This window comes from Actinomycetospora chlora, assembly GCF_039542135.1.
Classification (GTDB): Bacteria; Actinomycetota; Actinomycetes; order Mycobacteriales; family Pseudonocardiaceae; genus Actinomycetospora; species Actinomycetospora chlora.
This window is the reverse complement of record NZ_BAABHO010000012.1, coordinates 1-115,343: the sequence shown is the minus strand read 5'-3', so window position 1 is coordinate 115,343 and position 115,343 is coordinate 1. Positions and strand designations below refer to the sequence as shown.

At 73.2% G+C, this 115,343-nt stretch carries 91 protein-coding genes and 4 tRNA genes (1 of these 95 running past the window's edge); 43 read left to right on the top strand and 52 right to left on the bottom strand.

What is annotated here, in order from left to right:
* Together ABD994_RS09950 and ABD994_RS09945 are read right to left on the bottom strand one after the other, a co-directional pair.
* Nucleotides 1-3,293, bottom strand: partial view of a hypothetical protein gene (locus ABD994_RS09950; protein ID WP_345413612.1) — the 5' portion only. Its footprint begins 100 nt before the window's first position; only the first 3,293 of its 3,393 coding nucleotides appear in the window; its start codon is at nt 3,291-3,293; its stop codon lies beyond the left edge, outside the window.
* 86 nt (nt 3,294-3,379) lie between these two features.
* On the bottom strand, nt 3,380-7,159 hold the full coding sequence (locus tag ABD994_RS09945) for an AAA domain-containing protein (protein ID WP_345413610.1): 3,780 nt from the start codon (nt 7,157-7,159) through the stop codon (nt 3,380-3,382).
* A gap of 247 nt (nt 7,160-7,406) precedes the next feature.
* Between ABD994_RS09945 and ABD994_RS09940 the strand changes: the two genes are divergently transcribed.
* Together ABD994_RS09940 and ABD994_RS09935 are read left to right on the top strand one after the other, a co-directional pair.
* Complete coding sequence (locus tag ABD994_RS09940) at nt 7,407-8,711, top strand: S1 RNA-binding domain-containing protein (RefSeq protein WP_345413608.1); 1,305 nt, start codon at nt 7,407-7,409, stop codon at nt 8,709-8,711.
* Nucleotides 8,712-9,238: 527 nt separating this feature from the next.
* Nucleotides 9,239-9,766, top strand: a complete 528-nt coding sequence (locus tag ABD994_RS09935) for a hypothetical protein (protein ID WP_345413606.1) — start codon at nt 9,239-9,241, stop codon at nt 9,764-9,766.
* Nucleotides 9,767-10,003: 237 nt separating this feature from the next.
* Here ABD994_RS09935 and ABD994_RS09930 read toward each other — a convergent pair whose 3' ends face one another.
* Complete coding sequence (locus tag ABD994_RS09930) at nt 10,004-10,333, bottom strand: hypothetical protein (protein ID WP_345413603.1); 330 nt, start codon at nt 10,331-10,333, stop codon at nt 10,004-10,006.
* Between the two features lie 428 nt (nt 10,334-10,761).
* On the opposite strand from ABD994_RS09930, the gene ABD994_RS09925 reads away from it, so the two are divergent.
* From ABD994_RS09925 to ABD994_RS09915, 3 genes are all read left to right on the top strand, one after another.
* Nucleotides 10,762-11,997, top strand: coding sequence for a sigma-70 family RNA polymerase sigma factor (locus ABD994_RS09925; RefSeq protein WP_345413601.1), 1,236 nt, complete (start codon nt 10,762-10,764; stop codon nt 11,995-11,997).
* 103 nt (nt 11,998-12,100) lie between these two features.
* Complete coding sequence (locus ABD994_RS09920) at nt 12,101-12,328, top strand: hypothetical protein (RefSeq protein ID WP_345413599.1); 228 nt, start codon at nt 12,101-12,103, stop codon at nt 12,326-12,328.
* A gap of 312 nt (nt 12,329-12,640) precedes the next feature.
* Nucleotides 12,641-13,585 carry a hypothetical protein gene (locus ABD994_RS09915; protein WP_345413597.1) on the top strand — a complete coding sequence of 315 codons (945 nt, stop codon included), beginning with the start codon at nt 12,641-12,643 and terminating at the stop codon, nt 13,583-13,585.
* Here the strand turns inward: ABD994_RS09915 and ABD994_RS09910 are convergent.
* The 4 genes from ABD994_RS09910 to ABD994_RS09895 form a co-directional block, all read right to left on the bottom strand.
* On the bottom strand, nt 13,573-13,767 hold the full coding sequence (locus tag ABD994_RS09910) for a hypothetical protein (protein WP_345413595.1): 195 nt from the start codon (nt 13,765-13,767) through the stop codon (nt 13,573-13,575). The two genes, ABD994_RS09915 and ABD994_RS09910, sit on opposite strands and share 13 nt — an antisense overlap.
* A gap of 78 nt (nt 13,768-13,845) precedes the next feature.
* Nucleotides 13,846-14,334, bottom strand: a complete 489-nt coding sequence (locus ABD994_RS09905; RefSeq protein ID WP_345413593.1) for a gamma-glutamylcyclotransferase family protein — start codon at nt 14,332-14,334, stop codon at nt 13,846-13,848.
* Nucleotides 14,252-15,382: a hypothetical protein gene (locus ABD994_RS09900; protein ID WP_345413591.1), complete on the bottom strand. Its 1,131-nt coding sequence runs from the start codon at nt 15,380-15,382 to the stop codon at nt 14,252-14,254. Before ABD994_RS09900 ends, ABD994_RS09905 begins: the two co-directional genes overlap by 83 nt.
* Nucleotides 15,383-15,386: 4 nt before the next feature.
* Complete coding sequence (locus tag ABD994_RS09895) at nt 15,387-16,451, bottom strand: hypothetical protein (RefSeq protein ID WP_345413589.1); 1,065 nt, start codon at nt 16,449-16,451, stop codon at nt 15,387-15,389.
* A 198-nt stretch (nt 16,452-16,649) separates the two neighbouring features.
* On the opposite strand from ABD994_RS09895, the gene ABD994_RS09890 reads away from it, so the two are divergent.
* The 11 genes from ABD994_RS09890 to mobF all read left to right on the top strand — a co-directional run bounded on the left by ABD994_RS09890 (nt 16,650) and on the right by mobF (nt 28,687).
* Nucleotides 16,650-16,934, top strand: coding sequence for a hypothetical protein (locus ABD994_RS09890; protein WP_116709463.1), 285 nt, complete (start codon nt 16,650-16,652; stop codon nt 16,932-16,934).
* Nucleotides 16,934-17,173 carry a hypothetical protein gene (locus ABD994_RS09885; protein ID WP_116709536.1) on the top strand — a complete coding sequence of 80 codons (240 nt, stop codon included), beginning with the start codon at nt 16,934-16,936 and terminating at the stop codon, nt 17,171-17,173. The genes ABD994_RS09890 and ABD994_RS09885 overlap by 1 nt, the downstream gene beginning before the upstream one ends.
* Nucleotides 17,170-17,592, top strand: a complete 423-nt coding sequence (locus tag ABD994_RS09880; RefSeq protein WP_345413583.1) for a WhiB family transcriptional regulator — start codon at nt 17,170-17,172, stop codon at nt 17,590-17,592. The genes ABD994_RS09885 and ABD994_RS09880 overlap by 4 nt, the downstream gene beginning before the upstream one ends.
* Complete coding sequence (locus ABD994_RS09875; RefSeq protein WP_345413581.1) at nt 17,589-18,134, top strand: hypothetical protein; 546 nt, start codon at nt 17,589-17,591, stop codon at nt 18,132-18,134. Before ABD994_RS09880 ends, ABD994_RS09875 begins: the two co-directional genes overlap by 4 nt.
* 16 nt (nt 18,135-18,150) lie before the next feature.
* Entirely contained in the window at nt 18,151-18,468 is a 318-nt protein-coding gene (locus tag ABD994_RS09870; protein ID WP_345413579.1) for a hypothetical protein, read from the top strand.
* On the top strand, nt 18,468-20,372 hold the full coding sequence (locus ABD994_RS09865) for a type IV secretory system conjugative DNA transfer family protein (protein WP_345413576.1): 1,905 nt from the start codon (nt 18,468-18,470) through the stop codon (nt 20,370-20,372). The genes ABD994_RS09870 and ABD994_RS09865 overlap by 1 nt, the downstream gene beginning before the upstream one ends.
* Before the next feature lie 160 nt (nt 20,373-20,532).
* A complete protein-coding gene (locus ABD994_RS09860; protein WP_345413572.1) occupies nt 20,533-21,987 on the top strand; it encodes a hypothetical protein in 1,455 nt (484 codons plus the stop codon).
* Nucleotides 21,984-22,709: a hypothetical protein gene (locus ABD994_RS09855; protein ID WP_345413570.1), complete on the top strand. Its 726-nt coding sequence runs from the start codon at nt 21,984-21,986 to the stop codon at nt 22,707-22,709. The genes ABD994_RS09860 and ABD994_RS09855 overlap by 4 nt, the downstream gene beginning before the upstream one ends.
* Nucleotides 22,706-23,062: a hypothetical protein gene (locus tag ABD994_RS09850; protein ID WP_345413568.1), complete on the top strand. Its 357-nt coding sequence runs from the start codon at nt 22,706-22,708 to the stop codon at nt 23,060-23,062. Before ABD994_RS09855 ends, ABD994_RS09850 begins: the two co-directional genes overlap by 4 nt.
* 5 nt (nt 23,063-23,067) lie before the next feature.
* Nucleotides 23,068-23,931, top strand: a complete 864-nt coding sequence (locus ABD994_RS09845; protein ID WP_345413566.1) for a hypothetical protein — start codon at nt 23,068-23,070, stop codon at nt 23,929-23,931.
* Between the two features lie 301 nt (nt 23,932-24,232).
* The gene (gene mobF / locus ABD994_RS09840) at nt 24,233-28,687 is read left to right on the top strand and encodes a MobF family relaxase (RefSeq protein WP_345413564.1); all 4,455 of its coding nucleotides are present in this window, start codon (nt 24,233-24,235) and stop codon (nt 28,685-28,687) included.
* Here the strand turns inward: mobF and ABD994_RS09835 are convergent.
* The 3 genes from ABD994_RS09835 to ABD994_RS09825 all read right to left on the bottom strand — a co-directional run bounded on the left by ABD994_RS09835 (nt 28,672) and on the right by ABD994_RS09825 (nt 30,756).
* Entirely contained in the window at nt 28,672-29,106 is a 435-nt protein-coding gene (locus tag ABD994_RS09835; protein WP_345413562.1) for a hypothetical protein, read from the bottom strand. The two genes, mobF and ABD994_RS09835, sit on opposite strands and share 16 nt — an antisense overlap.
* Before the next feature lie 135 nt (nt 29,107-29,241).
* Nucleotides 29,242-30,012: a DUF6602 domain-containing protein gene (locus ABD994_RS09830; protein WP_345413559.1), complete on the bottom strand. Its 771-nt coding sequence runs from the start codon at nt 30,010-30,012 to the stop codon at nt 29,242-29,244.
* 165 nt (nt 30,013-30,177) lie between these two features.
* Nucleotides 30,178-30,756 (bottom strand): DUF4760 domain-containing protein, encoded by a 579-nt coding sequence (locus ABD994_RS09825; RefSeq protein ID WP_345413557.1) that lies wholly within the window; start codon nt 30,754-30,756, stop codon nt 30,178-30,180.
* A gap of 391 nt (nt 30,757-31,147) precedes the next feature.
* Between ABD994_RS09825 and ABD994_RS09820 the strand changes: the two genes are divergently transcribed.
* On the top strand, nt 31,148-31,474 hold the full coding sequence (locus tag ABD994_RS09820) for a hypothetical protein (protein WP_345413555.1): 327 nt from the start codon (nt 31,148-31,150) through the stop codon (nt 31,472-31,474).
* Here ABD994_RS09820 and ABD994_RS09815 read toward each other — a convergent pair.
* Both ABD994_RS09815 and ABD994_RS09810 read right to left on the bottom strand, forming a co-directional pair.
* Nucleotides 31,428-33,542, bottom strand: a complete 2,115-nt coding sequence (locus tag ABD994_RS09815) for a UvrD-helicase domain-containing protein (RefSeq protein ID WP_345413553.1) — start codon at nt 33,540-33,542, stop codon at nt 31,428-31,430. The genes ABD994_RS09820 and ABD994_RS09815 overlap by 47 nt on opposite strands.
* A complete protein-coding gene (locus ABD994_RS09810) occupies nt 33,542-39,685 on the bottom strand; it encodes a DEAD/DEAH box helicase (RefSeq protein ID WP_345413551.1) in 6,144 nt (2,047 codons plus the stop codon). Before ABD994_RS09810 ends, ABD994_RS09815 begins: the two co-directional genes overlap by 1 nt.
* A gap of 164 nt (nt 39,686-39,849) precedes the next feature.
* Here ABD994_RS09810 and ABD994_RS31670 point away from each other — a divergent pair, with 164 nt between their 5' ends.
* Nucleotides 39,850-40,566: a DUF4232 domain-containing protein gene (locus ABD994_RS31670; RefSeq protein WP_425550046.1), complete on the top strand. Its 717-nt coding sequence runs from the start codon at nt 39,850-39,852 to the stop codon at nt 40,564-40,566.
* Nucleotides 40,567-40,582: 16 nt separating this feature from the next.
* On the opposite strand, the gene ABD994_RS09805 is transcribed toward ABD994_RS31670, so the two are convergent.
* Nucleotides 40,583-41,395: a DUF429 domain-containing protein gene (locus tag ABD994_RS09805; RefSeq protein ID WP_345413549.1), complete on the bottom strand. Its 813-nt coding sequence runs from the start codon at nt 41,393-41,395 to the stop codon at nt 40,583-40,585.
* Nucleotides 41,396-41,484: 89 nt separating this feature from the next.
* Between ABD994_RS09805 and ABD994_RS09800 the strand changes: the two genes are divergently transcribed.
* Entirely contained in the window at nt 41,485-45,207 is a 3,723-nt protein-coding gene (locus tag ABD994_RS09800; protein WP_345413547.1) for an AAA family ATPase, read from the top strand.
* A 593-nt stretch (nt 45,208-45,800) separates the two neighbouring features.
* On the opposite strand, the gene ABD994_RS09795 is transcribed toward ABD994_RS09800, so the two are convergent.
* Both ABD994_RS09795 and ABD994_RS09790 read right to left on the bottom strand, forming a co-directional pair.
* The gene (locus ABD994_RS09795) at nt 45,801-50,348 is read right to left on the bottom strand and encodes an Eco57I restriction-modification methylase domain-containing protein (protein WP_345413545.1); all 4,548 of its coding nucleotides are present in this window, start codon (nt 50,346-50,348) and stop codon (nt 45,801-45,803) included.
* A complete protein-coding gene (locus tag ABD994_RS09790; protein WP_345413543.1) occupies nt 50,345-53,212 on the bottom strand; it encodes an SNF2-related protein in 2,868 nt (955 codons plus the stop codon). Before ABD994_RS09790 ends, ABD994_RS09795 begins: the two co-directional genes overlap by 4 nt.
* Before the next feature lie 162 nt (nt 53,213-53,374).
* On the opposite strand from ABD994_RS09790, the gene ABD994_RS09785 reads away from it, so the two are divergent.
* Nucleotides 53,375-53,905: a hypothetical protein gene (locus ABD994_RS09785; protein ID WP_345413541.1), complete on the top strand. Its 531-nt coding sequence runs from the start codon at nt 53,375-53,377 to the stop codon at nt 53,903-53,905.
* Between the two features lie 42 nt (nt 53,906-53,947).
* Here the strand turns inward: ABD994_RS09785 and ABD994_RS09780 are convergent, their stop codons facing one another.
* The 4 genes from ABD994_RS09780 to ABD994_RS09765 all read right to left on the bottom strand — a co-directional run bounded on the left by ABD994_RS09780 (nt 53,948) and on the right by ABD994_RS09765 (nt 57,471).
* A complete protein-coding gene (locus tag ABD994_RS09780; protein ID WP_345413539.1) occupies nt 53,948-54,874 on the bottom strand; it encodes a PGN_0703 family putative restriction endonuclease in 927 nt (308 codons plus the stop codon).
* A 1,070-nt stretch (nt 54,875-55,944) separates the two neighbouring features.
* A complete protein-coding gene (locus tag ABD994_RS09775) occupies nt 55,945-57,171 on the bottom strand; it encodes a tyrosine-type recombinase/integrase (RefSeq protein WP_345413537.1) in 1,227 nt (408 codons plus the stop codon).
* 91 nt (nt 57,172-57,262) lie between these two features.
* A tRNA-Lys gene (locus ABD994_RS09770) sits at nt 57,263-57,335 on the bottom strand.
* Between the two features lie 63 nt (nt 57,336-57,398).
* Nucleotides 57,399-57,471: transfer RNA gene (locus ABD994_RS09765), tRNA-His, on the bottom strand.
* A 152-nt stretch (nt 57,472-57,623) separates the two neighbouring features.
* On the opposite strand from ABD994_RS09765, the gene ABD994_RS09760 reads away from it, so the two are divergent.
* A complete protein-coding gene (locus tag ABD994_RS09760; RefSeq protein WP_345413535.1) occupies nt 57,624-57,872 on the top strand; it encodes an MYXO-CTERM sorting domain-containing protein in 249 nt (82 codons plus the stop codon).
* A 6-nt stretch (nt 57,873-57,878) separates the two neighbouring features.
* Here the strand turns inward: ABD994_RS09760 and orn are convergent, their stop codons facing one another.
* From orn to ABD994_RS09730, 6 genes are all read right to left on the bottom strand, one after another.
* Nucleotides 57,879-58,553, bottom strand: a complete 675-nt coding sequence (gene orn, locus ABD994_RS09755) for an oligoribonuclease (RefSeq protein ID WP_345413533.1) — start codon at nt 58,551-58,553, stop codon at nt 57,879-57,881.
* Nucleotides 58,554-58,564: 11 nt separating this feature from the next.
* Nucleotides 58,565-60,031 carry a PH domain-containing protein gene (locus ABD994_RS09750; RefSeq protein WP_345413530.1) on the bottom strand — a complete coding sequence of 489 codons (1,467 nt, stop codon included), beginning with the start codon at nt 60,029-60,031 and terminating at the stop codon, nt 58,565-58,567.
* On the bottom strand, nt 60,028-60,522 hold the full coding sequence (locus ABD994_RS09745) for a PH domain-containing protein (RefSeq protein WP_345413528.1): 495 nt from the start codon (nt 60,520-60,522) through the stop codon (nt 60,028-60,030). The genes ABD994_RS09750 and ABD994_RS09745 overlap by 4 nt, the downstream gene beginning before the upstream one ends.
* 16 nt (nt 60,523-60,538) lie before the next feature.
* Nucleotides 60,539-62,164 carry an AMP-binding protein gene (locus ABD994_RS09740; RefSeq protein WP_345413526.1) on the bottom strand — a complete coding sequence of 542 codons (1,626 nt, stop codon included), beginning with the start codon at nt 62,162-62,164 and terminating at the stop codon, nt 60,539-60,541.
* Nucleotides 62,161-64,182, bottom strand: coding sequence for an SDR family oxidoreductase (locus ABD994_RS09735; RefSeq protein ID WP_345413524.1), 2,022 nt, complete (start codon nt 64,180-64,182; stop codon nt 62,161-62,163). Before ABD994_RS09735 ends, ABD994_RS09740 begins: the two co-directional genes overlap by 4 nt.
* A gap of 67 nt (nt 64,183-64,249) precedes the next feature.
* Nucleotides 64,250-64,438, bottom strand: a complete 189-nt coding sequence (locus ABD994_RS09730; protein WP_345413522.1) for a hypothetical protein — start codon at nt 64,436-64,438, stop codon at nt 64,250-64,252.
* 31 nt (nt 64,439-64,469) lie between these two features.
* Between ABD994_RS09730 and ligD the strand changes: the two genes are divergently transcribed.
* Together ligD and ABD994_RS09720 are read left to right on the top strand one after the other, a co-directional pair.
* On the top strand, nt 64,470-65,462 hold the full coding sequence (gene ligD, locus ABD994_RS09725; protein WP_345413520.1) for a non-homologous end-joining DNA ligase: 993 nt from the start codon (nt 64,470-64,472) through the stop codon (nt 65,460-65,462).
* Nucleotides 65,459-66,091, top strand: coding sequence for a CDP-alcohol phosphatidyltransferase family protein (locus tag ABD994_RS09720; protein ID WP_345413518.1), 633 nt, complete (start codon nt 65,459-65,461; stop codon nt 66,089-66,091). Before ligD ends, ABD994_RS09720 begins: the two co-directional genes overlap by 4 nt.
* Before the next feature lie 24 nt (nt 66,092-66,115).
* On the opposite strand, the gene ABD994_RS09715 is transcribed toward ABD994_RS09720, so the two are convergent.
* The 9 genes from ABD994_RS09715 to ABD994_RS09675 all read right to left on the bottom strand — a co-directional run bounded on the left by ABD994_RS09715 (nt 66,116) and on the right by ABD994_RS09675 (nt 74,642).
* Nucleotides 66,116-67,606, bottom strand: a complete 1,491-nt coding sequence (locus ABD994_RS09715; RefSeq protein WP_345413516.1) for a phytoene desaturase family protein — start codon at nt 67,604-67,606, stop codon at nt 66,116-66,118.
* Entirely contained in the window at nt 67,603-68,697 is a 1,095-nt protein-coding gene (locus ABD994_RS09710) for a glycosyltransferase family 2 protein (RefSeq protein WP_345413514.1), read from the bottom strand. The genes ABD994_RS09715 and ABD994_RS09710 overlap by 4 nt, the downstream gene beginning before the upstream one ends.
* Nucleotides 68,694-69,548, bottom strand: coding sequence for a carotenoid biosynthesis protein (locus tag ABD994_RS09705; protein ID WP_345413512.1), 855 nt, complete (start codon nt 69,546-69,548; stop codon nt 68,694-68,696). The genes ABD994_RS09710 and ABD994_RS09705 overlap by 4 nt, the downstream gene beginning before the upstream one ends.
* Nucleotides 69,545-70,438 (bottom strand): YhjD/YihY/BrkB family envelope integrity protein, encoded by an 894-nt coding sequence (locus tag ABD994_RS09700; RefSeq protein WP_345413509.1) that lies wholly within the window; start codon nt 70,436-70,438, stop codon nt 69,545-69,547. Before ABD994_RS09700 ends, ABD994_RS09705 begins: the two co-directional genes overlap by 4 nt.
* A gap of 62 nt (nt 70,439-70,500) precedes the next feature.
* On the bottom strand, nt 70,501-71,352 hold the full coding sequence (locus ABD994_RS09695; protein WP_345413507.1) for a DUF1206 domain-containing protein: 852 nt from the start codon (nt 71,350-71,352) through the stop codon (nt 70,501-70,503).
* Nucleotides 71,353-71,402: 50 nt separating this feature from the next.
* Nucleotides 71,403-72,212, bottom strand: a complete 810-nt coding sequence (locus tag ABD994_RS09690) for a DUF2127 domain-containing protein (RefSeq protein WP_345413505.1) — start codon at nt 72,210-72,212, stop codon at nt 71,403-71,405.
* Nucleotides 72,213-72,223: 11 nt separating this feature from the next.
* Nucleotides 72,224-73,162: a glycosyltransferase family 9 protein gene (locus ABD994_RS09685; protein WP_345413503.1), complete on the bottom strand. Its 939-nt coding sequence runs from the start codon at nt 73,160-73,162 to the stop codon at nt 72,224-72,226.
* A 2-nt stretch (nt 73,163-73,164) separates the two neighbouring features.
* Complete coding sequence (locus ABD994_RS09680) at nt 73,165-73,902, bottom strand: RNA polymerase sigma factor SigF (protein ID WP_345413639.1); 738 nt, start codon at nt 73,900-73,902, stop codon at nt 73,165-73,167.
* A gap of 221 nt (nt 73,903-74,123) precedes the next feature.
* Nucleotides 74,124-74,642 (bottom strand): ATP-binding protein, encoded by a 519-nt coding sequence (locus ABD994_RS09675; RefSeq protein ID WP_345413501.1) that lies wholly within the window; start codon nt 74,640-74,642, stop codon nt 74,124-74,126.
* Nucleotides 74,643-74,838: 196 nt separating this feature from the next.
* Between ABD994_RS09675 and ABD994_RS09670 the strand changes: the two genes are divergently transcribed.
* The 7 genes from ABD994_RS09670 (at nt 74,839) to ABD994_RS09640 (ending at nt 81,771) form a co-directional block, all read left to right on the top strand.
* Complete coding sequence (locus ABD994_RS09670; protein WP_345413499.1) at nt 74,839-75,372, top strand: HAD-IIIA family hydrolase; 534 nt, start codon at nt 74,839-74,841, stop codon at nt 75,370-75,372.
* A complete protein-coding gene (locus ABD994_RS09665; RefSeq protein ID WP_345413496.1) occupies nt 75,369-76,433 on the top strand; it encodes a glycosyltransferase family 9 protein in 1,065 nt (354 codons plus the stop codon). The genes ABD994_RS09670 and ABD994_RS09665 overlap by 4 nt, the downstream gene beginning before the upstream one ends.
* Before the next feature lie 126 nt (nt 76,434-76,559).
* Entirely contained in the window at nt 76,560-77,576 is a 1,017-nt protein-coding gene (locus ABD994_RS09660) for a glycosyltransferase (RefSeq protein WP_345413637.1), read from the top strand.
* A 160-nt stretch (nt 77,577-77,736) separates the two neighbouring features.
* Entirely contained in the window at nt 77,737-78,972 is a 1,236-nt protein-coding gene (locus tag ABD994_RS09655; protein ID WP_345413494.1) for a glycosyltransferase, read from the top strand.
* Entirely contained in the window at nt 78,969-79,595 is a 627-nt protein-coding gene (locus tag ABD994_RS09650; RefSeq protein WP_345413492.1) for a D-sedoheptulose-7-phosphate isomerase, read from the top strand. The genes ABD994_RS09655 and ABD994_RS09650 overlap by 4 nt, the downstream gene beginning before the upstream one ends.
* A complete protein-coding gene (locus ABD994_RS09645) occupies nt 79,592-81,019 on the top strand; it encodes a PfkB family carbohydrate kinase (protein ID WP_345413491.1) in 1,428 nt (475 codons plus the stop codon). Before ABD994_RS09650 ends, ABD994_RS09645 begins: the two co-directional genes overlap by 4 nt.
* The gene (locus ABD994_RS09640; protein WP_345413489.1) at nt 81,016-81,771 is read left to right on the top strand and encodes an SDR family oxidoreductase; all 756 of its coding nucleotides are present in this window, start codon (nt 81,016-81,018) and stop codon (nt 81,769-81,771) included. The genes ABD994_RS09645 and ABD994_RS09640 overlap by 4 nt, the downstream gene beginning before the upstream one ends.
* Before the next feature lie 8 nt (nt 81,772-81,779).
* On the opposite strand, the gene ABD994_RS09635 is transcribed toward ABD994_RS09640, so the two are convergent.
* Nucleotides 81,780-82,172, bottom strand: coding sequence for an STAS domain-containing protein (locus tag ABD994_RS09635; RefSeq protein WP_345413487.1), 393 nt, complete (start codon nt 82,170-82,172; stop codon nt 81,780-81,782).
* Nucleotides 82,173-82,315: 143 nt separating this feature from the next.
* On the opposite strand from ABD994_RS09635, the gene rfaE2 reads away from it, so the two are divergent.
* The 3 genes from rfaE2 to ABD994_RS09620 all read left to right on the top strand — a co-directional run bounded on the left by rfaE2 (nt 82,316) and on the right by ABD994_RS09620 (nt 85,745).
* Nucleotides 82,316-83,887 (top strand): D-glycero-beta-D-manno-heptose 1-phosphate adenylyltransferase, encoded by a 1,572-nt coding sequence (gene rfaE2, locus ABD994_RS09630; protein ID WP_345413485.1) that lies wholly within the window; start codon nt 82,316-82,318, stop codon nt 83,885-83,887.
* Entirely contained in the window at nt 83,880-84,710 is an 831-nt protein-coding gene (locus tag ABD994_RS09625; RefSeq protein ID WP_345413483.1) for a glycosyltransferase family 2 protein, read from the top strand. The genes rfaE2 and ABD994_RS09625 overlap by 8 nt, the downstream gene beginning before the upstream one ends.
* A gap of 81 nt (nt 84,711-84,791) precedes the next feature.
* Entirely contained in the window at nt 84,792-85,745 is a 954-nt protein-coding gene (locus tag ABD994_RS09620) for a type IV toxin-antitoxin system AbiEi family antitoxin domain-containing protein (RefSeq protein WP_345413481.1), read from the top strand.
* A 24-nt stretch (nt 85,746-85,769) separates the two neighbouring features.
* Here the strand turns inward: ABD994_RS09620 and malQ are convergent, their stop codons facing one another.
* From malQ to ABD994_RS09605, 3 genes are all read right to left on the bottom strand, one after another.
* A complete protein-coding gene (malQ, locus tag ABD994_RS09615) occupies nt 85,770-87,710 on the bottom strand; it encodes a 4-alpha-glucanotransferase (protein ID WP_345413479.1) in 1,941 nt (646 codons plus the stop codon).
* A gap of 67 nt (nt 87,711-87,777) precedes the next feature.
* On the bottom strand, nt 87,778-88,110 hold the full coding sequence (locus ABD994_RS09610; RefSeq protein WP_345413477.1) for a hypothetical protein: 333 nt from the start codon (nt 88,108-88,110) through the stop codon (nt 87,778-87,780).
* A 93-nt stretch (nt 88,111-88,203) separates the two neighbouring features.
* On the bottom strand, nt 88,204-89,907 hold the full coding sequence (locus ABD994_RS09605) for a RecQ family ATP-dependent DNA helicase (protein WP_345413475.1): 1,704 nt from the start codon (nt 89,905-89,907) through the stop codon (nt 88,204-88,206).
* Between the two features lie 96 nt (nt 89,908-90,003).
* Between ABD994_RS09605 and ABD994_RS09600 the strand changes: the two genes are divergently transcribed.
* Nucleotides 90,004-91,089, top strand: a complete 1,086-nt coding sequence (locus ABD994_RS09600; RefSeq protein ID WP_345413473.1) for a DNA topoisomerase IB — start codon at nt 90,004-90,006, stop codon at nt 91,087-91,089.
* Between the two features lie 6 nt (nt 91,090-91,095).
* Here ABD994_RS09600 and ABD994_RS09595 read toward each other — a convergent pair whose 3' ends face one another.
* Entirely contained in the window at nt 91,096-91,908 is an 813-nt protein-coding gene (locus ABD994_RS09595) for an ATP-binding protein (RefSeq protein ID WP_345413471.1), read from the bottom strand.
* 111 nt (nt 91,909-92,019) lie between these two features.
* Here ABD994_RS09595 and ABD994_RS09590 point away from each other — a divergent pair, with 111 nt between their 5' ends.
* On the top strand, nt 92,020-92,508 hold the full coding sequence (locus ABD994_RS09590; RefSeq protein ID WP_345413635.1) for a proteasome activator: 489 nt from the start codon (nt 92,020-92,022) through the stop codon (nt 92,506-92,508).
* A 15-nt stretch (nt 92,509-92,523) separates the two neighbouring features.
* On the opposite strand, the gene ABD994_RS09585 is transcribed toward ABD994_RS09590, so the two are convergent.
* The gene (locus tag ABD994_RS09585) at nt 92,524-92,853 is read right to left on the bottom strand and encodes a WhiB family transcriptional regulator (RefSeq protein ID WP_345413468.1); all 330 of its coding nucleotides are present in this window, start codon (nt 92,851-92,853) and stop codon (nt 92,524-92,526) included.
* 379 nt (nt 92,854-93,232) lie between these two features.
* Here ABD994_RS09585 and ABD994_RS09580 point away from each other — a divergent pair, with 379 nt between their 5' ends.
* The 3 genes from ABD994_RS09580 to ABD994_RS09570 all read left to right on the top strand — a co-directional run bounded on the left by ABD994_RS09580 (nt 93,233) and on the right by ABD994_RS09570 (nt 94,990).
* Nucleotides 93,233-93,598: an anti-sigma factor antagonist gene (locus tag ABD994_RS09580; protein WP_165825783.1), complete on the top strand. Its 366-nt coding sequence runs from the start codon at nt 93,233-93,235 to the stop codon at nt 93,596-93,598.
* 94 nt (nt 93,599-93,692) lie between these two features.
* Nucleotides 93,693-94,154, top strand: coding sequence for an ATP-binding protein (locus tag ABD994_RS09575; protein WP_345413462.1), 462 nt, complete (start codon nt 93,693-93,695; stop codon nt 94,152-94,154).
* 98 nt (nt 94,155-94,252) lie between these two features.
* Nucleotides 94,253-94,990, top strand: coding sequence for an RNA polymerase sigma factor SigF (locus tag ABD994_RS09570; RefSeq protein ID WP_345413632.1), 738 nt, complete (start codon nt 94,253-94,255; stop codon nt 94,988-94,990).
* Between the two features lie 133 nt (nt 94,991-95,123).
* Here ABD994_RS09570 and ABD994_RS09565 read toward each other — a convergent pair whose 3' ends face one another.
* The 8 genes from ABD994_RS09565 to ABD994_RS09530 all read right to left on the bottom strand — a co-directional run bounded on the left by ABD994_RS09565 (nt 95,124) and on the right by ABD994_RS09530 (nt 106,278).
* Nucleotides 95,124-96,380, bottom strand: coding sequence for a cytochrome P450 (locus ABD994_RS09565; RefSeq protein ID WP_345413460.1), 1,257 nt, complete (start codon nt 96,378-96,380; stop codon nt 95,124-95,126).
* A gap of 188 nt (nt 96,381-96,568) precedes the next feature.
* Entirely contained in the window at nt 96,569-98,350 is a 1,782-nt protein-coding gene (gene selB, locus ABD994_RS09560) for a selenocysteine-specific translation elongation factor (RefSeq protein ID WP_345413458.1), read from the bottom strand.
* 5 nt (nt 98,351-98,355) lie between these two features.
* Nucleotides 98,356-99,642: an L-seryl-tRNA(Sec) selenium transferase gene (selA, locus tag ABD994_RS09555; RefSeq protein WP_345413456.1), complete on the bottom strand. Its 1,287-nt coding sequence runs from the start codon at nt 99,640-99,642 to the stop codon at nt 98,356-98,358.
* A gap of 16 nt (nt 99,643-99,658) precedes the next feature.
* A complete protein-coding gene (locus tag ABD994_RS09550; protein WP_345413454.1) occupies nt 99,659-100,747 on the bottom strand; it encodes a permease in 1,089 nt (362 codons plus the stop codon).
* Between the two features lie 34 nt (nt 100,748-100,781).
* A complete protein-coding gene (nrfD, locus tag ABD994_RS09545) occupies nt 100,782-101,843 on the bottom strand; it encodes an NrfD/PsrC family molybdoenzyme membrane anchor subunit (protein WP_345413452.1) in 1,062 nt (353 codons plus the stop codon).
* A complete protein-coding gene (locus ABD994_RS09540) occupies nt 101,843-102,907 on the bottom strand; it encodes a 4Fe-4S dicluster domain-containing protein (RefSeq protein ID WP_345413450.1) in 1,065 nt (354 codons plus the stop codon). The genes nrfD and ABD994_RS09540 overlap by 1 nt, the downstream gene beginning before the upstream one ends.
* Nucleotides 102,907-106,140, bottom strand: a complete 3,234-nt coding sequence (fdh, locus tag ABD994_RS09535) for a formate dehydrogenase (protein WP_345413448.1) — start codon at nt 106,138-106,140, stop codon at nt 102,907-102,909. The genes ABD994_RS09540 and fdh overlap by 1 nt, the downstream gene beginning before the upstream one ends.
* A gap of 42 nt (nt 106,141-106,182) precedes the next feature.
* Nucleotides 106,183-106,278, bottom strand: a tRNA-Sec gene (locus ABD994_RS09530).
* A 68-nt stretch (nt 106,279-106,346) separates the two neighbouring features.
* Here ABD994_RS09530 and ABD994_RS09525 point away from each other — a divergent pair.
* Nucleotides 106,347-107,879, top strand: coding sequence for a gluconokinase (locus ABD994_RS09525; protein ID WP_345413446.1), 1,533 nt, complete (start codon nt 106,347-106,349; stop codon nt 107,877-107,879).
* Here ABD994_RS09525 and ABD994_RS09520 read toward each other — a convergent pair.
* On the bottom strand, nt 107,822-109,243 hold the full coding sequence (locus ABD994_RS09520) for a WS/DGAT/MGAT family O-acyltransferase (RefSeq protein WP_345413444.1): 1,422 nt from the start codon (nt 109,241-109,243) through the stop codon (nt 107,822-107,824). The genes ABD994_RS09525 and ABD994_RS09520 overlap by 58 nt on opposite strands.
* A 92-nt stretch (nt 109,244-109,335) precedes the next feature.
* A complete protein-coding gene (locus tag ABD994_RS09515) occupies nt 109,336-110,190 on the bottom strand; it encodes a helix-turn-helix transcriptional regulator (RefSeq protein WP_345413440.1) in 855 nt (284 codons plus the stop codon).
* A gap of 102 nt (nt 110,191-110,292) precedes the next feature.
* Here ABD994_RS09515 and ABD994_RS09510 point away from each other — a divergent pair, with 102 nt between their 5' ends.
* On the top strand, nt 110,293-110,973 hold the full coding sequence (locus ABD994_RS09510; protein WP_345413438.1) for an SDR family NAD(P)-dependent oxidoreductase: 681 nt from the start codon (nt 110,293-110,295) through the stop codon (nt 110,971-110,973).
* Nucleotides 110,974-110,977: 4 nt separating this feature from the next.
* Here the strand turns inward: ABD994_RS09510 and ABD994_RS09505 are convergent, their stop codons facing one another.
* Nucleotides 110,978-111,367, bottom strand: coding sequence for a tautomerase family protein (locus ABD994_RS09505; RefSeq protein ID WP_345413436.1), 390 nt, complete (start codon nt 111,365-111,367; stop codon nt 110,978-110,980).
* A gap of 101 nt (nt 111,368-111,468) precedes the next feature.
* Here ABD994_RS09505 and ABD994_RS09500 point away from each other — a divergent pair, with 101 nt between their 5' ends.
* Nucleotides 111,469-111,915, top strand: coding sequence for a winged helix-turn-helix transcriptional regulator (locus ABD994_RS09500; RefSeq protein ID WP_345413434.1), 447 nt, complete (start codon nt 111,469-111,471; stop codon nt 111,913-111,915).
* 4 nt (nt 111,916-111,919) lie between these two features.
* On the opposite strand, the gene ABD994_RS09495 is transcribed toward ABD994_RS09500, so the two are convergent.
* Nucleotides 111,920-111,992, bottom strand: a tRNA-Arg gene (locus ABD994_RS09495).
* Between the two features lie 183 nt (nt 111,993-112,175).
* On the opposite strand from ABD994_RS09495, the gene ABD994_RS09490 reads away from it, so the two are divergent.
* Nucleotides 112,176-112,901 carry a GAF and ANTAR domain-containing protein gene (locus ABD994_RS09490; protein ID WP_345413432.1) on the top strand — a complete coding sequence of 242 codons (726 nt, stop codon included), beginning with the start codon at nt 112,176-112,178 and terminating at the stop codon, nt 112,899-112,901.
* A gap of 16 nt (nt 112,902-112,917) precedes the next feature.
* Entirely contained in the window at nt 112,918-115,017 is a 2,100-nt protein-coding gene (locus ABD994_RS09485) for a bifunctional copper resistance protein CopD/cytochrome c oxidase assembly protein (protein WP_425550045.1), read from the top strand.
* The last annotated feature ends 326 nt before the right edge of the window (nt 115,018-115,343 follow it).

The following is a 115,343-nucleotide window of genomic DNA, read 5'->3' as shown; positions in this document are numbered from 1 at the left end:
ACCCGGCGCTCGGGCCCGGTGATTAGCTCGGTCTGCTCGGTCAGCGCGTTCCACAGATCGGCGACGACCCGCGCCAGCCTTTCAGCGTGCGGCACGAGGGCGGCGTCGCCGGAGTCGCCGGAGGCGCCGGTCGCGTCCCGGTCGGCGGACTCGGAGCCCGAGAGCGCGGACACCCGCCGCGCGTCGTCGCCGATCTTCGCCAGCAGCCGCACGTAGCGCTTCCGGTAGGTGCCGTACATCGGTTCCTGGCCGGGCGCGGCGACCGCGGCGGCGACGTCGATCATCGCGCCGGGGTCGCGGTGGGGCACCGACTCCAGCCAGGCCCGCACCGCCGCCGGGTCGCGGGCGACCACGGCCTCCTTCAGCCGAGCGAACACGCCGTCGGGGCGGTTGAACAGGTGCATGTGGGTGCGCAGGCTGGCGGCGTTGTTCAGGTTCGTCCCCTCCGCTCTGGCCAGCGACACCTCCAGGGCGATCCAGGCCTGCGCGCGCGCCTCCTGGTCGTGGTGCCCATGAAGGTCGTCGAGGATTGTCGACAGGGGTAGCGGCCGGCCGTCCGACTCCTCCGCGAAGGTTAGGGCCGCCTCGATCAGGCCGACCCACGACGCGTCGAGGCAGTCGTCGGCATCGGCGACGGCGTCCTGCCGCTCGAACTGGAGCATGTCGGTGGCGACCGCGCCGCCCTGCCCGAGCAGCGCCTGCTCGAGCGCAATGGCCACGACTGCCGTGCGCTCAGCGAACCAGAGCTCGCGCCGCTCTACCGCTGGGGCGCCCGGCCCGACGGCCGGCGACGGCGAGTCCAGCAGCACCAGCGCGCGCTCGAGTGCCTTGTCGGTGTGCGGGCCGCCCCGGGCGGCCGCGAGGACGGTGAGGGTCGGCCGCGGGCGAAACCACTCATCAGGGATCACGATCCGCAACACCATCGCCTCGACGTCCTCGCCGTCGTTCCACAGGTCGGTGACGAGCCAGCGGAGCCAGCGCTCGCGGCGAACCGGCAGGGTCGCCGTCCCAAACTGGTCCAGGCAGAGCGCCACCGCGGGCCGCAGCACCTCGCGCCCGGCGATCCCGACTAGTCGGTCGAGCGTCTCCCACGCCGCGTCGGCTTCGAGGTGCCGCGCCACGGCGTCGGCCGGGCGGAGGCCGGCCGCCACGTCGTTGAGGACGAGCTGGGCGGCGAGAAATGCGCGATCGGGCCCAGCGGCGGGCGGGTCGGGGCGGTCGCGCTCCGGCTCGCGGCCCACCTCGGCCTGCAGGCCCAGCGCGCGCACCACGGCGTCGGCCGCCGCACGCCCGGTCAGCCGCAGCCCGATCTCGGAGCGCTGCCGGTGGGCCGGCGCCGTCGCGTACTGCCCGTCGAACGACAGGAAGTTGAAGCTGCTCAGCAGCACCTCGTCGTCCCAAACGAGCACCTTGGCGTGGTTCTCGTCGCGCACCACCTGCATCGAGGGGGAGCGCGCCAGCTCGTGGAGTATCCGCTCGACCCCCGAGCGGCGCCCGCCCTCGCGCGCGGCGACCGACTCGTCCCGCAGCCGCTGATAGATGACCGTGACCTCGACGTCCCGATCGAGCAGCTCCCCGATCGCCGCACCGAACCGATCGTCGACGATCTGCCCGTCGAGCTGGTCCGAGGTCACCACGAGCCGGCGTCGGGCCGAGCGCAGCGCCTGCCGCAGGATGTCGCGGTGGGCCCCGTCCACCACGACCTGGGCGGCCGGGTGGGCGCGAGCGGCGACGTGCGTGGCCACCCGGTCGGCCAGGTCGACCCACAGCCCGCTCCACGCGGCCGCGGCCGCGAGCGCGGCCTCGCCCTCGTCGTCGGACGGCTCGGGCGGCGGGGTGAACGTGCCGGGTGGCACGGCCGGCTCACGGACGGGGCGCTCGTCGCGGGAGACCGGGGGCCGACGCAGGGCGAAGTCCTGCTCGGTGGTGAGCAGCGACCGGCTCATCTCGTAACCGGGCACCGTGCGGCGTGCCCAGACGAGCAGGTCGCGGACCGTGCGGCAGCTCCCGCCGCCCGGGGCCGTGACCCGCACCCCGGCCTCGCTGCCCGGCTGAGCGGAGCTGAGCATGTTCCAGCTGGTGACCAGCGCGCTGTGGTCGTCGGCGACGGCGATCTTGGCGTGGGTGCGCGACGACGTCTTCGGCACCAACAGCGGTGTCCTCGAGCCAGCCCCGGCCGGTGCGCTCAGCTCTAGGGAGTAGAGCAGGTTGCGCACGCGCTCGTCCTCGTCGAGCCGCTGGTCGTAGGAGATCCCCCACAGCACGACGACCTGCACGCCCCGGGCCAGGGCCTCACGCAGCTCGTCGCTCAAGGCAGCGAGCGCCGGGTAGCGGATCCAGGGGCAGGTCAGGACGAGCTGGAACTTGGCGCTGCGGATGAGCTCCCGCAGCGCGGCCTCCTGCATGGGCCCGTCGAGCGCCTGAATCTCGACCTCGCGGTCGACCTGGTCCTCGAACACCCCGTCAAGCCGGCGGGCCAGGTCGCACAGCGACAGGTGCCAGTTCCGGCGCTGCCCCGCCGGAATCTCGGCGGCGGTTACGGCCTGCTCGCGCATGCGCGACACCGACCAGGCCAGAGACGGGGCGTCGGCCAGCTGCGGTGCGGACTGTCCCCGCAGCGCCTGGGCGAACTCGGTGTTCGGGTGGCGCTCGGCGAGCAGCGTGAGAGCCTGGGACGCGGCCTGGCGCCGGCTCGGTGGCAGGACGTCGCCTACCACGGTGACCACGAGCCGGTCGGTCTCGGGATCAACGCTTGACCGCACGTCGAGCGGCAGCCAGCGGCGGCCGGCGGAGGCGACCTGGTCGGGGGAGAGCCGGGCGCTGATGACGCGACGCGTGCGGGTCTCCCCGAACCGCCGCCGCACCTCGTCGTCGCGCTGCTCGCGGCTCTCGTCGAGCAGACCGCGCTCGACCGCGTCGAGCACGTCGGTGACGGGCGAGTCGCCGATGCGAATCCGCTGGTGGTCCACCGGCACGGCGAAGCGCCGCTCCGCGGGCGCGCGCGCGCCCCTGGCCGGCATCAGGTACCCGGACAGCTTGTCGACCATCACCTCGCGACTGTCGTCGACGGTCTCCGAGGCCTTGAGCTTGTCCAGCGTGCCCTCGGCGACGTGCCGGGCGACGGCGTCGGTGACCGTCACCCCGCCGTGGGCCCGGACCAGCCGCAGATAGCCGGCGTGCCAGAGGTCCTGGACCACGTCGAGGGTCGTGCGGCTGCTCAGGCCCAGCACGTCAGCCAGCTGGTGCAGGGTGTCCACGCCCGCGTGCACCGTCCTCAGGACGATCCGCTCCATCGGGGTGACCGCGTCTTCGAAGCCGAGGCGCACCCGCACCGACGCGACGTCGCACGGAACGTAGACCGTAACGGTCCGCCCGGCGGTCACGACGAGGCCCGGGCCGCGGCCCGCTCCTCGACGGCCTCCCGCGGCGCGACCACCAGCGGTGGCAGGTCGCCGAACAGCTCGCGCGCCGACAGGACCGTGCCGTACATCTGCACGGCCCGGCAGACCTTCGGCCAGAAGCCGTCCTGGTCGCCCACGGACGCGTAATGGTCGAACCGCCCTACGATGACCAGCTGGCGCCGGGCACGCGAGAACATGACGTTGATGAGTTCCTGCTGTGTCAGGTGACCAAGCGATGCTTGTGCCGATGGGGCGCCCTCGACGTGGCCGCGGGCCGTGTCCCGGACCAGGGACACGATGACCATGTCGGCCTCGCGGCCCTGGAAGGCGTGGATCGTGGACAGGTGGGGTGCCGCGAGACTGTTCCCCGACAGCAGCCTCTTCTGCTCGAGGTACGGGCTGAGGATGGCCAGAGGCGAGTCTCCGTAGCCGTCCTCCTGGGGCCGCGGGAACGGCTGGAGGCGCTGCAACAGCTGCACCACGATCGCCGCCTCTCCCGCGTTGTACCAGCGCGTGTGGTCGCGGCAGCTCGCGATGCCCGCGGTGTCGAGCCAGACCAGCGACTCGCCGTCGAGCTCGCGCGGGCTGCGCAGTCGTATCGGCGGAATCCGGCGATCCGGGTCCGGGTCCCAGAACGTCTCAAGCCCGCCGGCTGGCAGGCCATCGGTCGGGCGCCCCTCCCCGGTCGGCTGGGGCTCAAGGGGGTAGAACACGCGACTGACCAGGTCGCCGATCGGCTTGCGCATCCGGAATTGGGTGGCCATACGCTTCAATGGCGGCGGGTTGCGCGACGCCGTGCGGTCCTCGGTGAAGAGGCTGCCGAACAGGTCGAGCGCGGCGAGGTAGCGGTCGCGTTCCTCGCCGACGAGGGCGATGCCCTCGTGGGGGTCGGCGATGCACGAGTCGAGGAACCGCTCGACGTCGGTGCGTCTGTGCGCGGGCAGCTGGAAGTGGTCACCGATCAGCGTCCACCGCAGGCCGCGCACAAGGGGGATGGCCAGCTCGGTGGGCCACGCTTTCGCGGCCTCCTCCACGACCACCCAGTCGAACACGACCGCCGCGTTCGGGAACAGCAGGTCCGGAGTAGACGTAGCGCACGTCGCAAAGATCAGGTTGGCGCCGCGGTGCAGACGGTCGCTCAGCTCCGGCAGGACGGACTCACCGCCCGGCGCCAGCAGCTCCTGCCAGTCCTTCAGCACCGACCGCAGGCCCTCGGACAGGCGCCGTTCCCGATCGTGGAGGACGCCGTCGACGTGCCGATGGAGCCGTGACTGCTGGCGGTCGGCCAGCGGAGACCGGGTCCACTGCTCGACGTCGTCGGCAACCCGGTCGAGTGCGCCGACCGCCCGGGATACGACGCGCAGTGGGATCGGCGACACATGGCTGTGCCCCTCGTCGGTGGGCCGGCCGTTCGTGTCGGTGGCGCCGATCGCCCGCAGCACGCCGGCGGCCAGGTTGTCGAGGGCGTAGTTGGACTGCGCCGAAACCAGGACGCGGGCGGTGGGGTGCCGGTCGAGGTAGGCGGCAATCGCCGTGGCGGCGACCCGGGTCTTGCCAGTGCCCGGCGGTCCCTGGATCGCGGCGAAGGGCTCGCAGACGAGCATCTCGCGAACGGCGTCGCCGCCGTCGCCGGCGAGGTCGGCGCCCGCGTCGGCCCAGTGGTGCTCAAAGGTGCGGATCGTCCGCGGGTTGCGTAGCTGAGAAGTGAGCGTCCGGAACCGGAAGAGCTCGTACGCGGCGTCCCGCTGGCGGTCCAGCGCGACGGCCGTCCCGCGGTCGTCCCGAGACCGCAGCCAGCCCTTTTCCGGGACCGGCGCACTTCCGGGCTTGCGGCGGAGCACGACGCGGTCCGGCCCATCGCGACGGACCACCTGGGCCTCGGCGACCGCCCGCCGTGAACCGGGGCGGCCCGACCGGTCCTCGATCACGTCGACATCCATGCCGCCGTCGTCGTTCTCCAAGCGCTCGAAGAAGTCCCCGAACTCGGGGCGCAGGGCCGGCGTGGCGGCGAACTTGACGAACAGCGGCGAGGTGACGACGACGTCCTGGTCGCGGTCGGCGTCGAACCGCACGACCACGTCCCCCCGCTCCGTGCCCTCCATGCAGACGAACGGGTACTGGCGGGCCCGCAGCTCGACGTCCTGGTAGTCGAGCAGCCAGTCGATGGCCCGCCGGTACTGCAGCTCATGCGGCGAGCTGTCGTCGACCGGCGCGGTGGACTCGATGAGCGAGCCCCAGTGCGGGCGATCCCGCAGCTTCCGCACCATCGCGCGATGGTCGATGTCATCGGCCACGAGGTCGACCTCAGGCACGGCCCGGGTGCCGAGCCAGTCGAGGTCGCGCAATCTCCGCTCGACCCACGGCTGGGACTGCTGCACCGCGTACTTGATGATAAGCGCCGTCTCCACCGGCGCGAGCAAGTTGTTGTCGCGGTCGCGAGGCCTGTAGAGGTCGCAGAACCAGAGGACCTCCTGACCGCGCAGCAGCTGGGTGGCCGCGCGCTTGAGGCCCCTGTCCCCGCCCCGAACGAATGGGTCCGCGCCATCCGGGGCGTACGTCATCATCGCGCCGCGCAGGTCGGAGGTGATGAACGCCGCCAGCTCATCGCGGCCATCTGCGGTAGCTGGATGCTCGCTGATCAGGCCCCACCGGAAGATGGTCTCCGCGCTCTCGGTCGGCATGAACACGACCATGTGCGCCCGATCGCTCGTCCGGTCCTCCCACGTCGCGAGAATGCGGTCGTAACCGGCGGACAGGAGGTTGACGACATCGTCGGCCGTCGGCCGACGGTCCGGGTCCCGGTCGAGCATCCGGACGAGGATCTGAGCCAGATCTGGTGGGATGCTATCGGCGCGGCCGACCGTGTCTCGCAGGTAGCGGTGGAAAGCCAGGTACTCCTGATGCAGATGGGCGGCCCGCTCGGCGTCGAGCAGCCCATCGACTGGGCCAGGGAGTACGTCGTCGGGGAACTCGCCGAGTAACCACTCCCAGACGACCGCCGCGAGGCTGAAGACGTCCGAGTGGTCGCTCTCGATCAGGTCGTTGTCCGCGTCGACGGCCAGCGCGAAGGCGACACGCTCCGGGGGGGCGTAGCGCAGCCCAGACGTGTCGCCGAGGAACAGCCCGCGCAGGCCGTCGGCGCGCACCGAGCTGTCGAGGGTGGCACGGAAGATGTCGTCGACTAGCGCGCTCAGCTCGAACCGAGCTAGGCGCAGACTGTGGTCGGCGTGCACGTCGATCGCCCGCGGGCACAGGTTACGGTGCGCCAGACCGAGCCCGCGCAGGACTGCCAGCCCGTCGGCGAGCGAGCGGAAGCGTCGCAATGCCTCACGCGGGTGTTCCCGAAGCCACCTGCGCTCGGCCGCTGCGGCTGCGGTTCGATCGCTGCCGCGCGTGGCGACGAACGCCATCCCCGCAACGTCGTGGCCAATCGTCGCCGTGTCGTCCGCGCTTCGGTAACCGCCGTCCAGCACCTCGGGCAGTGCCGGATGCCGCGAGCCCGACATCCGCAGCAGGGCGCGGATGTCCTGCTCCCAGAGCAGGCCGCCAATGTCGCCGATGCCCAGGAAGACCTGCACATCGACAGTCCGCTCCTCGCGGACGTCGATCATCCGCAGGTGGTAGCAGCGGCCGGCGAGGAGTTCCTCAATTGGCCGCTCCTCGTCGTCGTCCGCGAGCAGCTCGTACGGGCCGAACTCGGCGGTGGCGGGGTCGACGAGAAACCGCTCCACCAGCGCCGCCACAGCCGCGATGCTCATCGCCTCACCTCGACCCACCCGTCCGGCTCGGGGCGATGGGTCCGCTCACCGCCCGGGCCAGCCTAGCCATCGCATCGGCGGTTCTCTTACGGGTGCGGCGCGTGGCTGAGCCGCAGCTTCACCCCGATTGAGCGGGCGGCCGAGCCAAGCCCTGAACTCAGCCTCGCGACGATCGAGAACTCAGGCGCAGGGGACGAGGGTCGGTCGCAGCGGCCCGAACCACGGGCCGGTCTCGGAAGGCACGTCGATGACCAACACGCTCATGCGCGACGAACGCCCCCGCGAGGGCCACGTGTTCGTCGTGATGCCCTACGGGGTGAAGCAGCTCGACGACGGCACCCTGTTCGACTTCGACCAGTACTACGAACAGGAACTGCGCCCGATCATCACGGCGGTGGGCATGGTCCCCGTCCGCGCCGACTCGATCTACGGTCCGCAGTCCGTGCTCACCGCGATGTGGCGCGGGCTCCAGCAGGCCGCGATCGTGCTGATCGACTGGACCACGCGGTCGCCGAACGTGGCGCTGGAGTTCGGCTTCGGTCACCTGATCGGCAAGAAGATGATCCACCTGACCCAGCAGCCGGACGACATCCCCACCGACGTCCGCGGCAGCATGCGCCACATCGCCTACAGCGCCCACTTCGCCGACGTCCACCGCATGCGTCAAGAGCTGAGCCGGCAGCTCGAGGCGGTCGCGCTCGAGCCCTGGGTGGAGATGGCGCTCGTGCCGATGGCGGCGGGCGGCACGGACCCCGTGCCCGCGCGCGTCATCAACACGGCCAAGGAGTTCATCGTCATCGAGACCGGCGACGGACGCCGGGGGGTGCTCGGCAACGCCGACGTCGAGTACGACCGGATCGTTCCGGACATGACGCGCCGGTTCGCCGTCGGCGACCAGCTCAGCGGCGCCTTCGACGTCGACACCAGCGGCGGGATGAAGTACACGCTCCTGGCGGGCACCCCCAACCCGTGGCCGCTGATCCAGGCAGAGTTCCCCGAGGGCCGCACGTTCACCAGCACCGTGGCGCGGACCGCCGACAAGTTGGGGGCCTTCGTCCCGCTAGCCCACGGCATCGACGGCTTGGTGCACGTGAGCGCGCTGGGTAGCCGCACGCTGGCGCCGGGCGACACGGTCGAGGTGACGGTGGCCAGGGTCGACGTCGAGAGGCGGCGAGTCGCGCTGCACCTGCACGCGGTGTCCGGCCGTGCGGCCGCACCGGCGTCGTCGCCCGAGAGCCGCGGCGGTGAAGGGGGCCTGCGCGTCGGGCAGCTCCTCGAGGGCGAGGTCGTCAAGGCCGTGCCCGAGGGACAGGGAGGGTACGTGCTGGTGCGGCTGCCCGGCCGCGTCCGGCCGGCGATGCTGCACTGCCGCTACATGACCCCCGAGCTCCGCGCGGACCTCAACGCCGGTGAGGTTGAGCGCGGTGAGATCGTCGACGTCGAGATCGTGTCGGTGGACGACGCGCGGGACCGGGTGGTCGTGCGAGATGTGCCCGACGACGGTTCCCACGAAGGCGAGGCGGCGAGTTCGGAGCTGCCGCTCGCGAGCTAACTACGCTCGTGGAGGGATGTAGGAGGGGCCGGCTGCGTCCGGCTCCTCCTACATGTCGTAGTAGCGTTCTTCCACCCGCCCACCAGAGCCGCGGCTTACACCCCGGCGTGGCACGCCTCTCGGCACGAACTGGGCGTTTCTCCACTCACTCGCCTAACTCTCGCCTGCCGCTCGCCGGGAGGAATCGCGTGAAGATCACAATCGGCTACGGCGGGAAGGCCCGTCCGTCGCCGACGACCCCGGGTCGGTGACTGCGAGCCCCCACGTGGGCGCAGGAGAACTGCGAGCACCTGACGCGGAAGCCGACGTCGTGGCTGCACCAGCGCACACTCTGGGCCGCCCGGATCCAGATCGTCGCGGGCTTCGGTGACCCGGTCCCAGGCGAGCGTGGCCGGTGGGTCTCCGCGGCTCGGGAGTGCGCGGAGCGCGAGGGGAGCTCGACTGACTTCATCGTCGACCGGTCCCGGAGCGACGGCGCCGTGCTGGTGCTGGGCGACCCGGGCAAGGGCGACCTGTCGCAGTAAGTCGTGGTGCCCGCGCTCAAGGCGGCGGCCGACGGTGTGGTCTTCGGAGTGATCTGCAGCGACGTCATCTACCCGGCAAGCAGCATCGGCGACTACCCAGACAAATTCTTCTGGCCCTACCGCCACCTCTCGCCTTCCCGTTATGGGCCGCGCCCGGCAACCACGACTGGTACGACGGCCTGCGCGGCGTCCTCGTCCAGTTCGGCGACCTGTTCGCCGAACCCCGCTCCGGGTGTCGTTCCCGCCGGGGGCTGCGGGGCCGGCTGGCGTCGTGGTTATGGCGCCCGCGACGCGCCGTCGGAACGTGCCGAGCTCGACGCGATGCGCGAGGTCCTCCCCGTACCCACCCACGCGGCGCGCACCCCGCAGCCGGCGCCGTACTTCGCGATCGACACCCGCCAGGTCCGCTACATGTGCATCGACACCGGCATCGGCGGGCGCATCGACCCGAGCAGCACCGTTGGGTGCAGCGCGTGTCCACTCAGGACCCCGAGCCCAGGTCACCGGCAAGCCGATCTACGTCAACGGTGACAGGACGAGCGGACCGTGCCCGTCGGACGTGGTGCGGGACACCGCGAGCCCGCGTGGGCCGCGATCGGCGGCGACACGCACAACTACCAGCTCTACACCATCGACGGCAGGCGCACCGTCACCTACATCGTGTCCCGGCGGCGGGGCGTGCATGCACGGCACCTACACCATCCCGGCGGTGGCGGGCCTGCCCGGCATGACCCGGCACGACCGGGCACGGCCGGGCACGACCGCGAGCTAGAGCGGGTAGTCGGTCTTGTCGCGGAGCGGGCTCTCGTAGCCGGCGGGCAGCGGGCCGGGGAACTGCGGCGCGGGCTCGCGGATCGGGTCGTGCACCAGACGCTGCGCGGCGCGAGCGGCGTGCTCCCACACCCGCGGTGATGGCGGGCGCTCGCGCCAGTCCGCGGCGAGCGTCTCGAGCAGCGCGCCCAAGGCGTCGGCCGATTCGCGGTCCAGGCCGGCGAACCCGCCCGGCCCGCGCTCGCGGACCATCTCGGCGGCTTCGATCATCTGCTCGGCCTCGAGCCGACGCTGCTCCCGGCGCCGGAGCTCTGCGGGCTGGACCACTAGCACCTCCTGGACAGGACGGAAGAGAGCCCGTCTGCGGGGGAAGCGCGGAACGCCCCCAGCGTGGCATGGCCGGCCAACACGGGCGTCCCGGCCCCTGCCCGCAGGCCCACCTGTCGCCGAAGCAGGCCCGCCTGTTGGCCGGTACGCGCCGCCTGCGCGGCGCTCCTCATGGCCGGGCGGCCGGGGCGCCTGCGGCGCGCGATCGACGCCGCTGCGCGGCGGCCGGCGCTGGAGGGCCCCGGGAGCTTGATCGGGCCGTTCCTCACGGTCAAGGGCGCTGCGCGTCGCTGCGCGACCAGCCTCCGGCTGGCCCTTGACCGCGAGCCTCGGCGGCCCGCTCGGCGCCCTTCGGGCGGTGGAGGCAGCAGGCGCCTCCACCCATCGCCCCGGGGCCCACCAGCCCCGGCATAGCCCGGGAGGATCGCATGTCCGTCGACCCCAGCTCGCACACCTCGGTCATCCGCTCGGTCACCACCCGCGTGGCCGGACGGCTCGCCACCGAGGCGTTCGCACACCACTACGGCACCCCGTCCCAACAGATCGGTGTCCGCGCAGGGGACACGCTGACCTACGTCACCACCGGCGACGCTGCGGCCGGGATCGCGCGAGCCTTCACCGATGCCCTGGCCCTGGCCGAGCGCCAGCAGCTCGCCTGGACCGCATCGCTGACCTGGCTGGGCATCGAGCCCGGCACGTACCCACCCACCCTTCTCCTTCGGTACGGCACCCCGGCCGCCAGCTCCGTCGGCTACCAGCCCCGCCGCAAGATCAGCGGCCAGATCCTTCCCGCCCACGTCTGGGTGCGCGTCGGACCGGTGCTCTGGCAGATCTGCGATCGCGTGGCCGCCCGCCGACTCGCCGAGGTCTGGACCCACTGCGCGCGACTTCTCACCCCACCGACCGCTCCTCCCGCGCCGTTCCTCCGCCCTGACGACGTAGACCCCGCGCCGCAGCGGAGCACGCCGGAGCCGAGCCAGCCGGGGGCGGTGCACGCCGAGGCGACGAGCCAGCCGCGCGACCTGGCCAGCGGGGCGAAGGCAACGACGCCCACGACCGGATGCGTCGCTGCGTCCGCCGACGACGAGCGGGAGGACCGCGAGCTGTTGAGCGCCTACGCCGAGCACGGCGACCGAGGCGCGCTGGCGGTGCTGGCGACCCGGTACCACGACGTCATGGTCGGCGCGGCCCGTCGCGTGCTGGGCGCGCGCGGGGAGGTCGACGACGCGGTGCAGAACGCCTGGATCAAGGTGGCGACGAAGGCCGACACCTTCCGCGGGGATGCCGCCGTCGGCACCTGGCTCTACCGTATCGCGCACAATGCCGCCCTCGATGCGACCCGCCGGGCCCAGTCCCGCCCGGCTGAGCTGTTCGGCGACCCGGCACAGGTCGCCACCGAGATGCGGCGCTCTCTCGACGGTCCTTCTGATGCCACCGGAACGGTCGAACAGACGGACGCGACCGCGGTCCTGGACGACTTGCTCGCGGTGCTGACTCCCGCGCAGCGGGCTGCCGTCGAAATCGTCGACCTGCAGGGCCTCGACATCGGTACGGCCGCCTCCCGCCTCGACGTCGCCGAGGGCACCCTCAAGTCCCGTCGGGCCCGCGCCCGCGCCGCCATGAGCGCGGCGGCCGCTGCGCAGGGTCTGCGGTTCCCGCTCTGAACCTCCGGGTGGCGCCCTTATGAAGAGGGCGCCGCCCGGAGGTCCCTGTCCACAGGGCCGTGCGGCCGAGGAACCCGAGCGCGGCTCCGACCTTCCAACCGACATGCGCTACGACCACATCCCGCCGACCACCCCGGCTGGTAGCTCGGAAGACGACACGGCCTCGCCGCGACGCTGCTACGTGGGTCGGCTCTTCGCTGCCGCCCTCGATGGCGATCCGATCGCCAGCGAGGAGCTCGCCGGCCTGGCCCCCTGGGACACGACCGCCGCTGATGCTTTCGAAGCCCTCGCCGTCGCCGAGTTCGTCCGCGATCACGTCCGTGTCGGGTGACGGGCTTAAGGCCGCCCGGGCCGAGCGGCCCTCAGGGCCGACGGCGGAGCCGCTGCGCAACGCTGCCCTGATCTCTGTCGGGGCCCGGGGGGAGCTTGATCGGGCCGCCCTCGCGGTCAAGGGCGCTACGCGTCGCGGCGCGACCGGACTGCGTCCGGCCCCTGGACCGCGAGCCTCCGCAGCCCGAGGCGCGCCCGCTGGGCGGTGGAGGCAGACAGCACGCCTCCACCCATCGCCCCGAGCCCCGACTCCACGTACGCGCGTCGAGACCGCTCGACAGGGAACCCTCCCGACAAGCCCGAGGAGAACGTCATGACCGACACCGAGGCCCGCACCACGACGAGCCCGACAACGCGTCTCCCCCGCCAACGCAGCAGTCCCGGCACGCCGACGCCCTCGCCCGAACACTGGCTCGGTGAGGTGCTCGCGGCCATGGGTTGTCGCCGTACCGGCCGCAAGTGGCAGTGCCCCGCGCACGGACACACCGGGCTGCACTCCGCCGCCCTGGCGCTCGGCCGTCGCGACGGCGATCGGGGCGCCTGGCTCCACTGCCACGCCGGCTGTTCGGTCACCGCCGTCCTGCGCGCCCTCGGGCTTCGCCCCAACCACCTTCAGCGGCCGCCACGCATCACCCCCAGCCGCTACGTCCACCTCCGCGGGCTGCGCCGGGAATGGCCGGAGCTCAAGAACTCCGACCACCCGGAGACGGCCGGCTACCGCCACGAGGCCTGGCACCGCTACGGCCCCGACCACGCGAAGCAACGGCTGCGCCGAGCCGACGGCTCCAAGACCATGCGGTGGGAGTCGCGGAACGCGCGAGGGGAGTGGGTCCCCGGACTGCTCGGCACGCGCGAAGTCGACCTGCCCCTCTACCGCGAGGACGAGGTCCGTATGGCGGCAGCGGCCGGCGAGACGGTCGTGCTCTGCGAGAGCGAGTCCTCCTGCGACGCCCTGCACGGCGTCTACGCGACCACTTGGGCCGGCGGTGCCGGCAGCCCACCCGTCGAGACCCTCACCCGGGTCCTCGAGGGCGCCGACGTCGTCATCCTCCCCGACCACGACGACGCTGGGCTCGCCTGCCTCGACCGCCTCGTCGCCGCCCTGCCCCACGCCCGCGTGCTCGTCGGCGAGCCCGGAGAGGACGCCAAGGACCTGTACGACCGCGTCGGTCTCGACCGCTTCCTCGAACAGCTCGCGTCAGCACCGACCGGTGAGACGCGCGGAGAGCGACAGGACTTCAGGAGTCACGCGGGGTAGAGGACGACGCGGCGGGGAGGCTCGGCCGGGTAGTCGACATCAGTCACGGGCTCGCCATCGACGCGAGCACCACCCGAGTGGATCCAGGTGCGCGCCCGTTCCTCCTCGATGCCGGCTCGCACGAGCCGCTCGAGCACGGTGAGCGGGCGGGCGTCTTCTCCCTGCGGCGAGTCCTCGGGCACGCAGGCAACGGTAGGAAGCACCACCGACATCGACAGGGAGACGACACCGACATGTCGCGCGAGCGGGTGAAGCGGAGCTCAGCCACTCCCGCTGCGGGCCTCCCAGCCGGAGCGCCAGCGGGCGCAACGCTCGAGGTAGGCCTGCATGTCGGCGCCCTCCAGCGAGCCCGTTGTCCAGCTGTCGGCCAGCACCTCGTCGGGCCAGACGTAGGCGAGGCTTGATCGCCCGGACGTCAGGTGCACGACCTCGACCGAGTACGTCGGGTCCTCGAAGGCGTCGAGGACGCTCCACTCGGTCTCGCTGAGGTCCGTGTACACCCGACCTGACGCCTCTGCCTCGGGATCGCGGACGAGGCCCGGATACGGCAGGTCCGGCAGCCGCGCTGCCCGCCACCCCGGGGCGCTCGTCAGCTCGCTCGCCGGAACACGGTCGATCAGCGTCCGCACCACGTCGTCGAGCGCGAGGGTGCCGTAGACGAACAGGTCAGGCGTTCCCGCCGATCCGCGGTCCGGCGGGCCAGAGCTGCTCGAGCTCGCGCGGGACAAGCGGTCGCTGATAACCGGCATGCAGAACCTCCGCGAGGAGGCTACCGCCGTGATCGTGCACATTGAGGAACCAGTCGATGCCGGCCGGGTACGCCCAAAGGTAGGAGCGCAGCTGGGGATCGAGCGACCGGTCGCGAAGGGCGGATGCGACGTCGGCCGGTCGCCAGAACGGCAACCTCGACAGCGCGTGGTCACGGCAGGCCGACGCGCTGGCACCGGCGTTGATCATGAGGTGGAGCTCGGCGTTGACGAGCTGCACGTAGTGGTCGAGCCGGGTCCGCGCCCGCACGAGAGGGTCGTCCGGGCTCGCCGCGAGAGGAAGGACCTGCGCCAGGCCCTCGAAGAGCACCTGATGAGGGCAGTGGATGGCTAGCTGTCGGGGCCAGGGAGTCTCGGCGTGCTCGGAGACGTCGGTGAGGTTGGCGTACTGCAGCGCGTGCCCCAGCACCTCGTGGAGCGCGAAGCGGTAGGCGTCGACCTGGGTGAAGGACGCGTTGCGCCGGTTGATCCGCAGCCGAGCTCGTCGGCCCTCGCCGTCCAGCCAGTACGACCAGTACGCGTCGACCTCCACCGTCTCCACGTCGAGCTCGAAGGTGGTCTCCGCCCCTGTCAGACTCCTGACCTGCGCCTCGTACTCGCGCGCGTAATCGCGGATAACGTCGCCGGCGTCCTCCGCCGGCACGGTGGGGCTCAAAGCGTCGAAAGCAGTCCGCGTCTGCTCGTCCCACGCGACATCGACGTCCGCGAGAGCGCGGCGCGCGACGTCGCCGACCGCAGCGACATAGTCGGGCGACCAGCCGTTGGTGGGCGAGCCCTGGGTGAGGTCGACGTACTCGGTGAGGTCGAGTCGTTCGCCGAGCAACGCCCGCAGGTAGGCGAGGTGGGCGTCCAGGACGGCACCGACGTCGTCCCCGTGGACCTCGGACCGCAACGCGACGAGACGGTCGAGAACATCCAACCTGTCCTCGACGTCATCCCCGACGACATGGGGCGCACAGTCGAAGTCGATGACCGCGCTCGAGCCGGCCTTCTTCTCGAGGTCGTGCCACCCGCGGACGAGCCGTTCCAAGCGGTCACGATCCCCCACGCGCGACCTCCCATCGAATCGTCACCGATTGGCCGGGCTGTAGATAATCGCGCGTCAGTGTGATGAGTGCGCCCTCGTCGTCCTCGACGCAGAACAGGTCATCGATGGCGGAGACCTGCGCGCCATCCGGCTGGTCTTCTACGGCGGTGCAGCCCACCAGCATATCTACGCCGCGGTGACGAATCGTCAGCGTGAGGTGCCGAGTGTTCCGCGGAGTGGACTGTTGCCAATAGTGGTCGTGGACGAAGCGGCCACCGCGGGAAGTGTATGAGACCGTTCCGATACCGCCCGGTTCGATCGGCGGCGAGAGTACGCAGGCGAACTTCGTCATGTTGCCGATGTCGTGCAGCCGTTGGATCGAGACCCGTCGCTCACCGTCGGGATGCGGTTCGATGCGGACTCCGTCGGTGTTCTCGAACCACTGCTCCCGGAGGAGGCGCTTGATCGGTGCGTTCGTCAGGTTGAGGAGCTCGAACCGGTAGGTGACCGAGGACCACCCGTCGGGCTCGATGTCGATGGTGCACTCCATCTCCAGGTCGACGAGGTGGCCGGCGAGGAGTGCCAGCTCCGCGATCTCCTCGTCGGGGATGCGCCGACGCTTGCCCAGGAGCTGGAGCGCTCTCGCCAGGGATTCAGCCTGGTCGTGGGCGGGACCTCGAAGCGTGTTGACCGGCAGCGGGCCGGAGGACTCGGGCACGGGACGGAGGGGCGTCGACCACGCCGAAGGAACCGGGGCCACGCCCTCGAGGCCGTCCCCGACAGCGGCCGCAAGGTCGGCGGTGCTGGGCGCGGCACTGCGCTGAGCGGGGACGAACATCTCGGCCGCCTTGCGGCCCGGGAACATCGCCTCGAGGACCTCGCAGTGCTGAGGATGCGGCAGGCCCTTCAGCTCACCGCACTGCCAACGGTGCAGCTGCGCACGACTCGGCGCCGTGCCCACCAACGAGCTGTCGATGCTCGCCGCGGCCTTGTCGTACTCGCGAAGAAACGTCTGGTACTTCTGCCAGTGCTTCTCGCGAAGGAGGTCGCGCAGGACAACGGGATCGGCCATTCCGACTCCCCAACTCTTTCCCGGAAGCGTCAATTGTACGACGAAACGAGACACGGACGCAACGTCGGGAGACGCTCACGGCGGAGATGCGACATCTGAGGCGTCGCAACGCGACGCCTCGTCACAGCACCGTTCAGCACGTCAACGGGTGGTGGCCGTCAGTGCCGCAGCACGAGGGACGTGAGAGCGGGAGCGGACATGGAAGAGCGCAAGAAAGCGCCCGAGGTCATCGAGCGCGGCGACAGCGGACTACTCATCACCGTGGAGGAGGTGGCGCGCCTCTGGTTCGGTGAGGTCGGGAAGAACGGTTCGGCCAGCACGAATTGCCAACGCATTCGGCGGCTCATTCCTCACGTCCTCCCGGCCCGCCGTATCGGTAACCGCTGGTACGTGAACCGGGCGATCGCCGAGGCGTGGGCGGCCGGGTCCGACGCCGCGTCCGCGATGGCGCACCCCGACAGCCAGATGCTGGGAGGCGCGTGATGCCCAGCGTCGGCCTTCTGATCCTCTTCGCGATCCTCGGCGCCTTCATCTGCGCCAAGACCCGCTCCGCCGCCGGCGCCGTCGTGTTCTCGCTGGTCGCCCTGGTGCTCTTCATCGGCACTCCCGCCGGACAGAGCCTGCCCGGAGCGATCTCCACGCTCATGTCGACGGTCGACCAGGCCACCACCCCGGCCCTCTCGGGCACGCAGGACGCCGATGCCGAGGGAGGGCCGCGATGAACCCCTCCAAGCCAGGCGCCGATGCGGGGGCAGCACGCGAGAACTGGCGAGCCTGGGCGGCCTGTCGCGGCGAGGATCCTGAGCTCTTCTTCCCCGTGGCGTCGCTGGGCCCGGCCTACCAGGCCCAGGTCATGGCGGCCAAGGCGGTCTGTCGTCGCTGTCCCGTGCGGTCGAGCTGCCTCGCCGAAGCGCTGCGTCGCATGCCCTACGGGATCGCCGGCGGATTGACCGAGCAGGAACGCCGCCACCTGCGCCCCGCGACCGGCCTGGGCGCTCCGCGGTGGCGCGCGCTCCTCGAGGCCGGCCGGCCGCATCCCGAGGTGGCGCGGTTGTTCGGCGTGAGCGTGCGGACCGTCGAGCGCTGGGCGTCCCGACTGCGCCGTGATCAGCAGACCGGAGCCGAGGGAGGTGCCCGATGAGCGCGCTCGAGGCGAGCCGGCGTGAGCAGGCGGCGTGGAGGACCCGCGAGCTCGTGCGCGGAGTGGCGGTCACCGCGTTCGACGCGATCGAGCACCGGGAGCCCATCGAGGGGTTCCACGAGCTGTTACGTCCGGCGCTGGACGACCCGCTGGCCGGGGTGCGCGCGGGGCGCCTGGTGTCCGACGTCGCCGCGGGCCAGCTGCGGGAGTGGGCGCTGCGCGCCCGGGGCGCCGGTCGTACCTGGGACGACGTCGGCGAGGCGTTGGAGCTGCCCGCCGCCCTCGAGGGCGGGACGCGCGCTGAGGCGGCGTGGGAGTGGCTGGTCGAGCACCGCCCGCCCGCGCCGTCCCTCGAGCCCGGCTGCCCTGGGTCGGCGGTGTGGACGTGCACGACCTGCCGAGGGCGTGTGCGTGACACCGGCCCGTTCGCCTCACACCCGGACGACCGCGAGACCGGCCACGTCGATGGCTGCGCCCGACGGGCCGCCGCCCTGCAGGCGTGGCGCCGCGAGACGGAGGGAGGGTCCGATGTCGAGGAGTAGAGCTCGCAGGACGTCGATGCCCACGGTGGCGGTGGGGCAGACGGCGCCGCTGCTGCTGGGCACGGAGCTGGTCCGTGCCGATGTCGCGGCCACGGTGCTCGGGCTGCCGTTGGGGGAGGTCCCAACCGGCGGGCCGGTGACGTGGGCGCTGTTCGTCGACGCGGTGCTGCTCGGTCGCACCGACGAGGTGATGACCGACGAGGCAGCCCAGGGGTGGGCACGGCGGATGCTCGGCGACGGCGTGCGCTTCCAGCTCGGCCATCGCGACGGTGGCTACTGGCTCGCCGACGGGGCTGATCGCGCCCCGTCCGGCCACGGCGGGTGGTCACGGTGATGGGCACGTTCGTCATCTTGGTGCTGCTGGTCGCGGCGACAGCGGTGTCGTTGACGCGCGGGGCGATCCGGCCGGCGATGGTGTGCGGGGCGCTGGCGGCGCTACCGGCGACGACGCTGCTGCAGGCGCTGTCGTGGCCGGCGCTGCTGGTCGGGATCGCCGTGCTGGTGCTGGTGGGGTGGCATCGCTGGTCGCGGTCGCGGGCGACGATCACGCGGTGGTCGGCGCGGTCGCGCCGCCGCGCCGGCGTCGCCTCGAGCCTGGACATCGCCCGGCACGCCGGCACGGTGGCGACCCGCCGCCGGGGGAGCACGGTGCGGCCGTCGTTGGGCCCGCTGCTGCGCCGTGAGGGGTGGGCGGTACCGACGTCGGCGGTGGGGGTGGAGCTGTGCCGGGTCGGGGTGCAGCGGGTGTGGTCCTCGGTCGAAGACGTGACCCTGGTGTTCGGCGGGCCCCGGACCGGCAAGACGGGCTGGCTGGCCGGCCGCGTCCTCGACGCCCCTGGTGCCGCCGTAGTGACGTCCACCCGCACCGACTTGCTCGAGCTGTGCGCCCCGATCCGGCAGAAGAGCCGCGGGCCGGTGTTCGTATTCAACCCGGTCGGGTTGGGCGGGCTGCGCTCGACGATCAGCTTCGACCCGCTGACCGGCTGCACCGACCCGGTGACCGCGATGGAGCGGGCCACCGACATGGTCTCCGCCACCTCCCGCGCCACCCACGGGGACGCGGAGCGGTGGGACGCCCAGGCGCGGCGGGTGCTGGCGGCGTTGCTGCACGCGGCCGCGCTCGCGGGCGGGTCGATGCGCGACGTACTCGGGTGGGTCGCGGACAACGCTCGTGCCTCGCGTGAGGTGCCGGCGTTGCTGCGGCGCTCGCAGGTGGAGTCGTTCGAGAAGGCGGCCGAGCAGTTCGTCGAGACCAACGACCGGACCCGGACCTCGATCACCAACTCGATCATGCCGGCGCTGGGGTGGCTGAACCATCCCGACGCCGCAGCCGCCGCGGCGCCCACGGATCAGCCCTTCGACGTGGAGGAGCTGCTCGGGTCGCGGGCGACGGTGTTCCTGCTCGGCGCCGAGGAAGCCGACACCGGCCCGCTGGTCTGCGCCCTCACGGGCCACATCGCCCGCGAAGCCCGCCGCCTCGCCGTACAGAAGCTGTCCGGCCGGCTCGATCCGCCGCTGCTGCTGGCGCTGGACGAGGCGGCACTCATCTCGCCGGTGCCGCTGGAGAACTGGACCGCGGACATGGGCGGGCGCGGGGTTACGATCATCGCCCCGTTCCAGTCGAGAGCGCAGCTCCTCGCCCGGTACGGGGAGCACAAGACCGCCACGATCCTGAACAACACCGGCTCGGTGCTGCTGTTCGGCGGCACCCGAGACCAGGCCGACCTGCACTTCTGGTCCACCCTCGCCGGGGAGCGCGACGAGCGGGTCACCACCACCGACCTGCACGGGCGCGTCGCGTCCCGGACGGTGCGCAAGGTGCCGGTGCTCGCCCCGGCCCAGATCGCGAACCTCCCGGCGGGGAAGGTCGTGGTCTACCGGCGGGGGATCGCCCCGGTGATCGGGCGGGCGCGCATGGCCTGGACCCGCAGCGACGTGCGCGCTCAGCGCCAGCAGGTCGCGACCGGGTGGCGGGGCCGTTGGCAGCGCACCCGCGCGTGGGCCGAGGTCGGACTCGCCGCCCTGCGGCGTCGGGTCGCCGCCCCGCGGCGTCCCACCGCCGGCACCGGCGCCTGGTGGCGTCGGCTGGGGAACGCCTGCCGGCGGACCACGAGCTCTGCGCCCCCTGCGCGATCGCAGGACGGGCCGCCATTGGTGATCGATGTCGAGCCCGTCGCCCCTCCCGTGCTCGGCGAGCACGACCACGAGCACGGCGGTGATCGGACGTGGTTGCGATGACCACTCCCGACCTGCCGCCGCCCAGCAGGTCGAGCGCGCGGAGGCAGCCGCGTTGACGGCGTGCCCCGAGTTCGACCACGACCGCTACCGCCTCGATGCGGACGAGCCCCAGCACGGCCTCGACCGCGTCGAGTGCGCCGCACTCGTACAGGAGTCCTTGATGAGCGAGCCGACCGACGATCAGACCCGCACCGTCGAGGCCGACCCCGCATGGCCGACGCCGGACCCGACCCTGCCACCCGAGCAACTCACCGACCGCGAGCTCATCGCACGGGCCGCCTACTGCGACGAGATCGCCCACACCGGCAGCGCTGGCGACCAGGCCGCGGCGCTGCGCGACCTCGACGCCGCGTGGGACGAGGCCGAGCGACGCGCCGCCGGACAGCCCGCGATCAGCATCCCGGCCCAGGTCGCCGGGTACATCGGTCTGGTCCGCGAGGACTACGACCACGCCCTCGCCGTCGAGGCCGCTACGTGGCGCCAGCAGCTCGGTACCGCGCTGCCGCCCGGCGAATCCGCCCTCGGCCTCGCCGCCGACCGTGTCCCGAGCACCGCCGCTGCGCGCAGGGCTGGCGGCGAGCTGACAGTGGGGGAGCGCGCGGACCGCGCGCAGAGCTTGGCCCAGGCCGCGGGGCTGGATGTCGCGGGCTACGACCCGGACACCGACGTCTACCCCGACCCCGACACCGGGCGGGTCGTCCGCCTCAACGGACTGCCCGCTGCGAAGGACCTGGGCGCGGTCGACGGGGAGGCCTCCTCCGCGATCGTCGAACGCGACGGGTTCGTCCTGATCGACCCGACCGCGCCCGGCGGGGTCCGCCCACTGACCGCCGACGAGCGCGCGACGCTGGCCGAGCAGGCCCGCACCGGTACGCGGGTTCAGCCGGCGCGCTGGACGGCGGATGAGGACGAGGCCTACCTCGACAGCCGGCCCGACGAGACCTCGCCGTTCAACCCGGCCGCGGACTACGGCGACCCGGACTGGCGCGAGCCCGCCTCGGACGCCGAAGCCGCGGCGCGCATCGCGTGGCTCGAGGAGAACACCCCGCCCACGCCGGGCTGGTCGCTGCCGCCGAGCACCGAGGTCGACGACGCCCTCGACGCCGCCCGCGAGCGGGCGATCCACTCCGACTGGGCCCACGACCACGACCCGTATGCGTGGCCGGAGTACCAGCGGCTCGAGGCCCTCGCCGAGCTCGCCCCGCTGCCCGAGCGCGACGCCCTCGACGACCTACCTCGCAGCGGCCGGGATGAGCCGGACCGTGGATCGGTGCAGGACTGGCACGGCGAGGACCGCCGCGTCCGCGAGCACGTTGCCGACGAGGGAGGCTCCGACGACAGCAGGAGCGGCGGGTCGTCGACCGGTGCAGTGACCACCAAGGCTGCCGGTGCTGATGACCCCGTCACCGCAGACGACACGGCGCCACCTGACGACTCCGAGCGGTTGCGCCAGCGCGTCGAGGACCTGCGGGCCACGATCGCCGCTTGGGAAGCGAGCGTTGAGGGTGAGCGCCGCGAACAGCTGATCCGCTGGCACGACGACGATCACCGCGCCACTGACGTGCAGCCGGACACGCGGGGCGACGTTGACGGCGAGCCGGGGTGGGCCCGGTGACCCGCCGCCCACCGGGACAGCCCGGCGGGACCGACGGTGGCGAGTTCGCCCGGGTCGAGGCCCTCGCCGGCCTCGCCCGTGAGGTGGACGGGCTGCGTCGCGGCGTGGAGGCCCTGGTCGGCACTCCGACCCGGGTCGACGACCTGGCCCGCACCGTCGCCCAGCTCGCCGACGCCGTGTCCGCCGTCCCCGCGCGCCCGGGCCCGACCGTGGCGCCCTCGTGGCTGGCCGCCCCGACCGACTCCGAAGCCCTCGCAGCGCTGCTCGACGAGCTGTGCCGCTGGCTGCACGCGGTCTTCCTGCGCTACCCCGACGGGGCCGCGGTGCTGCCCGAGTGCTGGCTCTGGCACCCAGACGTCGTCGAGGAGCTGCTCTGGTTGATGCACGCCTGGCGCGCGGCCTACGAGGGCCGGGGCGCGTCGGTCCAACTGGCCGGGGACTGGCACGACCGCCAGCGCCCCGGGGTCGTGCGTCGACTCAAGACCTCGGTTGCGTCGTGCTCGCGGGAACGGCACCAGACCCGGCCCGGGTGGAACAGCGCCCCGCTCGGCGCCACACCGGTCCCCGGAGCCGGCGCGGCGACATCGATCGCCTGGTGGTGGGCCGCCGCTCGGGATGACGCGCCCCCGGAGCCGGCGGCCGAGGACACCAACCGGCCGAACGGGGCCGGCATCAGCACGGCCATGAACGGCACCGGCGGCCGCGAGGGATGGTCGCGATGACCGCTGCCGACCAGTCCGAGAGTCGCGCGGAGCAGCGCGCACGCGAAGCCGCCGAGCGCGCCGAGTGGGACCGCCTCAGCGACGTCTACTTCGCGCACATGAACGCGATCGCGCCGGACCAGTTCCACTGCTTCTGCGGCTCCCTCGACGACCTCCGCGCCGCGGTCGCCGAGCTCGACCGCGAGGCAGCGCGCGACCCCGCAAGGCGGCCCACCGCGGTCCGGGACGCGAACCGCGGAGCCGCCCACCAGGACGGCGCCCTCCAGGACCAGGCCCGCCGCGAGCAACTCACCCGCTGGCATGGCGACGACCGCGACGCCGCGCACGCTGCCGGCGACGCCGACGCGGAGTGATCGCGGTGGCCGAGAATCAGACCGACCCTGTGGGCGACGTCGACAACCAGGCGCCCCGAGCGGGCGCGAGGGGCGCGCTGCTCTGGCTCCCAGGTCTGGCAGTTGCGCTCGGCGCGGCCATCGCCACCGCTCACGGATTGTTCGAGGTCGCCGTAGCGGCGCGGGTGCCGACCGGGATCGCGTGGCTTTACCCACTGATCACCGACGGGCTCGCGCTGGTGGCCTACAGCGCCACCGCCCGTCTGCGCGACGGCGCGGCCCGCTACGCGTGGTCGGTCGTCGTCACGGCGGCCGGGCTCTCCGGGCTCGCCCAGGCCGCGTACCTCGCCGGCGGGCCGGCGGTCGAGGTCGCGCCGGCGCTGCGGTTCGGGGTCGGCGCCTGGCCGGCGATCGCTGCTGCGGTCGTCGCGCACCTGCTCTACCTGCTCGCGACCGCGCACCCCGATCACGCCGTTCAGCCCCCGCCGCCGCGGGACGCAGCGTTCGACGTGGTGTCCGTTCAGCACCACGGCGTTCACCGGCCCCCGTTCACTCCGCCCCTCGTACATCCCGACGCGCTCCCCAGCGCCGTTCACCCGCCAGGAGACGCGGAGGCCGAGGACGCCGAGCCGGAGGGCGCCGGCCGCGCTCCGACGAGCGCTTCGACGCCCCGCGCCGCGGCGTCACCGGCGCGCGACCGTGCCGAGGCGGCCGCGTCCCGCCATGCCCAGCGCCACGGCGCCTGGCCCACCGTCACGGAGCTCGAGACCGCCGCAGGCGTCTCCCGCGGCACCGCCGCCGCCGCGCTCAAGGCGCTCCGGGACCGACCGATGCCGCTGCACCTGATCAACAACATTGACCCCGACACCACCGACGAGGCCCACCCATGACCACCGAAGCGCCGATCACCACGACTAGCAGCACCGACCAGACCCACCGACCAGCAGAAGAGCAAGAGCCAAGAGCAAGACCACTTCCCGACACCGGTCACTACGCCGAACAGACGACCAGACACGAGCAACAGGACCGAAGGACGAAAAGATCCAGGGAAAGATCAAGAGCCGCACACCTATGCATCACGATCCTCAGGTCCGGTCCGGCCTCCGGCCGGCCCGGAAACTGCTGCCAAGAACCTGCGCGCGCTGTTGATCTTGGTTCAGGGCCGGTGTCGATCGTGCCCTGGTCGTCCTGATGCTGAGCGTCGCGTCGGGCTACTCGCCGGACTACCTGCTCAAGGAGGTCGCCGCCGGCCGCGAGAACTACTACACCGGCGCGGTCACCGACGGCGAACCGCCCGGCCGCTGGTGGGGGAGAGGCGCGGAGAAGCTCGGCCTCACGGGCCTGGTCGACCCGCAGGACATGCGCGCGGTCTACGAGCACTTCCTCGACCCGCGCCATGAGGCCTTCCGGAACCCGGACCGGTGGGACGAGGTCCCGACACTCGGTCACCGCGGCCGCCGGTATGCCACCGAGGACGAGCTGTACGCCGCGGCGCTTGAACGTGAGCCGGACGCGTCGGCTGAACGCCGGGCTGAACTCCAGGTCGAGGCCGGCAAGCAGGCCCGCCACAACGTCGCCTTCCTGGACGCCACGTTCAGCGTTCAGAAGTCGGTGACGGTGCTGCACACCGCGTTCGAAGCCCAGGAAGTCGCCGCCCGGGCCGCGGGCGACGACGAGGCAGCATCAGCCTGGGGCGAGTATCGGCAGGCCGTGGAGGACGCGATCTGGGCCGGCAACAACGCCGCCCTGTCCTACCTCGCCGAGCACGCCGGCTACGCCCGGGTCGGACACCACGGTGGCGCGGCCGGCCGCTATGTCGACGCTCACGACTGGGTCGGCACGTCGTTCTTCCAGCACGACTCCCGCGACCACGACCCGCAGCTGCACATCCACAACCCGATCCTCAACCGCGTCGAGGGCCCGGACGGGCAGTGGCGCACCCTCGACGGGCGCAGCATCTACCGCTTCCGCCCGGCCGCCGCCGCGGTTGGCGAGCGCACCACCGAGGAACGTCTCACCGAGACCCTCGGGGTCCGGCTCGCGATGCGCCCCGACGGCAAGGCCCGCGAGGTCATCGGCGTCGACGAGACCGCCACCGACCTGCTCTCCTCGCGTCGCCGCGCGGTGACGGCGAAGGCCGCCGAGCTCATTGCTGACTTCGAGGCCCGCCACGACCGCGAGGCCAACGGCCTCGAACGTGACCGGCTCTCGCGCCAGGCCACCATGGTCACCCGCCGCGCGAAGTCCCACGAGGGCGAGACCCGCGAACAGCTCCTCGACCGCATCGACCGCCAGCTACGCGACGAGGTCGCCGGCGGCCTGCGCGGCGTCGCCGACAACGTCCTCGCTGCAAGGCGCGACGCGCAGCTCGCGGTCGACGTGTGGTCGCCGACCGCGGTGCTCGAGACCGCGCTCGCCGAGGTCCAGGCCAAGAAGGCCGGATGGACCCGCGCCGACCTCACCCGCGCGATCAACGACGCCCTTCCCGACACCCTCGGCGTTGCCGACGGCGACGACGTCACCGCCCTGCTCAACCGACTCACTGACCAATGCATCGCCCTGGCCACGCCGATCGACGCGGCCCGTCCCGGCCACGACGCGCTACCCGACGAGCTCCGCCTGGCCGACGGCTCCTCGGCCTACCAAGCGCCCGGCGCCCGGCTCTACGCCACGCCCGATCACGTGCACACCGAACGCGCCATGGTCGCCGCCGCCCGGCGCGGTGAGGCAGCAGCAGCACCGCATTTCGTCGCCGACCGATTCCTGACCCAGCTGAGCGAAGCCGGACTCGAACTCGGCGCCGACCAGGCCGCCGCCGTCCGAGGCGTCCTCACCTCCGGCGCGAAGGTCGAAAGCCTGGTCGGGCCCGCCGGGACCGGCAAGAGCTTCGTCGTCGGCACCATCGCCCGAGCGTGGTCCGACCCCGACCTGCGCGGCGCCGCAGCGGGCCGCGTGTTCGGCCTGGCGACCAGCCAGGTCGCCACCGACGTCCTCACCGACGAAGGCCTCACCGCGCGCAACGTCGAGCGCTGGCTCAAGACCCAGGAGCGCCTCGCCCACCCCGACCGTCCGCACCCCGCCGACGCGGCCTGGACCCTGTCGCCCGGAGACCTCGTGGTCGTCGACGAGTCGGCGATGTCCGACACCGCCGCGCTCGCCGCCGTGCGAACCCACACCGAAGCCGCCAGCGCCAAGCTCCTGCTCGTCGGCGACCACCGCCAGCTCACCGCGGTCGGCGCCGGCGGCGCCATGGACCTCGTCGCGCAGACCGGGACCCGCTACGAGCTCGCCGAGGTCCGCCGCTTCCACGCCGACTGGGAAGGCGCCGCGTCCCTGCGCCTTCGCGACGGCGACGAGACCGTGCTGCGCGACTACCACCGCCACGGCCGACTCATCGACGGCGGCCGCCTCGAAGACGCCGAAGCCTCCGCCTCCCGCGCCTGGCTGGCCGACACCCTCGCCGGACGGCGCTCACTGCTGATCGTCGACACCAACGACCAAGCCGCGCGCCTCAACGCCACCTTGCGGGCCGACCTCGTCAGCCTTGGACGTGTCGAGGAGCAAGGCGCGCTTCTCGGGCGCGACGGCACCTATGCCGGCGTCGGGGACGTCATCGCCGCCCGCCGCAACGGCTGGGAACTGACCGGGCACGCCGGCAACCACCGCGGACCCATCAACCGCGAGACCTACCGCGTCACCGCCGTCGGCGACGACGGCTCCCTCACCGTCGTCCCCACAGACCGCGGTGACGACGGGCTCGAACCCTCGTCGGCGCGACCGATCGTGCTCCCCGCCGAATACGTCGACGCCGACGTCTCCCTCGCCTACGCAGGAACCGTCCACTCCGCGCAGGGCGCCAACGTCGACACCGGACACCAGGTCATCACCCCAGCCACCGGTCGCGCCGCCGCCTACGTCGGGCTCAGCCGAGGACAGGAAGCCAACACCGCCCACGTCACCACCATCACCGGCCCGACCGACCCCGCCCGCGGACTCGCCACCGACCACTCCGTCCACCGCGACCCCATCGCCGTACTCGCCGGAGTCATGGCCAAGGACGACGGGCCCGACGCGAAGTCCGCGCTCGCCATCGCCACCGAGTCGGCCGACGCCGCCGCCACCACCCGCACCGCAGGAGAGCTCTTCGCCGACGCCGCCTCTCTGGCCGCGACCGAGCGCACCGGCCGCTGGCTCGACCGCCTCGCCGCCGACGTCGTGATCACCGGAGACGACCGCGCCCGACTCGCCGCCGAAGACGGCGCCGCCAGCCTCACCCGCGTGCTGCGGCGCGCCGAGATCGCCGGGAAGGACGCCGAACAGGTTCTCCGCGACTCGGTCACCGACCGACCCCTCGACGGCGCCCGCAACCTCACCAACGTCATCCACGCCCGCATCCGCGACGCCCACACCTTCGACCCGCAGGGCACGACCTGGCGCGAATGGAGCCCCGCGACCGGACGAGCCGACTGGGACCGCTACCTCGAGACCCTCGCCGACGCCGCCGACCAGCGCACCGACGAGCTCGCCGAGCAACTGGCCGAGGCACCTCCGCCCTGGCTGACACAGGCGCTCGGTCCTGTGCCCGACCAGGCGCAGCAACGAGAGGAATGGCTCGACGCGGCCGGCACCGTCGCCAACTGGCGCGAGCTGCAGGGCTATGACGACCCCGACGACGCCCTCGGACCGGCACCCGCGCCCGGCAAGGTCGAGGCCTACGCTTCCTACCGTGCCGCCTGGCAAGCCCTCGGCCGCCCCGACATCGACCGCGAGGAGCTCGAACTCTCCGACGGCCAGCTGAGGGTCCGGGTACGAGCGCACGAGCGCGAGGCGGCCTGGGCGCCTCGCTACGTCGCCAATGAGCTCGCTGGCACCAACCAGGCCGCTCAGCGGGCCCGCCAAGACGCGGAGCTGCGCCGCGCCGAGTCCCAGGCCGCTGCGGAGGATGACGAGCGGACCCGCTCGCTCGCGGACGCCGACGCGACCGAGGCCCTCGCCGGCACGCTTACGGCTCGCGCTGGCGAGCTCGCAGGGCTCGACGACGCACGGTCGCGCTGGCTCGCGCACACTGCGGGGACCCGCGCCGCCGCCGAGCGCGCGAAGGCGGAGCTCGCCGCCCGCCACGCCGACGACGTCGCGCCCGAACCCGAGGTCACCGCACAGGAGTGGCTCGCAGCGCACCGCCAAGCCGTCGTGGACGAGGAAGCTCACCGCGAAGTGACTGACGCCGACGTCACAGACCGGCCTGCTGACGTCGACGCCGAAGTCGATGTCCAGAACGACCGGCGGCAGTCCGAGGCTGGCAAGGTTCTCGACGACGAAACGGCCGCGGAAGGGGAGCAGGGAGTTGACGCCCCACCCGAGCCTGACATCCGCGAGACCGTTGAGGCGGAGCCGCCGCAGGTCGCCGAAGACAACGTCCGCGTCCCGACCGCCGACGAGACCTCAGCCGCGATCGAGCGCGCCAACCGCGCGCTCGCCGAGATGCGGTCTCGTGAGGAGATGGACGCGCGTGAGGAAGAGCAGCATCGTGCCGACCAGCTCGCTGAGTGGCAGGCGCATGAGACCGACGACCACGCCGAAGAGACAGCCACCGACGAGAGCGCCGAGCACGAGGTTGCCGACGCGTTCGGTCAGGCCGAGGTGTGATCGAGGGCGTCTGCGGGCGCTGGCTGCTCAAGTGGCGGAGGACCCTCCGCACGCCACGCCCACCGCAACGTCGCACGCACTCCTTCACACCAACCGGCGCGAGCGGCAAGGTCAGGTCGTCGCTGCTCGAGGTCCTGGGCCGCGAGGAACTCCTCCTCGATCAGCTCCTCGTATGCAAGCACCCGCCTCCGTGTAGCCGGGGCGCGGACCAGGCCACCACCGCGGGAGGTTCGGAGCGGCGCCGCCGCCATCCAACGGCAGGTCAGGGCGATCGCGCCGGCATACCAGTCGGAGAAGCCGCGGTCCGCGTGCTCGCTGTCCTTGCGGGTTGCCAACCGCCACACGCTCACGAAGGCGGCGTGGGGCACGCGAATGTTGCCAGGAGGGATCCCGGTGGTGTCCGACAGCGTCACCTCCACCCGCCAACAGTGACACCGAGCAGCAGCACCGCGCTACCCGTCCGAGCCCACGAAGGGAGCTGTGGCGTACGCGCGAGGAAGCCAGCTAGCCCGCTCCTACGCGCATTGTGCGATTTGGAGTGACGGGGTCCTCGGCTACGGTAAGGACTCCCAATTACGCACCCGTCCGGCGTATGTCTGCCAGTCGACGGGCTCTCTCCGGCGGGCCTCTCTATTGAGAAAGTTATTCAGGGCAATGAACCATTGCTGCAGGGCGTTGCCCTCCTCTTCGATCTCTAGTCCGACCTTGACTTGCGGTTGAATGATGCCGCGCTCAAGTACAGCGAGCGTGTCAACGAAAGCGCCCGCGCCCGAGGCGTCTAATCTTACGTAGCGGCTCCACTCGCGCCCAAGCCAGCCGTCGTTCGACAGGTCTGAGTCGCGCGCAACCACCGAATAGTGGCACCTCGGTCCGTCGTCCGCCGGGTCACCCCTTCTCCTGGGTGGAGCGAACGGCTTGTTGTAGGGTCTTAGGGCCTGCACGCTAGCTGCATTGAGCAGCGAGCGCTCAACCTCGGCGCTGTTCAGGCTGGATTTCACTTCGATCACTGCCAGCACGGCCTCGGCTGGAAGTAACGCATTTGACCCCGCAACAAGGGGTGGATTGCGATTGGAGTCATATACCATGAGGTCGAGTTGCCTAGAGAGTGTTCCATTTCTGTCTACAGCCTGCCCGCTGGCGACGCTGAAAGTGCGAGGCAAACGGTCCTCGAGAAATCTCCTCAGTGCCTCCTCTCGTGCTGCACCGCGGGTTCCCATATGCTGGAATACCTGCGCCTCGTCCCAGGCGGACTTCAGGTCATCCCGAGCTCGAACCATACTCAGCTCGAGTTGAGGATTAGACCTATTGCGGACTCGCTTCGTCACTGTAGTCTCCCTCGGCATTTCTAAATCGGTAGGCTTTCGGGCCAGTAATGGCGCGGATCCTCGCTTTGCGGAGGTCGAACTAAGAAGTCCCGCGACGCCCGCGCGCGAGAGTTAACGATAGGTTAGATTCTCCGGTACTGGCGAGCCTGGATGTTCAGGTAAGTCCTAGCGGGTCAATCGCAGGCTCTGCGTTCGTTCGTCGCGCCTCGCGAGCAGCTCGTAGTAGTTGTGTTCACCGCGAAGCTTTACGATCTGTTCCCCGAGCCATTCTAGTTCGACATACCACGAGTTCCGCGCAGAGGAGGTGCGAACGGCCCGGAAAAACGGCTGGTAGCTACGAGAGATGTCTCGAAAGGTGCCTCCGTCGACCGCGTTGAGTACCTCAAGGTCGTATACATCTCCGGCAACCGCAACGGCCAGTGCCTCGTAGAAATCCAAGTAGGCGATGATGCTTCGGAATCGCTTCGACTTCTCGCCCTGCGCGAGCGCTCGCCGACTAGTGCGCTCCACCTCGCGGGCGTCTCGGGGGTCAGGCAATCCCTTGGCTAGACGGTTGCGGTATTCGACCGTGTTGGCGAAGTAGTCAATCGTCGCCTGCCGTTTTCTGCGTCGAATATCGACGTCTGTCGTCGCTTGTGCGTTCCTTAGTTGCCGATTTGCCACGGCCACCTGGCCGGCCACGAAGAGAAGGGCGAAGAAGTTGACACCAGCGCCTACGAACGCGGCAACGGCCTCGGCTGACACGCGATCTCCGCTCCTGACAGTAGGGCGCTTCTCTGCAGGCAAGTCGCAGGAAAGCGCGTGCGCTTACGGTTACGAGATTGATGGTGGACCCGCGCGCCGGTCGCAGCTGAACACGCGGAGGGCTCCCTTTGCTTTTCCACGTATATGTGGGTGCCTTTCCAGCTGGCCCGCAGCCACGCGTGACTTGGTTTGGGGCGCGTCGCCAACTGGCGAGCGCCCTCCGGGTGCGGCTCGGCGACCGCCACCGCGACCTCATCGCTAGCAACGGTCCCGATGTTTCAGTCGATTGGTCCCACGACTCTGCCGGGCTCGGGCGCGGAGCAAGTAACGGCAAGGGCGACGTGGTCGATCTTGAGGTGTTGAGTCGAGCAGACACGAGGGAGACGGCCACATGATCGAGCTGCCGCTGCGTGAGCGTCTGCACGAGCATCTCGCCCTCGTGCGGCTGGCAGCCCAGGACAACGAGTTCATCGACGTGCGTCGGGCCGAGGAGCTGCACGACCTGCTGGGGCGCGCGCTCGATGCCCTCCCAGACCTCGACGTCCAGCAGCGGCGTGAGCTCGCAAGCGCGATCGATTACCTGGTGCGGGTCGATGACGACGAGGACGATCTGAGGAGCCCGATCGGCTTCGACGACGACGCCGAAGTGGTCGAGGCGGCTCTCGCGCGCATTAGACCGTCGTCGGGAGGAACGGGCTCGGGGTTCGCGACCAGGTGACGATCAGCTGGTCGCGGGCTCGGCTGCAGGCGACGTAGAACAGCGAGCGTTCGCGTCCGCGCGCCGCGCTGTACTCGGGCTCGGGACGCCCTTCCACCACCCAATCGAGAGGGACCACGCCGGCCTCCGCGCCGATGACGATGACCCGGCTGAACTCGGTTCCCTTGGCCCGGTGCATCGAGGCGATCTTGACGCTGTCGGCGTTTCCTGGACCGTCGCGCTGCAGGAGCTCCACCGGCACGCCGGCGTCCTTGAGCGCGAGCCGGGCGCGCTCCTGCTCGGCAGACCGGCGGGCGAGGACCGCGATCGCCGCGGGGGAGACGCCACCGTCGACCCATCCCCGAACGGTGTCAGCGGCGAAGCGCGCCTCCTCGCCATCGCTCGCGAAGCCGTGCAGCTCCGGCGTCGGGCCGGTGAAGGCCGATCGGTAGCCCGCCACGGTCTCGGCGTCCCCGTCGAGATCGACCACCGATTCATCGCCGATCACGCCCATCGCGAACCGAAGGTTCTGGCGCGTCGTCCGGTAGTTCAACGTCAACCGGCGCGACCGCCCACGGGTCTCGATGCCGAAGTGCCCGAGAACGACCCGCTCGCCGTAGATGCGCTGGTGACCGTCCTCGCAGATGAACAGGTCGTTCGGCCCCGAGGCCACCAGGCCGCGGAGGACCCGCCAGTGCCCCGCGTGGAGATCCTGACCCTCGTCGACGACGACGTGGTCGTACCGCTCCACGTCGGCGTCGCCGACGAGGCGCGCGGCGCGCGCCGCCAGGGCGTCGAAGGTCGTCCGACCGGACGTCTCGACCGCGCGCTCGTACGCCTCCACCACGCGCCACACCGCGGCGCGCTGTACGCGGTTGAGGCGCAGTCCCCGTCCTGTCCGCTTCGCCTTCAGATAGGCGTCGCGCGTGTGCTCGGGCAGAGAGAGGACGACCGTGCGGTACTCGCCGGCGAGGAAGGCCGGGCCGAGGTGAGGCGCGAGATCGGCCGGAACGCCGGCGGCGTGGACGGCCTCATCCCAGAGCTGGTCCTGCTCGCGCTCACCGAGCGGCTGTCCCGGTGCGCCGTCGACGTGCTCGACGACGCGTCGCACGACCTGGTCGACGCCGCGTACGTCGATGCGCTCGGACTCGCCGGCGCCAAGCAGGCCGCGGATGTCGAGCTGCAGCTGTGCCGCGAGGTTGCGAGTGAAGGTGCAGAGGAGCACGCGCGCCGTGGGGCTCTTCCGGACGAGGAACGCCGCGCGGTGCAGGGCCACGACGGTCTTGCCGGTGCCGGCCCCGCCGGCGAGGCGGAACGGGCCGTTGTAGGTGGACCGATACGCGAGGTCCCGCTGGGTGGGGTGCAGGTAGGTCCGCCAGGCGGCGAAGTCGCCCTCGAGCATGCGCCGCAGCTCGTCGTCGCCCTCGAGGTAGACGAACTCCATCCGGCTGGTGGCCCGCTGCACGGCCTCGAGCGGGTCAGCGCTCGGGGCGGCCGTGTTGTCGAGCTCGTAGGAAGCGCGCACATCTTGGAGCGAGGTACCGGTGGCGAGGTCCAGGAGGGCCTGCTGCTGCCACTCCGGCAGGTCTGCGGCGAGCCCGAGAACGTCGTCCTCGCTGGTCAATCGCACCGCCTGCTCCGCGACCTCGGCATTGATGCCGAGGCCGACGAGTTCGTCGGGCGTGAACGGCAGGACCTGCGGAGCGTCCGGCTCAACCGCTCGCTTCCGGTACTCGGTGACGGTCGCGTCGATCTTCGCCGGGCGCGTCACCTCCATCGCGCCGTTTGCCGGGTTGATGTCGAGGACCAGCGACTGCGCTTCCTCGTAGGCCTGGTCGTGCGGTCGGATCGCGGCGAGCAGCCACATCGGCTCGGGATCGTCGCTCACCGCGAAGAGCACGGCTCGGTAGTTGAGGTCGACCCGAGCCGTGCGGACACGCTTGTCGGCCGGACCCTTGGGGATCTTGACGTCGAGCCCGGTGAGTTCCGCGTTCTGGCTGAGCTTGGTGAGGAAGTCCCACGCCTTGGCCTTAATCGAGCCGTCGACGTCGATCGAGCGGTGGAACTCCTTGGACATGATGACGCCCATCAGGCACCTCCGGCGAGGCTCAAGGCCGCTCGCACGGCCTGTTCGTCGGGCTCCACGACCGTCCAGCCGTGCTCGGTGAGCCAGCCCGTGGCATCGTCGTCGGCCTCGAGCAGCACCGCTACCTGGTCGGCGGGCCAGGCGAGGTCGACGATGATGTCCCCGCCGTCGAGTTCGAGGCCGGCGTCGGGAGCCGGGACGCCGGCGGCGGCCAGGGCGAGGACCGTCTCGCGCGGCTCACCGTCGAAAGTGTCCGCGATGTCGCGCCACACCGGGTCAATCGGCAGGGCGTCCGTAGTGTCGAAGGCGACTCCGCCGAGGGTGGTCGTCGTGTCCGCGGAGAAGCGGCCTGGCTCGAGGAACTGGAAGATGTTGCCCAGCGCCAGCCAGTCGCGCCAGGCGTCGACCTGGGCGTCGGACCCGATCACCTCGTCGCGGTCGTCGACCCCGAGCCGGACGCGCACATCCGTCGTCGTCCGCCTCTCCACCAGCAGCATTGCACCCCGCGCGCTACGGGCGAGCACGGCAGGGACGTCTCCAGGCGCGTCAGGTCTCTCGTCGCCGGTCAGGGCGGCCCGGAGAGTCGGACGGATCGCGTCGTGGCGGACCTTCGCGGGCGCCTTCTTCCCAAGCACCAGCGCGAGCGCGTGCGCCGCCGGCGTCCAGGCCTCTGTGCTCGGTCGGAGCACGAAGTCGGCGAGGGCCGAGATGGGGTCGGCGAGCACGACGTCGGCGGTGCGGCTGCCCGGCACCGCAAGGCGCTGGGTGAGCTGGACGGCCACCGCGCGGGTGCCGTCGTCGACGGCCTGGTTACCGGACCCGGCATCGCCGTTCAGTACGAGCGCGAAGGCGTCGAGGTCCTGGTGGGTCACGGCCCAGACCAGGTAGCCCTGATCGCGCAGCGACGCGCGCTTGGTGGCGTCGTCGGCGAGGCGGTTGTGGTCGGGCGACGAGTGGTATCGGCGGCCGTCGCAGAACACCGCGATGCGCGGCACGGCGTGGTCGTTGCAGTCCAGGACGAAGTCGGGCTGGACCCCTCCCAATTTGACCTGCGGCGTCAGCTGCCACTGGCGGTCGCCATGCTTGGCGGGAAAGCGCAGCTGGGCGCTGTCGCCGTAGGTGGTGGCCGTGGTGGTGACCGCGGCGCCCTGGCCCTTCGCCCACTGCAGGAGCAGCGCCCGGAACCGCTTCTCGATCGGTGTGTCGTGCGGTCCGACCGTGATCCGCTGGATGGCCTCGACCGGCTCGGGCTCCCAGAACCGGAAGATGTCGGCGATGAGCCCCAGCGCGGTGTCGCGACGGGCCTGCCCGGCCAGGTGCGGGACGACGTGCGGCAGCAGGCACCGGTGGCAAGCGGCCAGACTCTCGGCGCGGCAGGGGCACCGATCGAGGACGACCACCGCGGCCTCGAGCAGCTCGCGGACCCCGTCCGCGTCGGCGAAGCGCTCCAGGTAGCCAGTGCCGCCGGGGACGAGGTCGTGGAGCACCATCACCCACCGCTCGCTCGATCCCGGTGCGGGATCGGCGGCCTCCACGACGTCAAGGTGTTCGGGCTCGCCGCCGAGGACCTCGCGCAGCCCGAGGAGCAGGGCCGCGCGGAACGATGTGCGAACGGTCGCGTCGGCGACGACGATCGGGGGCACCAGCAGGCGCACGGCTTGGGTCCGCAGCTCGTGGGTAAGGGAGACGGTGACCCATGCGTTCGGGTCGGGCTCGCGCCGCTGCCGGCACCAGCCCCGGTGCCGGGCGCCGTCGAGGTCCTGCACGCCTCGCTGCGCGGCGGGGACGACCCCGCAGTGCCGGCAGGCGACGAACTGCGGCGCGGCGGTCTCGTGCCCGGCGACGGTGATGGTGGCGCCGCCGCGGTCCTGGGGACCGAGGTTCATCCACCGGATGTCGGCGCGGCGTAGGACCTCGACACCGAAGGGGTACTCGCGCAGGCGCCACGCCCCGCTGACGTCTTGGGGATCGGCGTCGACGGTGGTGATCACGGAGAAGCGCGCCTTGCGACGGTCTTCGCCGTCGTCCTCGCGCAGGGCGGTCTCTCGGCTGGCGTAGGCCGACGCCCGGCGGAACGGGACGGTAGTGAGTACCTGGCCGGCGTCGGCCGCGGCCGGCGCGCCGCAGCGGGGGCAGGCGACGGCGGTGTCGCCGTCGCCGACCCGGCGGGACCAGCCGCATGCCGGGCAGAAGCGCCGGCGCTCGGTCGCGGGATTGCGACTGGTGCCGAGGTCGACGCCGTCGATCTCGACGGCGGTGCCGCGCACGTAGAAGGTGGCTCCGGGCGCGAGCTCGCCGAGGGCCGTACGGCTCCCTCGGACGTACTGGTCCTCCTCGGACTGGTGCTCGCCGGTCTCCTCGTCGATCCACCACAGGCCGACGTCGAGCGTGGTGGTGTCGTCGAGCAGGGCGTAGTTGGGCAGCAGTCCGCGGGCCTCGAGCGCGGAGATCCAGTACATGTCGTCGCGCTTACGTCGCGCGGCCCGCGCGGCCCCGAGCTCCCCGAAGAGGCGCCGCAGCTCGCGGCGGCCGGCATCGTCCAGCGACGGCCGGGCCTCCATCGCCTCGACCTCGACCTTCACCCGCTCGATCCGCTCGGCTAGCTCCTCGCCCTCGGCGTTCCACGCGGCCACAGCTGCCTCGACGTCGCGTTCCAGACCGGGCGGTTCGCCTTCCGGGCCGCCGTCGCCGGCCCACTCCCGCAGTGCGCCCCCGCTGTCCTTGCTCACCTCGTCGCCGAAGCCGCGCAGGAACGCGTCGACGTAGCTCTCGGCGTTGGCCCGCGCGTCAGCGACCAGCGCGCCGAGCCACGACGTCGGGGTCAGGCCACCCCGGAACACCTCGTTGGCGAGACGCGTCGGCGCCGCGTGGCCCGAGCGCGCGCGGCGGTCGACGAGCGAGGCGAAGTACTGCCGGCGAAGGATCTCGGTGGCGTCGAGGTAGCACGCGGGTGGCACCACCTCGCCGGCGATCATCGTCAGCGGATCGGCCAGCCGCTGGAGCTCCAGCGGCCGCGCGGGAAGCAGCGACACAACCAGGGCGTTGCCGGTCAACCGGCCGGCGCGCCCGACTCGCTGCAGGTACGACGCTGTCGATCGCGGCAGAGAGGTCAACGCGACGGTCGATAGGTCGCCGATGTCGATGCCGAGCTCGAGGGTCGGGGTGCAGGTCAGCACGTTGGGCGCGCCGGGGCCCGCGCCGCCCTTGAACCTGTTCTCGAGCGCGACGCGCTCGTCCGCGGGCAGCAGGGAGGTGTGCTCCCGGGCGATGATCCGGCGCACCTCGCCGGCGCGGTAGAGCTCGCGGTAGTAGTCGTGGTCCGCGCGCTCCTCGCGGTAGACCCCTGGGCAGCGGTCGCGCTGGCACGGAGCGTCGAGGAGGTCGTCGAGGACGACGCGCGGGCCGGGGAAGAGGGTCGAGCAGGCCGAGCAGCGCAGCCGCGCGGGCGAGCCCTCGGTGGGCGCCACCCGCACCCGCTCGGGCGGGATCCACCACACGACACTGCCGTGGGCGCCGTCCTTCGCCACCAGCGCCCCGTCGGCGGCGAGGGCGTCGAGCAGAGCGAGCATGTACCGCGGGCCGTCCACCGTCGGCACGCCGAGCACCCGCGCCGTCCAGGTCGCGTACCAGCTGCGCGGCGTGACCACCGAGTCGAAGTTCTCGGTGTGCCGGGCGGTCGTGGGGAACGACGGGGCGGGCCGTCCTGTTCGGCCGGCCCGACTCCCCGGGAAGGCCGGCATACCCTCGCGCCGGGGACGCCCACCCCAGATCGAGTAGCGGTCGTCGGACTCGGCGAAGCGGTCGAGCCACCGGTGCCCAACACCGCCCTGCAGCCTGATGCGCTCCGTCACGCCGCGGGCCCAGGCGCGTACACGCTGCGGGCCGACCCCGTCGAGCGAGAGCTGCACGTCGCGGCGCGCCGCGTTGTCGGTCGCCCGGCGGACCACGGCGTCGAGGTCGTCGATCTCGACGTGCGCGGTGGCGGCGCCGGTGAGCTCGAGGGTCCGACCGGTGCGCGACGACAAGCCCAGCTCGAGCGTCGCGGCGAAGCCCATCCGCGTGGCGACGGCGCGGCGCACGTGCGGCTCCGGGTCGTCGGCGGCGTAGCGGGCGAAGGTCTCGTGCTCGCGCAGGTCGGGCGGCAGGGTCGCGAACCGCTCCGCGGCCGTCCGACCGGCGGCCTCGACGGCGTCGCCGAGGACGTCCAGCGTCGTCCCGTCGCCGATCGCGCGGTGGACGAGGGCCCGCAGGTTGAGCGCGTACGCCCGACTCTCGACGAACGCCGCGCGGTGCGAGGCGTCCTGGACGCTGTCGGTGAACACCAGTGTCTTCTTCTCGTCCGGCGCGACGTCGGGGCTGCCGAACAGCTGCCCGAGAGTCGCCGAGGCGAGCGTGGCGACGCGGGAGCCGAGGAAGCGGATCGCGTCCTTCTGCCCGCACGACGGGCACTGCTGGTCGCGGGCCGCGTCGGCGTCGGGCGTGACGAGCACCGGCACCTCGGTGCTGTGCTTCCCCGAGCGTCCGGGCACGAAGTCCGCGATCTCGGGGTCGACCCACCGCACCTCATCGGAGCCCTTGTCGGCCTCGCCGGGCGCGAAGATCCACGCCCGTGCGCTGCTCGCATCGCTCGCGGACTTGCTCCAGACCGCGTTCGGGGCGGTCGCGTGGCTGCCGCCGGGGGTGGCGACGACGCCCCACCCGGAGCGCCCGCAGTGCCGGCAGAAGATCGACGGCAGCGAGCGCTCGCCGTCCTCGGGCTGAGTGCCCTCGAACCACGCGAACCGGGGTGAGGACGACAGCGTCCGCAGCAGCCGGCTGACTTCCCGGAGCCAGAGCTGGACGTCGACGGTCAGCAGCGGGCGCCCGCCGCCCGTGCGGGCGCGGGAGAGGAGCGCGAGGAACAGCGAGATCGCGTGCCGGGCGGCGTCGCGGCGCTGTGTCGTGCCGGTGGCCCAGCTGGGTTCGGCCTCCGCAGCGAGGTCGGCGAGCGGGTGCGGCGTCGCCGTGAGGTGAAGTAGCGTCCGGGTCAGCGGGTGGGCTCGGATGGCGCGGCCGAGCGCCTCGACGTCGAGCGCCGCGATCTCGTCTTCGGTCACCGCGCCGCGCAGGAAGAGGCGGGCGCCCAGCCGCAGTTGGTCCTCGTGGGCGGTGACGCCGCGCAGCGCGGTGGTGACCTCGTCGAGCAGCGGGACCGCGCCCTGCGACGGGCCGGTGACCCACTCGTCGGCGGTGAGCCGGTCCTCCCCGACGAGGGCGTCCTCGTCGAACTCGGCGCCGAAGACGGTGCGCGCGAACCGGCGCAGCTCCGCGCCAGCGCCCTCGCCGCTGCCGAGCGTCGCCGACGTCGCCACGGGTGTGATCGCGCCGAGCGGTCGCTCGTCGGTGGCGACGCCGAGCACCGCGCCGAGGCGGCGCAGCAGCATCGCGACGTCGGTGCCCTGGGCGCCGTCGTAGGTGTGGAACTCGTCGAGCACCAGGTAGCGCAGCGACTCGCCGGCGTGCGCGAACAACGGGGCGTCCTCGCTGCGCAGTAGCAGCATGTCGAGCATCTTGTAGTTGGTCAGCAGCACATCCGGCGGGCTCTGTCGCATCGCGTGCTTGCTCTCGATCACCGACGTCTCAGTCATGACGTCGCCGCTGCCGGAGTCGCCGGTGTAGAGCCCGACGGTGACGTCACCGAGCTCGTCGCGGTGCTCGTGGGTGAGACGCGCGATGCGCCGGGCCTGGTCGTTGGCCAGGGCGTTCATGGGGTAGAGCACGAGCGCCTTGATCCCGGGCCGTCCCCGCCGGCGCTCGCGACGGCAGTGCTCGAGCAGGGGGATCAGGAAGCTCTCGGTCTTGCCCGACCCGGTGCCGGTGGTAACGAGTGTCGGCTCGGGCAGGCGGTTGCGGGACGCCAAGCGCATCCACGCCTCGGCCTGGTGCTTGTGGGGGCGGAAGCCGATCGGCGCCCAGTCGAGGTGGCCACGCCAGGTGTCGTCGGCCGGGCGGAAGGGCGTGCGGAGCCGGACGTAGGGCCCGCGGAAGACGCCGTCGTGCGGGTTGCCGATGAACCGCTCGAGCTCCGCCCGGACGTCGTCGTCGGCCAGCGCGAACGTCGTGCCCAGGAAGCTCGTCAGCGAGTCCCGCAGATCCTCCGCGACCAACGACGGCAGCATGCTCCGGCGTCCCCCTCACCTCGGCCCCGACCATGGTCCACTCTGCCGGGGCCGAGTTGAGTCACTCGAACCGGGTCGACCACTCGACCGTTCCTTGATCGTCATGCCGCTCGTTGAGCCCCGAAGGCGTCTTTGCTCAGGGGGAACCGAAGATGCATAACTGCAGGCTCTTTGCCGTAGCTCGAGTGATAGCCGGGGCGGTTCTAGCGTGTGCGGTCCTCGCTGGTTGCCAACCCACGGGTGGTAGCAAGCCGTCTGCATCGCCAACGACGACGTCCCGGACTCCGACCTCGACGTCCAGCTCCACAGCCGTTCCACCACCGACGTCGGGTGCGTCGACCACGCTGCCCGCGCCGTCTCCAACGACCGGCACTCCCATCGCGACGACGCCATCCCCGACGACGCCAGACCACGAAGACCCCGTCGCACGGTCGTGCCGCATTGGGGTCACCTCCGAGGGCGCCGAGCCAGCAATGGGGTCGGTGTACGAGCAGGTGGTGTTCACCAATCTCGCGAACGTGCCATGCCGCCTCACCGGCGGAGCAAGGTTCGAGTTCGTGGGAGCCGACGGAGTCACGGCGGTGGGACTGCCGGCCAATCCGACAGGGGGCTACGGCCTGCTCGATCCCGGTCAAACCATCAGAGCGACGATGCAGGCCGGTCAGACCGACAACTACGACGCTGACCGCTGTCGGCCCGTGCCTGTCTCGGGAGTGCGTGTGGTTCCACCAGCTAACAGCGCCCCGGTGGTCCTTCGTCCATTGATCTCGACGGCGTGCAGCATGGGCGGACAGCTCTCGGTCCAGCAGGTCTCCAATGGACAGGGGCGGAGCGACGGCGGCCCGGGGGAGGGCGAGGGTCCGGGGTGACGGGAACTCGCGGACTTCAGGAGGGGACGCGCGCGTCGACGAGCCGTTCAAGCGCGTTCTCGACCGGCAGCACGATCCACCCTTCATACGCGGCGGCCGCGTGGCGTTCTGATGGCACCGCCTCAACGGCACCGACCTGCGCGGCGCGCGCCGCGAGAGCACAGACGAAGGCGTCGAGGGCGTCGTCGTCGGCGAGGAGCCGGCGCGCGGTGGCGGGCGTCATCACGAGGCAGCCGAGCCGCTCCTGGATGCCATGGAGGATGCGGAACCGCAGGCGCCGGCTCGACGGGTCCATCGGTCCGCCCTTATAGCCGCGACGCGGCAGGCCCCACTGCTTCAGCGCCGCCGAAGGATAGACCTCGACCACCGGTCCGGCCCCTGACCGGTCGACGGGATGTCCTGTCTCGAGGTGGAGGGCGTCGAGGATACCGGCCCAGCGCATGGCGAGGAGGGCGATGAGCTCCGAGGACACCGACCGGGGCCAGAAGCCGCACCGCCGCCGGACGTGAAGGTCCGTCTCCCGGTAGCGCAGTCGCCGGATGCTCTCCGGGCCCACGGCGCCCCGGTCGGGCCAGGGGCGGCCCGCGCGATGCGCCGTGACGGCGTCGACGAAGTGCTCCGGCCAGCCAAATGGACTGTCGACGCCAGCCCATCCTCCGTCGGGCACCTCGAGCAGCGAGCTGACGATCTCCTCGTTCCCGGTTCCGCCCTCCGAGAGGCGCTCGACCGTCGCGCTGCGCCCGTCCCATCGGATCCGGCAGATCGCGGTGCCGACGTCCTGCGATGCCATGTCGATGCCGACGGTGATCGATGACGTGGTGTCCCCCATGGCCGCGCAGCGTGCCCGATGCGGGGTGATCGGCTCCGTCTGGTGCTCTGGTAGGCAGGGGCCCGACAGCCCGATGTGGGGGAGGCGTCGTGGGTTTCGTGCAGCACCTGTCGATCAGGGTCCCGTGGCACGACGACGGGTGGCGGGGCACCGTGTGCCGGGCCCCGCGCGCGAACAACGCCTGCCTGCTGCTCAGCACGATCGGTGAGGGCCGCGACGACGCCTACGAGGAGGCGCACGCCGGCGCCTCCATCGACGAGCTGGACGACGGCCGGACCCCGCCATGTGTTGCCGAGCGGGCCACCTTCATGAGCCCGCGGGTGCACGCTGTCGAGCAGACGCACCCTTACGCGTGGCACACGGCGTTGTCGGGGCTGCGGCCGACGACTCTCGCCGTACCCGCGTTCTCTGCCCCAGCTGTCCCGTACTACTGGCTCAACCGGAGCGCGACCGAGGACCTGCTCGAGTCATTCCCGGTCCCCGGGTTCGAGCTCGACCGCGAAGCCGATGCCCTCGCGGCGCTCGACTGGCGGAACGCCACGTGGGTGCTGCACGGCGACAACCAGAAGGCCCTGATCGACGCGTTCTTCGAGAACGTCCAGGTCGACGAGTCGCTGGTCTTCTTCTACGTCAAACACTCGCCGTTCGAGGAGGTCCCCGGCCGGGTGCTGGTCGGGGCGGCGGTCGTCGAGCACCTCCGAGCACCGTCACCGTGGCCCACCGACGGGCCGACCGCGTTCCCCAACCACCAGTGGGAGACGGTCGTCGGGCACACGCTGCGCCCGGATGGTAGGGGCGGCTTCCTCATGCCGCTCCAGGAGCTCGTGGCGGTGGGTGACTCCGGCGTGGACGTCACTACGGCTGTACCGCAGGCCGAGCAGGCGAGCCGGGAGTTCTCCTACGTCACCGAGCACGTCAGCTCCGACACCGCCGTCGCTGCCCTGCTCGAGCTCCGGCGCTGTGCCGAGGAGGCGATGCGCCTCGGAGTATCGGTACCCGACACGTCCTTGGCCTGGCTCGACGCCCAGCTCGCCCGCACCTGGCGGCGTCGGGGACCGTCCCCCGGCCTGCCGGCGGTGCTGGCCGTCATGGGTTGGGAGCACCCGACCTACGCCGCCCAGGTCGCAGCGGGCGCCGCGGGCGACGCGGACGCCTGGCCACTGGTCGTCGCCGCTCTCGAGGGCCGCGACGCGCCGCCGCCCATCCGCGAGCTCACCACGAACACACGGCGGGAGATCTGGCAGGGGCAGGCACCCGAGGACCGCCGGCTGCTCGACCTCCTCGTCCGGTTCGACCTGCCGGTCGAGGGTGTCGTCCAGGCGACCGAGCCGGACATGCCGAACCCGCTGGATCGCGAGCAGTTCCTGGACAACCCCTACGAGCTCGTCGTCCTCACCGCGGACGGTCCCTTTCCCGTGGACGTCGCCGCGATCGACCGCGGGTGCTACCCCGACCCGTCGGTCGCCGCGGACTTCCCGCTGCCCGTCGCCACGCCGTTCGACGACCCGGCTGACCGGCGGCGCCTCGAGGCGCTGCTCACCACGGCCGTCGTCCGCGCGGACGGCGAGGGCCACACGCTGCTGCCCGTGTCCGACGCCGTCGAGCGGGCGGTCGGCCTCGTCGCCACCCGACCGCCCAAGATCACGACGGCCGTCCTCGAGGGGCTCGGGCTCGACCCCGTGCGTCTGGCCGAGGAGGAGCGGGCACTAGTCGCGACCCAACTGGCCGACGGGTCGTCGGCCTACAAGCACGTGTCGGCCCGGGACCGCGTCGAGGCGATCCAGGAAGTGCTCGCCCCGCTGCGCTCCGCGAGTCGGCATCCCTTGCCCGACGACCTGGCGCGGAGCCTCGACGAGGCGCTGCGGCCCCTGAGCGACACCGACCCCGCCGACCGTGAGGACGAGGCGCGAGCACGCCAGGAGAAGCTCGCTGCGCTCTCGGAGGTCTACGCGGCACGGTTCACGGTCCTCAACGGCCGCGCGGGAACCGGGAAGACAACCCTCGTCCGTGCCGTGATCAACCGCCCAGAGGTCACAGCGAGCGGCGTGCTCCTGCTCGCCCCGACCGGCAAGGCCCGCGTCCAACTCGAGGCCAAGGTGGGCCACGAGGCCAGCACCCTCGCGCAGTTCCTCACCCGGACAGGCCGCTACGACGGCGAATCCGGCGAGTACTTCTCGACCGGCGAGGTTGCTAGCCGGCGCCGCTTCGGCACGGTCGTCGTCGACGAGGCGTCGATGCTCACCGAGTGGATGCTGGACGCCCTCCTGGACGCGATCCACCCACCGGACCGACTCGTTCTCGTCGGGGACCCGCGCCAGCTCCCGCCGATCGGCCCCGGGCGCCCGTTCGTGGACCTCGAGAGCGACGTGCGGCAGGCCCACGATGGGCGCTGGCCGCACGTCGCGCCGGGGTGGTGCGAGCTCACGGTGCTGCGCCGGCAGCGCGGCGGTGGGCGGACCCGCGACGACCTGCAGCTCGCGCAGTGGTTCGGCGGGGACGAGCTGCCCGAGGGAGCCGACGAGGTGTGGCACCGCTTGCGCACCGGCACGGCGATGCCGACCCTCCGCGCGGTTCCTTGGGACGAGCGCAGTGCGAACGAGGTCCTGGACGCCGTCCTCGCCGAGGAGCTCGACGTCGTCGACGACGGCGGGCGCAGCTTCGCCGCGTCATACGGGGCGACGCTCGGGCAGTACATCGACTACTCGACGGCGGCCCAGCGGTGCGAGCAGTGGCAGGTGCTGTCCCCGACCCGGGGCCGGGCGCACGGCACCGTCGGGCTCAACCGCCACCTCAAGGCCGCCCACCGCCGCGACGAGCTGGAGAAGGCCCTGCGGCGGCGCTACCGCAAGGTGCCCAAGCCGCTGGGGCGCGAGCAGATCGTTCTGGGTGACAAGGTGGTCAACCTCGTCAACCAGAAGCTCCCGGCATGGTCGTGGGCCGACCGGCAGAAGCAGACCGCGTTCATCGCGAACGGCGAAATTGGGGTGGTGACCGGCCAGGTCAGCGCACGGAAGTCGCCCTGGGCGACGCAGGTCGAGTTCCTCCAGCGCGAGGGGCTCTCGGTCACGGTCAACAGCGCGGTGTCGGACAGCGACGCGTCCCTCGAGCTCGCGTGGGCGCTGACCGTGCACAAGTCGCAGGGCAGCGAGTTCGGCCTCGTTGTGCTTATGCTCCCCGAGCACCTCGGCCGGCTGTCGCGCGAGCTGGTGTACACCGCTTTGACGCGCCAGACGCAGCGCATTGTGCTGTGCCACCAGGGCTCGCTCGATGATCTCCTCGACCTCACGCGGTCGACCGGGTCGGAGGCCGCGCGGCGGTACACCGATCTCGTCCGCTCGGCGGACCCTGTCACGGTGTCGAGCCCGGACGGGCAGCACGCCCACGTTGTCGACCGGGGTCTGGGGCACATCACGGGCAACGGAGTGCTGGTGCGCAGCAAGAACGAGGTGATCGTCGCCGGCATTCTCGACGACCTCGTGCCCGGGCAGTGGCGCTACGAGGAGCCATTCACCGGCAGCGACGGCCGCAGCGTGCTGCCCGACTTCACCATCGTCCTGCCCGACGGGCGCCTCGTGCTCTGGGAGCACCTCGGCATGCTCGACAGCCCCGCCTACGAGGAGGCGTGGCAGCGCAAGCGGGCCTGGTACGCCGAGCAGGGCGTTCACCAGGTAGGAGACGCCCCCGACGGCACGCGAGTCACCCTCCTGACGACGTCCAGCGCCGACGGCGTCGACGTGCCGGCGTGGCGAGCCGCCGCCGGAGCCGTGCTGACGTCGGTCCCGCAGAGGATGGCGCGGCGCCGGCGACGGTGAGTTCCAGCAGCTCGGGCATGATCGTTACACGGGTCACAGCCGAACGTCGCCGAGCACCTCCCCGACCAGCACCGTCATCGAGGAGTCGGCCGCACGGTAGGCGGGCAGCAGCTCGACGGGGCATCGACGACCGCGACTGCAGGACGCCGCCGACACCATGCGCCGCGACCGGCTCGGACATGCCCCTCGAACTCCGCGCTGCGGGCGTCCCAGCTGCGGCGGTTGTTGACCAGCGACGCAGCCACGTCAGCGATCAGCCGATTACGCGAGCACCTTCGGTCTCGACGCCGCGGCCTGGATCGGCGGGGCGAGTTTGCGACCTCGCTTCGCGGGCATCGACGACTTCGTGGCCGATCGCAGCCGTCATCGTCGCGGACCAGGAATTTGGTTCGAGGTCCTCGTTACCCTATGCGCGAAGGCGGCTGTGGCGATTGAGGTCGACCACCCGGTGCTGCCCTGAGCCGATGAGGGTAAGGCTGTCGTACAGCCCATCCGACGGGTCTCACGAGCGTCGGGCTCCGATGGCAAGGCAGGACCTCGCTACATGTCCGCCACGACTACGTGAGTACGAGCCCGCCGCGGCAGGTCCGTCGTCATTGAGCGGTCCGCTCCGCCAGCCGCCGGCTGAACTCCTCGTGCGCGATAGTCATCTCCCGCTCCCGGTCGACGCCGATGAACGGCAGCTCGTAGCGATCAAGCTCGGCGCGCGTGCCTCGCTTCTCGTAGTCCTTGAGTACCTCCCTTGGTACCTGAAAGCCGTTGGCATCGAACTGCATGACACGCTCGTACTTGCGAAGCACCCCAAACTGCGTTCGATAGATCGCAGAGAGCTCCTCGGCGGAGATGCCCAAGACGACCGCCGAGAGTGCATCGAGTTCGACAAGCGCGCGCCGACGGTCGGCATCCCGTCTGAGCGGCGTTGCCGCCGACCAGTTCGCTTCAATTCTCGCTATGGGACGAACTTGCGGGGAAATCGTCCATGAGTCTTGCCGCCAGTGGTCGTCGAACAGCTCCTCCCACAGTGGCCCGTACGACGAGGTTAGACAGTTGAGACGCAGAGCACGGTGAATTACTTCAGGAGCCAGGCTGGAGTCCGAGGGGTGCGGGAACTGGTACGTAACCTCGGCCTTGATGTCGTTGAACCCTGCAGCCTTGATGAGAAAATCGACGGGAAGTGATGCCCACATGCCTGCTGCGAAGGCTAATTCCCGATGAGACTTCGTGCTCACAGTGATTAGAAGGCTCACGTGAGTCGGCCCAGGTGGAATTAACGCCGCGAAGAGAGTTCTCATGTTGGCTGGGTTTGCCATGCGTCGCCAAGCTAGGCGCCAGAACTCGTTGGTCGGTCGACCCTCCCATCGTGGGTATCCCGCAATAAATTCGTTCCAATTGCCAATCCTCTGATAGCTTGTTCTGATCGAGGGCCTCTCAGGGAGTTGTTCGAGGTCCCAGTCAGTGTAGTCCTTATTGCTGCGCATTGAAGGGTTGACTTGACGAGCGAATGGATTCGCGACGGAGATGTTGGGCCCCAGCAGAATTACGTCTCGGGGGGAGTCAGGCACTGCCGGACGCGACTCGAAGAAGCCAGCCTTCCTAGCTGCTGCTTCGTCCCAACCGAGGCTAGAGCGAGGCCGGCTCGCGGAGAACCGCTTGGCGGTGGCGATCTTCTCGAGCACCTTCTGGCTTGCGGCAGTAATGGGCCGAAGCATGCGCGCCGCCGTGGCTGGCGTGCCAGGTTCATCGATTATATCTGCCCACGTTGCTAGGGTTTCTACATCGACTGTCAGTATTCGGTTGGCGTGTGGCCGTGTGTCCCAGCGATCCTCGTCGTCTTTGAGGCCAGGCTCCGGGCCTGTGCCGTCGTGCTGCAGAGACCGAGCCAAGGTCATCGGATCGAAGAGTAGCGATGCTTGGCTGAAGTGCGGCTCGAGCGCCTGCCCGTAGATATGCACGCCAAAATTCGTCGTATTATGTACTTCGAACAGTGAGAGTTCATTGCGGAAGTGCCAGTGGCGGCGAAGACGTCGGTAACACTCTTGCCTCAACGAGGAGGCGCGCAATTCTGTAAAATGCGACTCCGGATGGATAAGGCCGACTATGCCTTTCGAGCAGGCGCCCCGCCATGCTCTATCCATAAAGCAGCGGTAAAGGTCTGGTCGAAGACCGGCTAGAAGAGGGCGATCTACTGCACTACTCAGATGCTCGCTAGATCCGGCTATCGAAGTCCGCTCTGCAAGATAGCGCGAATCTCCGTCGTCAAGCAATGCCTCCCGTCGCCTCTGGAGAGCTGCCACGGAAGCCTTTTCAACAAGTTCGAACCATGGGTCGTCTTCAGCCAGAACCAGACCGTCGTCCCAATCAGGCCTAACCCAAGGCGGATTGCCTATCTGTAGGTCGAAGCCGCCGCGGCCGGTAAAGACCTGAGCAAAATCGAGTTGCCAATGGAAGAATCCTTCTTCCTCCGAGATCTGCTGAGCGGTGTACAGCCAAGGGTGGCTAATCAGCAAGACGTCGGACGGGCGCATTTGGCCAAAGGAGCGCTCGTTTGCTTCTATGTCATCAAGCTCGGACCACGTCGCTTCGTCGGAGAACAGACCGCGTCCATCCTCGACCTCTCCCTTGCTGATCGTCCCGAGTAGAGCTTCAAGGGCATCGAGCCACCTGGAGCGGGTCGGTGGCGCGACGTTGGTGTCCACCGGCCAGAACCACATCGCAGCCCAGGCATCCATGACGCGACGCAGGCGGCGGTAGGCAGAGTCCGGGTCGTCGAAGGACGCCTCAATGTCCTCACGCTGCACAGCGCCAGAGCCGACCGGGAGGTCGAGGTCGTCCGCGCCCCAGACGGCGATGTCACGTCGGACTTCGGCCTCGGCAATCGTCAGCCGCCGCTGCGCCAGCGACCACAGCACCTCGACGCGCTGCGCCAGGGCCTGAAGTCGCTTAATCTCGTCCTTCGACAACGCTGAGGTAATCGAGCGCCGCCAGTCCTTGAGCGCCACCGTCGCTCGCGGTCGGCCCTCCTTGGCCTCTTTGGTGTCCGCCACAGCGCCCCAGCCCGCGGCGGGCAGCAGGAAATGGTGAATCTCGGTCGGCTCGATCGGCGTTCCCAGCGGCCGGGCTGTCGGGACCGTCGTGAGCCAGCCCTTCTTCGCCACCTCCGACGGCGTGTAGACCTCGCGGCGGGCACCGATCAGTGAGTTGCCGCGACGCAGGTGCAAACCGAACCACGGCGCCTGCAGCCCGGGGTGCATGGCGTCGAGCCACAGCGTGATCTCGGCGAGCTCGACGGCGGTGGCATTGAGGTCGACGCCGTAGCAATTGTGCAGGGCGAGGTAGGCCTTTACCTTCTGCTTCTCGGCGGGGTACCGCTCGGGCGGGATCTCTTTGTCGAGCTCGCGCTGCCGCCGAGACAAGTACTGGTCGGCGAGCTGGTTGATCGCCTCGATGAGGAACGCCCCCGAGCCCAGCGCCGGCTCGCAGACCGCGAGCTGGAGAATCGCCGCGGCCGGAGTCTCGTCGGTGAGCAGCTCGGCGAGGGAATGGGTAACGACGCAGCGCGTGAGCACCTCCGGGGTGTAGTACGACGCACTGCGCTGGCGGTCGCGTCCGGAGAGCCGGAAGACGAAGTCGCCGGGACGGTAGGTGACACGCGATCGGTCGCCGTTCTCCGGGTCGTCCTGGGTGACGAACCACCGGTCCTCGAAGCCCTCGGTCGCCGAGATCGGCACGACCCAGCTGCCCTTGGCGCGGTCGCCGTCCTTGGCCACCTCGACCATGTGGTCGCGGGCGATCGACCCGCTGTAGGACATGAGCCCCTCGTACACCGCGCCGAGCTGGTTGATCCCGAGCTGGGCGTAGGAGACGAACCCGGCGTCGCGGCCCTTCTTCTCCTTCGACAACAGCAGCCGACGCAGCACCTGCCGCAGGCACGCGTTGCCGAGCCCAACCTCGTCGATCAGCAACGTCGCCGACCGGTCGAACAGGTCGGCACGCAGCGCCTCGAAGCGCAGCTCGCCGCCGTCGTCCTGCCGCGGGGCGTCGTCGGAGGACGGCGGGTAGCCCTCGTTGACCCGCCGAAACAGCACGTCGAGCGACTGGTGGAAGTGCGTCCCTTCTCGGGCCCGCGCGCTGGTCAGCTCCGTGAGAACCAGTTCGCGCAGGCGGTCGAGCCCGTAGCCCTCGGCGTACTCCGGCGCCCCGACCGGCAGCACCCCGAGCTCGGGGCGCGCCTCGGCGTAGAGCAGGAACAGGACGCGATAGAGGAAGCGCAGGCTCTGTCGCGTGAGGTCGCCGGCGAGATTCGGGGCGTCGTCGGGGAGTCCGCGGTCGCGGCGCCGGCGCAGCACCTCCGACGCGATCAGCTCGATCGAGTCCCGCACCCCCTCGCGCAGGTCCTTCGACACGCCGACGGCGTGCTTCACCGAATCCTCGAGCAACCCCAGCAGCGGCGCGGTGCCGTCGTCGGCGGGCAGAAGGCTCTCGGCAGAGACGAGCGCGGCGATCGTCTCCAGCTCGCCGGCCGCCTTGGTGTCGCGCCGCTCGAGCGCGGTCGCGAGGTCGACGGCCAGCCAGCGGCCCTCGGGCCACGTGCCGCGCTCGGCCAGCAGCAGCCAGGCCCCGGCCGTGACGACCACCAACGCAGGCGGGTCCTCGACGCGGAACACTCCCGAGACGACGGCGGCGGTGGCCGATTCCGCGACCCCGTCGACGGTCGCCGGGCTTAGCAGGTGGCCGACGCCGTCGGCGTCGAGGACGTCCTCCACGGTCGCCGCGTCCCGCGCCTGCAGCACCAGCAGGTGCGTCCCGCTCGGCGTCGACCCGACGACGGCGGGGACGGTCATCTCACCGCCCGCCCGCTCGCTCGTCCAGGTCGTCTCTTCGCCGTCGATCAGCAGGGCGCTGCGGATGGCCGCGTGGAGCTCGCGGAGCCGCTCGACGTCGCCCGACTCGCGCAGCCGCACCAGCTCATGCCCGAACGACCCCGCGAGGGCGGTGAGCGCGCTGCGAGGCGTGACCTTCTGGTGCTCCTCGCGCTCCTTCCACACCGCGCGCTGCTTGGTCACCGTCGCCGAAAACTGCTCGGCGAGCCAGTGCTCCGAGACGAAGTCGTTGCCGACGACGATCGTGTCGAAGCGGGTCATGAGGTCTGTCCTCCCGGGACGAGCAGCAGCAGGACGCGGACCATCGGTTCGGAACGGGCGGACAGGGACGCGACGAGGCGCTGGGCCTGCGTGCCGTGCTCCTCGATGCGCCGGCGGGCGGCCTTCGCGGCGTTCGGCGCGAGCGTGGCGGCGCGCTCTTCGGAGCGGCGGCGCCAGTCGCGCACTTCGCGGGCGGCCTGGCGCAGCGGCTCGCTGACCACCGCCGCCCGCTGCTCCTTGAGCATGGCCATGTGTCGGCGCATCTGCTCGACCGAGGCGGGCACGAGGTCGCGGTGGGCGGCGAGGTCGATCGGCGCGCCGGTGTTCACGGCGTCGGCGCGGAAGCCTGCCGCGCGCAGGACGTCGTCGGCGTCGGGCACCACGACCGGGGTGCCGCCGCCGGGTAGGAACTGCATGCCAACGCAGGCGCGCAACACGACTTGCCCGCGCTGGTTGGTCAGCGTGCCGAGCACGATCGCCGTCGGCCGGTCGACGGCCGCCGTCGCGACGGGCACCTGGTTGCGGCCCAGGCGGGTGAGTGCACGATCGGCGGCCCAGTCGAGCACCGGGTGCAACGGCGAGAGGTAGTGGGCCAGGGGCCACTGGGTTTGCTTGGCGCCTGCGGCGGTGTCGTCGACGGCCCGGCGCAGGTGATCCTCGCCGTGCTCGGCGGTGACGGCGAGCAGCAGCTTCTCCTTGACCTTGCGCTGGGCCAGGTAGGAGTCGGGGAGCACGCGCAGCCGCGCCATGAGGTCCGAGGGCGGGGTGAGCTCGACGAGCCCCTCGTCGGGGTGCTCGGCCCAGCCGACGCCGCCGGCCCGCGGGCTCGCCGTCGGCTGGTCGAACGCCTCGGCGAGCGCCTCGCGCAGGAAGTCGACCTCGCGGTCGAACAGGCTGGCGCGGTCGACAACGGGCGGTGTTGGCGCCGGCGGGTCGCCGAGCCCGGCGAAAAGCTCGTCGAAGGCGGCGTCGTCGTCGAAGTCGACGCTCGCGGGTGGCGTCGGGTCCGGAATGGCTATGTCGATCGACGTGCCGTTCTCCAGCACGCGGCGGACCTCGTCCTCCTCGCGCCCAGCGTCGTGCAGGTGCAGCAGCGAGGCGGCGTCGCCCAGCGCGAGGTGCGCCTTGTGCTCCTTGTCGAGCAGGCGGGTGATGACGCGGACGTCGCCGCTGAAGCGCTCGTTCGAGGTGGTCAGGGCGAGGGCGGCGATTCGCGGCGGGTGCTGCTGGCCGTAGCGGTCGATGCGTCCGTTGCGCTGCTCGATGCGGATGAGACTCCACGGGATGTCGACGTGGACGAGGTCGTGGCAGCGCTTGTGCAGGTTGACGCCCTCGCTGGCGACGTCGCCGGTGATCAGGACGCGCAGCGGGGAGGCGGCGAGTCGAAACGCCTCGACGACGCGCATCTGCTCATCGTCGGGGAGCCCGCCGTGCAGGACGGCGAACGCGCTCTCGGGCACCCCGAGCAGTCGGGGGAGCTCGCGGCGCAGCCAGTGCAAGGTGACGACCCGCTCGCTGAACAGCACGACGCGGTTGTCGCGGCCCTTGCCGACCCCGATCCGCTCCAGGTGGGCGACGAGGGCATCGAGCTTCGCCGAGCCCGTCACCTCGTCGGCGAGCGCAGCCAGGCGGGCCAGGGCCTGCCCTTCTAGCGTGTGCGTCTCGCCCTTCTGAGCGAGCGTCTTCTGGCGGTTCTCCACCGTCTCGGCGAACGCCGCGGGGGAGGAGAGGAACGCCTTGGCGAGCGTCCAAGGGAAGAGCTGACGCCCACCGCCGGTGATCGGCGAGCCGCCGGATCCCGGGTGCAGCCACGTCGTCGACAGCTCGGTAGCGACGGCGTCCTCGCCCGGGGTGGCCTTGACCGAAAGCACCTCGGGCTCGGGGCGCTCGGCCCACATGTGCCCGACCTCGCGAGCCACATCGGGGGAGTGGCGGTGGCGGCGGACGAAGAGGTGGCGGATGTCGCGGACGTCGTAGTCGGCGGGGTCGACGATCGCGGTGGGGTCGAGCAGGTTGATCAGGCCGGCAAACGACTCGGCGCGGCCGTTGTGCGGGGTCGCCGAGGCGAGGATCAGCGCGTCGGTCTGCCGGGCGAGGACCTGGGCGAGCTCACTGCGCTGCGCGGCGGCGTTGGTGACGTTGTGGGACTCGTCGATCACCACGGCGTCCCAGTGATGGCGCTCGAGGTGGGCCCGGTAACGCGCGGACTTCAGGGTATCGATGGAGACGATCACGCGGGGGAAGTACGTGAACGGGTTGCGGCTGGCCGGCAGCTGCTGCCGCACCTTCTGGATGCCCTCGGAATCGAGGCGCACCAGCGGGAGCGCGAACCGCGTCCACAGCTCGTACTGCATCTGCTCGAGGACGTGCCGTGGCGTCACAACCAGCACCCGCTCGGCGCGGCCGCGGCGGGCGAGCTCGGCGAGGATCATGCCGATCTCGAGAGTCTTTCCAAGCCCGACGGCATCGGCGATGAGCAGACGCGGGCGCAGGCGCTGAGCGTCGAGAGCGGTCGCCACGGCCTGCCGCTGGTAGTCCAACGGGTCGAGCAGCATGTCGTGACTGATGGTCAGGCCCGGCTCGTGCAGGGGCACCGGTGTCTTGCGGAGCACCGCCTCGACCCACAGCCGGCTGCGCCGAAACCGCGGTGAGTCGTCCTGGACGAGCTCGGCCGCGGCCGGATCCAGGGGCTCGATCTCGTCAAGGCCGGTGAAGAAGGTGGCTGTCGTGCCCCGGACCAGCTCGGAGCTGCCGGTGCACCGGAGGCGCCATCCTTCGCCCGCGCGCTCGCACGAGGAGACGATCCACTCCTCGTCCCGGACCACCACGGCACCGCCCGCGGCGAACCCCGTCTCAGCCGTCAACCGCCACCCCCTGCTGATCACGCTGGAGGGTCGAGGCTAGCTGCCTCTCATCGAACCCGACTCCTCGGTGCCCGAGCTCGACGACCTCTTCCGAGGGACGCTCCTTGCCGTTGCGTCCGCAGCAACGGACCTTGGAGTCGTCGACGATCTCAGGGGGACGCGGTGGACGACGACGAACTGCAGCGATGGATCGACGAGTGGAGCGCCCAGTACCCGTCGGCCTACGACGATTCCCTCGCCGCGCTCGAGGGCATCGAAAGCTTGGGCCACGACGATGCCGAGGCCTTGTACCGCTGGAAGTTCCGAGGCCTCTGGTCGAAGCGGAAGATCAAGCAGATGCGTGCGTTTCCTGAGCCAGAAATTCGGGAGCTGACGAGACGTGCGTTCCTGTGCGAGGACGAACTGGGTGCGCTGTTGATCCTCAACCTGGTGCCCGGGTTGTCGGCGGCGGGCAGCAGCGCGGTCCTCGCCGCTCAGCAGCCCGAGCGCTACACCGTGATGGATGTCCGAGCGCTCGCGAGCCTCATTGCCCTCGATCGCTGGAGCAGAGAGGCCCAGGGCGCCCGAGCCTCGGCGTACACATGGCTCGAGTACCTGGCCACCTGCCGCAAGATCTCGGCCGAGACCGGCTGCTCGCTCCGGACCGTTGATCGAGCGCTCTGGAAGGCCAACGGCGCCGTAGAGCGGCGGTAGACTTGCTTGACGGCATACCTCAACTCTCTGTCGGCCTCGGATTCACGTCGGGACGTCCGCCCATGACGCTTCGAGGTAGCGGCGCGAGAAGGTTTCCGCCCACGCCGCGATACTTGGCTCCTTCAAGGCTGCCGCGACGATATCCTCAAGGCTGACGAGGGCAAGCCGACGATGTGGCTCCACGAGAAGCTTCGCCATCTGCTCGGCCCCTCCACGTGCGTGCGGGTTAGTTCGAGGAGCGACGACCGCAACCGCGGCGGGGACGCCGGCATCCACCTCGCTTTCCTGCGCAAGCATCAGGTTCCGCCACAACTGGTTCGTCGACGCCTTGACCGCTTGGTCGGCGGCTCCTTGAGTGAACCATGACCCGGGCCGGGTCGAAGTTGCTCGGTAGCTGTCCTTGTCGTAGCGCCCTTGGCTGAACGGCTCGATGTACTTCGTCTCAACCCCGACAAGAAGCCGAGTCCCGTGGCTGTGAACGATCAGCATTGCGTCGAAGGAGGTGCGGTCCTTCTTGCCTCCACCGATCCGTCGCGCTGCCGCGTCTGGCGCTCGCTCGAACTCGATGCTCTCGACGAACTCGACGGACCAAGGCAGTGCGGCGCTGAGGACTCGTGCTGCGGCATCACGGAACGCGTCGAGGTGACCAAAGAGGGAGAAACACAACGGGGTCGAGCTGAGCATGTTGACCCTCAGCCGATCGGCCGCCTTGAGGTTCGGGTAACGGCGCCTCGCTCGGGCGACCGCCTCCTCGCTGAGCAGCTGGTAGGTCAGGTCCGTACCGTCGGGCAGACGGGACCCCAAGGGACGCGTCCGCTTGGTCCTGCTGTCGATGTACTCGCCTGGTGGCAGGCGGAGCTCGTCCTCCCTCCACCGGGACTGCAGCCGCCGGTAGACAGCAGATATGGGATCGTCGCCCTCGTAGGCCAGTCGGGCGTCCCACCAGGGAAGCATCGGGGGTTGAGGCACGGGACATGCTGGCACGTCTTCCGACGCAGTTCGTAGCCGGTCTTGTGGCCGACCTGACACGACCAGCCGTAGTGACGGATGGTCCGCTTGACCATCTCAGCTGTGCGGTCGAATCAACGCGACACCGACGCCGGAGGTACTTAGCTGGCCTCACTTCGTGACGTGATGCTGTAGTGAGACGAGCCAGACGGGTGGAAGCACGCACCTATCGCACGGAGGCAAGTTGACCGAAGCGTATTTAGGTCGAGCGGTTGAGGTGCACGTTCTCGATGCTGACCAGCCATATCGAATCTACCCCGAAGCAATCGACGATGAGGCCGAGGTTTCGCTTGATCGGGCCCTCACCGAGCCCGAGCAAGTTTACTGGGAGCTGCGTCGAGGGGATACGTCACCTCGACCGAGATTGGTGGTCGCTTATAGCGGCTGGCCCGAGCTAGTGGTTTTCGTGGGCGGCGCGATCGTCAGCGGAGTCACTGGCAACGCGGCCTACGATGCCTTGAAGGAGGCTCTGCGATGGCTTCAAAGTAAGACTGCGGGCTCGACGAAGAAGCAAAGGCTATCACAAGAAGACGCAGTTAGCTTGGCTCGCGCACTCGTCAAAGCTTGGGATGAACCGAAGAGGGTGCGAACGGGAACTGTTTATCAGGACAGCAATGAAGCATGGAATGTTGACATCAAGAAGGCTGGCATAGTCTACACAGTGACAATCCCGCCTGGTCCGCTTGACAAGGGGAGAGTTTCTGTACGGCGGCGCGACGGACGGTCGCTTCTGAGACGCAGCGCTAGCAGTTTGATCAGTCCGCTGAGGCGGACGTGGTGGCGATTGCGGTACCGCTAATCCGGGAGCTCAGGCCGCGTGAGTTAGAACCAGGAAAGTGATGTGTTAATAGGCGAAGGTACCCCGAGAAGCTCGCCTGGGGAACTCAAGGCCACAAGAGAGTTGCGGCGAGCGCACAGGAACCTGCGAAGGCCCTGGGGCTTGCCCGAGCATCTGGAGCGACTCCGCGTACACGCCACGTCGCGAAGCTTGTCCGATGGATGAAGCTCCGTTGCGGGTCAGAGGCACGCAGTCACGCTGCAAGCATGGCATCCAACAGCACCGCCGCCCCGGCATGAAGTTCACCGCGGCTGACGTACGTGTTCTTGAGGAACTGGGCCTGGCCCATGAGGTCGGCCTTCATGCGGTCGGTGAAGGTGAGTTCGTCGTCGAGGATGGTGGCGTAGGTGCGGCGCCAGGTGTGTGGAGTCATCCATTCGAGTCCTACCTCCTCACGCACGGAGCGCAGAGTGCGACGCACGTTCGACGGCCACCGGTAGGTGATACGGCCGTCTCGACCGGCCGCTGGGAATAGCGGCCACCCGTCCTCGCCTGGCTGGGCGAGACGTTCGCGGAGGAGGTCGGCGGCGAACTGAGGAAGCGGGATGACGCGGAGAGCAGCCTCGCTCTTGCCGTCGTGGCGCACGAGGCCCTTGCCTTTCACCCACGTCACGTTGCCGGCGATGGTGACCACCGGGACGCGCAGCGGGCCGTCCTGTCCGCGAACCGGCACGCCGTCGAGGTTCACATCGAGCCGGCGGACCGCCAGCGCCTCGCCGATGCGGAGGCCTGTGCCGAGGGAGAAGCGAACGAGGTCCGGCAGCTCAGCCGCCCGAGCAACCCGCTGCAGACGCCGGACTCCATCGTCGTTGGAGTCCCGGTCGAACCAGTCGAGCAGGGCCTGGCGCTCGTCCACCGTGAGCCCCCTAGGCTTCTTCTTGGCCTGGCCTCTCGGCTGCTCGATGCGGTCGAGCTCGCGGACCGGGTTTGCCGGCAGGGCCTCGTGGAGCACGGCGATCTGAAGGACGCCGCTGACGATCGAGCGCAGTGTGCGGCGGGTGGAAGCCGCGTAGCGGGGCTCGAGGACCTCGAGGAAGGCATCGAGGCGCGCCACGGTGCACTCGCGCAGCTGGAGTGCGCCGAGGGCGGGGAGGATCGTGCGGTCGAGGTGATAGGCGTAGAGCGCGTGGGTCGAGTCCTCCCGCTTGCGGTCCACCTTGGCGAGGTACAGCTCTGCCGTCTCGCGGAAGCGGGAGGCCGGCGTGAGTACGGCACCGTACCCGGTCTTGCCTCTCTGCCGCTGCTGGATGAGCTCGTGCAGCGCACCCTTCGCGGCAGTCTTCGATGGACCGTGCTTGCGGAGCCGGCGGGTAACGCCGTCGTGGTCCCGGAAGCGGCACCGAGCAACCCAGGAGCCGGGCTCCTCCTCGGCGACGGAGATGGTTCCGGGAGTGCCGAGCGGGAGAGGTGGACGGGCCATGCTGAGCGCCTCCGGAGGAGTTTCCGGCCCGTAAACGGACCGTCGATCTCCGGGAGGGAAGCACTGCAGACCCGACACCTGCAACGATGGGTGCGCCGTCAGGGACTCGAACCCCGAACCCAGTGATTAAGAGTCACTTGCTCTGCCCATTGAGCTAACGGCGCGTGATCGGAACCCTAGCAAAGCTTCGGGACCGATCCGACAGCGGGTGGCCCCGCTGCCGTCCGGGTGAGTGACGGGACTTGAACCCGCGACACCTGGGATCACAACCCAGTGCTCTGCCAACTGAGCTACACCCACCATGGCGCTCCCCGGGCGTCCCCGGTGAGTCGTCGGCCAGCGTACAAGCCGCGTGTGGACGCCCCGCCACCGGGATCACCCGCGCCGGGGGAGGCGGCAGCACGGACGGCAGAGCAGCGTCGGGAGAGCAACGGCTGCCCCCGGAGGACCGCATGACCGACACCCCGCCCCGGAACGCCGCACGCCCACCGGCGAGCAAGGCCTGGTACCAGGGACGCTGGGTCCTGCCGGCCGTCCTGGCCGTGCTCGTGATCGTCTTCATCCTCGAGAACCGCGACCCGGTGACGATCCGGCTGCTCATCCCGGTCGTGATCATGCCTCAGTGGGCCGCACTGACGATCACGCTGGCGCTGGGGCTGCTGATCGGCGCGCTGCTGGTGCGGAGGCGCCGAGCGAGGTGAGCGGCGTCAGGCGCCGGGCGGCGGGGCCTGACCGCCCGCGGGTCCGGGCTCGGCGGACTGCGCCCCGACGACGCCGGCGCGGTCGTCGGCCACCACCGACGCCGCCGCGGCCTGGGCCTCGTCGGTCGACGGCCCGGGCATCGGCACGAACGCGGTGCGCCGGTAGTACTCGAGCTCGCGGATCGACTCGCGCACGTCGGCGAGCGCGCGGTGGGCGAGCCCCTTCTCGGGCTGCGCGTAGTAGATCCGCGGGTACCAGCGCCGGCACAGCTCCTTGATCGAGCTGACGTCGACCATGCGGTAGTGCAGGTAGCCGTCGAGCTCGGGCATGTCGCGGGCGAGGAAGCCGCGGTCGGTGGCGATCGAGTTGCCGCACAGCGGCGCCGAGCGCCCCTCGGGCACGTGCTCGCGGATGTAGTCGAGGACCAGCTTCTCGGCCTCGGCCATCGTCACCGTCGACTGGCGCACCTCGTCGGTGAGCCCCGACTTCGCGTGCATGTCCCGCACCACGTCGGGCATGGCGTCGAGCGCGTCGTCCGGCGCGTGGATCACGACGTCGACGCCCTCGCCGAACGGTACGAGGTCCGCGTCGGTCACCAGGGCCGCGATCTCGATCAACGCGTCGTTCTTCAGATCGAGTCCGGTCATCTCGCAGTCGATCCACACCAGACGGGCACTCACGGGAGGAGACCCTAACGGCGCACGAAGGAACGAGCGCCCCGAGCGCCGATCACGAACGGCGTCAGCAGGCCCGGGGTGACGTCGTCGACCAGCTCCAGCGCCCGGTCCGCGCCCACGTCGAGCACCTCGTAGCGCCCCCGCCCGGCCGCGGTGACGGCGTGCAGCGTCACCAGCCCGGCCCGGCGCTGAGTGAGGCTCTGGGTGAGACGCCAGCCGATCACCCCGCCGCGGCGCAGGACCACCGTGCGGCGCACCCAGCCGCCGGCGCGGGTGACCAGGTGCTCGCCGGTCAGCGCGTGCCCCAGCGCGCGGACGCGGTCGAGCGCGAGCAGCAGCGCCCCGACCAGCACGAGCGGGACGGTGACCACGTCGGCCGGCGTCTGCGGCGTCGCGAGCAGGACGGCGGCGACCACGAGCGCCGGCCCGACCCCGCGTGTCAGCCGCCGCACGACGGCCGCCCGCGGGTGGCGGGCGAGGGGGACCCGCGTCGCCTCCGCCGGGTCGACCCCGAGCACGCCCGCGGCCACGCGATGGGCGACGCGCCGCGGCATCGCCGGCCCGACGGCGCCGACGTGCTCGGCCTGGTGGTCGGCCCGCAGGCCGGTGGTCAGCGCCAGCGGGCGGGCGCCGCCCCCGAGGCGCACCAGCAGCGGCTCGTCGAGCTCGACGCCGCGCAGGCGCCGGCCCTCGAGCGAGAGCGTGCGGCGGGTCAGCAGACCGCGGCGCAGCTCGAGCCCGCCGTCGTCGGCGCGGGTGAGCCGGTAGCCCCACCAGTTCTCGACGAACACCACCGCGGCCCCGACGACCGCGGTGAGCACGAGCGCGACGGCGCCGAGCCAGATCGGCGCGCGGCCGGCGGTCTGCTCGAGGACGACCGCGCCGGGGCGGATCGAGAACTCGTCGGCCAGCCGGATCAGCCCGACCCACACGGCGCCGACCACGGCGAGCGCCGAGAACGTCAGCGGCGCGAAGCGCACCCACCCCCACCGAAGCCGGGCGAGCTCGGGGACGGGCGCGGCGGCGTCGACGGGCGCCACGCCGAGCAGCAGCGCGCGCAGGCGCTCGGCCTCGCCGCGGCGCACGGCGTCGAGGGTGAGCTCGGCGTCCTCGCCGCCCTCGCGCCGCCCGGTCCCGACGCGGACGACGGCGAGACCGAAGAGGCGGTGGGCCGGGTTGGCGGTGAGGTCGGCGGTGCGGATGCGGTCGCGGTGCACGCTGCGGTGGTGGCGGCGCAGCAGGCCGGTGCGCAGCTCGACGCGGTCGTCGCCGATCCGGTAGGTGGTGGTGAACCACCGCGAGACCCCGAGCACGAGCACGGCCACCGCGAGCAGCAGGCCGCCGCCGAGGCGCCAGCGATCGTCGGTCGACCCGCCGGTGATCGCGATCACCACCAGCACCGGGACGAGCTTGACCAGGTCGACCGCGGGGTGGACGACGAGCATGCGGCGGTCGAGGCGCAACCAGGAGGCGTCGCTCACGTCGCGTCCCCGACGCTCTCGGTGGCGCGGGTCAGACGCTCGGCGAGCCCGAGGGCGTCGTCGAGGTCGAGACCGTCGATCGTCAGCGCCCCGCTCGACGACGCCGTCGTCACCGTCACCGACGCCAGCCCGAGCGCGCGCTGCAGCGGCCCCCGGTCGGTGTCGACGGTCTGCACGCGCGTGATCGGCGCGATCCGCCACTCCAGGCGCACCCAGCCCGCGAGCGTGTGCACCGCGTCGTCGGTGACCTCCCAGCGGTGCAGCGCGTAGCGCACGCGCGGCACCACCAGCAGGTGCGCCACGCCGACGACCAGCGTGACGGCGCCGGTCACCAGCAGGAGCCGGGCCCAGGAGGGCAGGACGACGGCGACGGCGACCTGCGGGACCAGCACCGCGAGCGTGGTGAGCCCCGAGCGCAGCGCCCACCACCGCCGCGCCCGCGGGCTGACGTGGTGCGCCGGCGCACGCAGCTGCGGCCCCGGCGTCGTCACGTGTCCATCTTGGGGGTCAGGACTGCGCGGCCCCGAGCTCCTTCTTCAGCACCTTGCCCGTGTTGTTGCGGGGCAGCTCGTCGAGGAACTCGACGTCGCGGGGCGAGGCGAAGCGCGCCAGGTGGTTCTTCACGTGGTCGCGGACCTGGTCGGCGTCGACCTTCGCGCCCGACTCGAGCACCAGGTAGGCGGCCAGGCGCTGCCCGTACTCGTCGTCGTCGACCCCGATGACCGCGGCCTCCTTGACCCCGCTCATCTCGGCGAGGAGGTTCTCCACCTCGCCGGCGTGGATGTTCTCCCCACCCGAGACGATCATGTCGTCGGCGCGGCCGGAGATGAACAGCAGGCCGTTGCGATCGAAGTGCCCGAGGTCGCCGGTGCCGAGCATCCCGTCGACGAGCTCGGTCTCGCCCCGCCCGCCCGTGTAGCCGGTGAAGAGCATGTCGTTGCCGACGAAGATGCGGCCGGTCTCCTCGGCGGGCAGCTCGCGGTCGTCGTCACCCAGGATCTTGAGCGTCGTGCCCGTCGGCGGGCGGCCGGCCGTTCCCGGCTCGGAGCGCAGCTCCTCGGGCCTCGCGATCGACGCCCACGACACCTCGGTGGAGCCGTAGAGCATGTAGAGCTTGTCGCCGAACGTCTCGAGGAACTCGGTGACCTTGTCCGGCGGCATCGCCGAGCCGGTGGCCGTGACCGTCTGCAGCGAGGAGACGTCGTAGCGGGAGATGACGTCCTCGCCGAGCTCGAGGATGCGCTGCAGCATCACCGGCACCGCGAACATCGACGTGCACCGGTGGTGCGCGATCGCGGCGAGCGCGTCCTCGGGGTCGAACTTGCGGCGCAGGACCAGCGTCGAGCCCATCAGCGAGCCGATCTGGAACGCCGCGAAGCCCCACGTGTGGAACAGCGGCGCCGAGACCAGCGCCGGCTCGCGGGCGGTCAGCGGGATGCGGGAGAGGATCGCGTTGACCGGCCCGATCCCGCCGATCGAGGGTCGCTCGGCGCCCTTCGGGGTGCCCGTGGTGCCCGAGGTCAGCACGATCGTCTTGCCGATCGGCGGCTTGGTCGGCAGGTCCTGCGAGCCGTCCGCGCCGATGAGGCCCTCGAGCGTGTCGTCGCCCCAGCAGCCGCTGCCCTCGGTCCACGCCCAGATCCGCCGGACGCTCTCGGGGACCTCGTCGAGGCGGTCGCCGAGGTCGGCGTCGACGACGACCGTCGCGATCTCCTGCTCCTCGGCCACGGCCTTCATCTGCGAGGGCGACAGGCCGGTGTTGAGCAGGACGACGTCGGCGCCGACCTTGCTCGTCGCGAGGATCGTCTCGATCGGGCCGCGGTGGTTGCGGCACAGCACGGCGACGCGGCTGCCCGGGCCGATGTTGCGGTCGGCCAGCGCGCGGGCCAGGCGGTCGGTGCGCTCGTGGATCTCGCGGAACGTCAGCGTGCCGCGGTCGTCCACGATCGCGACGCGGTCCGGGTGGCGCCAGCGGTTGACGACGTACGCCGTGGTCGGGGTGAACCCGTACCGGTAGAGCGCGGTCGGGAAGAGCGCGGCGCGGTAGGGCGCCACCGGGGCGATGACGCCCGCTCCGGTCAGCAGCCGCAGCCCGGTGGCGAGCTCGGTGGGGGTGCCGAACGGGGTCTTCACCAGTGCACTCCAGGGAGAAGTCGGGCCATGGCCTGGGCACCGCGGGAGAGCGGGCCCGTGTCGAGGGTCCGTGCGTCGTCAGGGCTCGGAGAGTCACTACCCTCACGCGCCGCCGCCGATTCCGGGAACACCCGGTAGGCGATGTGCATGACGGCGTCCTTGACGCGCGGGGTCAGCGCGGCGGTCACCGCGCCGAACGTGCCCAGCGCCGTCCCGACGTGCTTGGGGCGGTCGACGAGCGCGTGCATCACCTTGTCCGCCGCCTCGTCGGGGGAGTCGGTGGGGAAGGCGTCGTAGATGCGGGTCGGCGCGATCATCGGCGTGCGCACCAGCGGCATGTGCACGGTGGTGAACGTGACGCCGTCGCCGAGCACCTCGGTGGCGACGATCGAGGCCCACGCGTCGAGCGCGGCCTTGCTCGCCACGTACGCGGAGAACCGTGGCGGGCCGGTCTGCACACCGATCGAGGAGATGTCGACGATGTGCCCGAAGCGGCGCTCGAGCATGTGCGGCAGCAGCGCCATGGTCAGGCGGACGGCGCCGAAGTAGTTGATCGCCATCGTGCGCTCGAAGTCGTGGAAGCGGTCCAGCTCGAGGCGCACCCCGCGGCGGATCGAGCGCCCGGCGTTGTTGACCAGCATGTCGATGCCGGTGTCGGGCCCGGCGTGATCGTTGATCATCGCCTTGACCAGCGCGTCCACCGATTCGGCGTCGGTGATGTCGCACGAGTAGACCCAGGCCTGGCCGCCGTCGCGCTCGATCTCGGCCTTGACCTCCTCGAGCTCCTCGGTGCGCCGCGCGACCAGCAGCGGCACGCCGCCGGCACGGGCCACCTTGAGGGCGGTCTCGCGGCCGATGCCCGACGAGGCACCCGTGATCACGACCCGGCGGCCCTGCAGCGGGCCGCCGGGCCGTGGACGCCGGTGACGGTTGGGGTCGAGGTGCTCGCGCCAGTACTCGACGAGGACCGGCGCGTAGTCGCCGAACTCGGGGCTCGCGATGCCGGTGCCGGCCAGCGCCTCGGTGGTGCGCTCGGAGGTGAAGCGCGTCGGGAAGGTCAGGTGGGGCAGGACCTCCGGCGGGATGTCCAGCTCGGCGAGCACGATGTCGCGGGCCGCGGCGACCGCGGCCACGCGCTGCGCGGCGGTGGCCGCCCGGTGCAGCAGCCCGCCGACGCCGGTGGGGATCGTCGCCTGCACCAGCGGGCCGCCCAGCGGCTTCGCCAGCGCGTTGTAGATCTCGGAGACCGGCTGCGGGCGCGGGTGCACGAGGTGGAACGCGCGGCCGTCGAGGCCCGGCTCGTGCACGAGGTGGACCATCGCGTCGGCGACGAAGTCGACCGGGACGACGTTGGTGGCGCCCAGCTCGGGGATCGCGACGCGCAGCGCGCTCGGGAGCCGGGCGAGCAGCGAGATCGCGGTCAGCAGGTAGTAGGGCCCGTCGACCTTGTCCATCTGGCCGGTCTGCGAATCGCCGACGACGACCGCGGGCCGGTACACGCGCCAGGGGACTCCTCCCTCCTCGCGGACGATGCGTTCCGCTTGGTACTTGGTCTCGTGGTACGGGTTGCCGAACGTCTGCCCGACGTCGAGGTCGTCCTCGGTGAACGTGCCCTCGTACTCGCCGGCGACGGCCACGGACGAGACGTGGTGCAGGCAGCCGGCGCCGATCTTGGCCGCCAGCTCGACGACCCCGCGGGTGCCGTCGACGTTGGCGGCGCGGTTGGCGTCGTCGTCGGCGGTGATGTCGTAGATCGCGCCGAGGTGCAGGACGTGGTCGACCCGCCCGGCGAGCCCGTCGATCTCGGCGTCGTGCAGGCCGAGGCGGGGACGGGTGAGGTCGCCGACGACGGGCACGATCTTCTCGTGGCCGTCGACGTCGGCGAAGCGGCGCAGGAGCCGATCGCGCGAGCCCTGTCGGACCAGCGCGTACACCGCCTCGCAGTCGTCGCGAGCGAGCAGACGGGCGAGGACCATCCGCCCGAGGAACCCGGTACCGCCCGTCACCAGATACCGCATGGCGGAGGATCGTGGCACAGGCCACGGGCGACCGCCACGTGTGGTTACCGGCGGGTCACCGTGCGGCTCACCGTTCCGGGTCGGCCATCTGCTCGACGTCCTCGACGACGTGGTCACCGGCCGCCTCGACCTGGTCGGTGGTCTTCTCGTCGCGGTCCTTCGCCGGGTCGAGGCCCTCGACGAGAGCCTGGTCCTCGTCGTACTCCGCGACGTAGCGCTGCTCGATGTTCGCGGCCTCGTGGCGCTGCTCGCTCATGCACCGCGACGGTAGGGGGTAGGAAGACGGCGTGCCGGACGACGTGTGGGACCTCCCGCCCGAGCAGCAGCGCGCGCTGCGCCGGGCCGAGGACGCGGGGTTCCGGGCGCCGATGCTCGCGACGCTGTCGAAGGACCATCCGCCCGGGGCGGGGTGGGTGTTCGAGCGCAAGCTCGACGGCGTCCGCGTCATCGCCACCCGGGAGCGGGGTCAGCAGCCGCGGCTGTGGTCGCGCAACCAGAAGTCGATGGACGCGAGCTATCCCGAGATCGTCGAGGCCCTCGACGCCGCGGGGCCGTCGCGGTTCGTGCTGGACGGCGAGATCACCGCGGTCGACGGCACGTTCTCGAGCCTGCAGGCGCGCATGCACCTGACCAACCCCGACCGCGCCCGGGCCACCGGCGTCGAGGTCGAGGCGCACCTGTTCGACCTGCTGGTGCTCGACGACGTCGACGTCACCCGGCTCCCGCAGTCGACGCGGCACCGGATCCTCGACGCGGTGGTGTCGTTCGGGGCGCCGCTGCACCGCAGCCCGGCGCTGGAGGGCGACCCGAACGACCTGCTGGAGGAGGCCTGTGCCGACGGCTGGGAGGGCCTGATCGCCAAGCGCAGCGACGCCACCTACGGCGTCGGGGCCCGCAGCCGCGACTGGCTCAAGCTCAAGTGCGTCCGCGACCAGGAGTTCGTCATCGGCGGCTGGACCGACCCGTCGGGCTCGCGGCGGGGGCTCGGGGCGCTGCTGGTGGGCTACTGGGCCTCGGGGCAGCTGCGGTACGCGGGCAAGGTCGGCACCGGGTACGACGCGGCGACGCTGACGATGCTGCGCGACAAGCTGGACGCGCTGGCGGCGGACCGGACGCCCTTCGTGGACTCGGTGCGGGAGCCCGGCCAGCACTGGGTGCACCCGGAGCTGGTGTGCGAGGTCGGGTTCAGCGAGTGGACCGGCGACGGGCGCCTGCGCCACCCGCGCTACCAGGGGCTGCGCGAGGACAAGGACCCCGCGGACGTCGTGCGGGAGCAGTGACGCTCGAGGAGTACCTGACGCGGTGGTCGGCGGCGCACGGCGGCATCCGCCCCACCGGCCTCGTCCTGGGCTGGCTGCGGATCGTCCACGTGCTGGTGCGGCCGCTGGCGCGGCGCCGGCTGCCGCCGTCCGTGTTGACGGCGGCGTCGGGACTGTGCGGTGTCGCGGTGCCGCTGGTGGTGCTGGCCGGGCGGTGGTGGCTCATCGCCGCGGCGGTGCTGGCGGTGCTGTGCGCGCTGCTCGACGGGCTGGACGGCGCGGTCGCCGTGCTCACCGACACCGCGTCGGCGTGGGGGCGGGTGCTCGACCCCCTCGCCGACCGGGTCGGCGACGTCGCGTTCCTCGTGGCGCTGGTGCTGGCCGGCGCGCCCGGCTGGCTCGCGGTCGGGGTGGGCACGCTGACGCTGCTGCAGGAGTCGGTGCGGGCCTCGGCGCGCCTGCCCGACGTCGGGGTGGTCAGCGTGTGGGAGCGGCCGTCGCGGGTGATCGTGACGGCGCTGGGACTGGCCGGGGCGGCCGTGACGCCGTCGCTGCCCGTCGCGACGATCGCGGTGACCATCGCCGCCGTCCTCGCGGTCGTGGGCTTCACCCAGGTCCTGGTGACCGTCTACCGCCGTCTACGTGCGTGATCTTCTGAGCTATAGCTCAGAAGATCACGCACGTAGGACGAGGCGGGCGGTGATCTCGGCGGAGAGGGTCACGAGGGGGAGGCCGCCGCCGGGGTGGCTCGAGCCGCCGACGAGGTAGAGCCCGGGGACCGGGGAGCGGTTGGCCGGGCGCAGGAACGCCGCGAGCGCGCCGTCCGACGACGTCCCGTAGATCGAGCCGCCGGGGGAGAGGGTCTCGCGCTCCAGGTCGGCGGGCGTGCGCACCGTGCACGTGCGGACGCGGTGCCGGACGTCGACGCCGCGCTCGGCCATCAGGGCCAGGACCCGCTCGGCGTAGCGCTGCGCGAGCCCCGGCGCGTCCCAGTCGACGCCCCGCCCCGGCGCGTGCCGCGGTGCCGTGACCAGCACGAACCACGCCTCGCAGTCGTCGTCGTGCCGCAGCGCCGGGTCGTCGGGGGCGTGGACGTAGACCGTCGGGGCGTCCGGCGGCGCCGCGCCCCGGTACGCGTCGAACTCCGCGTCGTAGGCCGCCCGCGACGGCGGGAAGAGCACGCGGTGGTGCGGGGTCGAGGGGTCGCGGCCGTCCAGCCCGAGCAGCAGCACGAACCCCGACGACGACGGCATCGTGCGCGCGAGGCGGCGCGCCTGGGCGGGGTGCGGGAGCAGGCCGCGCGGGCCGTACACGGTCGACGCGTCCGCGTTGGCCACGACGACGTCGGCCGGCACCCGCTCCCCGGACCCGAGCCGCACCCCGGACACGCGGCCGTCGCGGCGCTCGACGCGGTGCACCCGCGCGCCGGTGCGGATCACGACGCCCAGCGACCGGCACCGGTCCGCGACCGCCTCCGCGAGCCCCCGCAGCCCGCCGCGCACGTACCAGGACCCGAACTCCTGCTCGACGTAGGGCACCACCGCCAACGCCGCGGGCGCCCGCCGCGGGTCCGAGCCGGAGTACGTCGCGTAGCGGTCGAGCAGCATCCCCAGGCGCTCGTCGCGCAGGTACCGCGCGCCCACCCCGCGCAGGCTCCGCCAGGGCGCGACGGCGAGCAGGTCGCGCACCCGCAGCGACAGCCGTGCCAGCCCGGCGGCGGAGACCGGCGAGGAGAGGAAGTGCTCGTGCGTGGCGTCCCAGACCCGCTCGGCGTGCCGGAGAAAGGCCTCCCACTGCGCGCCCGCGCCGGCTCCCAGGGCGTCGTCCAGCGCCGGGGCGATCGCCGACCGCTCGCCCGGCAGGTCCAGCTCGACGCCGTCGCCGAAGCGGTACCGGGCGGCGACGTCGAGACGCTGCAGGTCCAGGACCTCGGACATCGGCGCCCCGGTGTCGGCGAAGAGCCGCTCGAGCACCGGCGGCATCGTCACCAGCGACGGGCCGGTGTCGAAGCGGAACCCGTCGACACGGACGGTGCCGAGCTTGCCGCCGACGCGGTCGGCCGCCTCCAGCACGGTGACGTCGTGGCCGCCGGCCGCGAGCCGGGCCGCGACCGCCAGCCCGCCGAGCCCGGCGCCGACGACGACGGTGCGGGTCGTGCGGCTCATGCGGCGGCCGGCCGGTCGACGGCGACGGGACGGCCCCGCCACCGCAGCGTCCCGCGCCGGCGGCCCCGCCAGGCGTCGGCGGTCAGCGCGGCGAGCGCCAGCACCGACACCGGGTGGGCGAGCGCGTCGCGGACCCGGGCGCCGGTGCGGCGCGCGGCCAGCGCCCGGCTCGCGACCCCGGCCAGGTAGCCGACGAGCCCGACGCGCGAGCCGCCGAGCGCCGCCACGGCCGGCAGCACGTGCACCAGCGCCAGCAGCCCGACGACACCGGCCGCGGTCACCGGCGTCCCGAACGCCGCCCACAGCGACTTCCCGTAGCCGTCGCGGACCTCGGTCGTGCCCCGGTACATCCGGCAGGTCGCGACGCCGGTGCCGTCCGCGACGACGCCGCGCCCGCCGGCGCGCTTGATCGCGCGGAGCAGAGCGAGATCGTCGAGCACCTGGTCGGGCGGGTGCCCGCCCGCGGCCCGGTAGGCGCGGGCGTCGACCGCCAGGAGCTGGCCGTTGGCGGCGGTCAGGCTCGGGCGCGGGGAACGCTCGGCGATTCCCAGCGGCAGCGTCGCGAGCCACGACCAGGCCAGCAGGGGCTGCACCAGCCGCTCGGCGGCACCCTCGGCGAGCTGGCGCGGGTGCGGGCTGACGAGGTCCAGGCCGCTCGAGCGCAGGAGGTCGACGGTGGCGGCGAGGCCGTGCGGCGCCACGCGGACGTCGGCGTCGACGAACACGAGGACGTCCGCCCGGACGGAGGCGGCGAGCCGGCGGCACGCCCACGGCTTGGCCAGCCACCCCGGCGGCGGGGTCCCGTCGAGCACCCGGACGCCGAGGGCCCGGGCCCGGGCCGCGGTGGCGTCGTGCGAGCCGTCGTCGAGCACGACGACCTCGGCCGCGGGCCACCCGGCGGTGGCGGCGAGCAGCGCGCGCAGGCAGTCGGCGATGCCGTCGGCCTCGTCGCGGGCGGGCACGAGCACGGCGACGCGTTCGCGGGGCGGGGCGGCGTCGGGGTCGGGGACGCGCAGGCGTCGCAGGTTGTCGACGGTGAGGGCCAGCGAGGCGACCGCGAGCGCGCTGCCGACCGTGACGGGCGCCCTCACCGGCGACGCAGGACGCGCGGCCGCAGGTCGGGCCCGTGGCGGCGCAGCGCGACGATCAGCGGGACGCCGACGAGGCCCATCAGCACGCCGCCGACCAGCGCCACCGACGGCCGGCCGAAGAACACCGCCGCGGCGAGCACCGAGGACAGGAACGTCCAGAGCCACAGCACGAGGGGCAGCGCGTCGTCGGCCGCGGGACGGTCGGCGATCACACGGTCGAGCAGCGCGACCATCACCAGGGCGACGAGCAGCCAGCCGGCGAAGTTCGACACCGGGATGCCCGGCACCCCGGGCAGCGCCGGGGTCGGGTCGAGCCAGGACCAATGGCCTGCCTCGACCATCTGCGGGTCGAGGAACACGTCCCAGGTCGCCAGCGCCCAGGCCCCGAGCAGCGTCGTCGTCAGGTGGCCCCACCGCAGCGGGAGGGCACGGGCCAGGCGTCTCCCGACCAGGAGCGCCGGGTAGGCCATCATCGTCCAGGCCGCGGGCACCACGAGCGGGACGCCCAGGACGGCCGCCCCCAGCGAGCCGGAGTAGCGGTACTCGCCGAAGGGCAGCCCCGTCGCGAGCCCGACGGACTCGACGAGCAGGCCCCCGCCGCCGGCGACGAGCACGAGGGCGGCCGCGGCGGCGGGACCGCGCGTCAGCAGCGCGTGGCCCACCGAGGCCAGGGCGAACAGCACCACGGCCGCGACGGTCATCGCCGGCGTCCCGCCCCCGGTGAGCGGGAAGGCGATCTGGACGCCGACCACGGCCGCGCCGAGCAGCCAGGGCACGGCGTGCCGGGTGGGGCGCAGCGCCGGCCGGCGGGTGTGGGAGGTGCGGGACGCGGTCAGCGTCGCCCGGCTCACCGTCCCGCCCCGACGGGGACGGGCGCGCGGTCGACGGCGTCGACGGGCGGCGGCGGCGTCGAGCGCCACCAGCGGTCCAGCGCGTCGGTGGCGGCCCACCCGACGAGCAGCAGGACGTGCAGCACGAACAGCCACAGCGCGACCGCGACGGTGGCGCCGACGACGTCGAGCCCCCCGAACGGGATTCCCAGGTCTATCGGCAGGGCGAGGAAGAGCAGGAAGCCCTGCAGGAAGCCCGACAGGACCGCCGAGGTGCCGAACGCGCCCACGAGCGTCGCGAACCAGCCCGGGCCGCCGGGCGCGACGACGCGGAAGCCCCAGGCGATGACGACGCCCATCGCGAGCCAGGAGACGTGGAAGGCGAGGACGACCTGGCCGAGCGTGCCGGCGGTGCCGCCGGTGCGGGCGAGGTCGGCGAGGGCGGGAGCCGTCGCGAACACCCCGAGGGCGAGCACGGGGACCGCGAGCACCAGCGGCAGCAGGCTCAGCCGGGCGCGCCACCCGGTGAGGCGGTCGGGGCGCGGGGCGAGGCGCAGGCAGGCCCGGCGCAGTCCCTCGCCGTAGAACGTGGCGGGGAAGATCGTGACGAGCGCCCCCCAGGGGCCGAGGTCCAGCCCGGCGCGCACGAGGGCGTCGTACACCGGGCGGGCGCCCATCCCGGGCGGCACGAGCATCCGCAGGTCGGTGAGGTACGCGGCGACGGTGGCCGGGGACGCGACGAGCGCCGCGCCCCACACGGCCAGCAGCAGCCAGGGCACGACGCCCAGGCCGGCGAAGTACGTCAGGCCGGCCGCGACGGCCGCGAGGTCGCGGCCGCGCAGCGTCTCGCCCACGCTGCGGACGAGCTCGGCGGGGACCCGCAGCACTCCGCGGGACGGCAGGGACGGCACCGGGCGGGCGTACCCCCCGCCCACCGCGCACAACCGGCGGGGAGCTGTGAGCTCCCCGCGCCTCAGGGGTGGCGCGCGTAGGCGTCGATGAGGCAGTACAGGCCGTAGGCCGCGAAGCCGACGCCGGCGACCGCGAGGACCGTCGCGCCGAGGGTGTGATCGGCGAGCGCGCGCAGCGCGAGGTCGAGGCCGCCGACCTCGTCGGGGTCGTCCTCGAGCACCGCGTCGAGGGCCAGCACGCCGACCGCGCCGAAGGCCACCGCGCGGGTCAGGTTGCCGACCGCCCCGAGCCAGCGGGCGACGCGGCGCAGGCCCGGCGTGAGCTTCTCGGGCACGAGGTCGCCGAGGAACGTCGCCCGCACGCCGGTGTAGGTGGTGGCGCCCGCGGTGATCAGCACGACGACCGCGCCGAGCAGGACGAGCAGCCGCCCGCCGGGCAGGGCGAAGGCCTCGTGGGCGATGACCTGCAGCTCCGAGGCGTTGCCGGTCGGCGAGACGATGACGCGCACGGCGAAGTAGGCGACACCGCCGACGCCCAGGGCCTTGGCGAACGCGCCGATGCGCTTGCGCCAGCGCAGGCCGGTCTCGTCGACCCAGCGGAAGCCCACCGCGGCGGCCCGCACCTGCCACACCGCGAACGTCACCAGGCACACCGTCGCCAGGCCGAGCAGGAACCGTCCGACGATGCCGCCGTGCGCGACGATCGCGACCGCGCCGCGCTGGTCCACCGGCGACTGGTCGCCCATCGTCGCGATCGCGGCGGCGAGCCAGCCCAGCAGCAGGTGCACGACGCCGTAGGCGCCGAGCCCGACACGGCCGAGCACCTCCGACCAGTGGCCGGGGGCGTCGTGCCAGTCGGGGTCGAGCCACGCGTGGTGGTCGGGGACCGAGACGGACCCCGGCAGCGTGCTCACGAGTCCTGGATATACCCGAGATCGCCGATCTCCACGGGGATGTGACGCGTTCAGCGCGCGGCCGGTCGCGCGACGTCGGGGGCGGTGCGCTCGACGGCGGGCCAGCCGGTGTCGTGGTCGCGCTCGGCCTGCTCGGCGCGCCCGCCGCCGCGCAGCCCGAACAGACGTTTGGCCACGAGGAGGTAGGCCACCACGGCGACGTTGATCACCAGTGCGATGATCTTCGTCGGCGTCGGCCCGTGCGTGAGCTCCCAGATCTCGGGCGCCAGCAGCACGGTGGTGGCGACGAACGTCAGGTACTCCGCCCAGCGCCGCGCGTGCCACAGCCCGACCGCCTCGACCGCCTCCAGCGCGGCGTAGGCGAGCAGGGCCGCGGCCAGCCAGTAGAGGGTCGTGCTCGGCACCGCGAAGGCGCGCTCGACCTCGACGAGCAGGGTCGGGCCGCCGTGGCCGACGGGCCCGCCGAGCGTGCCCTGGAGGACGGCGACGATCTGGCCCGCGACCGGGCCCCACGTCCCGCGGTAGCTCGCGAAGAGCAGCACGGCCGCACCGAGCAGGCCGAGGCCCACCACGTGCAGCGCCCGGTCGAGGGCGATGAGGCGCAGGACGTACCGGTCGCGCAGCGGTCGCCCGCGCAGCGGCACGTCGATCTCGTCCGGGCCCGGGACGGTCTCACGCGCCGGTGTGGCCGGCGCGCCCCGGGGCTCCCAGGCGTCGCAGCGCAGGCAGCGGTGCCAGCGCAGGCCGCCGGGCTCCTCGCGCACGACGACGGCGTCCTGCGGACGGACCGTGGCGGCGTCGGTCCCCACGAGCGCATGCCCGTGCAGCGAACAGCCCAGCAGCTCGTAGCGCAGTCCCACGCAGCCCGATGCTAGGCCGGGACGGCGCGGGGGGTCGACGGGAGCGCGGCCAGCACGTCGTCGGGGGTGATCGCCAGCAGCGCGGGGTCCGGGTCGTCGGCGAAGCGGTCGCCGCGGCGGGCGGCGTCGTCGGAGAGCGCGACGTGCGGGCCCCCGGGCGGCGGGCCCCACTGCGTCGCCGGGACCGGGCCGAACAGCGTCACCGAGGGCGTCCCGAGGGCGGTGGCGACGTGGCTGATGCCGGTGTCGCCGGCGAGGACGAGCGCGGCGCCGGCGACGAGGTCGAGCAGGCCGGTGAGGTCGGTGCGCCCGCCGAGGTCGGCGTCGGCGGGCAGGCCGGCGCGGGCGGCGACCTCGGCGGTCAGGGCGTGCTCGCCCGGGCCGCCGGTGACGACCACCGCGTGGCCCCGCGCCCGCAGCGCCGCGGCGCACGCGGCGAACCGCTCGGCCGGCCAGCGCTTCGACCCGTACGCGGCGCCGGGGTGCACGACCACCGGCCCCGGGCCGGGGCGGCGCCCGGGCAGGATGAGGTCGTCGGCGTCGACGTCGCGGGGGTCGGCGAGCCCGGTGGCGACGAGCAGGTCGCACCACCGCCGGCGCTCGGGCCGCGTCGGGTCGTCGACCCAGACCGGCCCGTCCCAGCCGGGCGCGGCGTGCCCGACCCGCCGCGCCGGCTCCAGCGCGTCCAGCCGCGCGTGGCTCTCCGGCCCCCGGCCGTGCAGGTTCACGGCGATATCGATACGTGAGCAGTTGGGGCCCTGATAGGGGACGCAACTGCTCACGTGGGTGTCGACCGCGGAGATGCGGGCGACGACAGGGGCGAGGGCATCGGGAGCGACGAGGACGATCTCGTGGTCGGGCAGGGACCGGCGCAGCAGGCGCAGGGCCGGCACGGCGACGAGCAGGTCGCCGAGACCGAGGTCGCGCAGGACGACGGCGGTGGGCGGCACCGCTAGCGCGCGTCCCCGAGCCCGTCGCGCAGCTGCGCGAGGGTCTTGGCCAGCAGCCGGGACACGTGCATCTGCGAGATCCCGACCTGCTCGGCGATCTGCGACTGCGTCATGTTCTTGAAGAACCGCAGCATGATGATCGTGCGCTCGCGCTGCGGCAGCTTCTCCAGCAGGGGGGCCAGCGACTGCTGGTACTCCACCTGCTCGAGCGCGCCGTCGGCCTCGCCCAGCAGGTCGGACACGGTGCCGGAGTCCGGGTCGTCGACGAGCATCTCGTCGAGCGACCCGCTGCGGTAGGCGTTGGACGCCTCCAGCGCCTCGAGGACCTCCTCCTTGCCGATCCCCAGGTGCTCCGCGAGCTCGGTGGCGTTCGGCGCGCGGCCCAGCGTCTGCGACATCTGCGACATCGCCGAGGACAGGGTGACGTTGAGGTCCTTGAGCCGGCGCGGCACGCGCATCGACCAGGCCTGGTCGCGGAAGTGCCGGCGCACCTCGCCGGTGATCGTCGGCACGGCGTAGGAGAGGAAGTCGGTACCGCGCTCCGGGTCGTACCGGTCGACGGCGTTGATCAGCCCGAGGGTCGCGACCTGCTCGAGGTCCTCCTCGGGCTCGCCGCGCCGGGAGAAGCGCCGCGCGATGTGCTGCGCCACCGGCAGGTGCCCGCGCACGAGCTCGTCGCGCAGCCGCAGGCGCTCGGCCGAGCCCTTCTCCAGCGCGGCGTGCTCGGCGAGCTTGGGCATGAGGTGGTCGTACTCGCCGCGCGAGCCCTTGCGCCCGTTCCGGCCGCGACCGCGCTCGTCCGGCTCCTGCTCGGGAGCGTGCTGCGACCCCGTGCCGTCCCCGCCGTCCCCGGGGGCCGCCGTCGCGGCGGTCTGCTCTGCGGCCTGGCCGGCGATGTCGGTCATGGTGTCGATCGAGCTCACATCCGTGGTGTCGGGGGCGGAGGCCGCGAGCGGTGGCGTCACGGAGCGGGTGTCCCGGAACGCCCGGGCAGCAGCTCCGCGACCTCGGCGATCGCGCCCGGGTCGGCGGCCGGGACCGTCCGCCGCAGGCACGCCGGGCGTTCCAGCGTCATGCGCAGCGCCAGCCGGTGCGCCTCGCCGGGCACGGTGGGCGCCTCGGCGAGGACGCGGACGTCGTCGGCCAGGACGGTGAGCACCCGCCACGCAAAGGTGTCGCGCGGCAGCGTCGTCGGGCCGGTGGTCGAGACCGACGCCGTCATCGTGATGCGGTCGTCGTCGACGACGAACGTGCCGGTGAGCCTCGTGTCGGGCCGGGCGAGGTCGGCCAGGATCGTGCAGGCCTCGTCGACGGCGAGCCGGAGGTCGTCGACGGCGTCGAGCGGGAACTCGGCGCGTGCGGCGAGGTCCCCGGCCACCGTGCGCACGGTGACGAGGGCCTCCGGGACGGCCACGACGCGCACCTCGACGTCACACGCGGCGACCGGCGTCCGGTGCTCGGGTGGCTGGGGGCGGGTCAACGGGGTTCCTCCTGGTCGGTCACGCCCGCAGAACGGGGCCGCGGACAGACCGGCGAGGCTCCGGTCTCCGGGCGATTACCCGGGCCCCCTGGCCACAAACCGAGCCCCGCCGCGAGCACCCGGGTGCCGCACGTCGCGCCCACTCGGCCCACACCGGCGCTGCGACCACCCCGCACCCGTGGTGAGCTGCGCGTCCGTGAGCGCGCGCCCCCGTGCGGTGCTGTTCGACCGTGACGGCACCCTCGTCGACGACGTCCCCTACAACGGCGACCCCGACCTCGTGCGCCCGGTGCCGACCGCCGCGGCCGCGCTGGCGCGGCTGCGGACGGCGGGCGTCCCGATCGGGGTGGTGAGCAACCAGTCCGGGGTGGCCCGCGGTCTGCTGACCACGGCGCAGGTGGCGGCCGTCAACGAGCGGGTCGCCGCGCTGCTCGGCCCGTTCGCGGACTGGCGCTGGTGCCCGCACGGGGCCGGCGACGGGTGCACTTGCCGCAAGCCCGCACCCGGGATGGTGCTCGCGGCCGCCGCGGCGCTGGGCGTTGCGCCGGCCGAGGTCGCCGTCGTCGGGGACATCGCCGCCGACGTCGGCGCGGCCGACGCGGCCGGCGCCCGCGCGGTGCTCGTGCCGACGCCGGCCACCCGCACCGAGGAGGTCGACGACGCCCGCGCGCGCGGCATCCTCGCCGACGACCTGCTGGGCGCGGTCGAGCTGCTGGGGTTCGGGGCATGACCCGCGTGCTGGTGGTCCGGCTCGACAGCGACGGCGACGTCCTGCTGTCCGGGCCCGCCGTCCGCGCCGTCGCGGCCGGCGCCGACGAGGTGGTCGCGCTCGTCGGGCCGCGCGGCCGCCAGGCGGCGGGCCTGCTGCCCGGGGTGGACGCCGTCACCGTCTGGCGCTGCGCGTGGGTCGACGGGGAGCCGCCGCCGGTGACGCGGGCGGACACCCTCGCGGTGGTCGACGCCCTCGCCGCGCTGCGGATCGACGAGGCCGTGGTGCTCACCTCGTTCCACCAGTCGCCGCTGCCGACCGCGCTCGTCCTGCGGCTGGCCGGTATCCCCCGGATCACCGCGGCGTCGGTCGACTACCCCGGCAGCCTCCTCGACGTCCGGCTGCGCCCGGGCGACCCGGTGCTCGACCCGACCGTCGACCTGCCCGACGACCTGCCCGAGGCCGAGCGGGCCGTGGCGATCGCGGCGCGCGCCGGCTACCCCCTGCCGGCCGGCGACGACGGCCGGCTCGCGGTGGCTCTCGACGACGAGGCGCGCGCGCAGGCCGCCGCCCTGCTCGCGGCGCGGGACGTCACGGGCGACTACGTGGTGCTGCACCCGGGCGCGTCGGTGCCGGCCCGCGCGTGGTCGCCGCACCGCGCGGCCGAGGGCGTCGCGGCGCTGGCGGCGGCCGGGCACCGGGTGGTCGTGACCGGCGCGCCGGGGGAGTCCGACCTCACCGCGGCGGTCGCCGGGCGCGACGGTGTCGACCTCGGCGGGCGCACCGGGTTCGGGTCGCTGGCCGCCGTGCTCGCGGGCGCGCGGGCCGTGGTGGTGGGCAACACGGGGCCGGCGCACCTCGCCTCCGCGGTCGGTGTGCCGGTGGTCTCGCTGTTCGCCCCGGTGGTGCCGCCCGAGCGGTGGGCTCCCTACGGAGTGCGACGGATTCTGCTCGGCGACCAGGACGCGCCGTGCCGCGGGACGCGGGCCCGGACGTGCCCCGTGCCTGGTCATCCGTGCCTCGACACGGTGCGGGGTGCACATATCGTCGACGCCGTCGCCACTCTCGTGCACGGAGAGTAGTAGTTCGGTGGGCGGAGTTTATCGGTTCGACGCGGTACCAATACCTCGCCGGTGACCTACCCGTCCGACCCGACCACGGCCTCCGCGCCGGTCCCGGAACCAGCCCCGGGCCCGGCACGCACCGTCCTGCACTGGCACGTCCACGGCTCGTGGACGACGGCCTTCGTGCAGGGGCAGCACACGTGCCTGCTGCCGGTGCTGCCCGAGGGCGGGCCGTGGGGCGGGGGACGGCCGGCGGCGTGGGACTGGCCCGCGCGGGCCGAGGAGGCCACCCCGGAGCAGCTGCGCGATCGCGCCGACGAGATCGACGTCGTCGTGCTCCAGCGCCCCGAGGAGATCGAGCTCACCGAGCGCTGGACCGGCCGGCGGCCGGGTCGCGACCTGCCCGCGGTGTTCGTCGAGCACAACACGCCCAAGGGCGACGTGCCGACCACGCGACACCCGCTGGCCGACCGGGACGACATCCCGGTCGTGCACGTCACGCACTTCAACGCCCTGGTGTGGGACACCGGCCGCGCGCCGGTCCGGGTGATCGAGCACGGCGTGCCCGACCCCGGGCACCGCTTCACCGGCGAGCTCGACCGGGCGGCGGTCGTCGTCAACGAGCCCGTCCGGCGCGGCCGTGTCACGGGCACCGACCTGCTGGCGGGCTTCGCCGACCACGTCGGTCTCGACGTCTACGGGATCGGCAGCGAGCGCCTCGGCGAGGCCGTCACGCACCCCCGGATCGCGATCGGGGGCGACCTGCCGCAGGACCGGTTGCACACCGAGATGGCCCGGCACCGCGTCTACCTGCACCCCGTGCGGTGGACGTCGCTCGGCCTGTCCCTGATCGAGGCGATGATGCTCGGCATGCCGGTGGTGGCGCTGGCCACCACCGAGGCCGCGGTCGACGTGCCGGCCGCCGCGGGCGTCGTCGCCACCGACCTGCAGGTCCTGCGCGAGGGCCTGCGCACCTACCGCGACGACCCCGGGCTCGCCCGCGCCGCGGGCGCCGCCGGACGGGCCTCGGCGCTGGCCCGGCACGGGGTCGGCCGCTTCCTCGACGACTGGGAGCGGCTGTTCGACGAGCTGATCGGGAGCGGGTCCGGCGCGCGGCGCGACCGCGTCCGGGATCCGTACCGGCTGGAACCCGCGATCTGACCTCCGTCTGACCCGCTGAACCACCCGAGAGCACGGACCGGCGAGGGCGCCGGCCCCGGTGCTCGACGTCCCGGTGCCCGACGCCCCGGGGCGACCGGCCCGGCCGGTCCCGTCCCCGATCCACGACCCGGCCCCCGCACGGGCCGAGGGAGGAGTGCGCATGCGGATCGCCATGGTGTCCGAGCACGCCAGCCCGCTGGCCGCTGCGGCCGGCCTGGGCGGCGCCGACGCCGGCGGCCAGAACGTCGCCGTGCGCGCGCTGGCGCTGTCCCTGGCCGCCGCCGGCCACGAGATCGTCGTCCACACCCGCCGGACCGACCCCCGCACGCCGCGCCGCGTCGTCATGGCGCCGGGCGTGACCGTCGACCACGTGGACGCCGGTCCCGCCCGCGAGCTGCCCAAGGACGCGCTCGTCGACCTCATGGACGAGTTCTCCGCCGAGCTGGCGGCGTGCTGGCGCACCGAGCGGCCCGACGTCGTGCACGCGCACTTCTGGATGTCCGGGATGGCCGCGCTGCCGGCCGCCCGCGCGCTGGGCGTGCCGGTGGTGCAGACCTTCCACGCGCTCGGCTCGGTCAAGCGTCGCCACCAGGGCGCCGACGACACCAGCCCGGCCCGGCGCGTCGCGGTGGAGAGCGACCTCGGCGCGTCGGTCGACCGCGTGCTCGCCACCTGCCGCGAGGAGGTCGACGAGCTCGTCGCGCTCGGCGTCCCGGCCGACCGGGTGACGGTGGTGCCGTGCGGGGTGGACGTGGACCACTTCCGGCCGACGGGGGACGTCGCGCCCCGCGAGGGCGGGTTCCGGGTGCTCAGCGTCAGCCGCCTCGTGCCGCGCAAGGGCGTCGGCACGATCATCGCCGCGCTCGCGGCGCTGCCCGACGACGTCGAGCTGGTCGTCGCGGGCGGACCCGCGCCCGAGGACCTCGACGACGACCCCGAGGTCGCCCGGCTGCGCGGGCTCGCCCGCAGCGCCGGCGTCGAGCACCGCGTGCGCTTCGTCGGCTCGGTCAGCCAGGACGCCCTGCCCGCGCTCTACCGCTCGGCCGACGCCGTCGTCTGCGTCCCGGCCTACGAGCCGTTCGGCCTGGTGCCGCTCGAGGCGATGGCGTGCGCCCGCCCCGTGGTCGCGGCGGAGGTCGGCGGGCTCGCCGACACCGTCGTGCACGGCGTCACCGGCCACCACGTCGCCCCCGGCGACCCGGCCGCGGTCGCCCGCGCCCTCGACGGGCTGCGCGCCCACCCGCGCCGCGCCCGGGCGCAGGGCCGCGCCGGGCGTCGCCGCGCGGAGGCCGAGTACGGCTGGGACCGCGTCGCCGCGGCCCACGAGCGCATCTACGGCGAGGTGGTGGCCGCCGTGCCCTCCCTCGGTGCCCTGACCACGGGGAGCCCGGCATGACCCCCGCCAGGACCGATCCGGCAGCGATCGTGGCGACCCACCTCGGCGGCCTGCGCGCCACCCTCGACGGGCTGGCGGGCGAGGCCCCCCGCATCGAGCGGTGGGGCACCGAGCTCGCCGACCGCCTGCGCCGCGGTCAGCGCCTGCTCGCCGCCGGCAACGGCGGCAGTGCGGCCGAGGCCCAGCACCTGACCGCCGAGCTGGTCGGGCGCTACCGCGGCGAGCGCGAGCCGCTGTCGGCCTTCGCGCTGCACGCCGACACCTCGACGATCACCGCGCTGGGCAACGACTACGGCTACGAGGAGGTCTTCGCCCGCCAGGTCCGCGCCCACGGCCGGCCCGGCGACGTCCTCGTGCTGCTGTCCACCAGCGGCCGCAGCCCGAACCTCGTCGCCGCGGCCGAGGCCGCGAAGGCCCTCGGGATCACCGTGTGGGCGCTGACCGGGCCGGGGCCCAACCCGCTCGCGGACACCGCCACCGAGGCGCTGTGCCTGCCCGGCGAGACGCCCTCGGTGCAGGAGGCGCACCTGGTGACCGTGCACCTGCTGTGCGAGATGGTCGACCGCCGGCTCGCGCAGCGCCCCGCGGTGGTGGCGCGGATGACCGAGGAGCTCGTGCCGTGAGCCCCCGCACCCGGTCCTCGATCGTCGTGGTCGGCGACTGCCTGCGCGACGTCGACGTGTTCGGTGTCGTCGAGCGGCTCTGTCCCGACGCGCCCGCCCCCGTGCTCGCCGCCGACCGGCGCCGCGAGCGCCCCGGCGGCGCGGGACTGACCGCGCTGCTCGCGGCGCGCAGCACCGCGCGCCCGGTGCGCCTGGTCACCGCGCTCGGGGCCGACGCCGACGAGCTCCGCGCGCTGCTGGTGGGCGTCGACGTCGTCGCCGTGGACGCGGGCGGCACCACCCCGACCAAGACCCGGATGCTCGCCGACGACCGCGTGCTGCTGCGCGTCGACTCCGGGGGCCTGTCGTCGTTCGACGCGGGCGCCGAGGTGGCCGAGGCGATCGCCGGTGCCGGTGTCGTGCTGGTGTCGGACTACGGGCGGGGGATGACCGCCGACCCGGCCGTCCGCGAGGCGCTCACCGCCGCCGCGGCCCGCGTGCCGGTGGTGTGGGACCCGCACCCGAACGGCGCCCCGCCCGTCCCCGGCGCCACCCTCGTCACCCCGAACCTGGCTGAGGCCCGTGGCTATGTGCGTGATCTTCCGAGTGATAGCTCAGAAGATCACGCACGAGGGTTCCCGGCCGAGCCCGCCGCGCTGGGGGAGGCCCTGCGTGCGCACTGGGGCGTCGACGCGGTCGCCGTCACCGCCGGCCGCGACGGCGCCGTCCTGCGCGGAGCCACCGGCACGTCGGTGACCCCGGCGCAGCCCGCCCGCGGCGGCGATCCCTGCGGGGCCGGCGACCGGTTCGCCGCGGCCGTCGCCGTCGCGCTGGCCGACGGGTCCGCCGTCGACGAGGCCGTGCGCGCCGCGGTCGCCGCCGCCGCGCGGTTCGTCGCTGCCGGCGGGGCCGCGGCGCTGGACGACGACGTCCCCCCGGACGCCGTCGACACAGCACCCACCGACGTCGTCGCGGCCGCCCGCGCCCGCGGGGCCACCGTCGTCGCCACCGGCGGGTGTTTCGACCTCCTGCACGCCGGGCACGCCCGGACCCTGGCGGCCGCACGGCGTCTCGCCGGCGAGGACGGCGTCCTCGTCGTCTGCCTCAACTCCGACGCCTCGGTCCGCCGGCTCAAGGGCCCCGACCGACCCGTGGTCGCCGAGGCCGACCGCGCCGAGATGCTGCGGGCGCTGGCCGCCGTCGACGCCGTCGAGGTGTTCGACGAGGACGACCCGCGCACCGTGCTCGACCGCCTGCGACCCGATGTCTGGGTCAAGGGCGGCGACTACGCCACCGACGAGCTCCTCGAGACCCCGCTGGTGCACAGCTGGGGCGGCGAGGTGGTGGCCGTGCCCTACCACGCCGGCCGCTCGTCGACCCGGCTCCTCGCGAAGCTCGAGAGCCCGCCGACCACCGCACCCGTCCCCTCCGGAGGAACACCATGACCAGCGCCGCCGCGTCCCCGGTCCCCGCCGTCGACCCCGAGGCCACCCGCGCCGCCGACACGCAGCGCCGGGGCCCGGGCACCGTGCTCGTCACCGGCGGCTCGTCGGGCCTGGGCGCCGCCGTGTGCGAGGCCGTCGTCGCCGCCGGCGGCACGCCGGTCGTGCTCGACGTCAAGGCGCCCGACGCCGGGCACTCCTTCGTCGAGGTCGACCTGGCCGACACCCGCGCCGCCGAGCTCGCCGTCGGCCGCGCCAGCGAGCAGGTCGGCGGCCTCGACGCCGTCGTCACCGCCGCCGGCATCGACCGCTGCGGGCAGCTCGTCGACGTCGACGCCGCCGAGTGGGAGCGCGTCATCGCGGTCAACCTCCTCGGCACCGCCGCCGTCGTGCGCGCCGCCCTGCCGGAGCTGGAGTCCCGCCGCGGCAAGGTCGTCACGGTCTCCTCGACGCTCGGGGTCAAGGCCGTCTCCGACGCGACCGCCTACTGCGCGTCGAAGTTCGGCGTCGTCGGCTTCACCCGCGCGCTGGCCGCCGAGACCGCCGGCCGCGTCGGGGTGACGCTGCTGATCCCCGGCGGCATGTGGACCCACTTCTTCGACGACCGTCCCGACCAGTACAAGCCGGGCGCGGACGCCAAGCTCAACGACCCGGCCCAGACCGCCGACGCCGTGCTCTACGCGCTCACCCGGCCCGCCGGCAGCGAGATCCGCGAGCTGGTGGCGACGTCGTCGGAAGAGGGCTCGTACCCGTGACGGTGACGTCAGCCCAGGCCGGCGGCCGCCGCGTCCGCGTCGGGGTAGGTGTCGAACAGCTCGGTGAGCCCGGTGAGGCTCAGCGCGCGCCCCGCGGTGCGCGGCACCCCGGCCAGGCGCAGCTCGCCCTCACGGGCGATCGCCGACTCGCGCTCGGCGATGAGCAGGGCGAGCCCGGCCGAGCCCATGAAGTCCACGCCCGACAGGTCGAGCACGACGTGCTTCGCGCCGGCGGCCACCTGCTCGCCGATGGCGGCGCGCAGCGGGGCGGCCGTCGCGGTGTCGAGGTCGCCGGTCGGGCTGACGACGGTGATCGCCGGGCCCACGAAGCGGGCCGGGACGGGGTGGGACGCGCCGCCCGTGGTCTCGAGCGAGGTGTCGGTCTGCGGTTCGTCGCCCATCGGCACTCCCGATCCGGGTGGGTCACCCCGTCGGAGACGGAGCGGAGCGCGACAGTACCCACGCCGTCCCGCGAGCGCCGCCCGGCGGGAACGCCTGCCGCCGACCGCACCCGTGTGTGTTCCCCCGGAAGGACGGATCCCTGATGGCCGCTCCCCACCTGCCCCGCGGGGGCGCCGACCGGACCGTCGGGGCCTCCACCGGCACCGTCCCTCCGCTCGCGGACGCGCCGCTCGCCGCCGACCTGCCCGCGCGTCTCGCGGCGGCCGCGCCGCGCGTGGTGGTGCTGGGCGACACCGTGCTCGACCAGTGGCTCACCGGCCCCTCGCGGCGGCTGTCGCGGGAGGGTCCGGTGCCGATCGTCGAGGTCGACCACACCCGCGGCTCGCCCGGCGCCGCAGCCAACACGGCGGCGAACCTCGCGGCGCTCGGCGCGCGGACCCAGCTGGTCTCGGTCCTCGGCGACGACGGCGACGCGGCGATGGTGCGCGAGCTGCTCGCCGGGTACGGCGTCGACACCTCCGGGGTCGTCACCGACCCGACCCGGGAGACCGCGGCCAAGCGCCGGATCCTCGCCGACGACGCGCTCGTGGCGCGCTTCGACACCTCACCGCGCGAGGCACCCGGCGCCCGCACCCGCGAGGCCGTGCACGCGGCCCTGCGCGCGGCGGTGGACGGCGCCGACGCCGTCGTCGTCTGCGACTACGACGGCGGCGTCCTCGACGACGACACGGTCGCGCTCGTGGGGGCGCTGGTCGGCCCGCGCGGGCAGCGGACCTGCCGGCTCGTCGTCGACGCGCACGCCCCGGCCCGCTGGGCGGCGACGCGGCCCGACGTCGTCACCCCCAATGCGGGGGAGGCGGCGCTGCTGCTCGGCCGCGAGCTCGGCGGGCCCGACCGGGTCGCGGCCGCCGAGGCCGCGGGACCCGACCTGCGCGCGCGTTCCGGGGCCGGCGCGGTCGTCGTCACCCTCGACCGCGACGGCGCGCTGCTGCTGCCCGACCCGGCCGGTGAGGAACGCGCGCCGGCGCACCGCACGTTCGCCCGCCCGGCGCCGGAGGCCAACACCTGCGGCGCGGGGGACACGTTCACCGCGGCGCTGTCGCTGGCGCTCGCCGCCGGCACCCCGCTGCCCACCGCCGTCGAGCTGGCCCAGGCCGCCTCGGACGTCGTCGTGGGCCGGCCGGGGACGTCGGTGTGCGGCACCGGCGAGCTCGCCGAGCGCGTCGCCGCGGCCGAGGGCCCGCTGCTGGACGCGGCGTCGCTGGCCGCGGTCGTCGACGAGCAGCGGGTCGCCGGGCGGCGGGTGGTGTTCACCAACGGCTGCTTCGACGTCGTGCACCGCGGGCACGTCGCGTCGCTCAACCAGGCCAAGCGCCTGGGCGACGTGCTGGTCGTCGCGCTGAACTCCGACGCCTCGGTGGCCCGGCTCAAGGGCCCCGAGCGCCCGCTCAACCCGCTGGCCGACCGGGCGGCGGTGATCGGGGCGCTGAGCTGCGTCGACCACGTGACCGCGTTCGACGACGACACCCCCGCCGAGCTGCTCGGGCTGCTGCGCCCGGACGTCTACGCGAAGGGCGGCGACTACACGCCCGAGATGCTGCGCGAGAGCGCGACCGTGCAGTCCTACGGCGGGCGCGTGGTGATCCTCGACTACCTGCCCGACCGGTCGACGACGTCGCTGGTCGACCGCATCCGGGGTGGTCCGGGTGCCTGACGTCGACGTGCTGATCCCGACCCGGGGCCGGCCGGTCGAGCTGGCCACGACCCTGGCCGGGCTGGCCGCGCAGGCGGGGGTCTCGTACCGCGTGGTGGTCTCCGACCAGTCCGACGGCGACCCGTCGTGGGACACCCCGCCCGCGTGGACGCTGATCCGCTGGCTGCGCCGCCGGGGCGTGGAGGTCGACCTGCACCGCCACCTGCCCCCGCGCGGGATGGCCGAGCAGCGGGCGTTCCTGCTCTCGTGCGCGTCGGCGCCGGCGGTGCTCTACCTCGACGACGACGTGTGGCTCGAGCCCGGCGCGGTCGCGCGGCTGCACCGGGCGCTCTCCGAGCTGCGGTGCGGGATGGTCGGCGCGGCGATGCAGGCGCTGGGCCACGCCGAGGACCGGCGGCCGGGCGAGGTGACGTCGTTCGCGCCGTGGTCGGGGCCGGTCGAGCCGGAGACGCTGGTCAAGGACGGCCCGGGCTGGGAGCGGTGGCGGCTGCACAACGCCGCGAACGGGCTGCACCTGGCCGAGTCGCTCGACCTCGACGGCCCGGGCCGCGCCGTCCCGCCGCCCGAGCGGTACGTGCCCTACAAGGTGGCGTGGGTGGCCGGGTGCGTGCTGTTCGACCGCGCGGCGCTGCTGGAGGCCGGGGGGTTCGACTTCTGGCGCGACGTCCCGGCCGACGCCCACGGCGAGGACGTGTACTCCCAGCAGCGGGTCATGGCCCGCCGCGGCGCCGCCGGCATCCTCCCGCCCGGCGCCTACCACCAGGAGTCCCCGACGGCCCTCCCCGACCGCGGCGTCTCGGCCGTCGACGCCCTACGTGCGTGATCTTCTGAGCTATAGCTCGGAAGATCACGCACGAGGAGAAGGCGGTGGAGCCGTGGGGAGGTCTCCTGCGTCGAAGCAGGTATGGACGAATGGGAGACGTGGCGCCAGCTCCGCGCGCAGCAGCACGACGTGGTCACCCGGGCGCAGCTGCTGGCCCAGGGCTTCACCGACGGAGGGATCTCGGCCCAGGTCGACGCCGGGCGGTGGCAGCGGGTGCACGAGGGCGTCTACGCCCTGTTCTCGGGTCCACTGTCGATCGAGGCAGAGCGGATCGCGGCGTTCCTGGCCTGTCGGGGCGTGGCGTTGCTCAGCCACGAGACCGCCGCCGAGCTCCACGGCTTCCTGAAGCCCGACCTCGGACGTCCGGTGCATCTGACGGTCCCGTACGGCACCTCTGACTTCCGGTCCGACGGTCTACGCGTCCACCGTTCGCGGGCCTTCGCGCACATCGGTGAGACGGGCTCGTTCCCGCCGCGGACGAACCGGACGCACACCGTGCTCGATCTCGCCGTGGCGGCGCCGGACGCTGCCGATGCGGTGCGCGTCCTGCACACCTGCGCCCTCGACGCCCGCGTGCACCCCGGCGCGCTCGAGCGCGCCGTGGAACTCCGCCGTCCACCGCGTCACCGTCGAGCGATCAACGATGGCATCGGCCTGCTCCGCGACGGGGTCCTGTCGGTGCTCGAGCACCGTTACCTGGTGGACGTGGAGCAGGCCCACGGGCTCCCTGTCGGGCGCCGTCAGGTCCCGGTCCTCGTCGACGGCGTCCGCCGGTACGAGGACGTCGCCTACGACCTCCCGGGTGGTCGCGCGATCGCGCGGCTCGACGGCTTCGGCTTCCACGGCGACCAGCAGATCGCGCTCATCGACCGCCGTCGCACCGTGGCAGCAGCGCTCGAGCGCACCTTCTCCGTGCCGTTCGGGTGGACCGAGGTCACGTCCTTCGCGTGCCGCACGGCCCGCGAGGTGGAGTCGCTCCTGCGTCCGCTGGGGTGGATCGACCCTTTCCAGAGCTGCCCTTCCTGTCGTGCGTGATCTTCTGAGCTATAGCTCAGAAGATCACGCACGTGCGCGGAGGGCTGAGGCGACGGCGGTGACGCGGGGGTCGGTGAAGAGGTCGTCGAGGGACCGGGAGAGGGGGATGCGCCAGTTCGGGTAGGCGTCGACCGTCCCGGGGAGGTTGGGCTGGCGCACGTCGCCGAGGACGTCGGTGAACGCCGCGAGCACGACCCGCGAGCGCGCCGTCGCCAGCAGCCGGTGCATCGCCAGCACGACGGCGTCGGGGTCGGACGCGTCGACCTCGAACCCCTCGGACCGCAGCAGGTCGAGCAGCTCGGACCGGTCGCGCGCCGCGTCCTCCCGCGCCGCCGGGACGTCCGACAGCACCCCGGCCTCGGCGCGGGCGCGGACGTGCTCGTCGGCCAGGAACCCCGCGGCCGTGGGCAGGTCGTGGGTGGAGATCGACGCCAGCGTGTCGGGGTGCCAGCGCCGCGGGGGCAGCAGCTCGCCGTCGTCGTCGCGCTGGAACCACAGCACCGCGCACCCGAGCATCCCGTGCGACGTCAGCCCCTCGGTGACCTCCGGCTCCACGGTCCCGAGGTCCTCGCCGACCACCACCGCGCCGGCCCGCGACGCCTCGATCGCCACCACCGCGAGCATCGCCCGCGCGTCGTAGTGCACGTACGCGCCCTCGCGCGCCCCGCGGCCCGGCGGGATCCACCACAGCCGCCACAGCCCCGCTACGTGGTCGACACGCAGCCCGTCGGCGTGCCGCAGCACTCCGCGGATCATCGAGCGCAGCGGCGCGTACCCGGACGCGGCGAGCGCGTCCGGGCGCCACGGCGGCAGCGCCCAGTCCTGGCCCTGCTGGTTGAAGTCGTCCGGCGGCGCCCCGACGGTCACGCCCCGCGCCAGCGCGCTCGCGAGCGTCCACGCGTCGGCGCCGCCGGCCGAGCACCCGACGGCGAGGTCGGCGATCAGCCCGACGGCCATGACCGCGCCGGCCGCGTGCGCGGCGGCGAGCTGCGCGTCGGCGAGCTGCAGGGCCCACGCGTGGAACAGCACCCGGTCGGCCAGCTCCCGGCGGGCGTCCGGGACCCCGGCGTCGCCAACGTGCGCCAGCCCCGCCGGCCACGTGTGCAGGTCGCTGCCGTGCCGCTCGGCCAGCGCGTACCAGGTGGCGACGTCGCGCAGCTCCTCGTCGAGCGCGTCGACGTCGGTGGGCGCGGACGTGTCGTACGGGCGCAGCAGCTCCAGCGCGGACCGCTTCGCCGCCCACACCGCGTCGTGGTCGACGAGGTCCCCCGACGGCGGCCGCAGCGCGTCCACCGACGTCCGCACGGACTCCGGCGCCGCGGCGTACGCGGGCAGGTCGGGCACGCGCACGTAGAGCGGGTGCAGGAACCGCCGGCTCGACGGCGAGTACGGCGACGGCTCGACCTCCGGCGCGAGCGCCAGCGCGTGCAGCGGGTTCACCAGCAGCGCCCCCGCCCCCTGCTCGGACGCCGTGCGCCCCAGCAGCGTGGCCAGGTCGCCGTAGTCCCCGCAGCCCCACGACCGCTCCGAGCGCACGGCGTAGAGCTGCACCATCCACCCCCACGTCGGGGCCGGCGGCTCCAGCGCGGGCGGCGCGACGATCAGCGTGACGTCCTGCCCTCCGCAGGCCAGCCGGTGGTACCCGACGGGCAGGTCGGCCGGCAGGGCCTCCCCGACCGACCGCGTCGAGCCGTCCTCCAGCGTCACCGTCCCGGGCGCGGGCAGCGTCCGCCCGGCGCCCTCGTCGACGACGAGCGTCGCCGGCAGCGCGTCCGGGTCGGCGGACCGGACCTCCGCCAGCGCGGACGCGAGCGCACCGGGGCTCGCGGCGTCGACGTCCAGCGCGGCCAGGACGTCGACCACGACGCCGCGGTCGACCTCCACCTCGTCGTCGTTCGCGTCGCGGTAGCGGACCGCCACGCCGTGGGCGGTCGCGAGCTCGAAGAGCTCGGGCTCGACGGGCACCGGGGACTCCTGATCGTCGGGGGAGCGCAGGATGTCAGTCGGGGCGACGCGGCCGGGTCGGGGCCCGTCAGCCCCGGCGGCCGGCCGCGACGCGGCGTCGCGCCCGGGCCCCGACGTCGTCGGCGACGGCACGGGCGGCGGTCGCCGGCCGGCGGACGCGGGTCAGCGCGGTCACGGTGCTCTCGGCGAGACCGGCCAGCGCGGCGGTGGGACGCACGTCCCAGCCGCGGGCGAGCAGGGCGCCGACGAGCTCGCGCGCGGCGACGGTGTCGCGCCGGGCCCGGCGCGCGAGCGGGCGCAGGTCGTCGGGGAGCGGCGGGTCCGCGGCGGGTCCGGTGCCCGGCAGGGCGACGGGGGCGTCGTCGGTCAGTTCCTCGGGGGCGGCGGCCGGCGGCGCCATGGTCGGGATGGTGGGTTCGTGGAGCACGGTCCTCTTTCCTCGCGGTCGTTCCTGCCCGGGGATCGGCCGTGACCCGCTTCACGAAACGTGACGTCAGGCGGGCTCGAGGAGGTGCTTCTCCCGCACCACCGGCAACGAGAGCGTGCGGTACCCGCCCTCGTCGAACAGGACGACGACCGACTCCTCGGCGACCGTCGTCACGGTGCCCCGGCCCCACTGCCCGTGCCGCACGGCCTCGCCGGGGACGGGGTCGCCGTCCGCGCCCGACGCGTCGTGCAGCCCGGCCCGGTCGCCGGGGTCGCCGGGCCGGCCGGCGTCGCACTGGTCGCAGTGGCCGCACGGCTCGTCGCGGGACTCGCCGAGGGCCTCGAGCAGGGTGCGCCGCCGGCAGCCGGTGGCCTCGGCGTAGCGGCGGACCAGCTCGACCTTGCTCTGCTCCCGCTCCCGTCGCCGGGCGACGACCGCCGCGGCCCGCGCGGCGAGGTCGTGCACGTCCCCGCCGTCGCACGACGCGAGCATGTCGCCGGGCGCGAGGCGCCGCCCGGGCAGGCAGCGCACCGCGCCGAGCGCCACGAGCGCCGGGACGGCGCCGGCGAGCGCCGACTTCGAGACCCCGGCCGGCTTCGCCAGCTCGTCGCGGTCGACGCCGTCGGGGTTCTGGCACACCGCGGCGATGACGGCGTGCAGCGCCGACGTGCCCGGGTCGCGGCCGGAGGCGAACAGCTTCGGGCGCGCGAGGTCCTCGGGGCGGTGGAACAGCACCGCCGTCGCGGCCTCTCCGTCGCGTGCCGCGCGCCCGATCTCCTGGTGGTACGCGTCGATCGAGGTCGGGGTGTCGCCGTGCACGACCCAGCGCACGTCGGGCTTGTCGATACCCATCCCGAACGCGCTGGTCGCGACCACGACGGGGACCTCACCGGCCATGAACGCGTCCTGGACCTGCGTGCGCTCCTTCGCCTTCATCCCGCCGTGGTAGGCCTCGGCGGTGATCCCGGCGTCGCGCAGGCGGTCGCGGACCTCGCTGGTGTGGCCGCGGGTCGTCACGTAGACGATGCCGGCGCCCTCGAGTGCGGCCACCTGGTCGCACACCCGCTCCCACTTCGCGTCCTCGTCGTGGACGAGGTGTGCGGCGAGGTGGATCCGCGGGCGGTCCGGGTCGCGCACGACGACGCAGGCGTCGGGGATGCCGAGCAGCTCGAGGATCTCCGCGCGGGCCGGGACCGACGCGGTCGCGGTCAGCCCCAGCACGCGCGGGCGGCCCAGCCGCCGGCGCGCGGCGGCGAGGGTGAGGTAGTCGGGGCGGAAGTCCGGCCCCCAGTCGCAGACGCAGTGGACCTCGTCGATCGCGAGCAGCGTCGGCGCGCCCGCCGCGAGGGCGTCGAGGACGTCGGGGCGCGCCAGCTGCTCGGGGGAGGTGACCAGCACGTCGATGCCGCCGTCGGCGAAGCGCGCGAGGACGGGGTCGCGCTTCACGGTCGAGTTCAGGACCTCGGCGCGCAGCCCGGCGTCGACGAGGTGCGCGACCTGGTCGTGGTGCAGCGACAGCGTCGGCGACACGACGACGGTCGGCCCGCCCAGCACGAGTCCGGTCACGGCGTACACCGCGGTCTTGCCCGCGGCCGGGGGCAGCACGGCGAGGCAGTCGTCGGCGACCGCCCCGAGGACGGCCTCGCGCTGGCCGTCGGAGAGCTCGGCGCCCTCGCCGAGCACGCGCACGACGGCGTCGTCGATCGCGTCGAGCAGGGTGCGGTCGACGGGGCCGCAGGGTCCGAGGAGATCCGCATCGGAGTCGGTCACCGGGCGGTGGTAGCCGATGTCCGTCGCGCGAAAACGGTGGATGTCCCGCGACGGACAGGGCGTTCGCCGCGAACGGCCGATGGGTACGCCCGGCCGGTGCAACTGGTTCACGTGGAGCCCTACGGCCCCGGACTCGGCCGACGCAGGCGTGGCAAGGGGTGGAGCTACTTCGACCGCGAGACCGGCGAGTCCGTCACCGACGCGGCCCACCTCGACCGGATCGCCGCCATCGTCATCCCGCCGGCGTGGCAGGACGTGTGGATCTGCGCCGACCCGTTCGGTCACATCCAGGCCGTCGGCACCGACGCCGCCGGGCGCCGGCAGTACCGCTACCACGACGAGTGGACCCGCCAGCGCAACGCGGAGAAGTTCGTCCGCGTCACCCGTCTCGGCCACGTGATCGGCGAGGCCCGCACCGAGATCGCCGCCCGTCTCACGGGCAGCACGGGTCTGGGCCGTGACCGCGTGCTCGCCGGCGCGGTGTGGATGCTCGACCTCGGCGTCTTCCGCGTCGGGCACGAGGAGTACGCCAGCGAGGACTCGCCGGGCGACGCGTCGTTCGGCCTGGCCACGCTGCGCCGCGAGCACGCCGTGGCCCGCCGCGACGGGGGCGTCGAGTTCCGCTACATCGCCAAGTCGGGCGTGCCGCGGCGCGTGACCCTCCACGACGAGTACGTCCACGCCCTGGTCGGCTCGCTCAAGCGCCGTCGCGGCGGCGGGGAGGACCTCCTGGCCTACCGGCGCGGCGGGCGTGGCGGCGACCGCGGCCCCTGGCACGACGTGACCGCCCAGGACGTCAACGACGCCGTCCGCGAGCTGATCGGCGACGAGTTCACGGCCAAGGACCTGCGGACGTGGAACGCGGGCGTGCAGGCCGCGGTCGCGCTCGCCGGCGAGTGCGACGACACCGGCGGCGTGCCGCGCGCGCAGCGCAAGCAGAAGAGCGCGGTCACCCGCACGATGAAGGCCGTCGCCGAGACGCTCGGCAACACCCCGGCCGTGTGCAAGCGCTCCTACGTCGACCCGGTGCTCGTCACGCACTTCGAGGCGGGTCGCACGATCGCCGCGGCGCTGCGCGAGGCCGGCGGGAAGGACGATCGGGCCATGCGGCTGCACGTCGAGCGCGCCGTGCTCGAGCTGCTCGACGCGCGGGAGACGACCACGATCGTCGCGGCGGCCTGACCCGGCTCAGGCCGTCTCGGTCGTCATCTCGGCCCACACCGTCTTGCCGTCGCGGTGGGCCTCGACGCCCCAGGCGCTGGCCACGGCGGCGACCATCGCGAGGCCGCGCCCCCGGGCGGCGCTCGGGTCGGGCAGGTGCGCCGCGGGCAGCGCGCCGGTGTCGAAGTCGCGCACGGTGAGTCGGAACGTGTGCGCGCGGCGCTCGACCTCGACCACCGACGCGCTCTCGGCGTGCTCGACGGCGTTGGTCACGAGCTCGGTGACGACGATCTCCGCGGCCTCGCGGGCCTCCTCGTCGACCGACCAGCGCGTGCACACCCGCCGCACGTTGCCGCGGGCCTCGCCGGGGGCGCGGGGGTCGATGCCGAAGTTCCAGTAGGAGCGGACGAGCTCGGGGCGCTCGTCGAGGTGCTCGGCCGCGGTGACGACGTCCGGGTACACGGGGACCCGCTGGGAGACCCGCGAGCTCACCAACAGCGCGGCCAGCGTGGGGTCGGGCGCGGCGACGGCGAGCCGGACGGCGGGCCACTCACCGGCCCGGCTGGCGGCCTCGGTGAACGCGTAGACCGCGCCGGAGTGCGTCAGCCGGACCCCGGAGACGTCGGCGACGACCGCGCCGTGCTCCTGGAGCAGCTGGCAGAGACCGTCGACGACGTGGTGGGCCGTGATCTCGGAGAGGGGGCCGGAGAGGGCGAGGACCGCGGGCTCCGTCGACGTCCGGTCCTCGACGACCACCGTGTACCGGTCCGTCGAGCGCCGATCGCGCTCAGTCCCGCCGTCCCCCGTCTGCTCGAGGGCCAGCTCGATCCTTGTGCTCACGACTCACCTCCGGCCCCTGGTACCCCGCCCCCCGAGGGGCCATGCGCGCCGTCGCGGACGCGTCGGGGACGGGTGCGCGTCGACGCGACGCACGGTCGCCGGCACGCCATCATGGTCGCCATGAGCGAGCAGGACGACCGGCCCTCCTCCGCCCTCGCGGCGGCCGCGGCGTCGGGCGCCGGGGACGGCGCCGGCACCGGTGACCTGGTGGCCTCGCCGGGCGCGGTGATGCGGGTGGCGGGGATGGTCGGCAAGCTCGTCGAGGAGGTCCGGGCCGCGCCGCTCGACGAGGCGGGCCGCTCCCGGCTGGCCGACATCCACGAGCGCTCGATCCGCGAGCTCGAACAGGGCCTCGCCCCGGAGCTGCGCGAGGAGCTGCGCCGCATCACGCTGCCGTTCTCGTCGGAGGCGACGCCGTCGCAGGCGGAGCTGCGGATCGCCCAGGCGCAGCTGCTCGGGTGGCTCGAGGGCCTCTTCCACGGCATCCAGAGCGCCGTGCTCGCGCAGCAGATGGCGGCGCGGGGCCAGCTCGAGCAGATGCGTCAGGGACGCGGACGCCCCGTCGCGGGTGGCGACGGGGGCGGCGGCCAGTACCTCTGACCCGGTGGCCCGGGGTCAGCGGGCCTCGTAGACGACGGCGCCCGCGGGCTCGTGCGGGCCGTGCACGGCGCGGCCGCCCCGCAGGGCGAGCCGGCGCTCGTCCTCGGTGAGACCGCCCCACACGCCGTAGGGCTCGCGGGTGGCGAGCGCGTGCCGGCGGCAGGGCTCGATCACCGGGCACCCGGCGCAGACCTTCTTGGCCTCGGAGGCGCGGTGCTCACGACGTGGGCCGCGCTCGCCGTCGGGGTGGAAGAAGAAGCTCGAGTCCATCCCGCGGCACGCGCCGTGCAGCTGCCAGTCCCACTCGTCGATGATGGGACCGGGCAGGAGTCGGACGTCAGCCATGGCGAACCTCCCAGTCGGGGCGCCCGACCGGAGGGGACGTCCCCCGGCACGGCAGTGGCAGCGCCGGTATCCCCGGCTCTCCGCCAGGGCAAACACGCCTGATCGGCCCAACGAGGTCCCCGATCGTGGGGTCCCGGAGCTGGAGATCCCGTGTGGGCGACACGACGGTCACGGCCCGCCCACGGGCGGCTGACGTGCTGGTCGTGTCGGCCCCGGCCGCTCCGGACCCGCTGCGGAGCTGTGACGCGACCGGCCCGGCCGTGAACGCGTCCTGACGGGGGGTGACGAGTAGGCTCACCGGCACGGCAAGTACGTTGCCGCTCACCGACCGACAGTTGCGTCGGTGCACACCCGACAGACCGGAGGGGGACCAGACGCCGTGGCCACCGATGACGACCTCACTGCTGAGGACCCGCTCGGCGTCGACGTGCAGCGGTCGAACGGCGCGTCGGTGATCCGGCTGGCCGGAGAGATCGACATGCTGACGACGCCGGCGTTGCGGGCGAAGGTGAACGAGGAGCTCCAGGGCAAGCCCTCGGTGCTCGTGCTCGACATGCTCTCGGTCGAGTTCCTCGGCTCGAGCGGCCTCGCGCTGCTCGTCGAGGCGCTCGACGAGTCGCGCAACCGCGACGTCGCCCTGCGGCTCGTCGCCAACTCGCGTCCGGTGAGCCGGCCGCTGCAGGCCACGGGCCTCACCGACCTGTTCGCGCTCTACCCGTCGGTCGAGGCAGCCCTCGCCGGATGAGCGGGTGACGGGGGCCTGACGAATCCCCCGTCGACGCCGCTACGGTGACGCCGCCACCGACCCCCTCACCTGCCGCGAACGGAGATCAGCAGCCGTGCAGACGCCGGAACCGCAGCAGCGTGATCGATCGTCCACCGCCACCACCGATCCCGGCGCCGACGGCTCGGGCGGGCTGGCCGAGACGCCGACGCCGGTCGAGGTCCGCGTGCACGCCGACCCCGCGCTGATCCCGTCGGTGCGCGCCGTCGCGGCCGACCTGGCCGCGCGCGCTGACTTCGACCTCGACGCCGTCTCCGACCTGCGGATGGCGGTCGACGAGGCCTGCTCGGCGCTCGTGCCGCTGGCCCGGAACGGTGGGCAGCTGCGCTGCGGGTTCGCGGTGGCCGACGGGCGCATCGACGTCATCTGCCGGGTGCCGGTCGCCGACCAGGCCACCCTGCGCCAGGACACCTTCGGCTGGCGCGTGCTCACCACGCTCACCGACGACGCCGAGGTGCTGGACGCCGACCCCGAGTGGCTCGGCATCCACCTGCGCAAGCAACGGCTCGCACCGTGAGCGAGCCGGCGGCCGCACCGCCGAGCGGCGACGCGGCCACGAAGCCGGCGGTCACGGGCTCGTCCCGTGGCGAGGACTCGTACGACCACCTCGTCCCGATGCTCACCGAGCACGCCGGGCTGCCGGCCGACGACCCGCGCCGCGAGGTCCTGCGCGACCGCCTCGTACAGGGCTACCTCCCGCTGGCGCGCCACATCGCGCGCCGCTTCGCCCAGCGCGGCGAGCCCCAGGAGGACCTCGAGCAGGTCGCGACCGTGGGCCTCATCCACGCCGTCGACCGCTTCTCCCCGGAGCGGGGCTCGGACTTCCTGTCCTACGCGGTGCCCACCATCACCGGCGAGGTGCGCCGGTACTTCCGTGACAAGGCGTGGTCGACGCGCGTGCCGCGGCGGCTGAAGGACCTGCGCCTGGCCATCGGCTCGGCGATGCCGCACCTGTCCCAGGAGCTCAACCGCGCGCCCACCGCCGGGGAGCTCGCCGAGCACCTGCAGCGCACCCGCGAGGAGGTGCTCGAGGCCCTCGAGGCCGCGAACGCCTACCGGTCGAGCTCGCTCGACGACATGCTCGTCGACGACCCGTCGTCCGGGCGCCTCGCCGACGTGCTGGGCAGCGCCGACGCGGAGCTCGAGCAGGTGGAGCACCGCGAGACCGTGCAGCCGGCCCTGCGCAAGCTGCCCGAGCGCGAGCGCACGATCGTCATGCTGCGGTTCTTCGGCGGCATGACCCAGACCCAGATCGCCGAGCGCGTCGGCGTCTCGCAGATGCACGTCTCACGGTTGCTGACGCGGACCCTCGCCACCCTCCGCGCCGACCTGTCCGACCCGCCCACGCCGTAGGTCGTCAGGAGTGCCAGCAACGCGGCATTGCTGGCACCACGCACCAGGATCGCCACATCCTCGCCGGGACGACACGCGGGGCGTGTCAGCGTGGGGGCCACGCTGACACTGGGTATCAGGAACACCACCACGATCACGTCGCCACGGGCAGGCGCTGGTAGCTGCGCAGCAGCAGCGACCGTCGCCGTACCGCGCCCGGCTCGCGGTGCAGCGTCGGCATCCGGGCGGCGAGCGCCGCCAGCGCGACGCGTCCCTCGAGCCGGGCCAGCGGCGCACCGAGGCAGAAGTGGATGCCGCCGGAGAACGCGAGGTGGTCGGCCTTCGTCGGGCGGTCGAGGTCGAACACGTCCGGGTCGGTGTGCACCGACGGGTCGCGACCCGCGGCGCCGAGCATCGCCATGACGACGGTGTCGGGCGCGACGTCGCGTTCCCCGAGGCGCACGGTCTCGTGCGGCGTGCGCGCGGTGAACTGGATGGGCGCGTCGTAGCGCAGCGTCTCCTCGACGGCGTCGCCCGCGCTGTCGGGATCGGCCGCCAGCTGCGCCCAGGGCTCCCGCGCGTCGGTCATCGCCGCGACCGCGTTCGTCACCAGCGTGCTCGTCGTCTCGAACCCCGCAAGCAGCAGCAGCGCGGCGAGGCTGATCGTCTCCTCGGTGCCGGCGTCCTGCACGGCGAGGTGGCTGACGAGGTCGTCCGCCGGGTCGCGGCGCCGCTGCTCGAGCAGGCCGCCCAACAGCCCCCGCAGCTCGGCGATCGCGGCGTCGAGCCGGTGCAGGGCCCGCAGTGAGCGCACCCCGCCGAGCCCGGCCGCGACCGCCCGCCCCCACCGGGCGAACGCCGCCGCGTCGCCGTCCGGGACGCCGAGGATCGCGGCGATGACCGTGACCGGCAGCGGCGTCGCCACCTCCGCAACGAGGTCGAACCGTCCACGGCGGGCGGCGTCGTCGGCCAGCCGCTCGGCCAGGTCGACGACGAGCGGCTCGAGCGCGGCGACGCGCGCCGGGGTGAACCAGCTGCCGACGAGGCGTCGCAGGCGCGTGTGCTCGGGCGGGTCCATCCCGAGGAACGACAGGTCGACGGGCTCGAGCAGCGGGTCGCGTCCGCCCTCGACCGACCCGCCGAGCGACCCGCCGCTGCGCGTCCGCACGAGGAAGCGCCGGTCACGCACGACGTCGCGGCACAGCGCGTGCGTCGCGACCACCAGCACCCCGCTGCGGCTCGCGTAGGGCTGCGCGGCCTCGCGCAGCTGCCGCTGGACCGGCGTCGGGTCGTCGATCCACGGCCGGTAGAGCAGGCGCAGGACGGGGTCGCCGGCGAGCGCGAGGGCCAGACCGCCGGTGCGCATCACGGCCAGCCGCGCGCCGAGCGTGACGTCGCGACGCAGGTCCACGGGCCCGATCCTGGCGTGGGCCGACCCGTCGAGGAAGCCCGGTGATCGTGGTGGTTTTCCTGACGATCAGTGTCAGCGTGGACCCTATCGGCGTGCTCCGCTTTCTTGCTGACAGACGCCCCGCGTGTCGTCCCGGCGAGGATGTGGCGATCCTGGTGCCCCGTGCCAGGAATGCCGCGTTGCTCGCACTACCGCAGCGCGTGCCGGCCCTCGTCGTCGCGGCGGGTGCGGCCCTGCTTCGCCAGGTACTCGAGCAACGGCACCGCGACGCGGCGGGTGGTGCCCAGGGCCTGGCGCGCCTCCGAGAGCGTGAACGGTGAGGGCAGGCCCGCGAGCCTCCCGACGGCCACGTCCGCCGCGTCGGGCGCGAGGTAGATCCCGTCGCCGACCTTGAGCAGGGCGCCGGCCTTCACCGCCGCCCCGAGCTCGCGGGTGCGCAGCCCCAGCTCCGCGAGACGGTGCGCCTCGGGCGCCGCGAACGGCTCGGCCTCGAGGTCGGACCGCACGGTGGCGACGGCCGTGCGCACCGCGTCGGGCAGCCCGCCGGCGTCGCGGGGCCGCAGCCGCCCGCCCGCCGCGACCAGCGACGACGCGGCCGGCTCGGCGAGCACGAGGTCGAGCAGCCGGGGGTCGGGCAGGTCGAGGGCCCGGGCGGCGGCCTTCGCCGGCAGGCCCGCGTCCAGGGGTTCCGCCTCGGCGTGCGCCGCCACGGCCTCCACCAGCCGCGACGCCAGCGACGACAGCCACGCCGGGTCGACCAGCCACCCCGCCGCCGACGGCACGTCCCCGGGCACCGTCGCCCCCAGCGCCACGAGGTCGTCGCGCCGCATCACCCGGCGCCGCGCGAGCTCCGAGGCGGCGTCCGGCACCCCCTCGGCGCCGGCCAGCTCGTCGGCCCGCGCCCGGGCCGCCCCGCGCCGGCGCAGCACCGGCGGGCGGACGTCGAGCACGGTCACCCCGCCCAGCACCCGATGCGCGCCCGGGTCGCGCAGCAGCGCGTGGTCGCCGGGTCGCAGGGGGAGGGGCTCGCGCAGCGTGAGCCGCACCGCCCGCTCCACGCCCGGCTCGGGCGACAGTGGCCGCACCCGCGCCGCCACCGCCGCCGACCCGACGTGCAGCATCACCTGCTTGGGCAGGTCGACCGCGGTGTCGCCGCCGCGCGGCGGCCCGACCCGTACGTCGACGACGTCGCTGCGCAGCCACCGCCCGAGGGTGGTCAGGGCGTCGCCGCGGCCGATCTCGTCGAGCCCGACGCCGCGCAGGTTCAGCGCGACGCGCGCGACCGCCCGCACCGGGTCGACGCTCTCGCCGAGCGCCTGCATCCCGCGCACGGTCACGGTGCGCGCGCCCAGCGCCAGCTCGTCGCCGACCCGGATCGTCCCGGCCCCGAGCGTGCCGGTGACGACGGTGCCCGCGCCCCGCACGGTGAACGCCCGGTCCACCCAGAGGCGCACGTCGGCGTCGAGGTCGGGGGCGGGCAGTCCGCGCACGACGCGCGACAGCTCCGCGCGCAGCTCGTCCAGCCCGAGGCCCGTCACCGCGGACACGCACACGGCGGGCAGCCGCCCCAGCGACGACTCGGCGAGGTGCTCCAGGGCCTCGTCGCGCGCCAGCTCGGGGTCGGTGAGGTCGCTGCGGGTGACGACGAGCAGCCCGTCGCGCACCCCCAGCGCGTCGAGGGCGTCGAGGTGCTCGGCGGACTGCGGCATCCATCCCGAGTCGGCCGCGACGACGAACATCGTCGCCGGCACCGGCCCGACGCCGGCGAGCATCTGCGTCACGAACCGCTCGTGACCCGGCACGTCGACGAACGCGACCGGCTCGTCGTCACCGGGCAGCGTCGTCCACGCGAACCCGAGGTCGATCGTCATGCCCCGCCGGCGCTCCTCGGCCCAGCGGTCGGGCTCCATCCCGGTCAGGGCGCGGACCAGCGTCGACTTGCCGTGGTCGACGTGCCCGGCCGTCGCCACGACCCTCACCGCAGGACCGCCCGCACCGCCCCGGCCAGCACGTCGTCCGCCTCCGGAGGCACCGAGCGCAGGTCGAGCACGCACCGGCCCTGCTCGACGCGCGCCACGACGGGGTCGGACCCGAGACGCAACGGCCCGGCCAGCGACGCGGGCAGCGCCACCCCCGCGCTCGGCAGCTCCACCCCGGGGGCGCCGCCGCCCCCGACCTGCGCCGCGCAGTCGACGGCCGACGCCGGCGGGCCGATCCGCTCGGCCAGCGCGGCGGCCCGCGAGTGCAGCGAGGCCAGATCGGTCTCGAGCATCGCCCGCACCGGGGGCAGGGGCCCGCGCAGCGTCGCCTCGAGCGCGGCGAGCGTCAGCTTGTCCACGCGCAGCGCCCGGGCCAACGGGTGGCGCCGCAGCCGGTGCACGAGGTCGGCGTCGCCGAGCAGCAGGCCCGCCTGGGGCCCGCCGAGCAGCTTGTCGCCCGACGCCGTCACCAGCGGCACCCCGGCCCGCAGCTCGGTCGCGGCGTCCGGCTCGTCGGGCAGCAGCGGGTGGGGCGCGAGCAGCCCGGAGCCGATGTCGGCGACGACGGGAACGCCCAGGCCGGTCAGCGCGCCCGCCGGCACCGACGACGTGAAGCCCGTGACCACGAAGTTCGACGGGTGGACCTTGAGGACCATGCCGGTCTGCGGGCCGACCGCCGCGGCGTAGTCGTCGACCCGCACGCGGTTGGTCGTCCCGACCTCGCGCAGCCGCGCGCCGGTGGACTCCAGGAGGTCCGGCAGCCGGAACCCGTCGCCGATCTCGACCATCTCGCCGCGGGCGATGACGATCTCCCGCCCCGCGGCGAGCACCGTCGCGGCCAGGATCAGCGCTGCCGCCCCGTTGTTCACGACGTGCACCCCGCCGGCGTCGGGCACGGCCGCGGCCAGGGCCGCCATCGCGCCCGCCCCGCGACGCCCGCGCCCGCCGGTGGCCAGGTCCAGCTCGACGTCGGTGGTGCCCGCGGCGGCGTCGAGCGCGGTGCGCGCCGCGGCCGAGAGCGGCGCCCGCCCGAGGTTGGTGTGCAGCAGGACGCCGGTGGCGTTCACGACCGGCCGCATCGACGCCGCCGTGGGCGGCAGCGACGCCACGGCCTCGTCGGCCACGGCCTCCGGGGCGATCTCCCCGGCCCGCGCGCGGCCCTGCGCCGCGACGACGACCTCCTTGACCCGCGCCCGCCCCAGCGTGGCCAGCGCGGGCCCGAGGCGCGCGTCGGCGAGCACGGCGTCCGTGCGCGGCACCCGCCGGCGGTGATCGTCGGTCATCGCGCCCATTCTGCGCTCACAGCCCGACGGCGAGCGCGACCACCGACGTCAGCACGCCGACCCCCGCCACGGCGCCGGTGACGGCCGCCAGCAGCGGCCGCGGGAACGCGGAGCGCACCATGAGCAGCGAGGGCAGGCTCAGCGCCGGCAGGGTGATCAGCAGCGGTGCGGCGAGCGGCCCGGCGACGCCGACGGCGAGCAGGGCCGCGACCACCGCGACCTCCGCGCCGGTCGGGATCGGCAGCAGCGTCCCGGCCACCGCGAGCACGACCACGCCGACCACGAGGAGCACCAGCCCGGTTCCGGAGACCAGCGTCGACGACAGCGGGAACAGCACGCCCCGGAACGCCCCGAGCGCGACGACGAGCAGCAGGTACTCGGGCAGGAGCCGCACCGTGACCCCGCCCAGCGCCCGCAGGAACCGCACGACCAGCGGCCGGTCGTCGGTCCCGGCCTCCTCGCCCGGCACGACGTCCGCCGCGTCCACGACGGCCTCGGGGGAGCGCCGCGCCCACCACCGGCCCAGCGCCACCGCCGCCGCGACGACGGCCACCCCGGCCGCGGCGCGCAGCACCGTCCACGGCCAGGGCAGCACGAACGCGCAGAACGCGAGCACGACGGGGTTCAGCGCCGGGTTGGCCAGCCAGTAGGCGAGCGTGGCGGTGAGGTCGGCGGCCCGCCGGCGCAACCCCACCGCCAGCGGCGCCGCGCAGCACGAGCACATCAGCGACGGCAGGGCGAGCGCGCTCGCGCGGACGCCGCCGCGCACGCCCGACCCGAGCAGCCGGGTGACCCACGCCGACGGCAACGCCGTCTGCACCGCCGCGGCGAGGACGAGACCGACGACCAGCGCGGGCCAGATCGCGAGGAAGTAGGTCCCCGCGAAGCGCAGCCCCGCCGAGAGCGACACCCCCGGCGTGGCGGACGCCCCGCCGGTGAGGATCGACGGCCCGAGCGAGTGCGAGCCCGCCACCGACGGGAGCTTGGTCCAGTACGGCGCCCACTTCGCCCAGAGCAGCCCCGCGACGACGAGCGCGCCGAAGCCGAGCAGCACCGCCCAGGGCGGCGGTCCGGTCCGTCGCGTCCCGACCCGTGTGTCCGCCACGCGCGCGGGTTCCCCGTGGGGGAGCAGGGCACGCTCAGGCGAAGGCGCGGTCCGGGGGCGTGGTCCGGTCGGAGGGGGTGGCCGTCGTCTCCTGCCGGCGACGGATCCGCTCGCGCTGGGGGACGACGATGTGCGCGGGGTCGTTGGCCGACGCGATCCCGGCGTCGAACACCCCGAAGCGCGTCAGCGCCGAGCCGGCCATGAGGGCGAGGCCCGACAGCGCCGCCGACCAGCGGCGCCGCCGCCCCAGCACCGTCCCGACGGCCCCGGCCGCCAGGCACGCCTTCGACGCGCGCATGAGCGTGTGCGCCCGCCCCTTCTGGTACACGTCGCCGAGCAGTCCGAGCTGGCGCTCCATCACCTCGCCCGCCACGAGCTCGACCGCGGCGCCCGCCACGGCCAGCCGCGCCGCGGGCACGTTGTCGCGCACCGACGCCCCGACCAGGCCCATGCCGCCGCCGGCCGCCGCCGCACTGCCGGCGAACACGACCGGCAGGTGGCGGTGCGCCTCGTGCCACGTCGGCACCGCCGTGTTGGAGAACAGGACCGCGGTGTAGGTGCCGAGCGCCGGCCCGACCACCGCCGACGCGACCCCCGACGCGTCCCCGGCACGCCGCAGCAGCCGGGCGAGACCGCGGGCACCCCGGCGGCGCAGCACCGGCTCGGCGATCTCGGCGGCCGCGGTGGCGGCGGCGAACGTCGCGAACGGCGAGAGGATCCACGTGCCCACCGACAGCGGCGACGTCGGCTTGAACACGCGCAGCATGTGCAGGAACCGCGACGGCCGGTGCAGGTCGTGGACCAGGAACACCGTGCCGCCGATCGCCCCGCCCGCGGCCGCGAGCCGGCCGGTCCGGCGCAGGGTGGGCCGGCCGGTCGCGCCGCCCATCGCGCCCAGCCCGGCCGACGTCGCGGCCAGCCCGCCGAGGAACAGGTACAGCGGGACGTCCGGGTTCTTCCACACCGGCGCCTTGATGATCGGGCGCCCGTAGTACGACCGGAACTCGGCCTCGGGCACCTGCAGCTGCTCGCGGTTGCCGCCGCGGCCGCGTCCCCGGTAGCGCTCGGGCATCTCGGTGTTGGTGTCGTGCCCCATCAGCGCCGACCTCCCCAGAACGCCGCCACGACCGCCGCGCCGAGGCCGACCGCGGTCAGCGCGGCGTTGCGCCACATCTCGGGCAGGTCGCGGGTGGTGACCACCGGGTCCGGCGGCATGCCGTAGACCTCCGGCTCGTCGAGCAGCAGGAAGAACGCGCCGTCGCCGCCGACGCCGTCGTCGGGGTCGCGCCCGTAGAGCCGCGCCTCGTGCACCCCGCGCGAGTGCAGTTCGGCCAGCCGCGCGTCGGCGGCGGCCTGCAGCTCGTCGAGGTCGCCGAACTGGATCGACTTCGTCGGGCACGCCTTGGCGCACGCGGGCTCGAGGCCCTCGCCGAGGCGGTCGTAGCACAGCGTGCACTTGTGGGCGCCGCCGTCGGACTCGCGGACGTCGATGACGCCGTAGGGGCACGACGGCACGCAGTAGCCGCAGCCGTTGCAGATGTCGTCCTGCACGACGACCGTGCCGAACTCCGTGCGGAACAGCGCGCCCGTGGGGCAGACGTCCAGGCAGCCGGCGTGCGTGCAGTGCTTGCAGACGTCCGAGGCCATCAGCCAGCGCACGTCGCGCTCGTCGTCGGGGGTCTGCTGGCCGTGGGCACCGCCGTCGGGCAGCAGCGCGAGCAGGTCGACGGTCCCCCCGCCGGGCGGCTCGGTAACCGCGTCGCGCGGCGAGGAGGACCCGTTGCCGTAGACGGCGGGCAGCCCCTCGGGCAGGAACCCGGTCTGCTGGCCCCCGTGCGCGGGCGTCGCCGACCCGTGCGGCCGGACGTCCTCGATGAACGCGACGTGCCGCCACGTCGACGACCCGAGATCACCGGTGTTGTCGTAGGACATCCCGGTCAGCCGGTAGGTGTCGGAGGCGTCGGTGCCGTCGTCGGGCACCAGGTTCCACTCCTTGCAGGCCACCTCGCAGGCCTTGCAGCCGATGCACACCGAGGTGTCGGTGAAGAAGCCGACCCGCTTCGGGTGTTCCGCCGACCAGCCCGCGTCGGTCGACGGGTCCGGCAACGGCCCGGTCAGCGACGTCGCGGCCCCGGAGAACGCGTCGAACACGTTGGTCACTAGACGATGCCCCCTGGCTCCACGCCGGCCTTGCGCCGGTAGGACTCGACGAAATCGAGCAGCGCGGGCCCGCGGGGTCGACGCCCGGGCTGGATGTCGCAGGTCGCGACCTTCGACTCCTGGATGTGCACGTTCGGATCCATCACCACGCCCAGCAGGTCGTTCGCCGGATCGCCGACGGACAGGCCGTTGGACCCCCAGTGGTAGGGCAGTCCGATCTGGTGGACGACGTGGTCCCCGATCCGCAGGGGCTTCATGCGCTCGGTCACGACCACCCGGGCCTCGATCGCGGTGCGCGCCGAGATCAGCGTCGCCCATCCCAGGTGCTCGAGGTTGCGCTCCGCGGCCAGGGCGGGGGAGACCTCGCAGAAGAACTCCGGCTGGAGCTCCGAGAGGTAGCCGAGGAAACGGCTCATGCCGCCCGCCGTGTGGTGCTCGGTGAGCCGGTAGGTGAGGAAGACGTAGGGATACGTCTCCGACATCGCCGGGTTCAGCCGGTTCCAGGCGCGGTCGATGTCCTCGCGCGCCGGGTTGTCCCGCTGGTCGTGCAGCAGATTGGCCACCGGCGACTCGACGGGCTCGTAGTGCGTCGGCATCGGCCCGTCGGCCAGGCCCGTCGGCGCGTAGAGCCACGCCTTGCCGTCGGCCTGCATGATGAACGCGTCGGTGCCGGCCAGCGCGTCCTCGCACTGCGCGCCCTCCGGCGGCCGGTAGCTCGGCGCCTTCGTGGCCTCGAAGTCGGGGATGTCGTGGCCGGTCCAGGAGCCGGCGTCGGCGTCCCACCACACGTAGGCCTTGCGCTCGCTCCACGGCTTCCCGTCGGCGTCGGCCGACGCGCGGTTGTAGAGCGTGCGCCGGTTCGCCGGCCAGGCCCAGCCCCACTCCGACGCCACCCAGTCCTGCTCGGAGCCGGGCTTGCGGCGGTCGGCCTGGTTGACCCCGTCCTTGTAGACCCCGGTGTAGATCCAGCAGCCGCCCGAGGTCGACCCGTCGGCGCGCATCTGCGTGTAGCTCGAGAGGTGGTTGCCGTCGGCGTCGAAGCCGTTGATCTCGGCCAGCACCGACTCCGGGTCCGGCTCGTCGTGGACGCCGAACGTCGGGTAGTCCCACGTGAGGTCGAGCAGCGGACGGTCCCGCTCGTCGGTCGACGCGGCCAGCTTCTCCCGGATCCTCTTCCCGAGGTGGAAGTAGAAGTGCAGCTCCGAGCGGGCGTCGCCCGGCGGGTGCACCGCCTCCCGGCGCCACTGGAGCAGCCGCTGGGTGTTGGTGAACGTCCCCGACTTCTCGGTGTGGTTCGCGCACGGCAGGAAGAACACCTCGGTGCCGATGTCCTCGGTGCGCAGCTCGCCGGTCTCGATCTCCGGGCCGTCCTGCCAGAACGTGGCCGACTCGATCATCTGCATGTCGCGCACGACGAGCCACTCGAGGTTCGCGAGACCGAGGCGCTGCATCTTGCCGTTGGCGTGCCCGATCGCCGGGTTCTCGCCGACGAGGAAGTAGCCGTAGGTCTTACGGTCGATCTGGTCGCGCACGATGCCGTACGTGCCGTGGTTGCCGGTCAGTCGCGGCAGGTAGCCGAACGCGAAGTCGTTCTCCGGCGTCGCCGCGTCGCCCCACCAGGCCTTGAGCAGGCTGACGAGGTAGGCGTCCATGTGGCCCCAGAAGCCCGTCTTCGCCGCGTCCGCGTCGAGGAAGCTCTGCAGGTCCTCGTGCAGGTGCGCGTTGGGCATCGGGATGTAGCCCGGCAGCAGGTCGTAGAGCGTCGGGATGTCGGTCGAGCCCTGGATCGACGCGTGCCCGCGCAGGGCCAGGATGCCCCCGCCCGGCCGGCCCATGTTGCCCAGCAGCGCCTGCAGGATCGAGGCCGCCCGGATGTACTGCGCGCCCACGGTGTGGTGCGTCCAGCCCACCGAGTAGACCCACGCCGTCGTGCGGTCGCGCCCGGAGTTCGCCGTGATCGCGCGAGCGACCGCGAGGAACTGCTCGGTGCTCATCCCGCACACCGCCGAGACGGCCGACGGCGTGTAGCGGGCGTAGTGCCGCTTGAGCACCTGGTACACGCAGCGCGGGTGCTGCAGCGTGTCGTCGCGCTCCGGGGCGGACGGGGCGTGGGCCTGCTCGCCCGCGCCGCCGGCGGTGTCCGAGGCATGCGCGGCGTGGTGCTCGCGCAGCTCGGCCTCCCAGTGGTCGCGCTGGCCCGCCGCCGGCGCCTCGTAGCCCGCGCCGTCCATCTGCCACGAGATCGGGTCGTAGCGCCCGGTCTCGTGGTCGTAGCCGGAGAACAGGCCGGTGACGTCACCGTCGACGAAGTCCTCGCCGACCAGCTCGGCCGCGTTCGTGAACGTGGTGACGTAGTCGCGGAAGTCGAGCTCGTTGTCCAGCACGTAGTGGATCAGCCCGCCGAGGAACGCGATGTCCGCGCCCGCCCGGAACGGGACGTGCAGGTCGGCCACCGCGCTGGTGCGCGTGAACCGCGGGTCGACGTGGATGATCGTCGCGCCGCGCTTCTTGGCCTCCATGACCCACTGGAAGCCCACCGGGTGGGCCTCCGCCATGTTGGAGCCCTCGATGACGATGCAGTCGCTGTGCTGGAGGTCCTGCTGGAAGTTCGAGGCGCCGCCACGACCGAAGCTGGTCCCCAGACCGGGGACGGTGGCGCTGTGTCAAATACGCGCCTGGTTCTCCACCTGGATCGCGCCCAGGGCGGAGAACAGCTTCTTGATGAGGTAGTTCTCCTCGTTGTCCAGCGTCGCGCCGCCCAGGCTCGAGAAGCCCAGGGTGCGCCGCAGGACGCGGCCCTCGTCGTCGGTGTCCTGCCAGCCGCGGCGGCGGGCGTCGATGACGCGGTCGGCGATCATGTCGACGGCCGTGTCGAGGTCGAGGTCCTCCCACTCGGTGCCGTACGGGCGCCGGTAGCGCACCGACGTCACCCGCGACGGCGACGTGACCAGCGACGTCGACGCCGAGCCCTTGGGGCACAGGCGCCCGCGGCTGATGGGCGAGTCGGGGTCGCCCTCGATCTGGGTGACGCGCCCGTCGCGCACGTAGATGTTCTGACCGCAGCCCACCGCGCAGTACGGGCAGACCGACTTGACGACCTCGTCGGCGTCCGCGGTCCGCGGCTCGAGGGCCTGGGTCCGGGGGGACTGGACGGCCGCGCCGCGCGCGAGGGGGTCCGGACCGGTGGCCTGCCGGAACAGCGGCCACTCGCCGAGCCAGGTACGAGCACCCACGTGGTGGTTCCTCCGTGCTGGTGAGGAGGGAGATCGAGGTTGTGGCGGAGGCGGACGGGAATCGAACCCGCCTGGCCGAGATGCTCGACCACTACGGTGTTGAAGACCGCGGGGGCCACCAGGCACCCTGACGCCTCCGCGGAGCAGCCTAGGTGCGCCCGGCCCGGCACGCAGGTCGGCCCTGCGGAGGTGCGGGAGATCGTCCGATGAGCAGGCCCGACCTCGTCCTCGGCGTCGACGTCGGCACCACCGCCACCAAGGCCGTCGCGTTCGACGCGCGCGGCGACCAGCACGGCAGCGGCGAGGCGCCCCACCACCTCGACGAGCCCGAGCCCGGCGCCGCGGTGCAGGATCCCGAGGCGCTGTACGAGGCGGTCGGCGACGCCGTGCGCGACGCCGTCGCGGACGTCGACCCCGCCCGGGTGGCCGCGGTCTCGTTCAGCTCGGCCATGCACGGGCTGCTCGCGCTCGACGCGGGCGGCGACCCGATCGGGCCGCTGATCACGTGGGCCGACAGCCGCGCGAGCGACGTCGCGCGCGAGCTGCGGGCCCGGGACGGGGCGCTCGCGCTGCACCGGCGCACCGGCACCCCCGTGCACCCGATGAGCCCGATGGTCAAGCTCGCCTGGCTGCGCCGGGCGCGCCCGAGCCTGCACGCCGCCGCGCACACGTGGGGCGGGATCAAGGAGCTCGTGCTCGCCCGCGCCGCCGCCGCCCGCGTCGCCGACACCTCGTGCGGGTCGGGCACCGGACTGCTCGACGTCGCCACCGGCACCTGGGACCCCGAGGCCCTGGAGATCGCCGGCGTCACCGCCGCCGCGCTCGGCGACCCGGTCGCGCCGACCACTGTCGTCGGGCACCTGCGCGAGCGCGGCTGGGGCCTGCCCACCGGCGTCCCGGTGGTGGCCGGCGGGGGCGACGGACCGCTGGCCAACCTCGGCGTCGGCGCCGTCCGGCCCGGGGTCGCCGCCTGCTCGATCGGCACGAGCGGCGCCCTGCGCGTCACCGTCGAGCGTCCCGCCGTCGACCCCCGCGGGCGCGCGTTCTGCTACGGCCTCGCCGACGGGCGCTGGGTCGTCGGCGGGGCCGTCACCAACGGCGGGCTCGTGCTCGACTGGGCTCGCGAGACGCTCGGCCGGCCGGTGGAGGAGCTGCTCGCCGCGGCCGCGGACGTCCCCGCGGGCGCCGACGGGCTGCTGGCGATGCCGCACCTGCTGCCCGAGCGCGCGCCGCACTGGGACGTCGGGGGCGCCGGCGCGCTCGTCGGCCTGCACCACCGCCACGGGCCCGGACACGTCACCCGCGCCCTGCTCGAGGGCGTGTGCCTGCAGCTGCGCCTCGTGCTGGACTCGTTGCGCGAGGCCGGCCTCGCCGTCGACGAGGTGCGCGCCACCGGCGGCTTCGCCCGCAGCGACCTCTGGCGCCGGCTGCTGACCGACACCCTCGACCTGCCCGTCGGGTTCCCGACGGTCGACCAGGGCTCGGCCTTCGGTGCCGCGCTGCTCGGGATGCAGGCGGTCGGCCTGCTCCCGCCCGGCGCGGACGCGCTCGTCGACGCCGCCGAGCGCATCCCCCTCGAGGAGACGCTGCGTCCGGGCGCCGACGCCGCGACCTACGCCGCGCGCCTGCCGGTGTTCGAGCAGGTGCACGACGCGCTGGGCGACGTCACCGCCGCGCTGGGTCAGTCGTCCGCGGCGTCCGCCACGGCCTCGAGCTCGACGAGGGCGTCCTCGAGGTAGCCGAGCAGGTGCTGGAGGTGCGGCACCGCGCGGCGGTCGCCGGTCACGCCGATCTCCATGCTGTCCGCGTAGGACATGACGGTGATGTTGAGCGCCTGGCCGTCGAGCGGCACCGAGATCGGGTAGATGCCGTCGAGCTTCGCGCCCTCCCAGTACAGCGGGTCCTTGGGCCCGGGCACGTTGGAGATGATCAGGTTGAAGCCCTGGTTGATCGCCGACGCGCCGGGGACCAGGCCCATGCCGATCGGCGCGGCGACCACGGCGGAGAGCGCGGCGATCGTCATGGGGTCGCGGCCCTGGAGGTTCTCCTTGGCCGCGAGCCCGGACTGGCGGATCTTCGTCAGCCGCTCGGCGGCGTCGGGCTCGTTCGTCGCCAGGTTGACCAGGATGGCGCCGAGCGCGTTGCCGGACCCGGAGTCCTCGAGCGCGACGGGCAGCGCGGCCACGAGCGGCTTGTCGGGCAGCCCGTCGTGGTCGGAGAGGTAGCGGCGCAGCGCACCCGAGCTCATCGCCAGCATGACGTCGTTGACCGTCGTGCCGGTGCGCTCGCGGACCCGCTGGATGCGCTTGAGCGGCCACGACTGCGCCGCGAAGCGTCGGGCTCCCGTGATCGGGACGTTGAGCATGGTCGGCGGCGCCTCGAACGGCAGCGCCAGGTCGTGCTCGACCAGGCCGCGGTAGGCCGACGACACCAGGGCCGGCCCCACGTTCAGCGACTGCCCGACGCCCTCGACCAGCGTGCCCGCGGTGCGCAACGCACCACCGACGACCTCGCGCGCCCCGCCGAGGACGCCGCTGGGTGCGGGCGCCTTCTCGCCGACCCGGCGGCTCGCCCGGCCCGGGCGCGGGTCGACGGCCCAGAACGGGGCCATCCCACGCTGCTCGGGGTCCGTGCTCAAGGCCTTCTCGAGGTGCCGCATCGCGCGCACCCCGTCCATCATGGCGTGGTGGATCTTGCTGTAGACCGCGAAGCGGTCGCCCTCCACGCCCTCGATGAGGTGGAACTCCCACAGCGGCCGGTGGCGGTCGAGCAGGCCGCCGTGCAGCCGTGACACCAGCTCGAGCAGCTCGCGGATCCGGCCCGGACGCGGCAGCGCGGAGAGCCGCACGTGGTACTCGATGTCGACGTCGTCGTCGTTGACCCACGCCCACTGGCCCAGCGTCGAGAGGCTGCGGGTGGCCCGCCGGCGGAACAGCGGCGCCACGTCGACGTCGCCGGAGACGAGGCTGCGGTGCAGGTCGGCGAGGTAGTCCGGCCCGGCGCCCTCGGGCCGGTCGAAGAGCATCAGCGAGCCGACGTGCGTCGGTCGTTCCCGCGACTCCGCGAGCAGGAACATCGCGTCCCGGAACGACATCGTCGCCATCGGCATCCCTCTCCGACCCCCGTGCGCCCGCCCCGCCGAACGGGGGAGCCTGTCGTCCGCCAGTGTGACCTACTCGCGAGTCGGTGTCGCCGTCAGTCCGTCCGGGCGACGAGCTCCTGCGTCCCCAGCACGATCGCCAGCGCCAGGCGCTCGGCGTCCCCGGTCCCCGGCTCGGCGGTGTACACGAGCAGCCGGACGTCGTCGGTGGCCACGAACAGCACGTCGCAGTCGACGGTGAGGCGGCCGACGGCGGGGTGGTCGACGACCTTGCGCTTGGCGGGCTCGCCCCGCGGCACCGGCTCGCCGTGCTCCCAGAGCTCGACGAAGCGCGGGCTCTGCGCCCGCAGCGCCGCGACGAGCCGGCGCGGGCCCCGGTCCGCGGGGTAGCGGGACGCGGTCAGCCGCAGGTCGGCCACCTGGCCGGCCTGCAGGTCGGCGAGCTCCCCGGCGGAGTGCACGACCCGGTTCGGCGCGCCGACGAGGTTGCGCCACACGGCGTTGCGCTCCAGCCCGCGCCACGCCGTCGTCGCGCCCAGGAGCGCGTCGTAGGGCGCGTTGGCGACGAGCAGGGTCCAGGTCGCGTCGAACACCGCCACCGGCGTGTGGTCCAACCGGTCGAGCAGCCGCTGCACGCTCGGCGTGATCCGTGCGGGCACGACGTCGTGGCCGGGGGCGGCGTGACCGGCGAGCCGGTGGAGGAGGTCGCGCTCCTCGTCGCCGATCCGCAGGGCCCGGGCGAGGGCCTCCACGACCTGCGCCGACGGCGACGTCGTCCGTCCCTGCTCGAGGCGGGTCAGGTAGTCGGTGGAGATGCCGGCGAGCCCGGCGAGCTCCTCGCGCCGCAGGCCCGCGGCCCGGCGGCGCCCGCCGGTGGGCAGCCCGACCGCGTCCGGCGCGACGCGGTCGCGCCACCGGCGCACGGTGCGCCCGAACTCCCAGGTCTCCACGTCGCCATCCTCCGGCGCCCGCTCCCCGCTGTCCTGGTCCTGGCGGTCCCACGACCACGGGACGACTGCCTGCCGCGCCGCGGTACGCCGAGTCTCGGGGCCATGACCACAGCACTCGTCACCGGGGCCACCCGCGGCCTCGGCCGGGAGATCGCCCGCCAGCTCGTCGCCGCGGGTCACACCGTCCACGTCGGGGCGCGCGACGAGGTCCGCGGCCGCGCCGTCGCCGAGGAGCTCGGCGCCCGCGCCGTCGCGCTCGACGTCACCGACGACGCGTCCGTCGCGTCCGCGCTCGCGCAGGTCGAGGCGGAGGGCGGCCTCGACCTGCTCGTCAACAACGCCGGCATCGCCATGGCCGCGCGCAACGGGCCGGACGCGCTGGCGGTGCTCGACACCAACGTCGCCGGCATCGTCCGCGTCACCGAGGCGGCGCTGCCGCTGCTGCGCCGCGCCGCGCAGCCGGTGATCGTCAACATCTCCAGCGCCCTCGGCTCGTTCGCCGCGAACCACGACCCGGCGCACCCGGCCTCCCGGGTGCCGGCGATCGTCTACGGCGCGAGCAAGGCGGCCGTGTCGATGCTGACCGTGCAGTACGCGCGAGCCGAGCCCGGGGTGGTGGTCGTCGCCGTGGAGCCGGGCTACACGGCGACCGGTCTCGGCGGGGCCGACCACGGCGGCCGTCCCGTCGAGGTCAGCGCCGGCACCGTCGTGCGCGTCGCCGCCCGCGTCGTGCACGGCCCGACCGGCACGTTCTGGGAGGAGGACGCGGAGCGCGGGTGGTAGCGGCTCAGGTGATGGCGCCCGGGTCGTCGGACGCCTCGGGCAGCACCCGGCCGTCCTCGAGGACGTTCGCGCCCGGGACCTCCTGCAGGAAGACGGCGACGTCCTCCTTGCGGTCGCCCGTGATCTCGCACCAGGCGTCGGCGAGGCCGTGCAGCAGGCGGGCCCGGACCTCCGGGGAGCGCCCGCACCGGATGATGCCGGTCATCCGCGCCCCGGACACCGGCTCGCCGGCCACGAAGATGCTGTCCGGCGGGACCTCGACGAACGAGCAGTGCACGTAGGCGCTCGGCGCGCCCGTGACCTCCGCGTGCACCTTCGTCATCGCCGCGGCGACCTCGGCCTTGTGGTCCAGCGTGGCGCCGCCGGTGGGCACGGTGAACTGGTAGAAGGGCACGGTTGCCTCCCGGGTCGGACTCGCAACGAATGTGACGGTAACGACCGCGTCGGCAGCCCCGCAAGCTGCTCGGACTCGAAAAGAGTCCTACGCTGACCCTCGTGCGGCACGACGACCTCGGGGACGTGTACTGCTCTGTCGCGAGGACGTGGTCCGTCATCGGCGAGCGCTGGACGATGATGGTCCTGCGCGAGTGCTTCCGGGGACAGCGGCGCTACGAGCACTTCCGCACCAAGCTCGGCCTCGGGGCGAACGTCCTCAACGACCGGCTGCGCGTGCTCACCGACGAGGGCGTGCTCGAGCGGGTGCGCTACCAGGACGCGCCGCCGCGCCACGAGTACCGCCTCACGGCGAAGGGCGCGGATCTCTACCCGGTGCTCGTCGCGCTGATGGCCTGGGGCGACCGGTACGAGAACGACGTGCCGCCGGTGCGGCTCGTCCACCGCGGATGCGGGCACGACGCCGCCCCGCGGCTGACGTGCGCGCACTGCGCGCAGCCCGTGAGCTGGCGCGAGATGACCGCGGAGCTCGAGCCCGACGCCTGGTGAAGGGCGCCCCCGGCACGACTCGAACGTGCAACCGTCGGATTAGAAGGCCGATGCTCTATCCGTTGAGCTACGGGGGCCGATGTGGAGTTGACCTGCGTCCAGTCTGTCAGGGCACGGGTCCCGACGAGGTCCAGGGTCGCCGGACCCGACGTTCGCGGAACCTGCCCTTGATTCCCTCCTCGCGCAGAGAAGACTCGTGGCGAGCACATCGGACGGACAGCGACCGTGTGCTCCGAGTGGCTTTCGGGGAGCGGGACGAGGTGGACACGGAAGAGCTGGTCGTGGCTCTGCGCCGGGCCGCACGCGACCTGACCGGACGGGGCAGCATCCGCGATCGCGAGCAGACCCTCGATGACATCGTCGGTGCCGCGGTCGAGACCGTGCCCGCGGCCGACGGTGGCGGGATCACGGTCACCGAGCACGGCGAGGTGGTGTCCCGCCACACAACGGATCCGACGATCACGAAGCTCGCCGAGCTGCAGGCCGACCTCGGCGAGGGGCCGTGCATCAGCGCGCTCCACGAGCCGCCGGAGAGCGGGACCATCGTCGCCGACGACCTCGGTGGCGCCGACGGACGGCGGTGGCCCCGCTTCGCCCCCCTCGCCGTGGAGGCCGGCTACCACGCGATGCTGTCGGTCCAGCTCGCCTACCAGCCCGGGCCCCGGAGCGTGGCGCTGAACCTCTACGCGACCCGGGCCGGCGCCTTCGACCGCGACGCCCGGACGACCGCCGCGCTGTTCGCGGTCGAGGCTGCCGTGCTGCTCGTCGGGGCCGAGGAGGCCGTCCACCTGCGGAGGGCCGTGGACAGCCGCGACACGATCGGCCAGGCCAAGGGCATCCTCATGGAGCGCTTCGGCGTCGACGACGAGGGCGCCTTCCGAATGCTCGTGCGCTCCTCCCAGGAGACCAACCTCAAGCTCGTCGAGGTCGCGCGCTGGTTGCACGTCGAGGCGTGCCGTCGCAGCAGCGCGGAGCACGGGTCCTAGCGGCACCCCGGCGCGCATGGGCCCGACCTACCCTGGGCTCGTGGCCTCCCCGACCCCGACCCCCGCCGACGCACCGGCCCGGGCCCGTCCCACGACGCCCGGCGCACTGTTCGCCGCGCAGGTGGCGCCGGTGCTCGCCGTGGCGGCGGTCGTGGCCCTGGCCCTCTCGACCCTGTCGGGCGCGGCGACGTTCGCCCAGCTCGGGCTGCCCGACCCCGGGCCGCTGACGGTCTACGCGCTGCCCGTCGTGCGGGCCGCCTCCCAGGCCGCGGCCGCGGTCACCATCGGCTTCCTGCTGCTCGCCGCCTTCTTCACCCCGCCCGCCGCGTCGGGCTCGCTGACCGCGGACGGCTACCGCGCCGTGCGGATGGCGACGTGGGCGGCGGGGGCGTGGTCGGTCGCCGCCCTCCTGATGATCCCGCTCTCCACGGCCGACGCCTACGGGCGTCCCGTCGGCGCGATGCTCGACCTGCGCGTGCTCGCGACCGCGGTCACCGGCATCGAGACCACCGGCGCCTGGGCGCTGACCGCCCTCGTCGCCCTGGTCGTGCTGGGGGTCACGCGGGCGGTCCTGGGCTGGGGCGGGGCCGTCGTCGGCGCGGGCCTGGCCCTCGCCGGCCTCCTCCCGCTCGCACTCACCGGCCACTCCGCCGGGGGCAGCGACCACGACGTCGCCACCAACAGCCTCCTGCTGCACGTGCTCGCGGCCGCGGTGTGGGTCGGCGGGCTCGTGGCGGTGGTGACCCACCTCGCCGCCGGTGGTCGCCACCCCGCCCTCGCCGCGCGGCGCTTCTCGGCGGTCGCGCTGGTCTGCTGGATCGTGCTCGCCGCCTCCGGTGTGCTCAACGCCCTCGTGCGCATCTCCCCGGGCGACCTCGTCACCAGCACCTACGGCGTCCTCGTCCTCGTCAAGATCCTTGCGCTCGTGGCGTTGGGTGCCTTCGGTGCCTGGCACCGACGGCACTCGCTGCCCGCGATCGAGCGGGGCGAGACCGCGGCGCTCGTGCGCTTCGGCGGCCTCGAGGTGCTCCTCATGGCGGCGACCATCGGGGTGGCGGTCGCGCTGGGGCGGACACCGCCGCCCGTCGGGCCGCAACCCGAGCCCACCCGCATCGAGGCCCTCCTCGGCTACGGCATCGACGCGCCGTTCAGCCTCGCGGGCGTCGTCACCCAGGCGCGGTTCGACGTCCTGTTCGGCACGCTCGCGCTGGTCCTGGCGGGGCTCTACGTCGCCGGCGTCCGCCGCCTGCGGGCCCGGGGCGACGGCTGGCCGCCGGGACGCACCACGGCGTGGCTGCTCGGCTGCCTCGCCCTGCTGGTGGTGACGTCGTCGGGCATCGGCCGGTACGCGCCCGCCCAGTTCAGCGTGCACATGGGCCAGCACATGGTGCTGAACATGCTGGTGCCGATCCTGCTCGTGCTCGGTGCGCCGATCACCCTCCTGCTCCGCGCCCTGCCGGCCGCCGGGTCGGGGGCGCCACCCGGGCCCCGGGAGTGGGTGCTCGCCGCGGTGCACTCGCCGGTCGCCCGGGTGCTGAGCCACCCGCTGGTCGCGCTGGCGCTGTTCGTCGGCAGCTTCTACGTCCTGTACTTCTCCGGGCTGTTCGACGCCGCGCTGGAGTCCCACTGGGCCCACATCGCGATGAATGTCCACTTCCTCGCGGTCGGGCTGCTCTTCTTCTGGCCGATCGTCGGTGTCGACCCGAGCCCGCGGCAGCTGCCGCCCATCGGGCGCCTCGGCCTGCTGTTCGTCGCGGTGCCGCTGCACGCCTTCTTCGGCATCGCGGTCATGAGCTCCAACACGGTGATCGGCTCGAGCTTTTACCAGCAGCTCGAGATGCCGTGGGTCGACCGCCTCGCCGACCAGACCGCGGGCGGCGGGCTGGCCTGGGCGACCGGCGAGGCGCCGATGCTGCTCGTGCTCATCGCCCTGCTCGTGCAGTGGTCCCGCGCGGACGAGCGCCAGGCACGGCAGGGCGACCGCCGGGCCGAACGCGACGGCGACCGCGAGCTCGCCGAGTACAACGCCATGCTGCGGTCCCTGGCCGGCGGCCGGCGGGACACGGGCGACCCGCAGGGCGAGACCACCGCCGACCTGCAGCAACGCGGTACCTGACCCGCGGTGCCGACGCCGTCCGCGGCGTCGCGTACAGTGGTGGGGCACCCGGGGAACGGACGCGCTCCAGCGGCCGGCCGGGAGCCGACCGAGGCTTCGAGCCTCGGGTACAGTCGAAGACCGCGATCGCACCGGCTCCGTGCCGGGCACCGATCGCCTCCCGAGACCCGGGATGCGCCGACGGGGACCCCCCGGAAACGGCCTGGAACGGGATCGGGTACGGTGGAGAAACACCGCGAGGAACTGGGCCGGTAACGGCCGGGGGATTCGTGTGTGGTTGTCCTTTGAGAACTCAACAGTGTGCCGATGTTTGGTGTGTTTGTCCT

Coding starts and splice junctions, on each gene's coding strand:
- ABD994_RS09945 (WP_345413610.1), bottom strand. CDS start 7,159: ATGAGCATCGCGGCTGTGGCGGCGCTGGTGGAGCGGTTTCTCGTCGAC.
- ABD994_RS09940 (WP_345413608.1), top strand. CDS start 7,407: ATGACCAACACGCTCATGCGCGACGAACGCCCCCGCGAGGGCCACGTG.
- ABD994_RS09925 (WP_345413601.1), top strand. CDS start 10,762: ATGTCCGTCGACCCCAGCTCGCACACCTCGGTCATCCGCTCGGTCACC.
- ABD994_RS09920 (WP_345413599.1), top strand. CDS start 12,101: ATGCGCTACGACCACATCCCGCCGACCACCCCGGCTGGTAGCTCGGAA.
- ABD994_RS09915 (WP_345413597.1), top strand. CDS start 12,641: ATGACCGACACCGAGGCCCGCACCACGACGAGCCCGACAACGCGTCTC.
- ABD994_RS09905 (WP_345413593.1), bottom strand. CDS start 14,334: ATGCCGGTTATCAGCGACCGCTTGTCCCGCGCGAGCTCGAGCAGCTCT.
- ABD994_RS09895 (WP_345413589.1), bottom strand. CDS start 16,451: ATGGCCGATCCCGTTGTCCTGCGCGACCTCCTTCGCGAGAAGCACTGG.
- ABD994_RS09890 (WP_116709463.1), top strand. CDS start 16,650: ATGGAAGAGCGCAAGAAAGCGCCCGAGGTCATCGAGCGCGGCGACAGC.
- ABD994_RS09885 (WP_116709536.1), top strand. CDS start 16,934: ATGCCCAGCGTCGGCCTTCTGATCCTCTTCGCGATCCTCGGCGCCTTC.
- ABD994_RS09880 (WP_345413583.1), top strand. CDS start 17,170: ATGAACCCCTCCAAGCCAGGCGCCGATGCGGGGGCAGCACGCGAGAAC.
- ABD994_RS09875 (WP_345413581.1), top strand. CDS start 17,589: ATGAGCGCGCTCGAGGCGAGCCGGCGTGAGCAGGCGGCGTGGAGGACC.
- ABD994_RS09870 (WP_345413579.1), top strand. CDS start 18,151: ATGCCCACGGTGGCGGTGGGGCAGACGGCGCCGCTGCTGCTGGGCACG.
- ABD994_RS09865 (WP_345413576.1), top strand. CDS start 18,468: ATGGGCACGTTCGTCATCTTGGTGCTGCTGGTCGCGGCGACAGCGGTG.
- ABD994_RS09860 (WP_345413572.1), top strand. CDS start 20,533: ATGAGCGAGCCGACCGACGATCAGACCCGCACCGTCGAGGCCGACCCC.
- ABD994_RS09850 (WP_345413568.1), top strand. CDS start 22,706: ATGACCGCTGCCGACCAGTCCGAGAGTCGCGCGGAGCAGCGCGCACGC.
- mobF (WP_345413564.1), top strand. CDS start 24,233: ATGCTGAGCGTCGCGTCGGGCTACTCGCCGGACTACCTGCTCAAGGAG.
- ABD994_RS09820 (WP_345413555.1), top strand. CDS start 31,148: ATGATCGAGCTGCCGCTGCGTGAGCGTCTGCACGAGCATCTCGCCCTC.
- ABD994_RS09815 (WP_345413553.1), bottom strand. CDS start 33,542: ATGGGCGTCATCATGTCCAAGGAGTTCCACCGCTCGATCGACGTCGAC.
- ABD994_RS31670 (WP_425550046.1), top strand. CDS start 39,850: ATGCATAACTGCAGGCTCTTTGCCGTAGCTCGAGTGATAGCCGGGGCG.
- ABD994_RS09805 (WP_345413549.1), bottom strand. CDS start 41,395: ATGGGGGACACCACGTCATCGATCACCGTCGGCATCGACATGGCATCG.
- ABD994_RS09795 (WP_345413545.1), bottom strand. CDS start 50,348: ATGACCCGCTTCGACACGATCGTCGTCGGCAACGACTTCGTCTCGGAG.
- ABD994_RS09775 (WP_345413537.1), bottom strand. CDS start 57,171: ATGGCCCGTCCACCTCTCCCGCTCGGCACTCCCGGAACCATCTCCGTC.
- ABD994_RS09760 (WP_345413535.1), top strand. CDS start 57,624: ATGACCGACACCCCGCCCCGGAACGCCGCACGCCCACCGGCGAGCAAG.
- ABD994_RS09735 (WP_345413524.1), bottom strand. CDS start 64,182: ATGCGGTATCTGGTGACGGGCGGTACCGGGTTCCTCGGGCGGATGGTC.
- ABD994_RS09730 (WP_345413522.1), bottom strand. CDS start 64,438: ATGAGCGAGCAGCGCCACGAGGCCGCGAACATCGAGCAGCGCTACGTC.
- ABD994_RS09715 (WP_345413516.1), bottom strand. CDS start 67,606: ATGAGCCGCACGACCCGCACCGTCGTCGTCGGCGCCGGGCTCGGCGGG.
- ABD994_RS09680 (WP_345413639.1), bottom strand. CDS start 73,902: ATGCCCAAGCTCGCCGAGCACGCCGCGCTGGAGAAGGGCTCGGCCGAG.
- ABD994_RS09665 (WP_345413496.1), top strand. CDS start 75,369: ATGACCCGCGTGCTGGTGGTCCGGCTCGACAGCGACGGCGACGTCCTG.
- ABD994_RS09655 (WP_345413494.1), top strand. CDS start 77,737: ATGCGGATCGCCATGGTGTCCGAGCACGCCAGCCCGCTGGCCGCTGCG.
- ABD994_RS09650 (WP_345413492.1), top strand. CDS start 78,969: ATGACCCCCGCCAGGACCGATCCGGCAGCGATCGTGGCGACCCACCTC.
- ABD994_RS09640 (WP_345413489.1), top strand. CDS start 81,016: ATGACCAGCGCCGCCGCGTCCCCGGTCCCCGCCGTCGACCCCGAGGCC.
- ABD994_RS09635 (WP_345413487.1), bottom strand. CDS start 82,172: ATGGGCGACGAACCGCAGACCGACACCTCGCTCGAGACCACGGGCGGC.
- rfaE2 (WP_345413485.1), top strand. CDS start 82,316: ATGGCCGCTCCCCACCTGCCCCGCGGGGGCGCCGACCGGACCGTCGGG.
- ABD994_RS09620 (WP_345413481.1), top strand. CDS start 84,792: ATGGACGAATGGGAGACGTGGCGCCAGCTCCGCGCGCAGCAGCACGAC.
- ABD994_RS09610 (WP_345413477.1), bottom strand. CDS start 88,110: ATGGCGCCGCCGGCCGCCGCCCCCGAGGAACTGACCGACGACGCCCCC.
- ABD994_RS09590 (WP_345413635.1), top strand. CDS start 92,020: ATGGTCGCCATGAGCGAGCAGGACGACCGGCCCTCCTCCGCCCTCGCG.
- ABD994_RS09585 (WP_345413468.1), bottom strand. CDS start 92,853: ATGGCTGACGTCCGACTCCTGCCCGGTCCCATCATCGACGAGTGGGAC.
- ABD994_RS09570 (WP_345413632.1), top strand. CDS start 94,253: ATGCTCACCGAGCACGCCGGGCTGCCGGCCGACGACCCGCGCCGCGAG.
- selA (WP_345413456.1), bottom strand. CDS start 99,642: ATGACCGACGATCACCGCCGGCGGGTGCCGCGCACGGACGCCGTGCTC.
- nrfD (WP_345413452.1), bottom strand. CDS start 101,843: ATGGGGCACGACACCAACACCGAGATGCCCGAGCGCTACCGGGGACGC.
- ABD994_RS09525 (WP_345413446.1), top strand. CDS start 106,347: ATGAGCAGGCCCGACCTCGTCCTCGGCGTCGACGTCGGCACCACCGCC.
- ABD994_RS09520 (WP_345413444.1), bottom strand. CDS start 109,243: ATGGCGACGATGTCGTTCCGGGACGCGATGTTCCTGCTCGCGGAGTCG.
- ABD994_RS09510 (WP_345413438.1), top strand. CDS start 110,293: ATGACCACAGCACTCGTCACCGGGGCCACCCGCGGCCTCGGCCGGGAG.
- ABD994_RS09485 (WP_425550045.1), top strand. CDS start 112,918: ATGGGCCCGACCTACCCTGGGCTCGTGGCCTCCCCGACCCCGACCCCC.